The 115,343-nt window shown below is 63.4% G+C and carries 94 protein-coding genes, 7 pseudogenes and 1 riboswitch (2 of these 102 running past the window's edge); of the genes and pseudogenes, 61 read left to right on the forward strand and 40 right to left on the reverse strand.

The features are described 5' to 3' along the window. Positions 1-166, forward strand: partial view of an MFS transporter gene (locus tag N0Q91_RS18065; protein WP_275597108.1) — the end only. It extends 1,724 nt beyond the left edge of the window; the window shows 166 of its 1,890 coding nt (coding positions 1,725-1,890); its start codon lies off the left edge, out of view; the stop codon is at positions 164-166. A 98-nt stretch (positions 167-264) separates the two neighbouring features. Here N0Q91_RS18065 and N0Q91_RS18070 read toward each other — a convergent pair whose 3' ends face one another. Together N0Q91_RS18070 and leuB are read right to left on the reverse strand one after the other, a co-directional pair. Then, positions 265-972, reverse strand: coding sequence for a phosphatase PAP2 family protein (locus N0Q91_RS18070; protein WP_275597109.1), 708 nt, complete (start codon positions 970-972; stop codon positions 265-267). A gap of 129 nt (positions 973-1,101) precedes the next feature. Further along, on the reverse strand, positions 1,102-2,214 hold the full coding sequence (leuB, locus tag N0Q91_RS18075) for a 3-isopropylmalate dehydrogenase (RefSeq protein ID WP_100672655.1): 1,113 nt from the start codon (positions 2,212-2,214) through the stop codon (positions 1,102-1,104). A 333-nt stretch (positions 2,215-2,547) separates the two neighbouring features. Between leuB and N0Q91_RS18080 the strand changes: the two genes are divergently transcribed. Continuing rightward, positions 2,548-4,611, forward strand: a complete 2,064-nt coding sequence (locus N0Q91_RS18080) for a M3 family metallopeptidase (protein WP_275597110.1) — start codon at positions 2,548-2,550, stop codon at positions 4,609-4,611. 210 nt (positions 4,612-4,821) lie between these two features. On the opposite strand, the gene N0Q91_RS18085 is transcribed toward N0Q91_RS18080, so the two are convergent. Then, a complete protein-coding gene (locus N0Q91_RS18085) occupies positions 4,822-5,991 on the reverse strand; it encodes a dihydrodipicolinate synthase family protein (protein WP_275597111.1) in 1,170 nt (389 codons plus the stop codon). A 277-nt stretch (positions 5,992-6,268) separates the two neighbouring features. On the opposite strand from N0Q91_RS18085, the gene N0Q91_RS18090 reads away from it, so the two are divergent. The 13 genes and pseudogenes from N0Q91_RS18090 (at position 6,269) to N0Q91_RS18150 (ending at position 22,258) form a co-directional block, all read left to right on the forward strand. Next, positions 6,269-7,312 (forward strand): LacI family DNA-binding transcriptional regulator, encoded by a 1,044-nt coding sequence (locus N0Q91_RS18090; protein ID WP_100672658.1) that lies wholly within the window; start codon positions 6,269-6,271, stop codon positions 7,310-7,312. Next, entirely contained in the window at positions 7,309-8,310 is a 1,002-nt protein-coding gene (locus tag N0Q91_RS18095; RefSeq protein WP_100672659.1) for a 1,5-anhydro-D-fructose reductase, read from the forward strand. Before N0Q91_RS18090 ends, N0Q91_RS18095 begins: the two co-directional genes overlap by 4 nt. Next, positions 8,310-9,932, forward strand: a complete 1,623-nt coding sequence (locus tag N0Q91_RS18100; RefSeq protein WP_275597112.1) for an acyl CoA:acetate/3-ketoacid CoA transferase — start codon at positions 8,310-8,312, stop codon at positions 9,930-9,932. The genes N0Q91_RS18095 and N0Q91_RS18100 overlap by 1 nt, the downstream gene beginning before the upstream one ends. Beyond that, positions 9,925-10,704 carry an enoyl-CoA hydratase/isomerase family protein gene (locus N0Q91_RS18105; RefSeq protein WP_275597113.1) on the forward strand — a complete coding sequence of 260 codons (780 nt, stop codon included), beginning with the start codon at positions 9,925-9,927 and terminating at the stop codon, positions 10,702-10,704. Before N0Q91_RS18100 ends, N0Q91_RS18105 begins: the two co-directional genes overlap by 8 nt. Next, entirely contained in the window at positions 10,704-12,212 is a 1,509-nt protein-coding gene (locus N0Q91_RS18110) for an aldehyde dehydrogenase family protein (protein ID WP_275597114.1), read from the forward strand. The genes N0Q91_RS18105 and N0Q91_RS18110 overlap by 1 nt, the downstream gene beginning before the upstream one ends. 159 nt (positions 12,213-12,371) lie before the next feature. Beyond that, the gene (locus N0Q91_RS18115) at positions 12,372-13,616 is read left to right on the forward strand and encodes an ABC transporter substrate-binding protein (protein WP_018098729.1); all 1,245 of its coding nucleotides are present in this window, start codon (positions 12,372-12,374) and stop codon (positions 13,614-13,616) included. 211 nt (positions 13,617-13,827) lie between these two features. Continuing rightward, positions 13,828-14,706, forward strand: coding sequence for a carbohydrate ABC transporter permease (locus tag N0Q91_RS18120; RefSeq protein WP_275597115.1), 879 nt, complete (start codon positions 13,828-13,830; stop codon positions 14,704-14,706). Continuing rightward, a complete protein-coding gene (locus N0Q91_RS18125; protein WP_018098731.1) occupies positions 14,706-15,587 on the forward strand; it encodes a carbohydrate ABC transporter permease in 882 nt (293 codons plus the stop codon). The genes N0Q91_RS18120 and N0Q91_RS18125 overlap by 1 nt, the downstream gene beginning before the upstream one ends. Positions 15,588-15,590: 3 nt before the next feature. Further along, positions 15,591-16,703, forward strand: coding sequence for an ABC transporter ATP-binding protein (locus N0Q91_RS18130; RefSeq protein WP_100672663.1), 1,113 nt, complete (start codon positions 15,591-15,593; stop codon positions 16,701-16,703). Further along, positions 16,700-18,220 carry a GMC oxidoreductase gene (locus N0Q91_RS18135; protein ID WP_275597116.1) on the forward strand — a complete coding sequence of 507 codons (1,521 nt, stop codon included), beginning with the start codon at positions 16,700-16,702 and terminating at the stop codon, positions 18,218-18,220. Before N0Q91_RS18130 ends, N0Q91_RS18135 begins: the two co-directional genes overlap by 4 nt. Beyond that, positions 18,217-18,990: a 3-ketoacyl-ACP reductase gene (locus N0Q91_RS18140; RefSeq protein WP_018098734.1), complete on the forward strand. Its 774-nt coding sequence runs from the start codon at positions 18,217-18,219 to the stop codon at positions 18,988-18,990. The genes N0Q91_RS18135 and N0Q91_RS18140 overlap by 4 nt, the downstream gene beginning before the upstream one ends. Before the next feature lie 235 nt (positions 18,991-19,225). Next, a pseudogene (locus N0Q91_RS18145) lies at positions 19,226-20,880 on the forward strand (GMC family oxidoreductase). Positions 20,881-20,986: 106 nt separating this feature from the next. Beyond that, entirely contained in the window at positions 20,987-22,258 is a 1,272-nt protein-coding gene (locus N0Q91_RS18150) for a glycerate kinase type-2 family protein (protein ID WP_275597117.1), read from the forward strand. Between the two features lie 75 nt (positions 22,259-22,333). Here the strand turns inward: N0Q91_RS18150 and aptA are convergent, their stop codons facing one another. Then, positions 22,334-23,671: an omega-aminotransferase AptA gene (aptA, locus tag N0Q91_RS18155; protein ID WP_275597118.1), complete on the reverse strand. Its 1,338-nt coding sequence runs from the start codon at positions 23,669-23,671 to the stop codon at positions 22,334-22,336. A gap of 145 nt (positions 23,672-23,816) precedes the next feature. Between aptA and relB the strand changes: the two genes are divergently transcribed. Then, positions 23,817-24,365 (forward strand): type II toxin-antitoxin system RelB family anti-toxin, encoded by a 549-nt coding sequence (relB, locus tag N0Q91_RS18160; protein ID WP_018098737.1) that lies wholly within the window; start codon positions 23,817-23,819, stop codon positions 24,363-24,365. 72 nt (positions 24,366-24,437) lie between these two features. Here the strand turns inward: relB and N0Q91_RS18165 are convergent, their stop codons facing one another. From N0Q91_RS18165 to hglS, 4 genes are read right to left on the reverse strand one after another with little or no spacing between them, the layout of a single operon-like run. After that, positions 24,438-25,670 (reverse strand): pyridoxal phosphate-dependent aminotransferase, encoded by a 1,233-nt coding sequence (locus N0Q91_RS18165; RefSeq protein WP_275597119.1) that lies wholly within the window; start codon positions 25,668-25,670, stop codon positions 24,438-24,440. Positions 25,671-25,686: 16 nt separating this feature from the next. Further along, positions 25,687-27,219: an L-piperidine-6-carboxylate dehydrogenase gene (amaB, locus tag N0Q91_RS18170; RefSeq protein WP_100672671.1), complete on the reverse strand. Its 1,533-nt coding sequence runs from the start codon at positions 27,217-27,219 to the stop codon at positions 25,687-25,689. Between the two features lie 34 nt (positions 27,220-27,253). After that, the gene (locus N0Q91_RS18175) at positions 27,254-28,675 is read right to left on the reverse strand and encodes an FAD-binding oxidoreductase (RefSeq protein WP_275597120.1); all 1,422 of its coding nucleotides are present in this window, start codon (positions 28,673-28,675) and stop codon (positions 27,254-27,256) included. 10 nt (positions 28,676-28,685) lie between these two features. Beyond that, positions 28,686-30,086, reverse strand: a complete 1,401-nt coding sequence (gene hglS / locus N0Q91_RS18180) for a 2-oxoadipate dioxygenase/decarboxylase HglS (RefSeq protein ID WP_275597121.1) — start codon at positions 30,084-30,086, stop codon at positions 28,686-28,688. A gap of 113 nt (positions 30,087-30,199) precedes the next feature. Between hglS and N0Q91_RS18185 the strand changes: the two genes are divergently transcribed. The 3 genes and pseudogenes from N0Q91_RS18185 to N0Q91_RS18195 all read left to right on the forward strand — a co-directional run bounded on the left by N0Q91_RS18185 (position 30,200) and on the right by N0Q91_RS18195 (position 41,467). After that, complete coding sequence (locus N0Q91_RS18185) at positions 30,200-31,105, forward strand: LysR family transcriptional regulator (RefSeq protein WP_275597122.1); 906 nt, start codon at positions 30,200-30,202, stop codon at positions 31,103-31,105. A gap of 419 nt (positions 31,106-31,524) precedes the next feature. Continuing rightward, positions 31,525-40,022 (forward strand): annotated as a pseudogene (gene ndvB, locus N0Q91_RS18190) (cyclic beta-(1,2)-glucan synthase). Between the two features lie 287 nt (positions 40,023-40,309). Further along, positions 40,310-41,467 (forward strand): OpgC family protein, encoded by a 1,158-nt coding sequence (locus N0Q91_RS18195; RefSeq protein ID WP_018098744.1) that lies wholly within the window; start codon positions 40,310-40,312, stop codon positions 41,465-41,467. A gap of 193 nt (positions 41,468-41,660) precedes the next feature. Here N0Q91_RS18195 and N0Q91_RS18200 read toward each other — a convergent pair whose 3' ends face one another. Continuing rightward, positions 41,661-43,418: a glucan ABC transporter ATP-binding protein/ permease gene (locus N0Q91_RS18200; protein WP_018098745.1), complete on the reverse strand. Its 1,758-nt coding sequence runs from the start codon at positions 43,416-43,418 to the stop codon at positions 41,661-41,663. A 378-nt stretch (positions 43,419-43,796) separates the two neighbouring features. Here N0Q91_RS18200 and N0Q91_RS18205 point away from each other — a divergent pair, with 378 nt between their 5' ends. Next, positions 43,797-44,537 carry a helix-turn-helix transcriptional regulator gene (locus tag N0Q91_RS18205; RefSeq protein ID WP_003535227.1) on the forward strand — a complete coding sequence of 247 codons (741 nt, stop codon included), beginning with the start codon at positions 43,797-43,799 and terminating at the stop codon, positions 44,535-44,537. Positions 44,538-44,668: 131 nt separating this feature from the next. Continuing rightward, complete coding sequence (gene pyc, locus N0Q91_RS18210; protein ID WP_275597123.1) at positions 44,669-48,127, forward strand: pyruvate carboxylase; 3,459 nt, start codon at positions 44,669-44,671, stop codon at positions 48,125-48,127. A 15-nt stretch (positions 48,128-48,142) separates the two neighbouring features. Here pyc and N0Q91_RS18215 read toward each other — a convergent pair whose 3' ends face one another. From N0Q91_RS18215 to N0Q91_RS18225, 3 genes are all read right to left on the reverse strand, one after another. Next, positions 48,143-48,904 carry an amino acid ABC transporter ATP-binding protein gene (locus tag N0Q91_RS18215; protein ID WP_275597124.1) on the reverse strand — a complete coding sequence of 254 codons (762 nt, stop codon included), beginning with the start codon at positions 48,902-48,904 and terminating at the stop codon, positions 48,143-48,145. Next, positions 48,901-49,581: an amino acid ABC transporter permease gene (locus N0Q91_RS18220; protein WP_003535752.1), complete on the reverse strand. Its 681-nt coding sequence runs from the start codon at positions 49,579-49,581 to the stop codon at positions 48,901-48,903. Before N0Q91_RS18220 ends, N0Q91_RS18215 begins: the two co-directional genes overlap by 4 nt. Before the next feature lie 145 nt (positions 49,582-49,726). Then, a complete protein-coding gene (locus N0Q91_RS18225) occupies positions 49,727-50,500 on the reverse strand; it encodes an amino acid ABC transporter substrate-binding protein (protein ID WP_018097439.1) in 774 nt (257 codons plus the stop codon). 253 nt (positions 50,501-50,753) lie between these two features. Between N0Q91_RS18225 and N0Q91_RS18230 the strand changes: the two are divergent. From N0Q91_RS18230 to ispG, 3 genes and pseudogenes are all read left to right on the forward strand, one after another. Continuing rightward, positions 50,754-51,550 (forward strand): annotated as a pseudogene (locus N0Q91_RS18230) (DeoR/GlpR family DNA-binding transcription regulator). Positions 51,551-51,622: 72 nt separating this feature from the next. Beyond that, positions 51,623-52,813: an MFS transporter gene (locus tag N0Q91_RS18235; protein ID WP_275597125.1), complete on the forward strand. Its 1,191-nt coding sequence runs from the start codon at positions 51,623-51,625 to the stop codon at positions 52,811-52,813. A gap of 184 nt (positions 52,814-52,997) precedes the next feature. Further along, positions 52,998-54,251, forward strand: coding sequence for a flavodoxin-dependent (E)-4-hydroxy-3-methylbut-2-enyl-diphosphate synthase (gene ispG / locus N0Q91_RS18240; RefSeq protein WP_018097436.1), 1,254 nt, complete (start codon positions 52,998-53,000; stop codon positions 54,249-54,251). 9 nt (positions 54,252-54,260) lie between these two features. On the opposite strand, the gene N0Q91_RS18245 is transcribed toward ispG, so the two are convergent. The 3 genes from N0Q91_RS18245 to N0Q91_RS18255 form a co-directional block, all read right to left on the reverse strand. Then, the gene (locus N0Q91_RS18245) at positions 54,261-54,902 is read right to left on the reverse strand and encodes a LysE family translocator (RefSeq protein ID WP_275597126.1); all 642 of its coding nucleotides are present in this window, start codon (positions 54,900-54,902) and stop codon (positions 54,261-54,263) included. Positions 54,903-55,016: 114 nt separating this feature from the next. After that, entirely contained in the window at positions 55,017-56,072 is a 1,056-nt protein-coding gene (hisC, locus tag N0Q91_RS18250) for a histidinol-phosphate transaminase (RefSeq protein WP_275597127.1), read from the reverse strand. A 4-nt stretch (positions 56,073-56,076) separates the two neighbouring features. Then, positions 56,077-56,991: a polyprenyl synthetase family protein gene (locus N0Q91_RS18255; protein ID WP_275597128.1), complete on the reverse strand. Its 915-nt coding sequence runs from the start codon at positions 56,989-56,991 to the stop codon at positions 56,077-56,079. A 191-nt stretch (positions 56,992-57,182) separates the two neighbouring features. Here N0Q91_RS18255 and mtgA point away from each other — a divergent pair, with 191 nt between their 5' ends. The 3 genes from mtgA (at position 57,183) to rpmF (ending at position 58,997) form a co-directional block, all read left to right on the forward strand. Then, positions 57,183-57,929, forward strand: coding sequence for a monofunctional biosynthetic peptidoglycan transglycosylase (gene mtgA / locus N0Q91_RS18260; protein WP_375341885.1), 747 nt, complete (start codon positions 57,183-57,185; stop codon positions 57,927-57,929). 72 nt (positions 57,930-58,001) lie between these two features. Beyond that, positions 58,002-58,649, forward strand: coding sequence for a glutathione S-transferase family protein (locus N0Q91_RS18265; protein WP_127711437.1), 648 nt, complete (start codon positions 58,002-58,004; stop codon positions 58,647-58,649). Between the two features lie 162 nt (positions 58,650-58,811). Further along, entirely contained in the window at positions 58,812-58,997 is a 186-nt protein-coding gene (gene rpmF / locus N0Q91_RS18270) for a 50S ribosomal protein L32 (protein WP_003535764.1), read from the forward strand. Positions 58,998-59,174: 177 nt separating this feature from the next. Here the strand turns inward: rpmF and phaR are convergent, their stop codons facing one another. Next, positions 59,175-59,753: a polyhydroxyalkanoate synthesis repressor PhaR gene (gene phaR / locus N0Q91_RS18275; RefSeq protein WP_003535770.1), complete on the reverse strand. Its 579-nt coding sequence runs from the start codon at positions 59,751-59,753 to the stop codon at positions 59,175-59,177. Between the two features lie 222 nt (positions 59,754-59,975). Between phaR and N0Q91_RS18280 the strand changes: the two genes are divergently transcribed. From N0Q91_RS18280 to N0Q91_RS18310, 7 genes and pseudogenes are all read left to right on the forward strand, one after another. Next, entirely contained in the window at positions 59,976-61,157 is a 1,182-nt protein-coding gene (locus N0Q91_RS18280; protein ID WP_018097421.1) for an acetyl-CoA C-acetyltransferase, read from the forward strand. Positions 61,158-61,274: 117 nt separating this feature from the next. Beyond that, positions 61,275-62,000 carry a beta-ketoacyl-ACP reductase gene (locus N0Q91_RS18285; RefSeq protein ID WP_018097420.1) on the forward strand — a complete coding sequence of 242 codons (726 nt, stop codon included), beginning with the start codon at positions 61,275-61,277 and terminating at the stop codon, positions 61,998-62,000. Between the two features lie 742 nt (positions 62,001-62,742). Beyond that, entirely contained in the window at positions 62,743-65,793 is a 3,051-nt protein-coding gene (locus tag N0Q91_RS18290) for a helicase-related protein (protein ID WP_275598153.1), read from the forward strand. A gap of 9 nt (positions 65,794-65,802) precedes the next feature. Next, on the forward strand, positions 65,803-66,216 hold the full coding sequence (hslR, locus tag N0Q91_RS18295; RefSeq protein WP_275597129.1) for an Hsp15 family ribosome-associated heat shock protein: 414 nt from the start codon (positions 65,803-65,805) through the stop codon (positions 66,214-66,216). Between the two features lie 384 nt (positions 66,217-66,600). Then, positions 66,601-66,938 (forward strand): annotated as a pseudogene (gene fdxA, locus N0Q91_RS18300) (ferredoxin FdxA). Positions 66,939-67,347: 409 nt separating this feature from the next. After that, positions 67,348-67,917, forward strand: coding sequence for a CarD family transcriptional regulator (locus N0Q91_RS18305; RefSeq protein ID WP_003535785.1), 570 nt, complete (start codon positions 67,348-67,350; stop codon positions 67,915-67,917). A gap of 424 nt (positions 67,918-68,341) precedes the next feature. Then, positions 68,342-69,208 carry an RNA polymerase factor sigma-32 gene (locus N0Q91_RS18310; RefSeq protein WP_275597130.1) on the forward strand — a complete coding sequence of 289 codons (867 nt, stop codon included), beginning with the start codon at positions 68,342-68,344 and terminating at the stop codon, positions 69,206-69,208. A gap of 188 nt (positions 69,209-69,396) precedes the next feature. Here the strand turns inward: N0Q91_RS18310 and N0Q91_RS18315 are convergent, their stop codons facing one another. The 4 genes from N0Q91_RS18315 to thiB form a co-directional block, all read right to left on the reverse strand. Continuing rightward, on the reverse strand, positions 69,397-70,908 hold the full coding sequence (locus tag N0Q91_RS18315; RefSeq protein ID WP_448131173.1) for a M48 family metalloprotease: 1,512 nt from the start codon (positions 70,906-70,908) through the stop codon (positions 69,397-69,399). Positions 70,909-71,229: 321 nt separating this feature from the next. Next, entirely contained in the window at positions 71,230-71,946 is a 717-nt protein-coding gene (thiQ, locus tag N0Q91_RS18320) for a thiamine ABC transporter ATP-binding protein (RefSeq protein ID WP_100672687.1), read from the reverse strand. Then, a complete protein-coding gene (gene thiP, locus N0Q91_RS18325; protein WP_275597132.1) occupies positions 71,943-73,574 on the reverse strand; it encodes a thiamine/thiamine pyrophosphate ABC transporter permease ThiP in 1,632 nt (543 codons plus the stop codon). The genes thiQ and thiP overlap by 4 nt, the downstream gene beginning before the upstream one ends. Before the next feature lie 7 nt (positions 73,575-73,581). Next, positions 73,582-74,610, reverse strand: coding sequence for a thiamine ABC transporter substrate binding subunit (thiB, locus tag N0Q91_RS18330; protein WP_275597133.1), 1,029 nt, complete (start codon positions 74,608-74,610; stop codon positions 73,582-73,584). Positions 74,611-74,657: 47 nt separating this feature from the next. Then, positions 74,658-74,772: riboswitch (TPP riboswitch) on the reverse strand. A 132-nt stretch (positions 74,773-74,904) separates the two neighbouring features. Between thiB and N0Q91_RS18335 the strand changes: the two genes are divergently transcribed. The 3 genes and pseudogenes from N0Q91_RS18335 to N0Q91_RS18345 all read left to right on the forward strand — a co-directional run bounded on the left by N0Q91_RS18335 (position 74,905) and on the right by N0Q91_RS18345 (position 77,948). Continuing rightward, a complete protein-coding gene (locus tag N0Q91_RS18335; protein WP_275597134.1) occupies positions 74,905-75,390 on the forward strand; it encodes a GNAT family N-acetyltransferase in 486 nt (161 codons plus the stop codon). A 77-nt stretch (positions 75,391-75,467) separates the two neighbouring features. Beyond that, the gene (locus N0Q91_RS18340; RefSeq protein ID WP_275597135.1) at positions 75,468-76,118 is read left to right on the forward strand and encodes a thiamine diphosphokinase; all 651 of its coding nucleotides are present in this window, start codon (positions 75,468-75,470) and stop codon (positions 76,116-76,118) included. Between the two features lie 4 nt (positions 76,119-76,122). Further along, positions 76,123-77,948: pseudogene (locus tag N0Q91_RS18345) on the forward strand (ABC-F family ATP-binding cassette domain-containing protein). A 48-nt stretch (positions 77,949-77,996) separates the two neighbouring features. Here the strand turns inward: N0Q91_RS18345 and N0Q91_RS18350 are convergent. The 7 genes and pseudogenes from N0Q91_RS18350 to N0Q91_RS18380 all read right to left on the reverse strand — a co-directional run bounded on the left by N0Q91_RS18350 (position 77,997) and on the right by N0Q91_RS18380 (position 83,821). Then, positions 77,997-78,818, reverse strand: coding sequence for an amino acid ABC transporter permease (locus N0Q91_RS18350; RefSeq protein ID WP_100672691.1), 822 nt, complete (start codon positions 78,816-78,818; stop codon positions 77,997-77,999). A 67-nt stretch (positions 78,819-78,885) separates the two neighbouring features. Continuing rightward, positions 78,886-79,695: a basic amino acid ABC transporter substrate-binding protein gene (locus N0Q91_RS18355; RefSeq protein ID WP_100672692.1), complete on the reverse strand. Its 810-nt coding sequence runs from the start codon at positions 79,693-79,695 to the stop codon at positions 78,886-78,888. A gap of 126 nt (positions 79,696-79,821) precedes the next feature. Continuing rightward, on the reverse strand, positions 79,822-80,355 hold the full coding sequence (gene rplS, locus N0Q91_RS18360; RefSeq protein WP_003529750.1) for a 50S ribosomal protein L19: 534 nt from the start codon (positions 80,353-80,355) through the stop codon (positions 79,822-79,824). Positions 80,356-80,651: 296 nt separating this feature from the next. Beyond that, positions 80,652-81,334, reverse strand: a pseudogene (locus N0Q91_RS18365) (transporter substrate-binding domain-containing protein). Further along, positions 81,321-82,112, reverse strand: coding sequence for a 4-hydroxy-2-oxoheptanedioate aldolase (hpaI, locus tag N0Q91_RS18370; protein WP_275597136.1), 792 nt, complete (start codon positions 82,110-82,112; stop codon positions 81,321-81,323). Before hpaI ends, N0Q91_RS18365 begins: the two are co-directional and overlap by 14 nt. 8 nt (positions 82,113-82,120) lie before the next feature. Continuing rightward, complete coding sequence (locus N0Q91_RS18375; RefSeq protein ID WP_275597137.1) at positions 82,121-82,903, reverse strand: fumarylacetoacetate hydrolase family protein; 783 nt, start codon at positions 82,901-82,903, stop codon at positions 82,121-82,123. A gap of 24 nt (positions 82,904-82,927) precedes the next feature. Continuing rightward, complete coding sequence (locus tag N0Q91_RS18380) at positions 82,928-83,821, reverse strand: intradiol ring-cleavage dioxygenase (RefSeq protein ID WP_275597138.1); 894 nt, start codon at positions 83,819-83,821, stop codon at positions 82,928-82,930. 255 nt (positions 83,822-84,076) lie between these two features. Here N0Q91_RS18380 and N0Q91_RS18385 point away from each other — a divergent pair, with 255 nt between their 5' ends. From N0Q91_RS18385 to N0Q91_RS18435, 11 genes and pseudogenes are all read left to right on the forward strand, one after another. Further along, on the forward strand, positions 84,077-84,814 hold the full coding sequence (locus N0Q91_RS18385) for a GntR family transcriptional regulator (protein WP_275597139.1): 738 nt from the start codon (positions 84,077-84,079) through the stop codon (positions 84,812-84,814). After that, positions 84,814-85,634: pseudogene (locus N0Q91_RS18390) on the forward strand (sugar phosphate isomerase/epimerase family protein). Before N0Q91_RS18385 ends, N0Q91_RS18390 begins: the two are co-directional and overlap by 1 nt. Positions 85,635-85,680: 46 nt before the next feature. Continuing rightward, positions 85,681-86,349 (forward strand): amino acid ABC transporter permease, encoded by a 669-nt coding sequence (locus tag N0Q91_RS18395; RefSeq protein WP_275597140.1) that lies wholly within the window; start codon positions 85,681-85,683, stop codon positions 86,347-86,349. A gap of 9 nt (positions 86,350-86,358) precedes the next feature. Then, a complete protein-coding gene (locus N0Q91_RS18400) occupies positions 86,359-87,009 on the forward strand; it encodes an amino acid ABC transporter permease (protein ID WP_275597141.1) in 651 nt (216 codons plus the stop codon). A gap of 41 nt (positions 87,010-87,050) precedes the next feature. Next, a complete protein-coding gene (locus N0Q91_RS18405) occupies positions 87,051-87,875 on the forward strand; it encodes a transporter substrate-binding domain-containing protein (protein WP_275597142.1) in 825 nt (274 codons plus the stop codon). Positions 87,876-87,882: 7 nt separating this feature from the next. Then, positions 87,883-88,656 (forward strand): amino acid ABC transporter ATP-binding protein, encoded by a 774-nt coding sequence (locus tag N0Q91_RS18410; protein ID WP_275597143.1) that lies wholly within the window; start codon positions 87,883-87,885, stop codon positions 88,654-88,656. Positions 88,657-88,674: 18 nt separating this feature from the next. Then, a complete protein-coding gene (locus N0Q91_RS18415) occupies positions 88,675-89,523 on the forward strand; it encodes a shikimate dehydrogenase (protein ID WP_275597144.1) in 849 nt (282 codons plus the stop codon). Between the two features lie 13 nt (positions 89,524-89,536). Further along, positions 89,537-89,905 (forward strand): 5-carboxymethyl-2-hydroxymuconate Delta-isomerase, encoded by a 369-nt coding sequence (locus N0Q91_RS18420; RefSeq protein ID WP_275597145.1) that lies wholly within the window; start codon positions 89,537-89,539, stop codon positions 89,903-89,905. 33 nt (positions 89,906-89,938) lie between these two features. Beyond that, positions 89,939-90,388 (forward strand): type II 3-dehydroquinate dehydratase, encoded by a 450-nt coding sequence (aroQ, locus tag N0Q91_RS18425; protein WP_037390108.1) that lies wholly within the window; start codon positions 89,939-89,941, stop codon positions 90,386-90,388. A 7-nt stretch (positions 90,389-90,395) separates the two neighbouring features. Beyond that, positions 90,396-91,433 (forward strand): Gfo/Idh/MocA family protein, encoded by a 1,038-nt coding sequence (locus N0Q91_RS18430; RefSeq protein WP_275597146.1) that lies wholly within the window; start codon positions 90,396-90,398, stop codon positions 91,431-91,433. A gap of 451 nt (positions 91,434-91,884) precedes the next feature. Beyond that, entirely contained in the window at positions 91,885-92,631 is a 747-nt protein-coding gene (locus N0Q91_RS18435; protein ID WP_275597147.1) for a sulfite exporter TauE/SafE family protein, read from the forward strand. Here the strand turns inward: N0Q91_RS18435 and trmD are convergent. The 5 genes from trmD to ffh form a co-directional block, all read right to left on the reverse strand. Continuing rightward, the gene (trmD, locus tag N0Q91_RS18440) at positions 92,613-93,317 is read right to left on the reverse strand and encodes a tRNA (guanosine(37)-N1)-methyltransferase TrmD (RefSeq protein ID WP_100672694.1); all 705 of its coding nucleotides are present in this window, start codon (positions 93,315-93,317) and stop codon (positions 92,613-92,615) included. The two genes, N0Q91_RS18435 and trmD, sit on opposite strands and share 19 nt — an antisense overlap. A gap of 10 nt (positions 93,318-93,327) precedes the next feature. Further along, positions 93,328-93,891 carry a ribosome maturation factor RimM gene (gene rimM / locus N0Q91_RS18445; protein WP_275597148.1) on the reverse strand — a complete coding sequence of 188 codons (564 nt, stop codon included), beginning with the start codon at positions 93,889-93,891 and terminating at the stop codon, positions 93,328-93,330. Between the two features lie 136 nt (positions 93,892-94,027). Further along, positions 94,028-94,402, reverse strand: coding sequence for a 30S ribosomal protein S16 (gene rpsP, locus N0Q91_RS18450; RefSeq protein WP_018097407.1), 375 nt, complete (start codon positions 94,400-94,402; stop codon positions 94,028-94,030). A gap of 38 nt (positions 94,403-94,440) precedes the next feature. Beyond that, entirely contained in the window at positions 94,441-94,776 is a 336-nt protein-coding gene (locus N0Q91_RS18455; RefSeq protein ID WP_003529740.1) for a chorismate mutase, read from the reverse strand. Positions 94,777-94,788: 12 nt separating this feature from the next. After that, positions 94,789-96,330, reverse strand: coding sequence for a signal recognition particle protein (gene ffh / locus N0Q91_RS18460; RefSeq protein WP_275597149.1), 1,542 nt, complete (start codon positions 96,328-96,330; stop codon positions 94,789-94,791). Positions 96,331-96,737: 407 nt separating this feature from the next. On the opposite strand from ffh, the gene N0Q91_RS18465 reads away from it, so the two are divergent. The 7 genes from N0Q91_RS18465 to N0Q91_RS18495 all read left to right on the forward strand — a co-directional run bounded on the left by N0Q91_RS18465 (position 96,738) and on the right by N0Q91_RS18495 (position 102,985). After that, entirely contained in the window at positions 96,738-97,754 is a 1,017-nt protein-coding gene (locus N0Q91_RS18465) for an MBL fold metallo-hydrolase (protein ID WP_275597150.1), read from the forward strand. A 93-nt stretch (positions 97,755-97,847) separates the two neighbouring features. Then, positions 97,848-98,753 carry a diaminopimelate epimerase gene (gene dapF, locus N0Q91_RS18470; RefSeq protein WP_275597151.1) on the forward strand — a complete coding sequence of 302 codons (906 nt, stop codon included), beginning with the start codon at positions 97,848-97,850 and terminating at the stop codon, positions 98,751-98,753. After that, on the forward strand, positions 98,750-100,024 hold the full coding sequence (gene mtaB / locus N0Q91_RS18475; RefSeq protein WP_275597152.1) for a tRNA (N(6)-L-threonylcarbamoyladenosine(37)-C(2))-methylthiotransferase MtaB: 1,275 nt from the start codon (positions 98,750-98,752) through the stop codon (positions 100,022-100,024). The genes dapF and mtaB overlap by 4 nt, the downstream gene beginning before the upstream one ends. Positions 100,025-100,038: 14 nt before the next feature. Then, a complete protein-coding gene (locus tag N0Q91_RS18480) occupies positions 100,039-100,302 on the forward strand; it encodes a hypothetical protein (protein ID WP_275597153.1) in 264 nt (87 codons plus the stop codon). A gap of 79 nt (positions 100,303-100,381) precedes the next feature. Continuing rightward, positions 100,382-101,668: a signal recognition particle-docking protein FtsY gene (gene ftsY / locus N0Q91_RS18485; protein ID WP_375341875.1), complete on the forward strand. Its 1,287-nt coding sequence runs from the start codon at positions 100,382-100,384 to the stop codon at positions 101,666-101,668. 97 nt (positions 101,669-101,765) lie between these two features. Beyond that, positions 101,766-102,398, forward strand: a complete 633-nt coding sequence (locus N0Q91_RS18490; RefSeq protein WP_010970512.1) for a septation protein A — start codon at positions 101,766-101,768, stop codon at positions 102,396-102,398. Then, on the forward strand, positions 102,395-102,985 hold the full coding sequence (locus N0Q91_RS18495) for a DUF2585 domain-containing protein (RefSeq protein WP_275597154.1): 591 nt from the start codon (positions 102,395-102,397) through the stop codon (positions 102,983-102,985). Before N0Q91_RS18490 ends, N0Q91_RS18495 begins: the two co-directional genes overlap by 4 nt. Before the next feature lie 105 nt (positions 102,986-103,090). On the opposite strand, the gene N0Q91_RS18500 is transcribed toward N0Q91_RS18495, so the two are convergent. Genes N0Q91_RS18500 through ccmA form a run of 5 tightly spaced genes read right to left on the reverse strand, consistent with a single transcriptional unit; the run spans position 103,091 to position 105,978 of the window. Continuing rightward, positions 103,091-103,699, reverse strand: coding sequence for a DsbE family thiol:disulfide interchange protein (locus tag N0Q91_RS18500; protein ID WP_275597155.1), 609 nt, complete (start codon positions 103,697-103,699; stop codon positions 103,091-103,093). After that, positions 103,696-103,872, reverse strand: coding sequence for a heme exporter protein CcmD (gene ccmD, locus N0Q91_RS18505; RefSeq protein WP_018097399.1), 177 nt, complete (start codon positions 103,870-103,872; stop codon positions 103,696-103,698). Before ccmD ends, N0Q91_RS18500 begins: the two co-directional genes overlap by 4 nt. Next, positions 103,869-104,639 carry a heme ABC transporter permease gene (locus N0Q91_RS18510; RefSeq protein ID WP_100672704.1) on the reverse strand — a complete coding sequence of 257 codons (771 nt, stop codon included), beginning with the start codon at positions 104,637-104,639 and terminating at the stop codon, positions 103,869-103,871. The genes ccmD and N0Q91_RS18510 overlap by 4 nt, the downstream gene beginning before the upstream one ends. A 59-nt stretch (positions 104,640-104,698) precedes the next feature. Next, entirely contained in the window at positions 104,699-105,358 is a 660-nt protein-coding gene (gene ccmB, locus N0Q91_RS18515) for a heme exporter protein CcmB (RefSeq protein WP_003529714.1), read from the reverse strand. Further along, on the reverse strand, positions 105,355-105,978 hold the full coding sequence (ccmA, locus tag N0Q91_RS18520; RefSeq protein ID WP_275597156.1) for a heme ABC exporter ATP-binding protein CcmA: 624 nt from the start codon (positions 105,976-105,978) through the stop codon (positions 105,355-105,357). The genes ccmB and ccmA overlap by 4 nt, the downstream gene beginning before the upstream one ends. A gap of 270 nt (positions 105,979-106,248) precedes the next feature. Here ccmA and acnA point away from each other — a divergent pair, with 270 nt between their 5' ends. The 6 genes from acnA to N0Q91_RS18550 all read left to right on the forward strand — a co-directional run bounded on the left by acnA (position 106,249) and on the right by N0Q91_RS18550 (position 112,274). Next, the gene (gene acnA / locus N0Q91_RS18525; protein WP_100672705.1) at positions 106,249-108,939 is read left to right on the forward strand and encodes an aconitate hydratase AcnA; all 2,691 of its coding nucleotides are present in this window, start codon (positions 106,249-106,251) and stop codon (positions 108,937-108,939) included. A 239-nt stretch (positions 108,940-109,178) separates the two neighbouring features. After that, positions 109,179-109,997, forward strand: a complete 819-nt coding sequence (locus tag N0Q91_RS18530; protein ID WP_275597157.1) for a DUF1223 domain-containing protein — start codon at positions 109,179-109,181, stop codon at positions 109,995-109,997. Between the two features lie 326 nt (positions 109,998-110,323). Continuing rightward, on the forward strand, positions 110,324-110,734 hold the full coding sequence (locus N0Q91_RS18535) for a DUF2794 domain-containing protein (RefSeq protein WP_018097393.1): 411 nt from the start codon (positions 110,324-110,326) through the stop codon (positions 110,732-110,734). Between the two features lie 207 nt (positions 110,735-110,941). Further along, a complete protein-coding gene (locus tag N0Q91_RS18540) occupies positions 110,942-111,256 on the forward strand; it encodes an ArsR/SmtB family transcription factor (RefSeq protein WP_018097392.1) in 315 nt (104 codons plus the stop codon). Then, positions 111,253-111,612, forward strand: coding sequence for an SRPBCC family protein (locus N0Q91_RS18545; protein WP_275597158.1), 360 nt, complete (start codon positions 111,253-111,255; stop codon positions 111,610-111,612). Before N0Q91_RS18540 ends, N0Q91_RS18545 begins: the two co-directional genes overlap by 4 nt. 44 nt (positions 111,613-111,656) lie before the next feature. Further along, positions 111,657-112,274: an ATP-dependent Clp protease proteolytic subunit gene (locus N0Q91_RS18550; RefSeq protein WP_100672709.1), complete on the forward strand. Its 618-nt coding sequence runs from the start codon at positions 111,657-111,659 to the stop codon at positions 112,272-112,274. A gap of 17 nt (positions 112,275-112,291) precedes the next feature. Here the strand turns inward: N0Q91_RS18550 and N0Q91_RS18555 are convergent, their stop codons facing one another. From N0Q91_RS18555 to N0Q91_RS18565, 3 genes are all read right to left on the reverse strand, one after another. Then, entirely contained in the window at positions 112,292-112,849 is a 558-nt protein-coding gene (locus N0Q91_RS18555; protein ID WP_018097389.1) for a GNAT family N-acetyltransferase, read from the reverse strand. Between the two features lie 125 nt (positions 112,850-112,974). Continuing rightward, entirely contained in the window at positions 112,975-113,712 is a 738-nt protein-coding gene (locus N0Q91_RS18560; RefSeq protein ID WP_018097388.1) for a Bax inhibitor-1/YccA family protein, read from the reverse strand. 246 nt (positions 113,713-113,958) lie between these two features. After that, on the reverse strand, positions 113,959-115,343 hold the 3' portion of the coding sequence (locus N0Q91_RS18565) for an ABC transporter permease (RefSeq protein WP_275597159.1). Its footprint extends 1,207 nt past the window's final position; only the last 1,385 of its 2,592 coding nucleotides appear in the window; the start codon falls outside the window, past its right edge; its stop codon occupies positions 113,959-113,961.

Consider the following 115,343-nt stretch of genomic DNA (forward strand, 5'->3'; position numbering starts at 1 on the left):
TTGGTTCGGCGGGCTGCTCCCGGCAACGGCCTTCGCGATGAGCGCGGCAAAGGGCGATATCTACTACGGCCTCTGGTACCCGATCGTTTTCGCGGGCATCACGCTGGTGATCGGTCTTCTGTTCCTGCCCGAGACGAAGGACCGGGATATCCACACGATGGAATGAGCCGGCGGACGGGAGCGGGATGGGAGCGTGTTTCCCATTCCGCCAACTCAACAGCTCTCCTGACTCCGGCGCGGCTTCCGCGCCGGCTTTTTTTCGATTTACTCGGCTTCCCTTTCCTCGGCCTCGTGCTCCACATGCCTCAGCACAGGCCAGCCGGCCGCACCGCGCTTGAACAGCCAGCCCTGCCGGGCAAAGAGGAAAGCCATCATCAGCGCGACCCAGAGCCCGAGCAGCAGGCCGGCGGCGACATCGCTCGGGTAATGCGCGCCGACCACGACGCGCGAGATGCCGACAAGCAGGGCCAGCAGCAGAAACAGCGGCCGAAGCTGCGGCATCACCATCGCGAAGGCGCCGAAGAAGGCGCCGGCCGCCGTGGAATGTCCCGACGGGAAGCTTTCGAACAGCGTGTCGCCGGTAAAGGGCGTGAGGCTGTAGGGGCCGTAATCTGCAAGGAGCTCGGGACGGGCGCGGCCGATCAGAAATTTCAGGCCGTGCACCAGCGCGCTCGCCGTGCCGATCGTCAGTAGGAAATAGGCGGACAGATTGCGCGCCGCGCGCGCCCTCTGCCGCAAGGTGTCGCGCGCGGAGGATCGGCGGACGACGAAGGCGATCAGCAGCAGCAGGGCCGAGCTGTAGATCATCCAGGCGAAGGTGCCGATATCGGTGATGGCGCGGTTGAAGCCGACGATCTCCTCCGGCAGACCTTGCGCCCATTCGGAAAGATGCGGGTCGAACGGGGTGAAGGCGACGACGAGGACGACCGTCATCAGCCAGATCCAGACGGTCAGTGAAAGCGGTCGGTTCATTTTGCTCCTTCCTTCGCCTTATGGATGTGAAGGCTCGGCCGGCAAAATCAAGACCCCGTAAACGCGAAGCACCCCGGCAAGGCCGGAGGTGCGGTTCGACTATTCGGGCCGCGAGCGAAGGCGCAGTCGTCAGGCCGAGAGGCTCTTGAACTCGGCGAGGATCGCGTCTCCCATCTCGGCCGTACCGACTTTCCGGCAACCTTCCGCCATGATGTCGCCGGTGCGGATGCCCTGATCGAGCACGTTGGCGATCGCCTTCTCCAGGCCGTCGGCTTCCTTCACGAGGTTGAAGGAGTAGCGCAGGCACATGGCGAAGGAAGCGATCATGGCGATCGGATTGGCGACCCCCTTGCCGGCGATGTCCGGCGCCGAGCCGTGCACCGGCTCGTAGAGCGCCTTGCGCTTGCCGGTCTTGGCATCCGGAGCGCCGAGCGAGGCGGAGGGCAGCATGCCGAGCGAGCCTGTCAGCATGGCGGCGACGTCGGACAGCATGTCGCCGAAAAGGTTGTCGGTGACGATCACGTCGAACTGCTTCGGCTGCCGCACGAGCTGCATGCCGCCGGCATCCGCCAGCATGTGCTCGAGCTGGACGTCGGAATACTTCGCCTTGTGCGTCTCGGTCACGACCTGGTTCCAGAGCACGCCCGACTTCATCACGTTGCGCTTTTCCATCGAGCAGACGCGATTGTTGCGGGTGCGGGCGAGTTCGAAGGCGACCCCGGCGATGCGCTCGATCTCGTAGGTGTCGTAGACCTGCGTGTCGATGCCGCGCTTCTGGCCGTTGCCGAGATCGATGATCTCCTTGGGCTCGCCGAAATAGACGCCGCCCGTCAGCTCGCGCACGATGAGGATGTCGAGGCCCTCGACCAGCTCGGGCTTCAGCGACGATGCGTTGGCAAGCGCCGGGTAGCAGATGGCGGGGCGAAGGTTGGCGAAAAGCTCGAGGTCCTTGCGCAGGCGCAGGAGCCCGGCTTCCGGCCGCACCTCATAGGGCACCGCATCCCATTTCGGTCCGCCGACGGCGCCGAAGAGCACCGCATCGGCGGCAAGCGCCTTCGCCATATCCGCTTCGGAGATCGCCGCGCCATGGGTGTCATAGGCCGAGCCACCCACAAGCCCCTCGTCCGTCACGAAGCCGGCGTCTCGCTCGGCATTCATGTAAGCGATGATTTTGCGGACTTCCGCCATGGCTTCCGGGCCGATGCCGTCGCCGGGCAGAAGGAAGAGATTGCGCACAGTCATGGATAGTCCTTCTCGCGTGAAAACTCGGCCGGGTTCTTAGCGCAACTTCGTATCAAGGGAAATTGCGTCTGCGAAAGAATTGTGCGTGCTCCGGTGTCACCGCTACCCTGTTTCCGCTTGACGGAATCGCGCGCCGGCGCTCGAATGGCTGAACTCAACCGGGGATTTCACCATGTCGGAAACGCTTCTTTTCGGTGCCTTTCCGCAGGCGGCCTGGCAAGCAGCGCCCGGCCTTTTCGCCCTGCGCAAACCTTGACGGTCCGGCGCCGATCGACCACTTCAAGCACCTGCTTTGCGGTTTTCGCCGCGCTCCCGCATTCGAAAGGAATCCTGATGACCGACAGCGCTTCGCTCAATCCCGCCCTCGTCAACTGGACCGGACACGAGGGCCTGCCCCGGTTCGAGGCGATCATGGACGAGGATTTCGCGCCTGCCTTCGATGCGGCATTGGCGAGTCACGAGGCGGAGATCGAGGCCATTGCCAACAATGCGGAGGAGCCCACCTTCGACAACACCGTCGCCGCGCTGGAAATCGCCGGCGATGAACTTTCGCGCGTCTCCGCTCTCTTCTGGAGCAAGGCGGGCGCCCATACGAACGAGGTGATTCAGGCGCTGGAGCGCGAGATCGCACCGAAAATGTCGCGCCATTATTCGAAGATCGGCACCAACCCGGCACTCTTCGGCCGCATCGACGCACTCTGGGAGAAACGGGAAGAGCTCGGCCTCGATGTCGAAGCCATGCGCGTTCTGGAACGGCACTGGAAGAGCTTCGTGAAAGCGGGCGCCAAGCTTGACAAGCCCGAGCAGGAGCGTCTCGCGGCGATCAACGAGAAGCTCGCCGGCCTCGGCGCCAGGTTCGGGCAGAACGTTCTCGCAGACGAGAAGGACTGGGCGCTCATCCTGTCGAGCGAAGAGGACCTGGCGGGGATTCCGGATTTCCTGAGAGATGCGATGGCGGCGGCCGCGCGCGAGCGCGGCGAGGAAGATAAATATGCGGTCACGCTGTCGCGCTCGATCATCGAGCCGTTCCTGACCTTCTCCGAAAGACGGGAACTGCGTGAACAGGCTTTCAGGGCCTGGACGGCGCGCGGCGAAAATGGCGGCGAGACCGACAATCGCGGCATCATCGCCGAAACGCTCGCTCTCCGGGCGGAGAAGGCGAAACTGCTCGGCTATGAGAATTATGCGGCGCTGAAGCTCGACAACACCATGGCGAAGACCCCTGAAGCCGTGAACGGCCTGCTGATGCAGGTATGGGAAAAGGCGGTGGCGCGGGCCCGGGAAGAGGAGGCGGAACTCGCCACGCTCATTGCCGAAGAGGGCCGCAACCACGAGGTCATGCCTTGGGACTGGCGACACTATGCGGAAAAATTCAGGGCCCGGAAATTCAGCTTTTCGGAAAGCGAACTGAAGCCCTATCTGCAGCTGGAGAAGATCATCGACGCCTGCTTCGCCGTCGCCGGCCGCCTCTTCGGCATCACCGCAACCGAGAAGAATGGCGTTCCCGCTTATCACCCGGACGTCCGCGTCTTCGAGATACGCGACGCCTCAGGCAGGCTCACGGCCCTTTTCCTCGGTGATTATTTCGCGCGCTCCTCGAAACGCTCCGGCGCATGGATGAGCTCCTTTCAGTCGCAGCACAGGCTGAAGCTCGAGAACGGCGCAATTGACGAAATCCCGATCGTGTACAATGTCTGCAACTTCGCCAAGCCCGCCGAGGGCAAGCCGGCGCTCCTCTCGATCGACGACGCCCGCACGCTCTTCCACGAATTCGGCCATGCGCTGCACGGCATGCTTTCCAATGTCACCTATCCCTCGGTTTCGGGTACCGGCGTCGCGCGCGATTTCGTGGAGCTGCCCTCGCAGCTTTACGAGCATTGGCTGACGGTGCCGGACATTCTCAGGAAATATGCGGTGCACTACAGGACCGGCGAGCCGATGCCGCAGGCGCTGCTCGACAAGGTGCTGGCGGCGCGGACGTTCAATTCCGGTTTCGCGACGGTCGAGTTCACCGCCTCGGCGCTCGTCGACATGGCCTATCACACGGCGGAAGAGGTCGGCGATCCGATGGCGCTCGAAGCGGCGACGCTCGAGAAGATCGGCCTGCCGCAGTCGATCGTCATGCGCCACCGCAGCCCGCATTTTCTTCACGTCTTCTCCGGCGACGGCTATTCGGCCGGCTACTACTCCTACATGTGGTCGGAGGTGCTCGACGCCGATGCATTCGCGGCCTTCGAGGAGACCGGCGATCCCTTCGACCCGGCGATGGCGGCCAGACTGAAGGACAATATCTACTCGGTCGGCGGCTCCGTCGATCCGGAAGACGCCTACAAGGCCTTCCGCGGCAAGCTGCCGAGCCCGGATGCGATGCTGGCGAAGAAGGGGCTGGCGGCTTAGGGTCTTGTCTTTGAAAATATAGGGGTGATCGCCCCCGATCCTTTCCCCGCAAGCGGCGGGAGGGGACGCGCCACACGGGCGATCTCATTGCGGCTACGCCTGTGGTGTGGAGGGGGACCGCGCGCGCCGTCGCCCCTTCGCCCCGCTTGCGGGGAGAAGGTCGCGAAGGCGATGAGGGGGCATAACCTGCCCGATGAAGACAGGTGAGATCTACGCCTGCTCCACCCCCAGCACAGCCAGCAGATTGTGCATCCGCTCAGTAGCCAGCTCCGGCTTGTCGAGCACATTGGCCTGATCCGCCAGGCGGAAGATATCGGCATAGTGGAGCAATCCGCGAGCCGATTGCAGGCCGGCCGGCAGGGTGAAATGCCGTTGGTGGCCGTTCAGCCAGGCCAGGAAGACGACGCCGGCCTTGTAGTATTGCGTCGGCGCCTCGAAGATCTTGCGCGAGAGCGGCACGGTCGGCTCTATGACGCCGCGAAAGGTCGCAAGATCGCCCTCGGCGAGGGCCGCGAGCGCCTTCGAGGCCGACGGCGCGACGGCGTCGAAGATGCCGAGCAGTGCGTGGCTGTACTTCTTGCCGTCGCCCTCGATCAGTTCCGCATAGTTGAAATCGTCGCCGGTGAAGCAGAGCACGCCCTCGGGGAGCCGGCTGCGCAGCGCCAATTCCTTGCCGTTGTCGAGCAGCGAAATCTTGATTCCCTCTACCTTGGCGCTGTTCTCGCCGATGATGGCCAGCACGGTTTCGAGCGCCTGCCCGAAGTTTTCCGAGCCCCAATAGCCTTTGAGCTGCGGGTCGAACATGTCGCCCAGCCAGTGGAGTACGACCTTGTCCCTGGTCTGGGACAGGATGCGGCCGTAGACACGCCGGTAGTCGTCGGGGGAGCGCGCCACGCGCGCGAGCGCCCGGCTCGCCATCATGATCGCCCGGCCGCCCTCGGCTTCGACGAAGCCGACCTGCTCCTCGTAGGCCGCGATGACATCGTCAATCGAGCGCGCCTCGGCCGGCGAAAGGTGGTCGGTGCCGGCGCCGCAGGCGAGATCGGCGCCCGGGACGCTTCGCGCTTCAGCGAGCGAGCGACGGATCAGTTCCTGCGCCGCCGCCCATGTAAGTCCCATGCCGCGTTGCGCCGTATCCATCGCCTCGGCGATCCGGAAGCCGAGCCCCCACAGGTGATGGCGGAAGACCATCGTCGCTTCCCAGTCGATTGCCGGATTGCCCCAAGGGTCGCTGTCGCGAAGCGGATCGGAAACGACATGCGCGGCCGCATAGGCGATGCGGTTGAAGGTCGGGGCCGCTCCGGGTCGGGTGATCGGTTCGCCCCGAAGCCGGTACTCTTCGAGCGAACCGTCCTGGCGCGGCAGAAAAACGCTGGTCATCGGCTTATGTCCTCCTCTACCTCATCGCATCGAATAATTTAGACCGTTCCAAATTTCAAGACGAAAATCAAACTCTCTCCTCGCAGCAGCAGCGCTCCCCTGTGGAGTCCGGAATGAGGTAATCCTCTCGAATTAGCTATAACAGCCGCTTACGGGGAGAAATACAGTGCCATGCGTTGCCAAGGCGCCGGCAAAAATGTGAACAGGAGCCTCTTGACGAAATTGGAACGTTCCAATTATTAAGGACGAGAGAGATGAAATTTCGGGGAGGATGTTCATGGGGAAGGAGCGGGTGACGGTTGTCGACATCGCGCGCGCCGCCGGCGTGTCGAAGTCGACCGTGTCGCTCGTCCTGCAGGCAAGTCCGCTCGTCAACGAATCGACGAGGGCTAAAGTCAATGCAGTGATCCGTGAGCTCGGCTACGTGTATAATCGCAGCGCCGCCAATCTGCGCCAGGCGAGATCGAAGATCATCGGCATCGTCGTCAACGATCTCACGAACAGCTTCTTTGCGGAGCTCGCGGTCGGCGTCGATGAGGTCGTGCAGGCCGCCGGTTTCGTGCAGTTCCTCGCCAATACGAGCGAGAAGCTCGACCGCCAGCGCGAGGTCATCGCCTCGATGCGCGAGCACGGGGTGTCGGGGCTCATCATATCCCCGGCGCGCGGAACGGAAGCCGCGGATCTCGCGCCGCTCGTTGCCGCCGGCATTCCGGTCGTGCTCGTCGTGCGCGACATTCCCGGCGCCGGTGTATCCTCTTTGACTTCGGACAATCATGCCGGCGCCGTTGCCGCCGTGCGCCATCTGGTCGAGCGTGGCCATCGCCGCGTCGCCTTCCTCGGAGGCTTCGCCGATACCGCGGTCTTCGAAGCGCGCATGCGCGGCTATGGCGATGCCCTTCGGGAGGCCGGCCTCCAGGTCTCAGACGACCTGGTCATCGGTTCGGCGCCCTCGCGCGCCGGCGGGGTGACGGCGATCGAGCAGGCGATGATGCTGAAGGAGCGGCCGACCGCGGCCCTCTGCTTCAACGATGCCGTCGCCTTCGGCGTCTGCGACGGGCTGCGTGCGCGCCGGCTGGAGCCCGGCGAGGATTTCGCGGTGATCGGTTTCGATGACGTGATCGAGGCCAAGACCGCGGTGCCGGCGCTGACCACGGTCTCGGTCGATCCGCATGGCATGGGCGAGCGTGCGGCGGAATTGCTCTTGAAACAGATCAATAGCGGCCGTGTCGAGCCGGAAGCGATCGTCAGCCCGGTCCGGCTCGCCATTCGTCAGAGCTGCGGTGCTGCCGTCGGACGCAGAGTGAAGGAGATTTCGTCATGATTCGCTGGGGACTGATCGGCGCGAGCACGATCGCGCGCGAATGGGTGATCGGCGCCATCCGCGCCGCAGGCGGCGACGTCGTCTCGGTGATGAGTTCGAGCGCGGAACGAGGAGAGGCCTATGCCGCCGAGAACGGGATCGTAAAGGCTGTCACGAGCGTCGACGATCTCGTCGGCGATCCCGACGTGGACGCCGTCTACATCTCCACGACGAACGAGCTTCACCACGATCAGGCGCTCGCGGCGATCCGCGCCGGCAAGCACGTTCTCTGCGAGAAGCCGCTGGCGATGAATCTCAATGACGGCTGTGAAATGGTGCTCAAGGCCTGCGAGGCCGGCGTCGTGCTCGGCACCAATCATCACTTGCGCAACGCCGCCACCCATCGGGCCATGCGGGAAGCGATCGCCGCGGGCCGGATCGGCCGGCCGATCGCGGCACGGGTCTTCCATGCCGTCTATCTGCCGCCGCACCTCCAGGGCTGGCGGCTCGACAGGCCGGAGGCGGGCGGCGGCGTCATTCTCGATATCACCGTGCACGACGCCGACACGCTGCGCTTCGTTCTGAACGACGACCCGATCGAGGCCGTCGCGATCAGTCACAGCGCCGGCTTGGGCAAGGAAGGACTCGAGGACGGAGTCATGGGCGTGCTCCGCTTCCGCTCCGGCGTCATCGCCCAGTTTCATGATGCCTTCACCACGAAATTTGCCGAGACGGGTCTCGAAGTGCACGGAACCGCGGGATCGCTGATCGGTCGCAACGTGATGACGCAGCGGCCTGTCGGCACGGTCGTGCTGCGCAATGAAGAGGGCGAGAGCGAATTGCCGCTCGACCACCGCAATCTCTACGAGACGGCGCTCGAGGCATTCCATTCCGCGATCGGGGGCAATGGCCGTCCGTCGGCGAGCGGCGAGGATGGCGTCTGGTCGCTCGCCACCGGGCTTGCGGTGGTAAAGGCGGCGGCTACCGGCGGTGCCGTCGAGATCGAAACGGGACTTTGATGCGCATGACGGGCAAACATATTTCGCTTGCGGAAGCTGCCGGCTTGATTCCGGACGGCGCAATCGTTTCGGTCTCCTCCTCCAGCGGGCTTGGCTGCCCGGACCTGATGCTGAAGGCGATCGGCGAGCGCTTCGAGGCGACCGGACACCCGCGCGATCTGACGACGCTGCATCCGATCGCCGCCGGCGACATGAGCGGCATCAAGGGCGTGGATCATATCGCCAGGAAGGGTCTCCTGAAAAAGATCATCGGCGGCTCCTATCCCTCAGGCCCGTCGAGCGCCGAACCGCCGCTGATCTGGCAGATGATCGGCGCGAACGAGGTGGCCGCCTATAATATTCCCTCGGGCATTCTCTTCGACATGCATCGCGAGGCGGCGGCCAAGCGCCCGGGCGTCATGACCAAGGTGGGGCTCGACACCTTCGTCGACCCGTCGCGCGAAGGCTGCGCCATGAATGCGTCAGCCGCCGCCGAACCGCTGGTGACGAAGATCTCCTTCGAGGGAGAGGACTGGCTTTATTTCAAGGCGATCGCGCCTCAGGTGGCGATCATCCGCGCGACGACCGCCGACGAACGCGGCAATCTCACCTATGAGCACGAGGGCGCCTATCTAGGCGGCCTCGACCAGGCGCTTGCCGCCCGCAACAATGGCGGCATCGTCATCGCCCAGGTGAAACGCATTGCCAAAGAAGGCTCGCTGAAGCCCCATGATGTGCGTGTACCGGGCGTTCTGGTCGACTATGTCGTCGTGGATCCCGAACAGAAGCAGACGACGCAGACGCTCTACGACCCCGCCATCTCCGGCGAGATATTCCGTCCGCTCGACAGCTTCCGACTGCCGGAATTCAACATCCAGAAAGTGATCGCGCGCCGCGTCGCCAAGGAGCTCGAGGCGGGCAGTGCGGTCAATCTCGGTTTCGGCATTTCCGCAAACGTCCCGCGCATCCTCATCGAAGAGGGTCTGCACGGCGCAGTGACCTGGGTCATCGAACAGGGCGCCGTCGGCGGCGTGCCGCTCCTCGATTTCGCCTTCGGCTGCGCCTCGAATGCGGACGCCTTCATGCCGTCGCCATACCAGTTCACCTATTTCCAGGGCGCAGGCTTCGATGCTTCTCTGCTCTCCTTCCTGGAGATCGACCGCACCGGCTCCGTCAACGTCTCGAAGCTCAGCTTCCGCCCGCATGTAACGGCGGGGGCGGGGGGTTTCGTCGACATCACCGCGCGGGCGAAGAAGATCGTCTTCTCCGGCATGTTCAATGCGGGTGCGAAGCTGGCGGTCGCCGACGGGCGGCTCGTGATCGAGAAGGAAGGCAAGCTCAAGAAGCTCGTCAACACGGTCGAGCACGTCACTTTCTCCGGCCGCCGGGCCGTCGAGCAGGGGCAGGACATCACCTATGTCACCGAGCGCTGCGTGATGAAACTGACCCCGGAAGGCGTGGTGCTCACCGAAATCGCCCCGGGCGTCGATCTCGAAACGGATATCCTTGCTCAGTCGGAGTTTCCGCTGATCGTCTCCGACGCGCTGAAGCCGATGGATCCGGCGCTGTTCGGCGAGGGGCCGATCGGCCTGACGCTGCCCGCCAAGGCGTCGCGCCGGCTCATGGGAGGCGTCGATGGCTGACGAACGCATCCGCATCGATTTCGACGGTCCCATAGCGATCATGACGGTCGCGCGGCCGGAAAAGCTCAACGCCTTCGACATCGGAATGCTGAAGGCGCTCGACGCGGCCTGCGATACGGCCGAGGCGAAGCGCGACGTGCGCGTCCTGATCCTTACCGGCGAGGGCAAGGCCTTTTCCGCCGGCGGCGACATCAAGGCCTGGGGCGGCATGGAGCCAGCCGCCTTCGGCCATGACTGGGTGCGGTTCGGCCACCGCGTTTTCGAACGGCTCGCCACGCTGCGCATGCCGGTGATCGCGGCACTCAACGGCCATGCGCTTGGCGGCGGTCTGGAGCTTGCGGCGGCGGCGGATATACGACTGGCCGAAAAACAGGTGAAGATCGGCCTGCCGGAGACGAGCCTCGGCATGGTTCCGGGCTGGTCGGGCACGCAGCGCCTGGTCGCGCGCTTCGGCGCGCAGATCGTTCGCCGCATGGTGCTCGGCGGCGAGATGTTCTCGGCGGCGGAAGCCAAGGCCGAGGGGCTTATCGACGCAGTGGTCGAGACCGGCGCGGTCATGCAGGCGGCGCGCGACTACGCCGCGCGGGTCGCCGGCCGCGGGCCGGCGGCGCTCGAAATATCGAAGCTGATGATCGCCTCGGCCAGCGGCGAAGACAAGGGCGCGGCGGTGGAAGCATTGGGATCGATCCTCGTCGCCAAGACCGGCGATCTCAAGGAAGGCGTAGCCGCCTTCAGTGAAAAGCGTGAAGCTCGCTTCAAGGGAGAATGGTGATGACGGCGGTGGTGAGGCCGAAGGCGCTCGGCGATTACGAGATCCGCGAATTCCGGATGCTGATCGACGGTCAGTGGGTGGATGGCGCCGAGGGCCGCTCGGTCGAGCGCGTGGCGCCGGGTCACGGCGTCGTCGTCAGCCGCTATCAGGCGGCGGCGAAAGCGGATGCCGAACGGGCGATCGCCGCCGCGCGCCGCGCCTTCGACGAAGGTCCGTGGCCGCGCATGACAGCCTCGGAACGGTCGCTGATCCTGCTCAGGGCCGCCGACATGATTGCCGCGCGCGCGGATGAGCTCGCTTTTCTCGATGCGGTCGAATCCGGCAAGCCGATCAGCCAGGCGAAGGGCGAATTGGCGGGTGCCGCCGACATCTGGCGCTATGCGGCAGCACTTGCGCGCGAACTCTCGGGCGAAAGCTACAACACGCTCGGGGAGGGTACGCTCGGCGTCGTGCTACGCGAGCCGATCGGCGTCGTATCGATCATCACGCCGTGGAACTTCCCTTTCCTGATCGTCAGTCAGAAGCTTCCCTTCGCCCTTGCCGCCGGCTGCACGACGGTGGTGAAGCCCTCCGAACTCACCTCGGCCTCGACGCTGGTTCTCGGCGAAATCCTGCAAGCGGCCGGCGTGCCCCAGGGCGTCGTGAACATCATCGTCGGCACGGGGCCGGAGGCCGGCGCGCCGCTCACCACCCACCCGCATGTCGACATGGTCTCCTTTACCGGCTCGACCGGAATCGGCCGACTGACCATGGCCAATGCGGCGCAGACCTTGAAGAAGGTCTCGCTGGAACTCGGGGGCAAGAATCCGCAGATCGTCTTTCCGGACGCAAACCTGGACGAATTCATCGATGCGGCCGTCTTCGGCGCCTATTTCAATGCCGGCGAATGCTGCAATGCCGGTTCGCGGCTGATCCTGCATCGCGATATCGCCGAGGAGGTGACGGCGCGCATCGCCAGCCTCTCGGCCAAGGTCAAGGTCGGAGATCCGCTCGACCCTGAAACGCAGGTTGGCGCAATCATCACGCCGCAGCATCTGCAAAAGATCGCCGGCTATGTTTCTTCAGCGTCGAACGAAGGCGCGAGAATAGCCCATGGCGGCACCACGCTCGATCTCGGGATGGGACAGTTCATGGCCCCGACCATTCTGTCGGCCGTTCGGCCCGAAATGGCCGTGGCCCGGGAGGAAGTCTTCGGGCCGGTTCTCTCCGTTCTGACTTTCGAGAAGACGGAAGAGGCGATCCGGATCGCCAATTCGATCGATTACGGGCTTTCCGCCGGGGTCTGGAGCCGCGACTTCGACACCTGCCTGACGATCGGGCGGCGCGTACGCGCCGGCACGGTCTGGATGAACACCTTCATGGATGGCGCATCCGAGCTGCCTTTCGGCGGCTACCGGCAATCCGGGCTCGGCCGCGAGCTCGGTCGCCATGCGGTCGAGGACTATACGGAGACGAAGACGCTCAACATGCATATCGGCCAGCGCAGCAACTGGTGGATGCCGCGCTGAAGAAGGGAAGGGGCGAGGTTTCGTAATCGCCGAAAGGGTGTAACGTCTTGAATTGGCCGGGTGACGTCAGTCGCAGGCCAGCCGTCCGCGGGAACCGGGCGGCACCGGAAAAGAGCGGAGGAGGTTCCGCTTCGGAAACTTGCAAACGGGAGGATAACGATGCGCAAGTTCATGACGACGACTGCTGTTGCAGCACTGATGTTGGCGGCGACAGCTGCGCGTGCAGCCGAGAATGTGGAAGTACTGCACTGGTGGACGTCCGGCGGCGAAGCCGCGGCCCTCGACGTCCTCAAGAAGGACCTGGAGAGCAAGGGCATCAGCTGGACCGACATGCCGGTCGCCGGCGGCGGCGGCACCGAAGCGATGACGGTGCTTCGTGCCCGCGTCACCGCGGGCAACGCGCCGACGGCCGTGCAGATGCTCGGCTTCGACATTCTCGACTGGGCCAAGGAAGGCGCGCTGGGCAACCTGGACGAGGTCGCCTCCAAGGAGGGCTGGGACAAGGTCATTCCGGCGGCACTGCAGCAGTTCTCGAAATATGACGGACACTGGATCGCCGCGCCGGTCAACGTCCATTCGACCAACTGGGTCTGGATCAACAAGGCCGCCCTCGACAAGGCCGGCGGCAAGGAACCGACCACCTGGGAAGAGCTGATCGCACTGCTCGACAAGTTCAAGGAGCAGGGCATCACGCCGGTCGCCCATGGCGGCCAGCCCTGGCAGGACGCGACGATCTTCGACGCCGTCGTTCTTTCGCTGGGCAACGACTTCTACAAGCAGGCTTTCATCGATCTCGATCCGGCGGCGCTCGGCGGCGACAAGATGAAGGAAGCCTTCGACCGCATGACGAAGCTGCGCTCCTATGTGGACGACAACTTCTCCGGCCGCGACTGGAACCTCGCCTCGGCGATGGTCATCGAGAACAAGGCCGGCCTGCAGTTCATGGGTGACTGGGCGAAGGGCGAGTTCCTGAAGGCGAAGAAGGTGCCCGGCACCGATTTTGTCTGCATGCGCTTCCCCGGAACGCAAGGTTCGGTCACCTTCAATTCCGACCAGTTCGCGATGTTCAAGGTTTCGGAAGACAAGGTTCCGGCACAGCTGCAGATGGCCTCGGCAATCGAGAGCCCGGCCTTTCAGTCGGCCTTCAACGTCGTCAAGGGTTCCGTTCCCGCCCGCACCGACGTTCCGGATACCGATTTCGACGCCTGCGGCAAGAAGGGCATCAAGGACCTCGCGGAAGCAAATACCAACGGCACGCTCTTCGGCTCCATGGCCCACGGCCATGCCAATCCGGCTGCCGTCAAGAACGCGATCTACGACGTGGTCACACGCCAGTTCAACGGCGAACTCGACTCGGAAGAGGCGGTGACGGAACTCGTGGCGGCGGTCGAGGCTGCGAAGTAGAGGCACCGAGGAGGGGAAAAGCCCCTCATCCCGCTGCCGCGACCTTCTCCCCGCGTGCGGGGAGAAGGGACAAGCGGTGAGCTCCGGCGTCCTCTCGCCTTGAGATGAGGGCTTGAGCCGCTACGCCTCAGTCCCCTCTCCCCGCATGCGGGGAGAGGGCTAGGGTGAGGGGCAATCCCCTCCACGAACGAAACATACGGTGGTAGCAAACATGGATAGCCGCAACCGGCTGCAGGAGCTTTTGCCAAAGCTCGTGCTCGCCCCCAGCTTTCTCATAGTTCTGGTGTTCGTCTACGGCTTCATAGCCTATACGGGCTTCCTGTCGATGACGGACAGTAGGATGCTGCCGTCCTACAATTTCGTGGGTTTGAGCAATTACAGCCGGTTATGGGCCCTGCCGCACTGGTGGCGCGCGGTCAGCAATCTGGCGATCTTCGCGACGCTCTATATCGTCGTCTGCTCGGTGCTGGGTCTCGGGCTGGCGATCCTGCTCGACCAGAAGATCCGCGCCGAAGGTTTCCTCCGTCCGATCTATCTCTATCCGATGGCGCTTTCCTTCATCGTCACCGGCACCGCGTGGAAGTGGTTCCTCGATCCCGGTATCGGGCTTGAGAACACCATGCATCTCTGGGGCTGGGAAAGCTTCTCGTTCAACTGGATCAAGGACCGCAACTACGCCATCTACTGCGTCGTCATCGCGGCCGTCTGGCAGTCGACCGGCTTCATCATGGCGATGTTCCTGGCGGGCCTGCGCGGCGTCGACAACGAGATCATCAAGGCCGCCCAGATCGACGGGGCGACCACCCCAACCATCTATCGGCGGATCATCATTCCCCTGATGCGGCCGGTCTTCCTTTCGGCCTTTGTCGTACTCGCCCATCTTGCCATCAAGGCCTACGATCTGATCATCGCATTGACGGGCGGCGGGCCGGGGCAGGCGACCGAGCTGCCGGCGACCTTCATGTATTCTTACACCTTCACCCGAAACCAGATGGCGATCGGCGCCTCGTCGGCGATCGTGATGCTGGTGATGATCTTCTCGATCATCGTTCCCTATCTCTATTCCGAAGTCCGGGGAGGAAAACGCTGATGGGCGCTCCCAATTCCGAAAACGTCATCTCGCACAACCGGCTGACGCGCGCTCTGATCTATTCGGCGCTGATCCTCTTCGCACTCTATTCGCTGCTGCCGCTCTATGTGATGCTGGTGAATTCCCTGAAGCCGCTGGATGAGATCCGGCAGGGCGGCATGTTGAACCTGCCTCGGACCTGGACCGTCGAACCGTGGCTTTCGGCCTGGTCGACCGCCCAGATCGGCGTGCAGCCCACCGGCCTCCGGCCTTTCTTCATCAATTCGATCCTGATGGTCGTCCCGGCCGTGGCGATTTCCACGATCATCGGCGCGCTCAACGGCTACGTGCTGACGAAATGGCGCTTCCCCGGGGCGAACATCTTTTTCGGCATGCTGCTTCTCTCGTGCTTCATTCCCTTCCAGATCGTGCTGATCCCGATGGCGCGCATTCTCGGCATTCTCGGCATCGCCGGTTCGATCTGGGGTCTGATCCTGGTGCATGTGGTCTACGGTATCGGCTTCACGACGCTCTATTTCCGCAACTACTACGAGGCCTTCCCGACCGAGCTGGTGCGTGCGGCACAGATCGACGGCGCCAGCTTCTTCCAGATCTTCCGGCGGATATTGCTGCCATCGTCAGGGCCGATCATCGTCGTCTCGGTCATCTGGCAGTTCACCAATATCTGGAACGACTTCCTGTTCGGGGCCTCGTTCTCCGGGCCGTATTCGACGCCGATGACGGTGGCTCTCAACAATCTCGTGAGCTCGTCCACGGGGGTCAAGGAATACAATGTCCACTTCGCGGGCGCGATCCTCGCCGCCCTGCCAACGCTCATCGTCTACATCGTGTCCGGCCGCTATTTCGTCCGCGGACTGATGTCCGGCGCCGTGAAAGGATAAGCCATGTCGTTTCTGAAGATCACCAATCTGCGCAAATCCTACGGCGCTCTCGAGATCTTGAAGGACATCAACCTGGAGATCGAAGAAGGCGGCTTCCTCGTGCTCGTGGGCCCCTCCGGTTGCGGCAAGTCGACGCTTCTGAACACGATCGCCGGCCTGGAGCCGATCACCTCGGGCGACATCGCCATCAACGGCCGCTCGGTTTCGGGGCTGCACCCGTCGAAGCGCGACATCGCCATGGTATTCCAGTCCTATGCGCTCTATCCGAACATGACGGTGGCCGGGAACATCGCCTTCGGCATGGAGATCCGCGGCGTGCCGAAGGAGGAACGCGAGAAGGCGATCAAGCAGGTGGCCGACATGCTGCAGATCGGCCATCTGCTCGACCGCAAGCCGAGCCAGCTTTCCGGCGGCCAGCGCCAGCGCGTCGCCATGGGCCGGGCGCTGGTGCGCAATCCCCAGGTCTTCCTCTTCGACGAGCCGCTCTCGAACCTCGACGCGAAGCTGCGCGTCGACATGCGCACCGAGATCAAGCGGCTGCATCACCGCATGAAGACGACCATCGTCTATGTGACGCATGACCAGATCGAGGCGATGACGCTCGCGACCAAGATCGCCGTCCTGAAGGACGGCGTCCTGCAGCAATTCGGAACGCCGGCGGAGATCTACAACAACCCCGCCAATATGTTCGTCGCCGATTTCATGGGCTCGCCTGCGATGAACCTGCTCAAAGCGCAGATAGAAACCGCAGGCTCTCAAGTCTCGGTGACGCTGGCGCGGCCGAATGCCGAACCCCTGAGACTAGCCGTGCCGCATAACGGCGCGCTCTCCGCCTATGCCGGCAGGGAGGTGGTCTTCGGCATCCGTCCGGAGGCGCTCACCGACCCCGACGGGGCGGATCGCAATGCGCAATTCGTCGCCGAAGGCGAATGCCTGATCGAGGTGGTCGAGCCGGCCGGCTCCGATACCTTTGCCGTCACGAGGCTCGGCGGCAAGGAAATCGTCGCAAGGCTCAGGGCCGATGCGCGCATTGCGCCCGGACAGACGTCACGGCTGGCCTTCAATCTCGACAAGGCCGTCTTCTTCGACCCGCAAAGCGAAAAGCGGATTGCATGAGGAAGACGATGGAGAGCCAGCCGGATATCGTCATTATCGGATCAGGGGTCGGCGGCGCAACCGTCGCTGCGGGCCTTGCCGCCTCGGGCGCCGAGATCCTGATCCTCGAAGCGGGCTCACATATCGAGGACCTGCCGGTCAATCGCGACCAGCGGGCGATCTTCCAGCGCGGCCATTTCCGCCCGAAGGAGACCTGGTACGAGGCGGGCGGCCCCGGCTTCAATCCCGGCAACTACTACAATGTCGGCGGCAATTCGAAATTCTACGGCGCGGTGCTGACCCGCTACCGCCGTGAGGATTTCGAGGAAATGCAGCACCGGGACGGCGTCTCCCCCGCCTGGCCCTTTTCCTATGAGGAGCTCGAGCCGTGGTATTCCAAGGCAGAGCAGCTTTACCAAGTGCGAGGCAAATTGGGCGAGGACCCGACGGAACCCGCTCATTCGAGCGGCTATCCCCATGGCCCGGTGCCGGACGAGCCTGCGATCGCCATGGTCCGTGAGCGCCTGGCCGAGATCGGCCTCCATCCCTATTCGCTGCCGCTCGGCGTCGATATCGAGCGCTGGCTCGCCAAGGGCAAGACGCCGTGGGACGCGCATCCGAACTCATCCGACGGCAAGATGGATGCCGAAACGGCGGCGCTGGCGGCGGCGCTTAAATTTCCGAATGTGCGGCTGCAGACCGGCTCGCGGGTGACGCGGCTCGCAACCGGGCCGGGCGGAAAGGCGATCGAAGCCGTGCTCTACGCCAAGGACGGGGCGGAGCACCGTCTTTCGCCGAAGCTCGTCATTCTCTGCGCCGGCGCGGTGCAGTCGGCCGTACTGCTCCTGCGCTCTGCCGACGACAGCAACCCGACCGGGCTTGCCAACCGGTCCGATCAGGTCGGCCGCAATTTCATGAACCATAATTCAAGCGCCGTCATCGCGCTCAGCCCCTGGTACCGCAACGATTCGGTCTATCAGAAGACCTTCGGCCTCAACGATTTCTATCTCTCCGACGGTGCGGGTGGGCCACCGCTCGGCAATATCCAGCTTCTCGGCCGCATCTCCGGCGCGATCCTGAAGGCGAACATGCCGGCCATGCCGGAATGGCTGCTGAACCGGATGTCCGCCCGCGGTATCGACTTCTACGCCATGAGCGAGGACCTGCCGTCACCGGAGAGCCGCGTCATGGTCGACGGCGAGCGCGTCGTGCTGAAATGGGTGCGCACCAACTGGCAGGCCCATCTCGATCTCGTCGCCAAGCTGAAGGCGGTGCTGAAGAAAGCCGGCTTCCCGGTCGTGCTCGCGCGGGCCTTCGACAAGCGGACGCCTTCGCATCAGTGCGGCACGGTCCGGATCGGCAATGATCCCGGCCAGGCGCCGCTCGACGTTTATTGCCGCGCCTTCGATCATCCGAATCTCTTCGTCGTCGATGCCGGCTTCCTGCCGACCTCCGCCGCCGTCAATCCGGCGCTGACCGTCGCCGCCCAGGCGCTGCGTGTCGCCGATCATATCGTAAAACAGGATCTGCGGTCATGACCGATAAGGCACGCCCCGTCGCGATCGTCACCGGCGGCCGCCGCGGCATCGGGCTAGGGATCGCCCGGGCGCTCGCGGCGACCGGTTTCGACATCGCCATCACCGGCATTGGCGATGCGGAGGGTGTCGCTCCCGTAATCGCCGAACTCAACGGGCTCGGCGCCCGGGTGATCTTCCTGCGCGCCGATCTGGCCGACCTTTCGAGCCATCAGACGACCGTCGACGCGGCCGTCGCGGAATTCGGCCGGATCGACTGCCTTGTCAACAATGCCGGCATCGCCTCCATCGTGCGCGGCGATTTTCTCGATCTGAAGCCGGAGAATTTCGACACGATCGTCGGCGTCAATCTGCGCGGCACGGTGTTTTTCACGCAGGCCGTGCTGAAGGCGATGCTCGCGAGCGAGATTCAAGCGCGGCGCTCAATCATCAACATCACCTCGGTCTCGGCGGCGATGACGTCGCCCGAGCGGCTCGACTATTGCATGAGCAAGGCAGGCCTTGCGGCCTTCAGCCAGGGCCTGGCGCTGAGGCTCGCCGAGACCGGCATCGCGGTCTTCGAAGTCCGTCCCGGCATCGTCCGCTCGGACATGACGGCTGCGGTTTCCGGCAAATACGACGGGCTGATCGCAAGTGGCCTGGTGCCGATGCGGCGCTGGGGCGAACCCGAGGATATCGGCAATATCGTCGCCGGGCTTGCCGGCGGGCAGTTCGGTTTCGCCACGGGCTCGGTGATCCAGGCGGATGGGGGATTGTCGATCGGGCGCTTGTGAATTGTGTGCGGGCGTTCCCGTCACCCGGTCGTCGAGATTTGCCCCTCACCCTAACCCTCTCCCCGCGTGCGGGGAGAGGGACGTGCCCACCGAAACGCCGGCGGTCATGGTTGCGAATGCGGCCACCGCGAGTCCCTTCTCCCCGCCTGCGGGGAGAAGGTGCCGGCAGGCGGATGAGGGGCATGGCGAGACAGCTGATACCGCGCCCGAAGCGCGTGACATTGAGGACATGTGAATGACCTACGACTACATCATCACCGGGGCCGGTCCGGCCGGCTGCGTGCTTGCCAATCGTCTGAGCGAGAATCCGGACGTCAGGGTGCTGCTGCTCGAAGCCGGCGGCGGCGACTGGAATCCGCTGTTCCACATGCCGGCCGGCTTCGCCAAGATGACGAAGGGGGTCGCCAGTTGGGGCTGGCACACGGTGCCGCAGAAGCACATGAAGGGCAGGGTGCTGCGCTATACCCAGGCCAAGGTGATCGGCGGCGGTTCTTCCATCAATGCGCAGCTCTATACCCGCGGCAATGCGGCCGATTACGACCTCTGGGCGAGTGAGGAGGGCTGCGCCGGCTGGGACTATCGCAGCGTGCTTCCCTATTTCAAGCGCGCCGAGGACAATCAGCGCTTCGCCGACGACTATCATTCCTATGGTGGCCCGCTCGGCGTTTCCATGCCGGTTTCGGCGCTGCCGATCTGCGACGCCTATATCCGCGCCGGGCAGGAACTCGGCATTCCCTACAACCACGACTTCAATGGCAAACAGCAGGCGGGCGTCGGCTTCTATCAGCTGACGCAGCGCAACCGCCGCCGGTCCTCCGCCTCGCTCGCCTATCTCTCGCCGATCAGGGATCGCCCGAATCTGACGGTGCGCACCGGTGCCCGCGTCGCGCGCATCGTGCTCGAGGGCAGGCGCGCCGTCGGGGTGGAAGTCGCCACGAAGAGGGGCGTCGAGATCATCCGCGCCGATCGCGAGGTGCTGGTCTCGTCGGGTGCGGTCGGCTCGCCGAAGCTTCTGTTGCAGTCCGGTATCGGCCCGGCCGATCACCTCCGTTCCGTCGGCGTCGAGGTCAGGCACGATCTCGCCGGTGTGGGCGGCAATCTCCAGGATCATCTGGATCTCTTCGTCATCTCCGAATGCACCGGCGATCACACTTATGACGGCGTCGCCAGGCTGCACCGCACGCTCTGGGCCGGGCTGCAATATGTGCTCTTCCGCTCCGGCCCGGTTGCCTCGTCTCTCTTCGAGACCGGCGGCTTCTGGTACGCCGATCCGAATGCCCGCTCGCCGGACATCCAGTTCCATCTCGGCCTCGGTTCGGGCATCGAGGCCGGCGTCGCGCGGCTCAAGAATGCCGGGGTCACACTCAATTCCGCCTATCTGCACCCGCGCTCGCGCGGCACCGTCCGGCTCTCCTCGGCCGACCCGGCGGCCGCGCCCTGATCGATCCGAACTACTGGGAGGATCCGCACGATCGGCAGATGTCGCTCGAAGGTTTGAAGATCGCGCGGGAAATCATGCAGCAGCCTGCGCTTAAGCCCTTCGTCCTCGACGAACGTTTGCCGGGCAAGGATGTGCGCACCGAGGAGCAGCTCTTCGACTATGGCTGCGCCAACGCCAAGACCGACCACCACCCGGTCGGCACCTGCAGGATGGGGACCGACGCGGCGGCGGTGGTCGACCTGGAGCTCAGGGTTCGCGGGATCGAGGGGCTGCGCGTCTGCGACAGCTCGGTGATGCCGCGGGTCCCGTCCTGCAACACCAACGGCCCGACGATCATGATGGGCGAAAAGGGGGCCGACATCATCCGCGGATTGCCGCCGCTGCCCCCGGCCGTGTTCCAGCACGAACGTAACGACGCGCGCCCGCGGGCGCGCGCGGAGGTCCGCTGAAGGAGCGATCGGGCGTTGCAGTTTTGGGCGGCCGGTCGAAAAACGTTGCGGCGGCCGAAGGCGGCGTTCAAGGTGCCTCCGTATCTAGAAACTTCGGTCTGATTCCATGACGTCAATAGAGCCGCGCCCTTTTCTCATATCGCTTTTCGAGGCCGCCGTTGCCGCGGCCGATCCTGAAGCCGCCATTCGGGCGCACCTTCCGGCGCGGCCGAAGGGCCGCACGATCGTGGTCGGCGCCGGCAAGGCCGCGAGCCAGATGGCGGCCGCTTTCGAGCGGCTCTGGGACGGGCCGCTTGCAGGCGCCGTCGTTGCCCGCCACGGGCCCATAGAGAAATGCGAGCGGATCAGGGTCCTGCAATCGGCTCACCCGGTGCCGGACGAGGCGGGGCTTGCCGCGTCCTCGGCGCTCCTCGAAACCGTCGGGGGACTGACGGCGGATGATCTCGTGGTGGCGCTCATTTCCGGCGGAGGCTCCGCTCTCTTGCCGGCCCCGCCCGGCGGCTTGACCCTGGAGGACGAGATCGCCGTCAACAAGGCGCTGCTTGCCTCCGGAGCACCGATTTCCGCCATGAATGTGGTGCGCAAGCATGCCTCGCGGATCAAGGGCGGGCGGCTTGCACTTGCCGCCGCCCCGGCGCGAGTCGTGAGCCTCGTCGTCTCCGACGTGCCCGGCGACAATCCGGCCTTCGTCGCCTCCGGCCCGACGGTGGCCGATCGGTCCAGTCTCGAAGAAGCGCGCGAGATCGTCGCGCGATACGCTATCGCCCTGCCCGAGCGGGTGACGGCGCATCTCGCTTCCGAAGCGGCGCGGGCACCCCGGCCCGACGATGCTGCATTCGGCGGCAACGAAGTGCACGTCATCGCCTCGGCGGCCGTTTCGCTGGAAGCGGCGGCGGCACGGGCGCGGGAAAGCGGCATCGAGGCGATGATCCTGTCGGATGCGATCGAGGGCGAGGCGCGCGACATCGGCCGTATGCATGCGGCGCTCGCGCGGGAAGTGGCCTCGCGCAACCGTCCCTTTTCGAAGCCGGTCGTGCTGCTTTCCGGCGGCGAGACGACGGTGACGATCTCCGGCGAAAGTTACGGGAAGGGCGGACGCAACAGCGAATTCCTCCTGTCGCTCGCGCTCGACATCGACGGCATCGGCGGTATCGATGCGCTTGCCGCCGACACCGACGGCATCGACGGATCCGAGGACAATGCCGGCGCCTTTGCCGACGGCGCAAGCGTCGGCCGGATGCGGGCGGCAGGCGCCGATCCCCGCGCTCACCTCGCGCGCCATGACGCCTGGACGGCCTTCGCGGCCAGCGGCGACCTGTTCGTACCCGGGCCGACGGGGACGAATGTCAATGATCTGCGGGCCATCCTGATACGCTGAAGCGACCCCTGGATGAATGCGAGAATGCCCCCTCCAAGGCGTCGGGAGGGGGCATTTAAACTATCTCAAGCGCCGTTATTTCACCCGCTTCAACGCATCGGCAAGGATCGAGACGATCTCGCCGAAATGCTGCTTCTCCGCGATCAGAGGCGGCGAGAAGGCGATGATGTCGCCGGTGACGCGGATCAGCAGGCCCCGCTCGAAGCAATCGACGAAAACGTCATAGGCGCGAGCGCCGGGCGCGCCGTCGCGCGACTGGAGCTCGATACCGGCGATGAGGCCGATGGTGCGGATGTCGATGACATGCGGCAGGCCTTTCATGGAATGCATCGCCTCGTGCCAGTCGCCCTCGATTTCGGCGGCGCGCGTCATCAGGCCTTCGTCTCGATAGATGTCGAGCGTGGCGATGCCGGCGGCACAGGCGGCCGGATGTCCGGAATAGGTATAGCCGTGGAAGAGCTCGATCTGGCCTTCCGGGCCGTGCATCAGGGCGTCGTGCATCTTGCGGCTGGCGAAGACAGCGCCCATCGGGATCGCGCCGTTGGTAAGCCCCTTGGCGGTGGTGACGATGTCCGGCGTGACGCCGAAATAGTCGGTCGCGAAGGCCGCACCGAGCCGGCCGAAACCGGTGATCACCTCGTCGAAAATCAGGAGAATGCCGTGCTTGTCGCAGATCGCGCGCAGCCGCTCGAGATAGCCCTTCGGCGGGATCAGCACGCCGGTCGAGCCGGCGACGGGCTCGACGATGCAGGCGGCGATCGTCTCGGCGCCGTGGAGCGCCACGAGCCTTTCGAGGTCGTCGGCAAGCTCGGCCCCATGCTCCGGCTGCCCTTTGACGAAGGCGTTCTTCGCCGGGTCATGGGTGTGGCGCAGATGGTCGGACCCGGGAAGCTGCGGGAAGACGCGGCGGTTGTTGACGATGCCGCCGACGGAGATGCCGCCGAAGCCGACGCCGTGATAACCGCGTTCGCGGCCGATGAGGCGGGTGCGCGTGCCTTGGCCGATCGAACGTTGATAGGCAAGTGCGATCTTCAGCGCTGTGTCCACGGATTCCGAGCCCGAGCCGGTGAAGAACACCCGGTCGAGCTTGGCGCCGGCCGGGCCGGGCGCGATCTCGGCCAGCCGCTCGGCGAAGTCGAAGGCGATCGGATGTCCCATCTGGAAGGACGGCGCGAAGTCCATGGTCGAAAGCTGCCGCTCGACCGCGGCGGCGATCTGCCGGCGGCCGTGCCCGGCATTCACGCACCAGAGGCCGGCGGTGCCGTCGAGAACCGTCCGGCCGTCGACGCTGGTGTAGTGCATGCCCTCAGCGGCGGCAAGCAGCCGGGGGGCCGCCTTGAACTGACGGTTGGCGGTGAAGGGCATCCAGTAGCTGTCGAGAACCGGAGCGTTGGGCTTATTGTGGGCGTTCATGGCATCCTCCTGTCGTTAGCTGATTGACGCCATGATTTGGATTTCCGAACAAGTCCTTTTCTAGGGCCATCTAAGCCATTGTATTTAAATAGGTCAGTTTGCTAGAATTTCGCTATTTCAAACAAGGTCAACACCGGGGTTCGCCATGAGCGTCGATATCGGCAACCGCCTGCGGCATGTTCGGCTGAGGCACAAGCTTTCCCAGCGCGAACTCGCCAAGCGGGCGGGGGTTACCAACTCCACCATCTCGTTGATCGAATCGAATGCATCGAACCCCTCGGTCGGCGCATTGAAGCGTATCCTCGACGGCATTCCGATCGGCCTTGCGGAGTTCTTCTCCTTCGAGCCGGAGAAGCCGCGCAGGGCTTTCTATGCGGCGGAGGAGCTGGTGGAGATCGGCAAGGGCCCGATCTCCTATCGCCAGATCGGCGACAATCTTTTCGGCCGCAGCCTTCAGATCCTGAAGGAGTGCTACCAGCCGGGCGCGGACACCGGCAAGGTGCCGCTGGTGCATGAGGGCGAGGAAGGCGGGATCGTGCTTTCAGGCCGGCTGGAAGTGACCGTGGACGACGAGAGGCGCATCCTCGGGCCGGGCGATGCCTATTATTTCGAAAGCCGGCGGCCGCACCGCTTTCGCTGTATCGGACCGGTGCCCTGCGAAGTGATCAGCGCCTGTACGCCGCCGACGTTTTGACCGGGAGAGAACGCCCTCCCACCTGTGGGGAGGGGTTGGGGAGGGGGCCTTCTGAGGCGACTCCCGCCCTTCTTACGCAAGCCGCTCGCAAGCCGCCGCGATGCGTTCGAGCGCCTCTTTCAGCTCCGCCTCCGAAGTCGCATAGGAAATGCGGAAAAAGGGTGAGAGGCCGAAAGCCGAGCCCGGGACGACGGCGACATGGGCGTCTTCCAGAAGATAGGCGCAGAAATCCGTATCCGTCTCGATCCTCTTGCCCGATGGCGTCACCTTGCCGAGAACGCCGGCGCAGCCGGAGAAAGTGTAGAAGGCGCCCTCGGGAACGCGGCAGTCGAGGCCGTCGATCGCGTTCAGGCCGTCGACCACGAGATCGCGGCGGCTCTGGAAGCTGGCTGTCCGTTCTTTCAGAAAGTCCTGCGGTCCGTTCAGCGCCGCGACCGAAGCCGCCTGGCTTATCGAAGAGGGGCAGGAGGTCGCCTGGCTCTGGACGACGGCCATCGCCTTGATGAGCTCGCGCGGGCCGCCGGCATAGCCGATCCGCCAGCCGGTCATCGCATAAGCCTTCGAAACGCCGTTTACGGTCAGCGTGCGGTTCTTCAGGCCCGGCTCCAGCTGCGCCGGGGTGACGAAGCGGAAACCGTCATAGACGATGTGCTCATACATGTCGTCGACGAGCAGCCAGACATGCGGGTGCCTCAGAAGTACCTCGAGCAGCGGCCGGTAGTCGGCCGCACTGTAGGCGGCGCCCGACGGGTTGGAGGGCGAGTTCAAGAGCACCCATCGGGTCCGCGGCGTGATGGCCGCCTCCAGCTTCTCCGCCGTCAGGCGGAAGCCGGAAGAGGCGTCGCAGGCGATCAGAACGGGCTTGCCCTCGCAGATCTGGACAATGTCCGAATAGGAGGTCCAATAGGGCGTCGGAATGATGACCTCGTCGCCCGCATCGAGCGACGCCATCATGGCGTTGAAGAGGATCTGCTTGGCGCCGGTCGCGACCGTGATCTCGTCCAGCTCGTAGGCCAGCGCGTTCTCGCGCTGGAATTTCTCGCGGATCGCCTTCTTCAGTTCCGGCGTGCCGTCGAGTGCGGTGTATTTCGTTTCGCCGCGGTGGATCGCATCCGAGGCGGCCTGCTTCACGTGTTCCGGCGTGTCGAAATCCGGCTCACCGGCGCCGAGGATGATCACCGGCTTGCCTTCGCGCTTCATGGCGGCGGCGCGGGCGCCGATCTTCAGGATTTCCGAAACGCCGATCGAGGAAATCCGCGAGGCGGGCTGAAAGCCCGCCTCCTTGACCGTTGCATTGATGGTCATGGCCGATCCTGTTCGATTATTCGATGTCGAAAGAGACGCCCTGCGCCAGCGGCAGAGCCTTCGAATAGTTCACCGTGTTGGTGGCGCGCCGCATATAGGCCTTCCAGGCGTCGGAGCCGGATTCGCGGCCGCCGCCGGTCTCCTTTTCGCCGCCGAACGCGCCGCCGATCTCGGCGCCGGAGGTACCGATGTTGACGTTGGCGATGCCGCAATCCGAGCCGTCGGCTGCGAGGAAACGTTCCGATTCCTGCATGTCACGGGTGAAGATCGAGGAGGAAAGCCCGGCCGCAACCGCATTGTGCTCGGCGAGCACCGCGTCGAAGTCGCTGTACTTCATGACGTAGAGGATCGGCGCGAAGGTTTCTTCGAGAACCGGGCCTTCCTGCTTCGGCATTTCGACCAGTGCCGGCTTGACGTAATAGCCGTTCTCGTGGCCGAGCTCGACGCGCTCGCCGCCGGTGACGGCACCGCCATGGCTCTTTGCCTCGGCGATCGCCTTCTGCATCCCGTCGAAGGCCGCCTTGTCGACGAGCGGCCCGACGAGTGCGGCCGATTCCAGCGGGTTGCCGACGGAGACCGACTGATAGGCCTTCTTCAGGCGCGGCACGAGCTGGTCGTAGACGCTTTCATGGACGAAGAGGCGGCGCAGGGTCGTGCAGCGCTGGCCGGCGGTGCCCATAGCCCCGAAAGCAATGGCGCGCAGCGCCATGTCGAGGTCGGCGGACGGGCAGACGATGCCCGCATTGTTGCCGCCGAGTTCCAGGATCGCACGGGCAAAGCGCTTGGCAAGCCGCGGACCGACCTCGCGGCCCATGCGGGTGGAGCCGGTCGCCGAGACCAGCGGCACCTTCGGATGGTCGACGAGAGCCTCGCCGATCGCACGGTCGCCGATCAGGACCTGCGACAGGCCTTCCGGAGCGTCGCCGAAACGGGCGATGGCGCGTTCCAGGATCGCCTGGCAGGCAAGCGCGGTAAGCGGCGTCTTTTCCGACGGCTTCCAGACGACGGCGTCGCCGCAGACGAGCGCGAGCGCCGCATTCCACGACCAGACCGCGACGGGGAAGTTGAAGGCGGAAATGATGCCGACGACACCGAGCGGGTGCCAGGTTTCCATCATCCGGTGACCGGGACGCTCGGTGGCGATCGTCAGGCCGTAGAGCTGGCGGGAAAGGCCGACGGCGAAATCGCAGATATCGATCATCTCCTGCACTTCGCCGAGGCCCTCGGACGGGATCTTGCCGGCTTCGATCGAGACGAGGCGGCCGAGATCGGCCTTGAAGGCGCGCAGTTCCTCGCCGAGCAGCCGGACGAGCTCGCCGCGCTTCGGCGCCGGCACGAGACGCCAGACGCGGAAAGCCTCGTCGGCCTTCTCGATCTTCCTGGCGGCTTCAGCGGCAGACACGGTCTTGAGACTGGCGATCTTCTCGCCGGTGACCGGGCTGAAGGACGGCATGTCGCCGCCGGTGTAGAGGTCCTTGGCGACGCCCATTTTCTCGAGGAGCGCGGCTGCCTCGCTCGCGACGTCGATTTTCTTGGCTGCAATGTTCATGTGGTGACTCCCGTCTTGTAGCTGGCGCGATGACCTAACCGAAGCGCGCGCTGCCGAGCTTGCCCGGCGAGGTGAGCGTCTTGAGGCCGGCCGCCATGTTCTTCAATTTCTCCGGCGTGTAGAGATCGTAAAAAGCCTGATTGCGGCGGCCGAGCGCATGTTCCGCGCTGAAGCTGCCGTGATATTGCTCGACCGCGACCGCAAAGACCCAATCGCGCAGACGCTGCTCAAAGGTCGCATCGGCCAGTAGCGGACTATCCTTTGCGACGACCAGGTTGAAGTGAACGCCGCCGTCGCCGATATGGCCGAAATCGCAGACCGTGACGCCCGAAAATTTTTCCGGCATTTCCGCCTTCATATGGTCGCAGAAGGCCATGATGTCACCCCTGCGGAAGGAGAGATCGAAAGCGATCAGCTTGCCGAGGTGCTTTACGCCCTCCGAAAGCGCATGGCGCAACGCCCAGATCTCGTGCGGCGGGCCGACGAGTGCATCGGCAAGCGGCGCCTCTTCTATTTCCCATATCTCCGCGAGCACGCTTTCGAGAACCGCGTCGAGCGGCTGCTCGCCCTCGCGCGGGCTCGAGGTGCGGGAGATTTCGGCAAGGATGACGTAGTCGGGGACCTTGCCGCCCTGGAAGGGGTTCTTCAGCGCCGGCACATGGGCGAAGGCCGCGGCGATCGCGTTCCCCGACATTCCCTCGAAGGCCGAGAGATAGGCGCCGAGCCGCTCTTCCATGGCCTTCAGGAGTGGCAGGACATGCGCGCCGCTCGCCGGCACCAGGAAGGCGGTCGCCGTCTGCTTCGGCAGGCGCTCGAGATTGAGCACGCATTCGGTGACGATGCCGAAGGCGCCCGAGGTGCCGATGAAGATCTGCTTCCAGTCGATGCCGGTATTGTTCTTGCGCAGGTCCGAGCCGAGGTCGAGCACCGTGCCCGCTTCGTCGGCGAGGACCACTTTCAGACCCAGCATGTTGCGGCGCACGTCGCCATATTTGAGGAAGCGCGAGCCGCCGGTATTGGTGGCGGTCATGCCGCCGATCCGAGGGTCGGCGCCGAGATCGATCGGGAAGAACAGGCCGTGTTCCTCCAGCCGCCGGTTGAGCTCGGACAGGCGAAGGCCGGCGTCGACGCGCACGGAGCGATTGTCGACGTCGAGCGCAAACTGGCGGGTCAGCCGGTCGAGGCTGACGACGACCTCGCTGCCCGACTCGTCCGGCGTCGACCCCGAGACCAGACCCGTATTGCCCGACTGGGGGATGAGGCCGATGCCGCTGCGGACGCAGTAACCGACGGCGGCCGAGACCTCTTCCGTCGTTGCCGGACGCAGAACGGCCGCCGCGCGGCCGCGGTCGTAGCGTGCGCCGGTCTCGTAAGCCTCCATGTCCTCCCGACGCGTGACGACGCCCTTGTCGCCAAGGAGCTTCGTCAATGCGTCGATATGGTGCTCGTCAATCATCGCCGGCGTATCACTCCGCTGCCATGGCGGCGGTAAGCGCCTTGAGGCAGCCTTCGATCGATGCCTGCTCGATGCCGGCATAGTGGTCGAATTCGTTGAGTACGGCGACGCCGAGATCGGTCTCGAAGCGCTTCTGGTTCGGGCTCGCCTCGAATTCCTGCTGCGCACCGTCGCCGAGGTTCGACTGGAAGATACCGGCGGCGCTGACGGGAAGGAAGTCCTCATAGACGATCGGATCGAACCGAATGAGGCCGTCGGCGATCAGGGAATTGAGATCGCGCCGGCCCGGCAGCTTCGTCCGCCGACCCTTCTCCGTCAGGGAGTAGCTGAAATAGCCGAGGCCCGCCTGGCGGATTTCCGCCCAGCTGTCGGGGAAGGCCTCGAAGACCTGGGTCAAGGCCGCTTCGTATTCTCTGGCGTTTGAACCATCGGCGGCCGGACGTACGATCTTGCGCGATTCGTCGAGCAGCCGGTCGTAGAGACCGCGGCCCTTCGGCGTCAAGGCGATGCCGCGCTGCTCGATCTCGCCGAAGCGGGCGGTATGCGAGCCGGTCCTCCAGCCGCCATCGGTGCTACGGAAGGAAACCGGCTCTTCGAGCGCCTTGAAGGAGGTCTGGCGAAGCAGGACCGGGCACTTGCGTGTCGGCGGCCCTTCGACCACGGCCTTCGGGGCAATGCCATATTCCGGCATCAGCGCCTGGACGCGGTCGATGTCGAGCGTACGTGGCGTCAGATGGTTGATATGCGGCCCCTTGAAGGAGACCACGTCGGCGATCAGCCGGTGCGCATCGTGCAGGCGCTCGTACATGTCGGCGCCGACATTCGCCTCGTCGTGCCAGCGGAAGGTCTCGAGCACTTCGGCGACGAAACGCTCGGCATCGGCCTTGTCGAGGCCGCCATCGCGCTCGGCCTTTTCGGTAAGATCGACCGCACCGGATGTGAAGATCCGGCGCTCTTTCAGGATCGCCTCCGCCTCGGCGCGAAGGGCCTCGTCGGCAATGAGGTCGAGCCTCAGAAGCGAGGTGAAGACGCGGAAGGGGTTGCGCTTCAGGGCCGCGTCTCCAACCGGCCGGAAGGCCGTGGAGTGGACCGGCACCCCGGCGGTCGACAGATCGTAGTAGCCGACCGGATACATGCCCATCACGGCAAATACACGGCGCATCATCGAAAGCTCCGCCGGCGTGCCGAGACGGATCGCGCCGTGACGCTCCTCGGAAATGCGTTCGAGCGAATCCGTCGCCTGCAGCCTCTCCTTGAGGGTGGCGTCGGCCGAGAGCGTTTCGCCGTTGACCCTTGCGACGAGCTCCATCAGCGTGCCGTAGGCGGGTACTTCTTCGCGGTACATCAACGACATCGCAGCGGAAAAGGCCGAGCGGATATCGTCGGCGGATACGAAACTATTCTCTTTCACTGGGGCTCGCCTCGCGCTATGGATGAAGGACAAGGTCATTCTTAATTCTGATCATATCGGAAGGCTGTGAGCTTGGATCGCGCTGCTTCTGACTATGTTGATGCGAGGCTGGAATGAAGTTGAGCCGCCGACTGGTTCCCGACGTGACGACGCTGCAGGCCTTCGAATGCGCGGCGCGCCATGGCAGTTTCACCCAGGCCGCCGCGGAGCTCAATCTCACGCAGAGCGCCGTCAGCCGTCAGATCAAGGATCTCGAAAACCAGCTGGGCGTGCTGCTCTTCGAGCGGGTGCGCCAGCGGGTCATTCTTTCCGATGCGGGGCAGAAATTCCTGCCCGAGGTGCGCCGGCTTCTGAACCAGACCGAAGAGCTGATGGTTCGCGCCATGGCGTCGGCGCGGGCCGACTCGAGCCTCTCCATCGCATCGCTTCCGACTTTCGGCAGCCGCTGGCTGGTGCCGCGCCTGCCCGATTTCCTGAGGCGCCATCCGGGCACCGTCGTCAATATCGCCTCCCGTTCGGAGCCGTTCGACTTCGAAGAGCAGAACTTCGACCTCGCGATCCATTACGGCCAGCCCGTCTGGGCGCGCGCCATTTGCAACTATCTCTGCAGCGAAGTCATCGTGCCGGCCGCCAGCCCGACCCTCCTTGCGATGCATCCGGTGGAGGCGCCTGCGGACATCGGCGGCGGCCCGCTGCTGCATCTGGCGACGCGGCCCAAGCTCTGGGCGCAATGGTTCGAGGTAAACGGCGTCGAGCAGGACGGCGCCTATCGCGGCAACCGCTTCGATCAATTCTCGATGGTAATCGAGGCGGCGACTGCAGGTCTCGGTTTTGCCCTTTTGCCTCGCTATCTGATCGAGCAGGAACTTACCGCAGGCACCCTGCGGATCGTTCTCGATCGACCGATGCAGACGGAGAACAGCTATTATCTCGCCATTCCGGAAGGCAAGCTCGAAAATCCGATCAGTCGCGCTTTCCGGGAGTGGATCACCGAACAGGTCGGTGATCGGTCGCAGTAGCAAGTCCGGTTGAGGGCCTACGATCTCAGCCTGCGGATAGGCTTACACCAGGAAGGGGCGGACTTTGACAGAGATATCCATCGAATCGAGGGAGCTCGCCGGCAAGCCCGGCCCCTCGCGCTACGGGTCTCCGGAGCCGGCTGCGGGCGATGCTCGCATTCCTTGCAAGCTGCTGACATCACGGCTAAAAAATGCCATCTTCATGCACCACGCGGCCGTGAAATCCAGCGCGCCGCCGGCTTTGCGTTCGGCGCCTGCCTTCACCGATACTCTCTTCCCGGGACAATGACGGCGAAGGAGGGCACATGACCGTGTCTAGAAACGCGCCGGCGCCGTCTGCATCCTCGGGGTCGCAGCCACACCGGCAGAACAACGACAACCGGGCCGATCAGTCCCGAGTGGAACCAGAATCCGTACCCATGCTCCAGAACACAACGCAGTCCAACTTACCGCGCGAACCGGAAGCGAAGCAGATCGACTACAACGATTCGATCCGCTCGACCTATTTCTCGATCGACGACCTGCGAGCATGCGGCGCGAGCCTCGCCGAACACGGCACTTCCGCTCTGCCGGGCTTCTTTCCGTTCGAATTTCGCGTCCGCCATCGGGAGAACGAGAAGGAAATCCTGCGCGTCTACCGGGCGACCGCGGCCGACGTGAAAGCCGGCGCCTCGATCACGCCTGCAGCCGAATGGCTACTCGACAACCACCACGTCGTCGAAGAGGCGATCCAGGAGGTACGGCGCGACTTTCCACGCCGTTTCTACCGGCAACTGCCGACGCTATCGGTCTCCGGAACCGTCATCCCGCGCACGATGGCCCTTGCCTGGCTTTACGTTGCCCATACCCACAGTACCGTCACGCGGGAAAGCATCACCGCGATGGTGGAGGGCTTCCAGGAGCACGAGACCCTCAAGATCGGCGAATTGTGGGCGCTGCCGTCGATCCTGCGTTTCGTCCTCATCGAAAATCTGAGGCGCATCGCCATCCGCGTCGAGCGCTCGCGCGGCATGCGGCGGAAAGCGAACGAGGTCGCTGACCAGCTCATCCGGCTGAACGATCCGGAAGGCTGCCGGACGCTTCTGGTGGAGTCCGAGGCGCTTGCCGCCGATAACACCTTCATCGCACAGCTCCTTTACCGCATGCGTGACGGTTCCCAGAGTTCGGGTGCCGTCATCGCCTGGATCGAGGAGAGGCTGGAGAGGCGTGGCACCGACGTCGAGGAGGCGCTGGTAGCGGAGCAGAACCGCCTTTCGTCCGGCAACGCGACGATGAGCAATATCATCCGCAGCCTGCGCGAGATCGACGACACCGACTGGGCCGTCTGGTTCGAAAGCGTCAGCAAGATCGATGCGACGCTGCGCGAAGGGTCCGACTATGCGGCGCTCGATTTCGGATCGCGCAACACGTATCGCGACACGATCGAGAAGCTTGCCCGCCGGTCCGGTCACAGCGAGCATGAAGTCACGAAGATCGCGATCGAGATGGTCGAGGAGGCAAAAGCCGCCGCGGCCGTCGAAGCGCCTCTGCAGGAGCCGAATGTCGGCTCCTTCCTCGTCGGCAAGCAGCGCCTGGCCCTCGAGAAGAGGATCGGCTATTCGCCCTCGATCTTCCAGCACATCATCCGGTCGGTCCGCAAGCTCGACTGGTTCGCCATAGCCGGGCCGAACATTCTCTTGACGATCCTGGCGATGATCGTCGTCTATGCCTTCGTCAGCCCGATGGATATTCCGAGCGGCGCGAAGCTGATCATGCTCCTGCTCTTCGCGCTGCCTGCCTCCGAAGGCGCGATGGGCCTGTTCAACACGGTCTTCACGCTGTTTGCCAAACCCTCGCGGCTGGTCGGTTACGAGTTTCTCGACGGAATACCCGAGGATGGACGCACGCTGGTCGTGGTGCCTTGCCTGATTGCCAAGCGCGATCATGTAGACGAGCTCGTGCGCAACCTCGAGGTTCACTATCTCGCCAATCCGCGCGGCGAGATCTATTTCGCGCTCCTGAGCGATTGGGCCGACAGCAAGTCGGAGGAGGCGCCTGCCGACACGGATGTTCTCGAATATGCCAAGCGCGAGATCGCGTCTCTCTCTGCCCGCTATGCCTATGACGGCAAGACGCGCTTCTTCCTGCTGCACCGCCGCCGCCTCTACAACGAGGCCGAGGGCGTGTGGATGGGATGGGAGCGCAAGCGCGGCAAGCTGCACGAGTTGAATCTGCTGCTTCGCGGCGACCGCGATACCTCCTTCCTTCAGGGCGCCAACACGGTGCCGGAGGGCGTGCAATATGTGATGACGCTCGACTCCGACACGCGTCTCATGCGCGACGCGGTGACCAAGCTCGTCGGCAAGCTCTATCACCCGATCAACCGGCCGGTCGTCAATCCGAGGACACAGGAGGTCGTGACCGGCTACAGCCTCCTGCAGCCGCGCGTGACGCCGTCGCTCACCACCGGCAGCGAGGCCTCGGCCTTCCAGCGCATCTTCACCATCAATCGCGGCATCGACCCTTACGTCTTCACCGTGTCGGACGTCTATCAGGACATTGCCGGCGAAGGCAGCTTCACCGGCAAGGGCCTCTATCACGTCGACGCCTTCGAGGCTGCTCTCAAGAGCAGGATCGAAGAAAATGCGGTGCTCAGCCACGACCTTCTCGAAGGTTCCTATGCGCGTTGCGCGCTGGTGACCGACATCGAGCTTGTCGAGGATTTTCCGACCCGCTACGAGGTCGAGATGTCGCGTCAGCATCGTTGGGCGCGAGGCGACTGGCAGCTCCTGCCGTATATCTTCAATCCGAAGAACGGCCTTTCGATGCTCGGGCGCTGGAAGATGTACGACAACCTGCGCCGCTCGCTCATTCCCGTCGCCTGGCTCGCCGCTTCGGTCATGGGCTGGTACTACATGGAGCCGACCCCGGCGCTGATCTGGCAGCTCGTGCTGATTTTCAGCCTGTTCGTCGCGCCGACGCTGTCGCTGATCTCCGGGATCATGCCGCGGCGCAACGACATCGTCGCGCGTGCGCATCTCCACACCGTGCTGTCGGACATCCGCGCCGCCAACGCGCAGGTCGCGTTGCGCATCGTCTTCATCGCGCACAACGCGGCGATGATGGCGGATGCGATCGTGCGCTCGCTCTATCGCACCTTCGTCAGCCGCAAGCTGATGCTCGAATGGCGCACCGCCGCGCAGGTGCAGAGCGCCGGCCACGGTTCGATCGGCGACTACTTCCGCGCGATGTGGACGGCACCGGCGCTTGCACTGGTGTCGCTGGCGCTTGCCGCCATCTCCGATACGGGGCTGCCCTTCATCGGGCTGCCCTTTGCCCTTATCTGGGCCGCCTCGCCCGCGGTCGCCTGGTTCGTGAGCCAGTCCGCCGAGACCGAAGACCAGCTCGCCGTTTCCGAGGAGGCGATCGAGGAGATGCGCAAGATCGCCCGGCGGACATGGCGCTACTTCGAGGCGTTCGTCACCGCCGAGCAGAACTTCCTGCCGCCGGACAACTTCCAGGAAACGCCGCAGCCGGTACTCGCGGAGCGTACCTCGCCGACGAATATCGGCGTCTATCTCCTGTCGGTCATGTCGGCGCGCTCCTTCGGCTGGATCGGTTTCGAGGAGACGATCACGCGCCTCGAGCAGACGATCGCCACGATCGACCGCATGCCGAAATATCGCGGCCATCTCTTCAACTGGTATCGCACGCGCGGGCTCGAACCGATGGAGCCGCGTTATGTCTCCTCGGTCGACAGCGGCAACCTCGCCGGACACCTGATCGCGGTCTCCTCCATGTGCCGCGAATGGGCCGAAGCGCCATCCGCCCACGTCCAGGGCAATCTCGACGGCATCGGCGACGTCGCGGCGATCCTCAAGGAGGTGTTGAGCGAGCTTCCCGACGATCGCAAGACCGTACGGCCGCTGAGGCGCCTGATCGAGGAGCGCATCGCCGGCTTCCAGAATGCGCTTGCGGCGGTCAAGCGCGAGCGCGAGTTCGCCTCCATCCGGGTGATCAACCTCGCGGTGCTCGCACGCGACATGCACAAGCTGACGGTCAATCTCGACCATGAGGTGCGCACCGTCCCCAGCGGCGAAGTGGCGACATGGGCGGGCTCGCTGGTGGCCGCCTGCGAGGCACATATCGCCGACGGCGTCTTCGACCTCGGTGCCATCGAGGCTCTGCGCCAGCGTCTGCTGGTGCTCAAGGAGCGCGCACGCGACATCGCCTTCTCCATGGACTTCAGCTTCCTGTTCCGGCCGGAGCGGCGGCTGCTGTCGATCGGCTACCGGGTCAACGCCAACGAGCTCGACGAGGCCTGCTACGATCTGCTCGCCTCCGAGGCGCGGCTGACGAGCCTTTTCGCGATTGCCAAGGGGGATCTGCCGACCGAGCACTGGTACAAGCTCGGCCGTCCGATCGTGCCGATCGGCGCGCGCGGTGCGCTCGTCTCCTGGTCGGGTTCGATGTTCGAATATCTGATGCCGCCGCTGGTCATGCAGGAGCGGCAGGGCGGCATCCTCAACCAGACCAACAATCTGGTGGTCCAGGAGCAGATCAATCACGGCCGTCGGCTCGGGACGCCATGGGGCATTTCCGAGGCGGCGTTCAATGCGCGCGACCACGAGCTGACCTACCAGTATACGAACTTCGGCGTGCCGACGCTGGGTCTGAAGCGCGGCCTCGGGCAGAATGCCGTCATCGCACCTTACGCGTCCATTCTCGCCTGCATGTACGATCCGAAATCGGCGCTCGCCAACCTGGCGCGGCTCCGGGAGGTCGGCGCCCTTGGGGCCTACGGCTATCACGACGCCGTCGACTTCACGCCGACGCGCGTGCCGGAAGGCCAGAAATGCGCCGTCGTGCGCAACTATTATGCCCATCATCACGGCATGTCGGTCGCCGCGGTCGCAAATGTCGTCTTCAACGGGCAGCTGCGCGAGTGGTTCCATGCCGACCCCGTCATCGAGGCTGCCGAACTCCTCCTGCAGGAGAAGGCGCCGCGCGACATTCCGGTCATGGCCGCCAAGCGCGAGCCGGAAGCGCTGGGCAAGGGCCAGGCCGATCTCCTGCGCCCCGAAGTCCGCGTCGTCGAAGACCCGATCAACCAGGATCGCGAGACGGTTCTGCTGTCGAACGGTCACTACTCCGTCATGCTGACGGCGACAGGGGCGGGCTATGCCCGCTGGAACGGCCAGGCGGTCACGAGATGGACTCCGGACCCGGTCGAGGACAGGACGGGGACCTTCATCTTCCTTCGCGACACGGTGACGGGCGACTGGTGGTCGGCGACGGCCGAACCCCGGCGTGCGCCGGGCGAAAAGACCGTTACCCGCTTCGGCGACGACAAGGCCGAATACGTCAAGACCGTCGGCGATCTGACAAGCGAGGTGGAATGCATCGTCGCCACCGAGCACGATGCCGAAGGCCGTCGGGTTATCCTGCTCAACACGGGTACGGAAGACCGGTTCATCGAGGTGACGTCTTATGCCGAGCCCGTGCTTGCCATGGACGATGCCGACAGCTCGCACCCGACCTTCTCGAAGATGTTCATCCGCACCGAGATCAGCCGTCACGGAGACGTGATATGGGTCTCGCGCAACAAGCGCAGCCCCGGCGATCCGGACATCGAGGTCGCCCATCTCGTCACCGACAATGCCGGCAGCGAGCGCCACACGCAGGCGGAGACCGATCGCCGGCGCTTCCTCGGCCAGGGCCGCACGATTGCCGAGGCGGCCGCATTCGACCCGGGCGCCACGCTTTCCGGTACCGACGGCTTCACGCTCGATCCGATCGTGTCGCTCCGTCGCGTCGTACGCGTGCCGGCGGGCAAGAAGGTGAGCGTCATCTTCTGGACGATCGCCGCCCCGGACAGGGAAGGCGTCGATCGGGCGATCGACCGTTACCGGCATCCGGAAACCTTCAATCACGAGCTCATCCATGCCTGGACCCGCAGCCAAGTGCAGATGCGCCATGTCGGGATCACCTCGAAGGAGGCCGCGAGCTTCCAGATGCTCGGCCGCTATCTCGTCTATCCGGATATGCACCTTCGCGCCGACGCGGAGACCGTCAAGACCGGGCTTGCCTCGCAATCGGCGCTGTGGCCGCTGGCGATCTCCGGCGATTTCCCGATCTTCTGCCTCAGGATCAACGACGACGGCGATCTGGGCATCGCCCGCGAGGCCTTGCGGGCGCAGGAATATCTGAGAGCTCGCGGCATCACCGCCGATCTGGTGGTGGTCAACGAGCGCGCCTCCTCCTATGCGCAGGATCTGCAGCACACGCTCGACTCCATGTGCGAGAATTTGAGGCTTCGCGGCCTTTCGGACGGCCCGCGCCAGCACATCTTTGCGGTGCGCCGGGACCTGATGGAACCGGAAACCTGGTCGACGCTGATTTCGGCATCGCGGGCCGTCTTCCATGCCCGCAACGGCACGATCTCGGATCAGATAGCCCGCGCCACATCGCTCTACTCCAAACCTTCCGAAAAGAAGGAGGAGGGCGCCGAGATGCTGCTGCCGGTGATACGGGAGACCGACGAGCCGGTGGCGGTCGAACTCGACGGCGGCGACCTGGATTACTGGAACGGTTTCGGCGGCTTTGCCGAGGACGGCCGCGAATATGCCGTGCGGCTGCGCGGAGGCGAGGCGACGCCGCAACCCTGGATCAACGTCATCTCCAACGAGCAATTCGGCTTCCATATCTCCGCCGAAGGTGCGGCCTTCTCCTGGAGCCGCAATTCGCGCGACTATCAGTTGACGCCCTGGACCAACGACGCGGTCGTCAATCGTCCGGGCGAGGCGATCTTCGTGCGCGACATGGCAAGCGGCGCGGTGCTGACGCCCTATGCCGCACTGTCGCGACGCAAGTCCGCCCAGTTCGAGACCCGTCACGGCCTCGGCTATTCGCGCTTTCTCAGCACGCAGGACGAGCTCGAGATCGAGGCCATGCATACGGTCCACAGGAGCCTTCCGGCCAAGCTCGTCCGGCTGACGATCCGCAACCGCAGTTCGGCCGCGCGCAAGTTGCGCATCTACGGCTACGCGGAATGGGTGCTCGGCAACAATCGCAGCCGTACCGCGCCCTTCGTCCTCAGTGAGTGGGACGAAAGCGCGAAGACGCTCGTTGCCACCAATCCTTACAGCATCGACTATCCGGGCCGGTGCGCGTTCTTCGCCAGCGACGGCGATATCGCCGGCTATACGGCGAGCCGGCGGGAATTCCTTGGCCGGGCCGGAGGAATCCTCGCGCCGCAGTCAGTGATCGGCGGCGCCGAGCTCACCGGATCGACGGATGTGGACGGGGATGCCTGCGCGGCGCTCGCGACGGATCTGACGATCGAGGCGGGCGTGGAGCGACAGGTCACCTTCTTCCTCGGTGATGCCGACAATTCCGATCAGGTGCGGGCGGTGCTGGAGGAACTCAGGGCGGACAGTTTCGACGTTGCGCTCGAGGCGGCGAAGGCGTTCTGGGGTGATTTCACCGGAGTCGTGAAGGTGGAGACGCCCGATCGCGCCTTCAACCACATGATCAACCACTGGCTTCCCTACCAGGCGCTCGGCTGCCGGATCATGGCACGCTCGGCCTTCTACCAGGCAAGCGGTGCCTTCGGTTTCCGCGATCAGCTGCAGGATACGCTTGCCTTCCTCATCCATCGGCCGGCGCTTGCCCGTGCGCAGATCCTCAATGCCGCGGCGCGGCAGTTCGTCGAAGGCGACGTGCAGCATTGGTGGCTGCCCGGCACGGACGCGGGCGTCCGCACGATGATCTCGGACGACGTGGTCTGGCTCGCTCATGCGGTTGCGCATTATTGCGCCGTCACCGGCGAGGAAGACATCCTCAAGGAGAAAGTTCCTTTCATCACCGGGCCGGCTCTGGAAGAAGGCCAGCACGACAGCTTCTACAAGCCGGATGTGGCCGACGAGGTGGGCGACGTCTACGAGCATTGCGCCCGTGCGGTCGATCTCGCCATTCGCCGGACCGGCGCCAACGGTCTGCCGCTCATTCTCGGCGGCGACTGGAACGACGGCATGAACCGTGTCGGGGAGGCCGGAAAGGGCACGAGCGTCTGGCTCGGCTGGTTCCTGGCAGGCACCCTGCGCGCGTTCCTGCCCTATGCCCGTGCCCGCAAGGACAAGCCGCGCCTGGCCCTATGGGAGCGGCATCTGGAAGCACTGAAGGATGCGCTCGAACAGGCAGGCTGGGACGGCGATTACTATCGCCGCGGCTATTACGACGACGGCACGCCGCTCGGATCGGCGGAGAACGGCGAGTGCCGCATCGATTCGATCGCGCAATCCTGGAGCACGCTTTCGGGAGAGGGCGACAAGGAGCGCTCGCTGCGCGCGATGGACGCGGTGATGGCGGAGCTCGTAGATCCCGAAAAGCGCATCGTCCGGCTGTTCACGCCGCCGCTCGAGACGACGAAGCAGGACCCGGGCTACATCAAGGCCTATCCCCCGGGCGTGCGGGAGAATGGCGGGCAATATACCCACGCGGCCACCTGGGTGGTGCTGGCATTCGCCGCCCAGGAGCGGGCGGAAGAGGCCTGGCGCACCTTCAGCATGCTCAACCCCGTGTCGCATGCTCTCAGCCAGGAGGACGCCGAGCATTATCGTGTCGAGCCCTATGTGGTTGCTGCCGATATCTATGGAGAAGGCGCGCTTGCCGGCCGCGGCGGCTGGACCTGGTACACGGGCTCCGCGGGCTGGCTCTACCGCGCCGGTGTCGAGGGATTCTCGGCATCCGCAAGCGGGGCGACAAGCTCTTGATCCGGCCCGTCCTACCCTCCGAATGGCCGGGCTATTCGGCCGAAGTGCGCGTGAACGGCACCACGCACCGGATTTCCGTCAGCCGCGATCCAAAAAGTGGCGAACCGGTCGTAAGCGTAAATAATAGTGTCACAGAAAACGCGCATGAAGGGGTTTTGCTGTAGCTGCCGGCTTGAAGCACGAGCTGAACCGGCTTTGTTTTCCTGGATCACGATGACTTGGATCGAACGACCCAAAGCAATCGTGATCCGATCCAACAAGTCGAGCGGAATGCAGGGCGCAAAACGGTACACACATTTCCTCGTCCCGCTCGGAGGCAAGGCCGGCTTTTCTTTGCCGTGTCAGGTTCGCCATTCATTCATGGCGTCGGCGCCGCCCGCATCGGGGCGGCACGGCGGCGCCGGTTTCAACAGGGGTGGGGCGGGGCGCCAAATCCCGGATATCAACGCGCATGCTGCAGAAGACCTTTGAGGGCGGCAACGATCAGAGAGGGGTCGCCCCTCCGATGCCGACCGGGCGCGACACACGCCTCGACGTTTTTCGGGCACTTTGCCTGCTGACCATCTTCGTCAACCATGTACCGGGCCAGTATCTCGAATATCTGACCCACAAGAACTTCGGCTTTTCCGATTCGGCGGAGGCCTTCGTGCTGATTTCCGGCCTGTCGGTGGGGGCGGCCTATTCCGGCAAGTTCCTGGCCGGCGGCCGGCTCGCCCTCACGCTGAAGATATGGCGGCGCGCCCTGGCGCTCTATGTCGCGCACATCATGACGAGCGTGGTGACGCTTGCGATCTTCGCCGGCGGCGCCCTCTATTTCGGCCGTCAGGAGCTGATCGGCGAGATCAACATCCGGCCGATCGTCGAGCAGACGGAGCAAGGGATCGTCGCCATGGTGCTGCTCGGGCACCAGCTCGGCTACAACAACATTCTGTCGATGTATGCGGTGCTGTTCCTGCTGCTGCCCGGGTTTCTGTGGCTGAATGCCGTGCGCCCCCGATTGCTGTTCGCGTTTTCCGCGACGCTCTGGCTCGCTGCCGGCTGCTTCAAAATGGTGCCCTATAACTTTCTCGACGACGGCTACTGGTTCCTCAATCCCTGGTCCTGGCAGTTCCTGTTCGTGATCGGCATTCTGTGCATGAGCCATGTGCGGCGGGGCGGGAGTCTCCCGCGGAGCCCCTGGCTTCTCGGCCTTTCCGTCGCCTATCTCGCGATTTCCGCCTTCTGGGTGCTGTTTTCCTGGTGGAACATCGATCTCTCCTTCGGCCTGCCTGCGGTGCTGACCGGCTTCGACAAGACCTTCCTGTCGCTGACGCGGCTGCTGCATGTGCTGGCGCTTGCCTATATTCTCGCAACCGTCCCCGTCTTCAGCCGGCTGACGCGGGTCGGAAGCAACCACCCCCTGGTGATGATCGGGCGCCATTCGCTTGCCGTCTTCATTTTCGGGACGATCCTCGCAATGGCGGGCCAGGTGCTGCTTCTCGTCACCGACCGGGACCGGATCATCGGCACGATCTTCGTCATCGGCGGCATCGGCCTGCACTTCGCCTATGCCTATTACCTCGAATGGCTGAAGGAGGTCTCCGTGGCGCCGCCGCTGAAGGCGGCGTGAGGGACTTATCCGCACGCCGGGAGGAGAGTCGCCCCCTCCCGGCGCGGCGGCGGTCATCACAGACCGCACAATCGTTGGATGATTTGCCCTTGCGCTCATGACGCTCGCGGATGTCGCGACCTTCCCGGTCACATAGAAATGCCCCGGAATCCGGGGCATTTCGTTGTAGATCATCCGGTGACCGGTGAGGCGATCACGCTGCCGTAAGGCTCTTGCGGACATCCTCGTCCGTGAGGATACCGCTGGCGCGAAGCAGTGCCGCGAAGCGGCCGTTGCTCTGGCTGAGTTCATGGAAGCCGCCCATTTCCACGATCCGGCCCTGATCCATGAAGATGACCAGATCGGCTTCCCGCACCGTCGACAGGCGGTGGGCGATGATGAAGGTCGTCCGGTCCTTGCGCAAGGCGTCGATGGCATCCTTGACGCGGGCCTCGGTCTCGACGTCGAGCGCGCTGGTCGCCTCGTCGAGCACAAGGATCGGCGCGTTCTTCAGGATCGCGCGGGCAATCGCGACGCGCTGGCGTTCGCCGCCCGACAGCCGGTTGCCGCGTTCGCCGACGACCGTGTCGTAGCCGTTGAGGCGGTCCTCGATGAAGTCGCTCGCGGCGGCGGCCTCGGCGGCTGCCATCACCTCGTCCAAAGAGGCGTCGTCACGGCCGAGGCGGATATTTTCGCCGATCGAGCGGTTCATGAGGCCGGCATCCTGGAAGACCGTGGCGATCGACCGGCGCAGCGATTTGCGGGTGACGGTCGCGATGTCCACGCCGTCGATGAGGATCTGGCCGTGCTTCGGCTCATGGACCCGCTGCAGGAGGTTGACGAGCGTGGTCTTCCCGGCACCGGTCGGGCCGACGATGGCGATTGTCTGGCCGGCCTTGGCCTTGAACGAGACGTTGCGCACGCCTTGGGCGGAGTTTGCGAAGTCGAAGGAAATGTCCTTGAATTCGACCTCGCCGACGACGCCCTTCAGTTCCCCGGCATCGGACGGCTCCTCGCGGTCCTGCACGGAATCCTCGAGCTGGAAGAAATCTTCGAGTTTGGCGCGCGCTTCGAAGATCTGGGTGGCGAAGGCCTTCATCTGGTCGAGGCGGCCGATCAGCAGATTGGCGAAGCCGATGAAAGCGATCACCTCGCCGACGCCGAGCTCGCCGCGCTGCACCAGAACGGTGCCGATGACGAGGATCGCCATCATCGAGATGGTCGAGGCAATACGGTTGAGGCCGCTCGCCAGAGCCCACCAGTCGAGCACCGGATACTGGGCCGACAGCAGGCGCTGCGTGAACTTCTTCAGCTCCCGCGTTTCAGCTTCGATGCGGTTGTAGCTGTGAACCACCGAAACGTTGCTGATCGAGTCGGACACGTGCGAGAAGACCGTGTGGTAATGGCCCTCGACGGCAGCCTGACCCTCCTTCGTGCGGCTCATCACGACCTTGCTGATCATCACATAGGCAGCACCGAGCACGACGAGGATGAGCGACAGACGGACGTCCATGGCAAAGGCGGTCGGAATGAGAAGCACGAGCGCCACTGCCGTCGCCAGATGCTGCCGCATGAATTCGAGCCAGAGGCCGAAGAGCGTCTCGCAGGCTCGCAGCAGCGTGTGCAGCGCATTCGAAGTGCCGCGCTGGCTGTGCCAGGAGAGAGGCATCGAGACGATCCGGCCGAAGGCTTCGGTCAGGAGCGAAGCGCGGCGACCGTGGGCGAGACGGTCCGCCTCGCGGGAAACGAGCACGAAGGCGATCGTATTGAAGACGCCGAAGCCCGCCCACAGGAGCAGCATCGGCGCGACGTCCTTCTGTGAGGAGATCGCGTCGATGATTCGGCCGAACAGAATCGGCTCCGCAATGGTGATGGCAGCCAGGACGATATTGGCTATGACGATCGCCCCGACGCGAAACTTGTGGACAGCAAGATACTGAAGCGCTCTTGCATACACCTGAAACAAGGACACTGTCTCACCCCTTTCGGGTATCGGAATTGGCGCCGCAACGGCACGATGCGGCGATGCGTTGCGTCTTGAACCGACGGCAAGATGATTTTCATCCACCTTGCGTGCCGGCAAAGCCGCGGGTGACGGCCTTTGCGTTCTTCCCAAAAAACGCGGTAGACGGGGCGGATCAGCGAGAAGGATCATCCGATACCATGGGAGGGTTGGCGGGATGATCCATCGTTAGCTATCTTGATGCCTCGACTCCGAGTTTTTGCAGGTTTCCTGCAAGACCGGGCGTGATATGAAGAATTATCGCGGTTGCAACATGAATGGCTTCTGAACGGCGTATTCATATGGCCTGGCGGGTTGCGCGGCGCGTTTTTGATTCGAGGATGCTCTATGAATATTACGTTGCTCGTACAGTTTCTGGCGCTACTGGAAGAGATGAAGACGCGCGAGGAGATCCTGCCTGAGTTCGAGCGGCTACTCGACCGGTGCGGTTTCGACTTCTACGGCATCGTGCGTCAGCCGAAACCGCACGAGAATCCGCTGAGACTTCTTCTGGCCGGACGCTGGCCGGAGGGCTGGCCGCAGATCTACATCCGCAAGAAATACGTCGTCATTGATCCGACTATCCGCTTCCTCGGGCATGCCCAGCGCGGCTTCCGCTGGCGCGACACGCTCGTGGCCTTCCGCTCGGACCCGCACCGCAAGCGCATGGAAAGCATGATGGTCGAGGCCCGCAATCACGGCCTCTTCGACGGCTATATCTTTCCGGTGCACGGCCGGCGCGGCCTCATGGGCAACCTGACCGTGGGCGGCCGGGTGGTCGACCTGAGCCCGGTGGAGTTGAGCCTTTTCGACGCCATCGCCAAGCGGCTGTTCTGGAAGCTGCTCGAACTCACCGATCCGGAGATCATGGCGGAACTCGTCTCGCGCGTCGAAGTCCAGATGACGCGGCGCGAAATGGAGGCGCTCCACTATCTCGCCGACGGCATGACATCGAACGACATCGGCAAGGTCCTCGACATTTCCAGCCACACGGTCGACTGGTACATGAACGGCATCCAGGAAAAGTTGAAGGCGAAGAACCGGCATCACGTCGTGGCGATCGCCTTTCGCCTGGGACTGATCTCCTGACGACCCGCGCTCCTGACCGAATGGGTCAGCATTCGTGTCGCATCTGAAATTGCGCTTCATTCCTTGACTCGCTAATAGTTCTTTTCGCGGGTGCAGCATTCCCGCGTGTCCAAGTCTATGAGGAGTCCGACTTGTCCATTTCCAAGATCCTTGTTGCCAACCGTTCCGAAATCGCCATCCGCGTCTTCCGCGCGGCCAATGAGCTGGGGCTTAAAACGGTCGCGATATGGGCTGAGGAGGATAAGCTGGCGCTGCACCGCTTCAAGGCGGACGAGAGTTATCAGGTCGGGCGCGGACCGCACCTTCCCCGCGACCTCGGCCCGATCGAGAGCTACCTGTCGATCGACGAGGTGATCCGCGTCGCCAAGCTGTCCGGCGCCGACGCCATACACCCGGGCTATGGCCTGCTCTCCGAAAGCCCGGAATTCGCCGAAGCCTGCGCTCAGAACGGCATCACCTTCATCGGCCCCAAGCCGGAGACGATGCGCCAGCTCGGCAACAAGGTCGCGGCCCGCAACCTGGCGATCTCGATCGGCGTTCCGGTCGTACCGGCGACCGAGCCTCTGCCGGACGATCCGGAAGAGATCAAGCGACTGGCCGAGGAGATCGGCTATCCGGTCATGCTCAAGGCGTCCTGGGGCGGCGGCGGCCGCGGCATGCGGGCGATCCGCGACCCCAAGGACCTGATCCGCGAGGTGACCGAGGCCAAGCGCGAGGCCAAGGCCGCCTTCGGCAAGGACGAGGTCTATCTCGAAAAGCTGGTCGAGCGTGCCCGTCACGTCGAAAGCCAGGTCCTCGGCGACACGCATGGCAACGTCGTCCATCTTTTCGAGCGCGACTGCTCGATCCAGCGTCGCAACCAGAAGGTCGTGGAGCGGGCGCCGGCGCCCTATCTCGATGATGCGCAGCGCCAGGAACTCGCGGATTATTCGCTGAAGATCGCCCGGGCGACCAACTATATCGGCGCCGGCACCGTCGAGTATCTGATGGATTCCGACACCGGCAAGTTCTACTTCATCGAGGTCAATCCGCGCATCCAGGTCGAGCATACGGTCACCGAGGTCGTAACCGGCATCGACATCGTCAAGGCGCAGATCCACATCCTCGACGGCTTCGCCATCGGTGCGCCGGAATCGGGCGTGCCGCGCCAGGAGGACATCCGCCTCAACGGCCATGCGCTGCAGTGCCGCATCACGACGGAAGACCCGGAGCAGAACTTCATTCCGGATTATGGCCGCATCACCGCCTATCGCGGCGCCACCGGCTTCGGCATCCGCCTCGACGGCGGCACGGCCTATTCCGGGGCGGTGATCACCCGTTACTACGATCCGCTGCTCGAGAAGGTCACCGCCTGGGCGCCGAACCCGGGCGAAGCGATCCAGCGGATGATCCGTGCGCTGAGAGAATTCCGCATCCGCGGCGTGGCGACCAACCTCACCTTCCTCGAGGCTATCATCAGCCACCCGAAGTTCCAGGACAACAGCTATACGACGCGCTTCATCGACACGACGCCGGAATTGTTCCAGCAGGTCAAGCGGCAGGACCGCGCCACCAAGCTTCTCACCTACCTCGCCGACGTCACCGTCAACGGCCATCCGGAAGTCAAGGGCCGGCCGAAGCCCTCCGACGATATCGCCGCGCCGGTCGTGCCGTTCATCGGCGGCGAGGTGAAGCCCGGTACGAAGCAGCGCCTCGATCAGCTCGGTCCGAAGAAATTCGCCGAATGGGTGAAGGCGCGGCCGGAGGTGCTGATCACCGACACGACGATGCGTGACGGCCACCAGTCGCTGCTCGCCACCCGCATGCGCACCTACGATATCGCCCGCATCGCCGGCACCTATGCGCGGGCGCTGCCGAGCCTCTTCTCGCTCGAATGCTGGGGCGGCGCGACCTTCGACGTCTCGATGCGCTTCCTGACAGAGGACCCGTGGGAGCGGCTGGCGATGGTGCGCGAAGGTGCGCCGAACCTGCTCCTGCAGATGCTTCTGCGCGGCGCCAACGGCGTCGGCTACAAGAACTATCCGGACAATGTCGTCAAATATTTCGTCCGCCAGGCCGCGAAAGGCGGCATCGACGTCTTCCGCGTCTTCGACTGCCTGAACTGGGTCGAGAACATGCGCGTCGCGATGGATGCGGTGGCCGAGGAGGACAGGATCTGCGAGGCGGCGATCTGCTATACCGGCGACATCCTCAATTCCGCCCGGCCGAAATACGACCTGAAATACTACACGGCGCTCGCCGCCGAACTGGAAAAGGCCGGCGCCCATATCATCGCCGTCAAGGACATGGCCGGGCTATTGAAGCCGGCCGCCGCCCGGGTGCTGTTCAAGGCGCTGAAGGAAGCGACCGATCTGCCGATCCATTTCCACACCCACGACACTTCGGGCATTGCGGCGGCCACCGTGCTCGCGGCGGTCGAATCCGGCGTCGACATCGTCGATGCGGCGATGGACGCGCTCTCCGGCAACACCTCTCAGCCCTGCCTCGGCTCGATCGTCGAGGCGCTGTCCGGCTCGGAGCGCGACCCGGGCCTCGATCCGGAATGGATCCGCCGCATCTCCTTCTACTGGGAGGCGGTACGCCATCAATATGCGGCCTTCGAAAGCGACCTCAAGGGACCGGCTTCGGAAGTCTATCTGCACGAGATGCCGGGCGGCCAGTTCACCAATCTGAAGGAACAGGCCCGCTCGCTCGGCCTCGAGACCCGCTGGCACGAGGTGGCGCAGGCCTATGCCGACGCCAACCGGATGTTCGGCGATATCGTCAAGGTGACGCCGTCTTCCAAGGTCGTCGGCGACATGGCGCTGATGATGGTCTCCCAGGATCTGACGGTCGCCGATGTCGAGAATCCGGGCAAGGACATCGCCTTCCCGGAATCGGTCGTCTCCATGCTCAAGGGCGATCTCGGCCAACCGCCGGGCGGCTGGCCGGAGGCGCTGCAGAAGAAGGCGCTCAAGGGCGAAGAGCCCTATGACGCGCGTCCGGGCTCGCTGCTCGAAGACGCGGATCTCGACGCCGAGCGCAAGGGCATCGAGGAGAAGCTCGGCCGTGAGGTGACCGATTTCGAGTTCGCCTCCTACCTCATGTATCCGAAGGTCTTCACCGATTATGCGGTAGCCTGCGAAACCTACGGCCCGGTCAGCGTGCTGCCGACGCCCGCCTATTTCTACGGCATGGCGCCGGGTGAGGAACTCTTCGCCGACATCGAAAAGGGCAAGACGCTCGTCATCCTCAATCAGGCGCAGGGCGAGATCGACGAGAAGGGCATGGTCAAGATGTTCTTCGAAATGAACGGTCAGCCGCGGTCCATCAAGGTACCCGACCGCAATCGCGGCGCCTCGGCCGCCGTCCGCCGCAAGGCGGAAGCCGGCAACGCCGCCCATCTCGGCGCGCCGATGCCGGGCGTGATCTCGACCGTCGCGGTGGTCTCCGGCCAATCGGTCAAGGCCGGCGACGTGCTGCTCTCGATCGAGGCGATGAAGATGGAGACGGCGCTTCATGCCGAGAAGGACGGGGTGATTTCCGAGGTGCTCGTAAGGGCCGGCGATCAGATCGATGCGAAAGATCTGCTGGTCGTGTTCGGGGGTTAAGCACCGCCCGATGCCTCAAATGTCATAGCTCATCGGCGCGCTCAGGGAGGCGATGAATCGCTTCGTCCGCTCGCGCTCCGGCGTCGAGAAGATCTTGCGCGGGGGACCGCTTTCGACGACGACGCCGCCATCCAGGAAGACGACGTGATCGGCGACGCGGGAGGCGAGGCGAAGGTCGTGGGTGGCCATGACCATCGTGGTGCCTTCCCGCGCAAGGCGGCTCAGGACCTCGACCACTTCTTCCGCCAGTTCCGGATCCAGCGCCGAGGTCGGCTCGTCGCAAAGGAGCACGCGCGGCGAGGGAGCAAGTGCCCGGGCGATCGCGACACGTTGCTGCTGGCCGCCGGATAGGGTGGCCGGCCAGGCATCCGCCTTATGCGCCATGCCGACCTTCTCCAGCAGCTCGAGCGCCCGGGTGCGGGCCCGGTCGGCCGGCCACTTGAGGACGGTGACGAGGCCTTCCATCACATTGCCGATCGCCGTCTGGTGCGGGAAAAGCTGGAAGTTCTGGAACACCATTCCCGTCTGACGGCGCAGTCTCTGGATCGCCTGCCAGCCGACCTTCCGGCCTTCCGCGAATTCGAGCCGGTCGTCGCCGAGGCGGATTGCCCCCGCCGTCGGGATCTCCAACAGGTTGACGCAGCGCAGCAGCGTGCTCTTGCCGCCGCCGGACGGTCCAACGAGCGCAGTCACGCTGCCTTCCGCGAGCGAGACGCTGATGTCGTTCAGCACGGTGTTGGTGCCGAAGCGCTTGACGATGTGGGAGAGCTCGATCATGCGCGCGCCTCCAGGAAGCCGCCATAGCGGGCGAAGCGCTGCTCCAGTTTCCCCTGCAGCGCCGAAAGGACGGAACTCATGACAAGATAGATCAGGGCGGCTTCGATGTAGAGGATCAAGGGTTCATAACTGGTGGCGACGATGCGCTGCGCCGTCTGGAATAGCTCCGGCACCGTGATCGCGGCGGCGAGCGAGGTGTCCTTGACGAGCGAGATGAAGGTGTTCGACAGCGGCGGAACAGCGACGCGGCCCGCCTGCGGAAGGATCGTCCGGCGCATCGCCTGGCTCCAGCTCATGCCGATCGAGTAGGCCGCTTCCCACTGCCCCCTCGGAACCGACGAGATCACCGCGCGGATGATTTCGGAACTGTAGGCGCCGATATTGAGCGTGAAGCCGATCAGCGCTGCGGGAAAGGCGTCGAGCAGTATGCCCATGCTCGGCAGGCCGTAGAAGATGACGAAGAGCTGCACGAGCAGCGGCGTGCCGCGGATCACCCACACATAAAACCGGGCCACGGCCGCGAAAGGAGCGGGAGCAAACAGCCGGACGACGGCGGTGACGAGGCCTAGAGCCAGGCCGAGGGTGAAGGAGAGGAGCGTTAGAGGGATCGTGAAGATCAGCCCCGCCCAGAGCAGGGCCGGCAACGAATCCGCCATCAGTTGAAGCCAGTGGGGCAAGGGAGAACCTTTCAAAACGCGCGATCCGTCCCGGATGCCGGGACGGATCGCGATTCATGAGCAGGATGGGGAAAGGTGTGAAGCCCACATGCCGTGCAACTTGAAGAGCGGGGCGGTTGTTCGACCGGTCGCGCTTCCGCAGGCCCTATTTCGAAACGTCGGCGCCGAAATATTTCTGCGAGATCTTCTCATAGGTGCCGTCGGCCTTGATCTCGGCCAGCGCCTTGTTGATCGCTTCGAGCAGCTCCGGCTCGCCCTTGCGGATGATGATGCCCGAATAATCGGCATCGGGCTTTTCGGCGGCGATCTTCACATTCGCATCCGGCTTCTGCTTCTTGAAGTCGAGGAAGGAAAGGCTGTCATTGATGGTCGCGTCGGCCCGGCCCGTCAGCACGAGCTGGATCGACTGGTCGAAACCGTCGGTTCCGACGAGCTCTGCGCCCGAGGCTTGCGCGAGCTTGCCGAAGTTGCTGGTCAGCGACTGTGCCGACTTCTTGCCCTTCAGGTCGGCGAAGTCCTTGATCTCCTCGTCGTCGCCGCGGACGATCAGCACCGCCTTGGAGGCGATATAGGGTTCGGAGAAGTCGTATTTCTTCTTGCGTTCCTCGGTGATGCCGACCTGGTTGATGACCGCGTCGTAACGGTTTGCGTCGAGGCCGGCGATCAGGCCATCCCACTTGCCTTCCAGGAATTCCGGCTTGACGCCGAGGCGTTTGGCGACTTCCTGACCGATCTCGACGTCGAAGCCGACGAGAGCGCCGCTCGCGTCATGATAGGTGAAGGGGGCGTAAGTGCCCTCGGTGCCGATCTTCAGCACGCCTGCGGACTTGACCTCGTCCAGGTTCTGCCCCGCCTCAGCGGGAACGAAGGCGGCGAGTTGCAGGAGGGCGGCAGCAAAAAGCGTCGGAAGGAGTTTCATGGTTGTTTTCCAGTTCTGGTTCTCCGGCCCGTCATCCGGATTGCAGCGAATTTCGCATAAACCCGCCAGTTTCCAAGCGTATAAAAGACCAATTCCGAACGGTTTCGATGAAGATTTTTCCTCAGATGGCCGATTCCCACCGAAAACGCTGCGGCGTGAAATGTTCCGTTGCATGTCTGCCGTTTTGCGGCAGGCGGGATTGAAAGCCGTGGTCGGGAGTGATAATCACGTTTCCATCGATTCATGCACGATTATGCACGGTTTCAGGATGTCCATCGATCTGCTGCTGCGAGAGAGAAGAGTCTGATCCAGGAAAGGCTCAGAACCGAGGGCCGGGTGCTTGCGGCCGATCTCGCGCGCGAATTCGGCGTGTCGGAAGACACGATCCGCCGCGACCTGCGCGAAATGGCCGCCGCCGGCCTTTGCGAGCGCGTCTATGGCGGAGCGTTGCCGGTTGCGCCCGACGCGGGCTCGCTCGTGGCCCGGATATCGCGCGCGCCCGAACGGAAGGCGGCGCTGGCGCGGGCCGCGGTCGCCTTTCTAAGGCCGCGCATGACCGTGTTCCTCGACGCCGGCTCCGCCAATCTGGCGATTGCGCAGGCGATCGGACCGGACCTCCCCGCGACGATCATCACCAATACGCCGCCGGTCGCGGCGGCCTTGATGGAGAAGCCGGGCATCGAAGTCATTCTGATGGGCGGGCCGTTGAACCGCGCTGTCGGCGCGGCGGTCGGTGCGCGGGCGCAGCGCGATGCCGAGCTCTTGCGGCCCGATCTCGCGATACTCGGAACCTGCGGTGCGGATGCCGAAGCAGGGCTGACCGCGTTCCACTTCGAGGATGCGGAATTCAAGCGGCTGATCGCTTCCAGGAGCCGCGCCCTGCTTGCGGCCGTCACGACCGACAAGCTCGGTACCGCTGCGCCGCATCCGGTGGTCGCCATAGACGGTGCCTCCACGCTCGTTCTCGAGGCGGATGCGCCGGAAGCCCATGTCGCGGCCTTCACGGCGCGGGGGGCGAACGTCGTTCTCGCGAAGGAGCCTATCCGGTGATCCGCGATCCCGACGGCAATCTCATCGAAATCACCAATTGAGCCGGACGATCCGGCAGCGGAAGGTTAACCCATGGATCAGCGTACAGATTCCGCCCAGAAAGCCGTTGGCCGGCAGGGCTATATGTCGAAAAACCGGCTAGCCGTGTCTCTCCTGTTTCTGATGAACGGCTTCGTCACCGGAAGCTGGGCGCCGAAAATCCCGGAGTTCAAGGAACGCCTCGGCATCGGCGAGAGCGTTCTCGGCCTTCTCATCCTCGGTTTCGGCATCGGCTCGCTGGTGCTGATGCCTATTGCCGGCGGCTTCATCGCCCGTCTCGGCTCGCAGAAGGTGGTCAAGGTCACGGCGATCATCCTTTCACCGCTGCTTCTCCTCCTGACGCTTCTGCCGAATCTGTGGACGGCAGCACTCGGCATGTTCCTGCTCGGCGGCTTCGTCGGCGCGATGGATGTGGCCATGAACGCCAATGCCGTCGAGGTCGAGAAGTCGATGCGCCGTGCAATCATGTCCTCGTGCCATGCCTATTGGAGCCTCGGCGGGCTGATCGGCGCCGGGATCGGCGGCTTTCTGATGGCCCGCTTCGGCGTGCTGCCGCATGCGATCGTCGTCACCTGTCTGTGCCTTGCGATACTCGCGGTTGCCTGGCCGATGATCCTTGCCGACCGGCCGCATCCTGCGGCAACCAAAGAGAAGCTCAGGCTGCCGATGACACCGCTGCCCTGGCTGATCGGCATCATGGCGCTTTTCTCGATGGTGCCCGAGGGTGCCGTTCTCGACTGGGGTGCACTTTATCTGAAGGATGAACTCGGCGCCTCCGTCGAGCTTTCAGGCTTCGGTTTTGCGGCCTTCTCGGCGACCATGGCGGCGATGCGCTTTGCCGGCGATCACGTGCGCGACCGGCTCGGCGCCACTCTGACCCTGCGCATCTGCACCGTGACCGCTCTCTTCGGCATGGTGCTGGCCGGTCTCGCTCCCAATGCCGTTCTCGCGATCCTCGGTTTTGCGCTTGCAGGCATCGGCATTTCCAACATGGTGCCGATCGCCTTTTCGGCCGCCGGCAATATGCCGGGTCTGCAGCCGGGCATCGGGCTGTCGGTCGCGACCACCATGGGCTATTCCGGCATGCTGTTTGCGCCCTCATTGATCGGCTTCATCGCGGAACACAGCGGCTTCGCGATCATCTTCGCCTGTGTCCCCGTGCTGTTCTTCGTGGTGCTGCTGCTTTCGCATCACGCCGTTCATGCGGATCATGGCAAGGGGTGATCGTCCTTCGGGCGGGGCGCAGACTGGCGCAAGCGACTGCTCGCGTAGCCGCTGCCATCAATTCGCCGTCAGCGCGTGATGTTGCCGTTGACAAGCGGGCGTTCCTTCGCCACCTGAAAAGTGAAAGTATCGGGCGGTCCGTGCGCGTTCCGCTCTGCAGCAACGGACCCAAGAAGAGGCCTTCATGTCTTCTGCCTTCGATTTCGAGCCACAGCCGCGCCGCGCCTCGGTCGCCGTCGATGTCGGCGGCGTGATCGTCGGTGGCGGTGCTCCGGTCGTCGTCCAGTCGATGACGAACACCGATACGGCCGATATCGATGCGACGGTGGCGCAGGTGGCCGCACTCCACAAGGCAGGTTCGGAGCTGGTGCGCATCACGGTCGATCGCGACGAGAGCGCCGCGGCCGTGCCGAAGATCCGCGAGCGGCTCCTGCGCCTCGGCATGGACGTGCCGCTCGTCGGCGATTTTCATTATATCGGGCACAAGCTGCTCGCCGATCATCCGGCCTGTGCCGAGGCGCTTGCCAAATACCGCATCAATCCCGGCAATGTCGGTTTCAAGGACAAGAAGGACAAGCAGTTCGCCGAAATCATCGAGATGGCGATCCGCTACGACAAACCGGTGCGCATCGGGGTGAACTGGGGCTCGCTCGATCAGGAACTGCTGACGCGCCTGATGGACGCGAACCAGGCGAATGGCTCCCCTCTGACGGCACAGCAGGTGATGCGCGAGACGATCGTGCAATCGGCGCTTCTCTCGGCGGAACTTGCAGAGGAGCTGGGCCTGCCGCGCAACCGCATCATCCTGTCCGCCAAGGTCTCGGGCGTGCAGGACCTGATCGCCGTCTATGCGATGCTCGCCGCCCGTTCCGACCATGCGCTTCATCTCGGCCTCACCGAGGCGGGCATGGGCACCAAGGGCATCGTCGCCTCTTCCGCCTCGCTCGGCATTCTGATGCAGCAGGGCATCGGCGACACCATCCGCATTTCCCTGACGCCCGAACCCGGCGGCGACCGCACGCGCGAGGTGCAGGTGGCGCAGGAGCTTCTGCAGGTGATGGGCTTCCGTCAGTTCATTCCGGTGGTCGCGGCCTGTCCGGGCTGCGGCCGCACCACCTCGACCGTGTTCCAGGAACTGGCCCAGAAGATCCAGGAGGATATCCGTGCGAGCATGCCGGTCTGGCGTGAGAAATATCCGGGCGTCGAGGCGCTGAAGGTCGCCGTGATGGGCTGCATCGTCAACGGCCCCGGCGAGAGCAAGCATGCCGATATCGGTATCTCGCTTCCTGGAACCGGCGAAATGCCGGCCGCACCCGTCTTTATCGACGGGCAGAAGGCGCTGACGCTGCGCGGACCGAAGATCGCCGAGGACTTTCAGCTTCTCGTCGCCGATTATATCGAGAAACGCTTCGGCCACGGCCAGGCGGCCGCGGAGTAGTATCGAGGATCAAAGCCGCGCCGTCAAAAGCTTGAAGCCGGCAAAGGCGAAGAAGCCGGCCATCAGGCTCTCGATGATCCGCCGCGATTTCAGATAGGCCCGATGGACCGGCGCGAGCGAGAAGACGATCGCGAAGCCGCAGAAGGTCACGAGACCGATCAGCATGCAGCCGACGATGAAGGCGGCGGTGACGCCGACCGGCGCTCCCTCCGGCATTCCGAGCGAAACCAGCATCATCCAGGCGAAGATCGCCTTCGGATTCGTCAGGTGGATCCCGAGGCCTTTGAGGTAAAGCTTCTTTAGCGAGGAGGTCGGAGGCACACGAAGGGCGGACGGTCGGGCGTCGCCCCGCATCGCCGCTCTCAACGCATTATAGGCAAGCCAGAACAGGTAGCAGGCGCCGGCGATCTTCAGGACGATGATCGCCTGGCCATAGGTCCGGATCAGGGCCGATAGGCCGGAAGCCGTCAGCATCGCCCAGGTGTAGCTGCCGCTCAGCACGCCGAAGGCGAGCGCGAGGCCTGCGCGTCTCCCCCGGCTGATCGAGGTTGCGATGATCGCCAGAACCGCGGGCCCCGGCGAGGCAACGGCGATGACATAGGCCGTCCAGGCGACGAGGAGCTGCGGCAGATAGGGCGTAAGGTCCAGCATGACGGCGTCCGATTGTCCTTGCGGGGACAGTAGCCGAGGCCTCCGTTGATGCCAATGGGAGGCTGGCCGTAACCACCTGCAGCATTTTGCTGCAGCACCCGATTCTGTGCCGCCTCACAGAACCTCGTCGAGTGCCGCGACCAGCTTGGCGCATTCCGCGTCGGTGCCGATGGTGATGCGCAGGAAATCCGCAATTCGGGGCTTGGCGAAATGGCGGACGATCACAGCCCTTTCGCGCAGTTTCGCCGCCAGCGTCTGGCCCGCATGTCGGGGGTGGCGGGCGAAGACGAAGTTTGCCTGCGACGGCAGGACCTCGAAGCCGCGCTTTTCGAGTTGGCGCGTCAGCTTCGCCCGCGAGGCGATGATCTTGCCGCGGGTAGCCTCGAACCATGCCTCGTCCTTCATCGCGGCCGTTGCACCCGCCTGGGCGGTGCGTCCGAGCGGATAGGAGTTGAAGCTGTCCTTGACGCGCTCCAGCGCCTCGACCAGCGGGCGCTGGCCGATCGCGAAGCCGACGCGCAGGCCGGCCAGGGCGCGTGACTTGGAGAAGGTCTGAACCACGAGCAGATTGTCGTATTTCGGAACGAGCGCGATTGCGGATGCGCCGCCGAAATCGATATAGGCCTCGTCGATCACCACCGGCTGATCGGGATGCTCGGCCACCAGCCTTTCGATATCGGCAAGCGGCAGGCCGATGCCCGTCGGGGCGTTCGGGTTCGGCAGGATGACCGCGCCCGAGGGACGGCGATAATCGGCGATGTCGATGCGGAATGCGGCGTCGAGCGGCACCTCCACCGCCTCGATGCCGAAAAGGCCCGCATAGGTCGTGTAGAAGCTGTAGGAGATGTCCGGAAAAAGCAGCGGCCTGTCGTGCTTCAGCAGCGCGGCGAAAGCGTGTGCCAAGACCTCGTCGGAACCGTTGCCGACGAAGACCTCCCCCACCGATACCTTGTGGCGCGCGGCGATCGTCTCCCGCAGCCCGAGAGCGACGGGATCCGGATAGAGGCGGAGATCCGTGTCCGCCGCCGCCCGGATCGCCTCCAGCGCCTTTTCCGAGGGCCCATAGGGGCTCTCATTGGTGTTGAGCTTGACGAGATCGGCCATGCGCGGCTGTTCACCGGGAACGTAGGGTTTCAGCGCGGCCACGATCGGCGACCAGAATTTGCTCATGAGCTCAGTTCCTGCGATTGGCGATGAAGCGGGCGGTTTCGGCAAGGATCGCCGAGCTTGGCCCGTAGGGTTCGAGCAGGCCTTCCGCCTCGGCCACCAGGCTTTCGAGCCGGCGCTCGGCCCAGGGCTGGCCGTGCAGGGAGACAAGCGTACCCTTCCCCCGTGCCGCATCCTTGCCGGTCGCCTTGCCGACGATTGCTGCATCGGCGGTGAGGTCGAGAAGGTCGTCGGCGAGCTGAAAGGCGAGGCCGATCTTCTCTCCGAAGGCGCGCAGGCGTCGGCGGTCCTCTGCCGGCGCATCGGCGATGATTGCGCCCGCCTCGCAGGCGAAGCGGATGAGGGCCCCTGTCTTCATCGACTGCAAGAGGACGATGCCGGCTTCGTCGGGAGCACTCTTTTCGGCGGCAAGGTCGAGCGCCTGACCGCCGGCCATGCCGCCATGCCCGGCCGCGCGCGCGAGCGCCAGAACGAGCGTCGTCTTCTGGCGGTCGGAAAGCGCCGTTTCCGGCGCCGCGATGATGTCGAAGGCGAAGGTCAGCAGGCTGTCGCCCGCGAGGATCGCCGTCGCCTCGTCGAAGGCGACGTGCACCGTCGGCTTTCCGCGGCGCATGTCGTCGTCGTCCATGGCCGGGAGGTCGTCATGGACGAGCGAGTAGCAGTGGATGCATTCGAGCGCGGCGCCTGTTCTGAGCGCCGCTTCCGCATCGCCGCCAAGGAGTGCCGCGCTTTCGGCGACGAGAAAAGGCCGCAGCCGCTTGCCGCCGTTGAGCACGCCATGGCGCATGGCGCCGAGCAGGTTTTCCGGGCGGGCGATTTCGCCCGCGCCCGGGGCCGGGCCGAGCAACGTCTCGAGCAGCGCTTCGACTGCGGACGCGTTGGTCCTGAGGCGCGCCGGAAAGGATGATCTTTCGTCTGTCATAGAGGCTCTTTGACATGCGGCGGAGCGGCTTTCAACGGGGTTTTGCGTCGCGCGCACAGGGCCGGTCCGGGGACGACGGCGCTGCAGAGCCTTGCCTTTTGCGAGAAAGGCCGTTCAACTTTCGCTCGCCATCGCATATGAGAGGGTGAATGGGACAAGAGGCGGGCGGAAAAGAGGTGGACGGACGGGGCGTGGAGATCGTTTCGGAAGAACGCGAGGAGGCGGAGTTGCCCGCCGGTCGCCGGGCAGCCACGCGCAGGACGTGGCGCTCGCGGTGGCGTCGGCTCGTTCTCGTCGTCCTCTCCGTTCTCATCCTGCCTTATGCCTTGATCGTCCTCTATCTCCTGGAGTTCATTCACCCGGTCTCGACACTGATGCTGCGCGACCTCGTGCTGCTGCGGGGCTACGACCGGCAGTGGGTGGAATTCGACGATATCGCGCCGGTGCTCGTTCAGTCGGTGATGATGTCGGAGGACGGGCAGTTCTGCGCTCATGCCGGCATCGATTGGGCGCAGATGCGTGGCGTCGTCGAGGACGCGCTCGACGGCGAACAGACGCGTGGCGCCAGCACGATCCCGATGCAGACGGTCAAGAACCTGTTCCTCTGGAACGGCCGCTCCTTCGTGCGCAAGGCGATGGAACTGCCGCTGGCGATCGCAGCCGATTTCGCCTGGAGCAAGCGGCGCCTGATGGAGATCTACCTGAACGTCGCCGAATGGGGCGAGGGCATCTACGGGATCGAGGCCGCCGCCCGTCATCATTTCGGCGTTTCGGCGGCGAAGCTTTCGCGCCGGCAGGCCGCTCTCCTCGCCGTTTCGCTGCCCAACCCGATCGACCGCAATGCGGGAAAGCCCGGGCGCGGTCTCAGGCGCCTCGCCGGCGTGATCGAGCGCCGTGCCAGCCGCTCCGGCGGTTACATCACCTGCCTTTATGATTAAGATGAAACCAATTCATTGGTTTGTCCGGTGCCGATGTGGCAAGTCTGCCCTCGGTTTCAGCGGAGACAGATCATGACCAAGCTCGTCCTCTATGTCGGCAACAAGAACTATTCGTCCTGGTCGATGCGCCCCTGGCTCGCGCTCACGGCTTGCGGCATTCCGTTCGAGGATGTCGTTATTCCTTTCGATTTCGCGGCCGGCAATCCGCGGTTCCGCGAAATCTCGCCGACAGGGCGCGTTCCGGTGCTCCACCATGGCGAAAACCGCGTTTGGGAGTCGCTCGCGATCATCGAATACGCGGCGGAGCTTTTCCCGGATGCAGGTCTCTGGCCGGAGGAGCGCGCGGATCGTGCCCGTGCGCGCAGCTACTCGATGGAGATGCTCTCCGGCTTCCGGGCGCTGCGCGGCGCCTGCCCGATGAATATCCGCCGGCCGAGAAAGTCGATCGCTCTGCCGGATGGCGTCAGCGAGGATGTGGCGCGGATCGAGACGATCTGGCGGGAGTCGGTCGAGCGATCAGGGGGTCCGTTCCTTTTCGGCCGGTTCACCGCGGCCGACGCGATGTTCGCTCCGGTCGTCAACCGTTTCGAGACCTATGAGCTCGTGACGGACCCGGCGACGCTCGCCTATATGGATGCCGTCAAGGCGCATCCGGCCTTCCGCAGGTGGGAGGAGGCCGCAAGAGCCGAACCCTGGATCGTGCCGGAGGACGAGGCCTGAAGCGGATCGAGGCTTCCCGAGGGGAGTCGAAAATTTGCGCGCGGGGACTGGTCAAAGTGCGGTTCGACATGTATAAGCGCGCGAAATTCCGAGATCGACATCTGTTTGACCCGGCCATTTTCGGCTGCTGAACAGTGTTTTGCCCGATAAGTGGAGAATGAAATGGCTGTACCGAAAAGAAAAACGAGCCCGTCCAAGCGTGGCATGCGCCGTTCCGCTGACGCCCTCAAGGCTCCGACCTACATCGAAGACAAGAACTCCGGCGAACTGCGCCGCCCGCATCATATCGACCTGAAGACCGGCATGTATCGCGGCCGCCAGGTTCTGACGCCGAAGGAAAACGCATAAGCGTTTCCGCCTGCGGATGAAGTTCGAAGGGTCGGCATTGCCGGCCCTTTTTCTTTTGGTGCGAATGTCTGATGGCTTGGACGAGCGCGCCTCTCATCCGGCCTGCCGCCCACCTTCTCCCTGCAAGCGGGGTGAGGGGCTGGAGCCCCTGCCATCACGGAGAAGCATCGCGGAAGTTCAGCCCAGATTGTCCAGTTTCGTCTGAAGGGCGCGAAGCTGTTCCTTCAGTTCGTCGATGTCCTTCGCCTCGGCCTTCCTGGTTTCCTTGGCCGGCGGGGCGGCCATGAAGGGCGAAAACATCTGCATGGCCTGATGGAACATTTCGGTGTTGCGCCGGACCTGTTCCTCGACGAGCTGCAGCGGCACCTTCAGGTTCTTGCCGATCGGCGTGTCGCCGAAGGCCTTGGTGATCTGCTCGCGCATCTGCGCCTGCTGTTCGGTGAAGGCCTGCATCGAGTGCTCGAGATAGCTCGGTACGACCATCTGCATCTGGTCGCCATAAAAGGAGATCAACTGGCGGAGAAAGGAAATCGGCAGAAGCGTGTTGCCGGTCTTCGACTCCTGCTCGAAGATGATCTGCGTCAGCACGGAATGGGTTATGTCTTCGCCGGACTTGGCATCCTGCACGATGAAGTCCTCGCCCCTCTTCACCATGACAGCCAGGTCGTCGAGGGTCACGTAAGTGCTCGTACCGGTATTGTAGAGGCGCCGGTTCGCATATTTCTTGATGACGATCTGGCCTTCGTTTTTCCCCATCAGGGTCTCCTCTTACCCATGGTCCCGTCTTTATTGTATTTTTCAGAGTATCCGCAAAAGAGCGCCACTGACAATCTCTTTGTGCAATGCGGCGACGCAGCTGCGAACAAGCGCCGACAAGCCACCGTGAAGCTTTTGCGGCAGTGCAACTAGCCGTTTGACTCGCGCTCCTCCCTTTGCCAGTCTGCCTCCATCAGGCAAAGCAAATATGAGGAACGTCCCATGAGCAATCCCTCGATCGTCATCGCCAGCGCGGCCCGCACGGCCGTCGGCTCCTTCAATGGCGCCTTCGGCAACACTCCCGCGCACGAACTGGGCGCGGCCGCCATCAAGGCGGTGCTCGAGCGGGCGGGCGTCGAAGCGGGCGAGGTGGACGAGGTGATCCTCGGCCAGGTGCTGCCGGCGGGCGAGGGGCAGAATCCTGCACGGCAAGCGGCGATGAAGGCGGGCCTCCCGCAGGAAAAGACCGCCTGGGGCATGAACCAGCTTTGCGGCTCGGGCCTGCGCGCCGTGGCGCTCGGCATGCAGCAGATCGCAACCGGTGACGCGAAGGTCATCGTTGCCGGCGGCATGGAGTCGATGTCCATGGCGCCGCATTGCGCGCACCTGCGCGGCGGCGTGAAGATGGGCGACTACAAGATGATCGACACGATGATCAAGGACGGCCTGACGGATGCCTTCTACGGCTACCACATGGGCATCACCGCCGAGAACGTTGCGCGGAAATGGCAGCTGACGCGCGAGGAACAGGACGAATTCGCGCTTGCCTCCCAGAACAAGGCGGAAGCGGCCCAGAAGGCCGGGCGTTTTGCCGACGAGATCGTGCCTTTCGTCGTGAAGACGCGCAAGGGCGACGTAACCGTGGATCAGGACGAGTACATCCGCCACGGTGCCACGCTCGATTCGATCGCAAAGCTCCGCCCGGCCTTCGACAAGGAAGGTACCGTGACCGCGGGCAATGCTTCGGGTCTCAACGACGGCGCCGCCGCGGCGCTCTTGATGACCGAGGCCGAGGCGGCCCGGCGCGGCATCCAGCCGCTTGCCCGCATCGTCTCCTGGGCCACGGCAGGCGTCGACCCGCAGATCATGGGCACCGGCCCCATCCCCGCATCGCGCAAGGCCCTCGAAAAAGCCGGCTGGTCGGTCGCCGACATCGAGCTCGTGGAAGCGAACGAGGCTTTCGCGGCTCAGGCCTGCGCCGTCAACAAGGACCTCGGCTGGGATCCTTCGATCGTCAACGTCAATGGCGGAGCGATCGCCATCGGCCATCCGATCGGTGCCTCCGGTGCCCGCGTGCTGAACACGCTTCTTTTCGAAATGAAGCGGCGCGGCGTCTCCAAGGGGCTTGCCACCCTGTGCATCGGCGGCGGCATGGGCGTCGCCATGTGCGTGGAACGCCTGTAACCGGCCGCCTGCAATGCGGGCAAGTTTCGGATCAGACGATGGAGATCAGCGGCCCGGGCTCGCCGGGCTGCAGGGGTGTGCTTTTGCGAATTTGAATCAACCGAGCGGGAGGCGAGTATGAGCAGGGTAGCACTGGTAACGGGCGGATCCCGCGGCATTGGCGCCGCAATTTGCGTGGCGTTGAAGGCTGCGGGCTACAAGGTGGCCGCAAACTATGCCGGAAATGACGAGAGGGCCAAGGCCTTCGAGCAGGAAAGCGGCATTCCCGTCTATAAATGGGACGTATCGAGTTATCAGGCCTGCGTCGACGGCATCGCCAGGGTCGAGGCGGACCTCGGACCGGTCGACATCCTCGTCAACAATGCCGGCATCACCCGTGACGCCATGTTCCACAAGATGACGCCGGAACAGTGGGGCGAAGTGATCGGCACCAATCTCACCGGCGTGTTCAACATGACGCATCCGGTCTGGTCGGGCATGCGCGACCGCGGTTTCGGGCGCATCGTCAACATCTCGTCGATCAACGGCCAGAAGGGGCAGATGGGCCAGGTGAACTATTCCGCCGCCAAGGCCGGCGATCTCGGCCTGACCAAGGCCCTGGCCCAGGAAGGGGCGGCGAAGGGGATCACCGTCAACGCGATTTGCCCCGGCTATATCGGCACCGAGATGGTGCGCGCCGTTCCGGAAAAGGTGCTCAACGAGCGGATCATTCCACAGATACCGGTGGGACGCCTGGGCGAGCCGGAGGAAGTGGCACGCTGCGTCGTGTTTCTCGCTTCAGACGACGCGGGCTTCATCACCGGCTCGACGATTTCGGCCAATGGGGGCCAGTACTTCGCCTGAGGCGTAATGCCGGCGGCTTTTTTTCGGCGCCCTTCGGGGCGCCGGATTCGTTTTGGTCTTCGATCTCGCATCCGTGTCCATCCTGAAGCCTGCCCCCCGATGTCTATAGGTGCCACTAGATATTGTGGCGAACGAAAGGGGAAAACGTTCCTCCGGGCGAGTCGGTGCCGCTCTGCCCATGCGGGAGCGGGTGCCTGTGAAGCGATTCCTATTTCCGGACTCGGCCGATCGGCGGCGAATCCCGTTAAAATTTTTCAATCTTTCCAGACTCTTGGATTCGGAATCCTTTGCGTAGTCAACGGCTGCGATGACGACAATGGAAGCCGATCGGCAGCTTCCGAGGGGTGATCCTCCCTTGGATTCAGCATCTGGTGCGTAACTAGATGTTGAAATCTATATATAGCCGTGAACATAAAGTGAATCAGCGGGAGTCAGCGATTCGTCTCTGATTCGTTCCGTCGCTGTTCCAGAATCCAGAACTGCAGTTGAAAGGGGAGCCGCAAGATATGGTTGGCCGCTTGGTGCATTTATTCCCCGTGAACCCTTGCGTTTGGCATGTCGCATAGGCATCTGTTTCCCGCCGGAGCGTGAACGCGCGCCGGCTCACCATACGTGTTCCTTAAATCGGAGCCGTTTTAAGGATAATACATACGCCAAATCAGCACTGCAGCGAGCTTTGCGCGACCAAGGAAGCGCGGTGCTGTAGAGACTGTCCGGGATCGAGACCTTGTCTTTTCAATCCATGATCCTGAGCGGCCGCGGCGTGACCGCGGTGCTCGGACCCACCAATACCGGCAAGACCCATTATGCGATCGAGCGCATGATCGCGCATGACAGCGGCGTCATAGGGCTGCCGCTGAGATTGCTCGCACGCGAGGTCTATACGCGTCTCGTGGAGAAGGTCGGCCACCACAATGTCGCGCTGATCACGGGCGAGGAAAAGATCGCCCCGCATCGCGCCCGCTTTTCGGTCTGCACGGTGGAAGCGATGCCGCGCGAGACCACGGCCTCCTTCGTGGCGATCGACGAGGTTCAGCTGGCGGGCGATCTCGAACGCGGCCATATCTTCACGGACCGGATACTGCACCTGCGCGGCCGCGGCGAGACGCTGCTGCTCGGCGCCGCGACGATGCGGCCGATCCTCGAATATCTGCTGCCCGGCATCACCGTCGTCGAGCGGCCGCGCATGTCGCAGCTTCTCTATGCCGGCTCCAAGAAAATCACCCGCCTGCCGAACCGCTCGGCAATCGTCGCCTTTTCGGCCGACGAGGTCTATGCGATCGCGGAGCTCATCCGGCGCCAGCGCGGCGGCGCGGCCGTCGTACTGGGCGCGCTTTCGCCGCGAACGCGCAATGCCCAGGTGGCGCTCTATCAGGAGGGGGACGTCGACTACCTCGTGGCGACCGACGCGATCGGCATGGGGCTGAACCTCGACGTCGACCATGTCGCCTTCGCTCAGGACCGCAAGTTCGACGGCTACCAGTACCGTAACCTCAATCCGGCGGAGCTCGCCCAGGTCGCGGGGCGCGCGGGCAGGCACGTCCGGGACGGGACCTTCGGCGTGACCGGACGCGTCGATCCGTTCGACGAGGAGCTGGTGCACCGCATCGAATCGCATGAGTTCGACCCGGTCCGCGTGCTGCAATGGCGCTCCAAGGCGCTCGACTTTTCTTCGCTGAAGGCACTGAAAAAGAGCCTCGAGGCCGCACCGGCGGTATCCGGCCTGGCGCGGGCGCTCCCGGCCGTCGATCAGCAGGCTCTCGAGCATCTGACCCGCTACCCGGAGATCGTCGACGTCGCCACGGCGTCCGAGCGCGTCGAGAAGCTCTGGGAAGCCTGCGCGCTCCCGGATTATCGCCGCATCACGCCGGCTCAGCACGCGGACCTGATCTCGACCATCTATGCGGACCTCGTTCGCCATGGCACGGTCAACGAAGATTTCATGGCCGAACAGGTCCGGCGCGCCGATCATACGGACGGCGAAATCGACACACTTTCGGCGCGAATTGCGCAGATCAGGACCTGGACCTATGTATCCAACCGGCCCGGGTGGCTTGCCGATCCGACACACTGGCAAGAAAAGACGCGGGAAATCGAAGATCGATTGTCCGACGCGCTACATGAAAGGTTGACGAAACGCTTTGTTGATCGCAGGACATCTGTGCTCATGAAGCGCCTGAGAGAGAATGCGATGCTGGAAGCAGAAATCAGTGTGAATGGTGATGTCTTCGTCGAGGGACACCATGTGGGTCAGCTAGCCGGTTTCCGGTTCACGCTCGCCGCGGGCAGCGAGGGAACGGACGCGAAGGCCGTTCAGGGTGCCGCCCATAAGGCGCTCGCGCTGGAATTCGAAGCGCGCGCCGCTCGTCTCCATGCGGCCGGCAATGGCGACCTTGCTCTGTCGTCGGACGGTCTTGTCCGTTGGCTCGGCGATCCGGTCGCGCGGCTCACGGCGAGCGACCACGTCATGCGTCCCCGCGTCATCCTGCTTGCCGACGACCAGCTTCAGGCTAATGCCCGCGAACATGTCCTGGCGCGGATCGAGCGTTTCGTGAACCATCACATCAGCACGGTGCTGAAGCCTCTGGACGACATTTCGCGCGCCGAGGATCTGGAGGGTCTCGCCAAGGGTCTCGCCTTCCAGATCGTCGAGAATCTCGGCGTGCTCTTCCGTCGCGACGTCGCCGAAGACGTAAAGTCGCTCGATCAGGAGAGCCGCGCATCGATTCGCAGATACGGTGTACGCTTCGGCGCCTATCACATCTTCCTCCCCGCGCTTCTGAAGCCGGCTCCGGCGGAGCTGATCACGCTTCTCTGGGCACTGAAGAACGACGGGCTGGACAAGCCCGGTTACGGCGAGCTCATCCCGATGCTTGCCGCCGGCCGTACCTCGGTCGTCACCGATCCGTCTTTCGAGCGGACCTTCTACAAGCTCGCGGGCTTCCGGTTCCTCGGCAAGCGCGCGGTGCGGATCGATATCCTCGAGCGGCTTGCCGATCTCATCCGTCCGCTCCTGCAGTGGAAGCCGGGGACGTCGCCGCGTCCGGAAGGCGCCTATGACGGCCGCCGTTTCGTCGCGACGACGTCGATGTTGTCCATTCTCGGGGCGACGCCGGATGACATGGAGGAAATCCTCAAGGGTCTCGGCTATCGCGCCGACGCCGTGCCGGCCGAAGAGGCGGCAGCTTTCCTGGCAAGCCAGAATGGGGACACGGCGCCTGCCGAAGAGGCCGGTGCGAGCGTAGCGGATGCGGGCGTCGAGGCGGAGGCCGCGGATGCGCCTGCCGCAGAGACGGAAACCGCCGGAACCGCGGCTGCCGAGACGCCTGCCGCAGAGACGGAAGCCGCCGCCGATACCGCAGCTGCAACGACGCCGGCGGCGCCGGCAAGCGACGATGCAGCGGCACCGGCTGAGCCGGAGGCCCCGGTTGAAGCCAAGCCGGTGCTCCTGTGGCGTCCGGGCACCCGTCAGGACAATCAGCGACAGGGCGGTCGCCAGGGCGAACAGCGCCGAGGGGGCCAGCGCCATGGCCAGACCGAAGGCCGCGAGGGCGGCCGCAGGCAGGCTCCTCATGGCAAGTCGCAGGGCAAGCCCTGGGAAGGCAAGCCGCAGGAAGGCAAGGGGTCCGAAGGAAGGCCGGGCGGTCAGCGAAAGGACCGCGGCGACCGGCACGATCGAAACAAGTCGTCTCCCTCCAAGTTCGAAGGGCGCCCGCCCCGCAAGGAAAAGCCGATCGATCCGGATTCGCCTTTCGCCAAACTCGCTGCTCTGAAGGAGCAGATGAAGAAGTAGGTCAGGCCCATGGAAAAACAGCCGCCGTCCGCCCCTGCAATGCGCCAGCGGCTCGACAAGTGGCTGTTCTTCGCCCGGCTGATCAAATCGCGTTCGCTCGCCCAGAAGGCGATCGAGGCGGGCCATGTGGCCGTCAACGGCAGGCGTGAGACGCAATCGTCCGCCCAGATCAGGGCCGGCGACATGCTCGAGGTGTCGCTGGAGCGGCGCGATCTCGTCGTGCGCGTGCTGCTGCCCGGGTCCCGCCGCGGTCCCTATGAGGAAGCGCGCCTCCTCTACGAGGATCTGACCCCCGCCGTACCCGCCGTCAGACCCACGCTTTTCGAGCAGGCGACGCGCGACCGCGGCGCGGGGCGGCCGACAAAGCGGGAGCGCCGCGAGACGGACCGCTTGCGGCCGGGGCCGGACCCCGATGACGACTGATTTTCAGACTTTGAACCCGGCGCCGTACACTGTCGCAGGCGGCCTGCAACCGATTTCGGCACGCCCGTCCCGAGGCTGGAAAACTGTGCCCCCACAGGGGCAAATCGCGCATGGATAATTCTTGCAAAGGCCAGTCAAAGCCTTTACGTGACAAGCAACGCTACAGTGCCGAACGTCCAGTTCGAGGGGCGAAGGTTGGTGTAGCAGCTTGAACCGATGTGTGGTTTCACCGGATCGATTCCGATTCACGAAGCCATGCTGAGGATGGCATTCGGGTCTGCATCGGCAGCTATGCGTGCCGGACATGCCTAGCATGCGCGGGCGATCGAGTATCACCGTTGATTGCCGTCTGCCATCAAATGTGAGCATTGGCTGGAGTACCTCATGACGTATGTCGTGACCGATAACTGCATTCGCTGCAAGTACACGGACTGCGTTGAAGTCTGCCCGGTGGATTGTTTCTATGAGGGGAGAACTTCCTCGTCATCCATCCGGATGAATGCATCGACTGCGGCGTATGCGAGCCGGAATGTCCCGCGGGTGCAATCAAGCCGGATACCGAGCCGGGGCTCGATATGTGGTTGAAACTGAACGCGGAATTTTCCACGCAGTGGCCGAACATCACCGTTAAGCGCGACCCGCTGCCGGAGGCCAAGGAGATGGATGGGGTAGAAGAAAAATACGAGAAGTATTTTTCTTCCGAACCGGGACAGGGCGACTGAGACGGGCTTCGGCCGCTCGGTTCGTCGATGCTGACGGACGACAGATGGCGAGGCCGGAAAGCTGGGGAAATCCCGCCGGCACTTCGCGCTTGCGAGCGCGGCGACTTGATCGTTGCCGTGCAGCAAATTATTGATTTCCGCTCTTTTTTGTGATAGTTTTCACGCACTGATCCACAGAGGGTGCTTTTGCGCGCCCGAAAACCAGCACGAAAGCAAACGATCTCCACCGCGCGGCACTTTTGAGATATGCAACGGCCCGTTGCTTGTGACTGCGCCCTAAGAGCTTGTTTGCGTTTCGTTGGAGGACCAGGTGGACCCACCCGGCGGTACCCCCGTCTATCCCGGGCCTGACTGACCCGGCCCCGGCCCCTGTGAAGGCCGGGTGCGCACTAGGGAGTGTTTGAAACGAATGACCACCCAGCAGAAGAAATCTTCAACGCGCCAAGGCTTCAAGACCGGTGAATCGATCGTTTACCCGGCCCATGGCGTTGGCCAGATCGTCGCGATTGAGGAGCAGGAAGTCGCGGGCATGAAGCTCGAACTCTTTGTCATCGACTTCGAGAAGGACAAGATGCGTCTCAAGGTGCCGGTGGCGAAGGCCGTGGGCATCGGCATGCGTAAGCTGTCCGAAACCGATTTCGTCGACCGCGCGTTGAAGGTCGTGCAGGGCAAGGCGCGCGTGAAGCGGACCATGTGGTCGCGTCGCGCTCAGGAATACGATGCCAAGATCAATTCCGGCGATCTCATTTCCATCGCGGAAGTCGTACGCGACCTCTATCGCGCCGAGAACCAGCCGGAACAGTCCTATTCCGAGCGCCAGCTCTATGAAGCCGCGCTTGACCGGATGGCGCGCGAAATCGCTGCCGTGAACAGGATGTCGGAAACGGAGGCCGTTCGCCTCGTCGAGGCCAATCTCAACAAGGGTCCGAAGCGCGGCAAGGCTATCGAAGAAGACGACGCACAGGACGAAGCCGCTTAAGCGCTCCTTGCGTCCATCAACCAGATCAGCCCGGCCATCAAAAAGGCCGGGCTTTTTTGTTGCCGTATATTCCCGGAAGCTGAGCGCCCGATGGCGCAAGAAGGCGGGAGCCGGGCGCGGCGAAGCCGCGTTACAATCGTTGGGGCGTATCGCGGCGGCCTCACAATCAAGAATCGCTGTCGCCCGCGGAACTTTTCGCGCCCGCGCACGTTTAACACTCCCGGCAGGGAGGTCTTCGCCTGTGCTGCCGAGCGATCTTGGCCCCGTGATTTCCTCACGCCTCAGGTTCGTATTCTTCCATCTAGGGCGCCCTGTCATTTCGTCAACCAGCGCCATCCGTCCCGTTGCCGAACGCAGCAAGAGAGCGCTCGGCGTTTGGAGTTCAATCGTGAAATGGCGCTCGCCGCCAGCTACGGAGCAATCGATGAAGACCCTCACAGCAGACAGGCGTATGATCAAGATTGCCATGGAAGCGCCCTATCTCGAGCGGGACGAGGAACATGCGCTCGCACAGGCCTGGCGAAACGATAACGACCAGGAGGCGCGCAACAAGATCGCAATGTCGCACATGCGCCTGGTGATTTCGATGGCGGCGAAGTTCCGCAGTTTCGGGCTGCCCATGGGAGATCTCGTGCAGGAGGGTCACATAGGGCTCCTGGAAGCCGCAGCGCGTTTCGAGCCGAGCCGGGAGGTGCGTTTCTCGACCTATGCGACCTGGTGGATCCGCGCATCGATGCAGGATTACGTGCTGCGCAACTGGTCGATCGTACGCGGCGGCACCAGTTCGGCGCAGAAGGCGCTGTTTTTCAACCTGCGCCGGTTGCGCGCGAGGCTCGCCCAGGGGGACAGACAATTGACCTCTCAGGCGATGCACGAAGAGATAGCCGCGGCGCTCGGTGTCAGCCTTGCCGACGTGCAGACAATGGATGCGCGCCTTTCCGGAAACGACGCGTCGCTGCAGGCGCCGATCGGCGGCGGCGACCCGGATGCCGGCGCCCGGCTGGATTTCCTGGCGAGCGAGGCACCTCTGCCCGACGAGCAGGTGAGCGATCTGATCGACGGCGAGCGCGCCCGCCGATGGCTGCAGATCGCGCTCGGAGAACTCAGCGAACGTGAAATGAAGATCATTCGCGCCCGCCGCCTGACGGAGGATGGCGCCACGCTGGAGGAACTCGGCGTCGCGCTTGGAATATCGAAGGAACGGGTGCGGCAGATCGAAACGCGCGCGCTCGAAAAGCTTCGTGCGGCGCTCACCGCCAAGGTACCCGCCCTGACGGCGGCGATGCATTGAAGCGCGATGCTTCGCAAGGCCATTTGCCCTCATCCGCCTGCCGGAGCCTTCCCCCGCGGGCGGGCCCGAACGACGAGCCTCGGCCTCGCCAATGCTCAATTGAGCGACTGAGAGGCGAAACGGCGGCATGAGTCCTCTTCTCCCCGCGAGCGGGGAGAAGGTCGCGGCTGCGGCGCCGTTACGCCGCCTCACTCCGAAATGATCTTCACCTTGTCGCCGGGTCTGACCGTCGATGTGATCTGCATCGCATTGATAAGCCGGAAAAGGTCGAGCTTGCGGTCCGTACCCATCATGCGGGCCGCAAGGGTCGCGATCGTATCGCCGGACCTGACCGTGACCACCCGGACGCGCAGCGGCTTCAACGACTGGACCTCGCCGGACGTCATGCGGCGGAAGGAGGTTCGCAACTGGTTTGCCGTCGGCTCGAGTGCGCTCGAGCCTTTCGGAACGGCCGTCAGGAAGCGGTAGATGCGCTCGCCGAACCTGATCACCGTGACGTCGAAATCCCAGCGGTCGGCCGATGCGCGCGCCGTTGCGGCCTCGAGGCCGTTGACGGTGATCGGGCGGATCGTATCGGGTTTCAGGCCCGTGACCCAGCCGCTGGCGATGTAGTCGGTGAGGCTGCGCCGGCTCGTATCGGCGATGCCGTCGAAACGAATGGCGACCTCGCCCGGGCCGGTGGCAAGCACCGCCTCGGCCTTGTTGTCGATCTGGAAGCCGGTGGGCACGTCGAAGCGTATGCCGAGCTGGCCGTGCAGGAAGGTCTGTCCGCGGACATAGCCCTCCTGCGGGCTGTCGCCATAGAGGATACCGTCGATGCCGGCGAGATAATAGTCGCGCCCGCGATCGCCGCTCGTCCCCTCGGGGCCGAAGGCACGGGCATGCCGGCGCGCGAGATCGACGCGTTGCGGCGCGTTGGGGTGGCTCGACAGGAAGTCGAGGCTCTGGTCCGCCTCCGGATCGACCGCGCTGAAGCGGCTATAGGCGGCCATGGAATCGAGGAAGCGCGCCGCCGAATAGGGGTCGTATCCCGCCTCGCCCAGCATGCGGACGCCGATCACGTCGGCCTGCAGTTCCTGATTGCGCGAGAAGGCGGCAAGGCGCAGCTTGCCGCGGGCAAGCGCCTGCTTGCCGGCAAGATCGGAGGAGAGCACCTCGGAGACGACGCGGCTGGCGATCACCTCCGCCTCCTCGCGCTGCTGCCGCTGGATGCCGTGATTGGCCGTCACATGCGCCATCTCGTGCGAGAGCACGGCGGCCACTTCCGCGGCGTCGTTGGCGAGCGCCAGCAGACCGCGCGTCACGTAGAGATAGCCGCCCGGAAGCGCGAAAGCGTTGATTGCCGGCGAGTTGAGAATGGTGATGCGGTAGGATTGCTGCGGGTTTTCCGAAACCGCCGTCAGGGCGCCGGTGATCCGGGCGACCAGCCGCTCGGTCTTGGCGTCGCGGTATTCTCCGCCGTAGCTCGCCACGATGCGCGGATGCTCGCGCGCACCGAGCTGGGCCCGCGGGTCGTTCTTCTGCACTTCCTCGACGATCTGCGGATTCGAAGATGGCGAAACGGTGGGCTCGTAGGTCTGCTCGATGACGGATTGGCAGCCAGCCATCAGCGTCGTGGCACCCAATGCGACCAGCGCTCGTGCGCGCACGGCTCCATGCCGCCGCGGAAACCAGCCATTCATGACTGCCTGCCTTATCATGCCTCAGCCCGTCCCCATCCGCCGGCGCGACCCGCGGCTCGAAGCCATTCATCGCAATCGGCGAAAAGTCCTACTTTTTCAGCCGGATGCGGCGCACCGGCGCGGGTGTTTCAGCCAGGATTCTGCTGTATCCGATTTCAGCGCCGCCTGCCTAGCCGACCCCAGTAGAAATAGTTGCCCCGTGGTATCGCAGCAACGGATGCGCGAATTTTGCGAGATACCCGCTGGTGTCTCCCGCGCCTCGCACGGCGCGGCGGTCAAATTGTGGCGTCCGGCGAATTTAGTTCGTCCGGCGTCGGATCGGTCGCCGCGAACAGGTCGTCATCCCTCCTTGCCGAGGAACCGGTTGATGGCCGTGATGTCGCGGCGCCCGAGAAACCGATCGACCTCATCATGGGCGACAATCCGGCCCCGGTCGAGGAAAAGAACGCTGTCGGCGAGCGCCCTCACGTCATCGGGATGATGCGTGATCATCAGTATCGTGTTGCCTTCCTCCTCGTGCAGATCGCTGATGAGTGTCCGCATCTCGGCGCGCATGCCGGGGTCGAGCGCAGCGAAAGGCTCGTCGAGCAGGAGGATCGGGCGGTGCCGCACGAAGGCGCGCGCGAGCGCGACCCTCTGGCGTTCGCCGCCTGAAAGCGTCGGCGGCAGCCGCTTGCCAAAACCGGCGAGCCCGACACGGGCCAGTGCGTCCTCCACTTTCATGCGGTCGGCCGCGTCCAGTCGCAGCGCCGGGCTGATGCCGAAGCCGACATTGGTTGCGGCGTCGAGATGTGCGAAGAGGTTATGTTCCTGAAATATGATCGATACCGGCCGTTCCGCCGGCGGGCGACCGGTCATTTCCTCGCCGAAGATGCGGACTTCCCCGCGCTCCGGTTGCTCGAAGCCGGCGATGACGTTGAAGAGCGTCGACTTGCCCGAGCCGGAGGCGCCGGCCACGGCGACGATCCGCTCCGCGGGAACCGTGCAGTCGAAGGCGAGCGTCGTTGTTTCGAAGCTTATCTCGATGCCCTTTACGGCGAGAGCGGTGGAACTCATGTGTATTTACCCTCCGGCCGCCTCTCCTCTCCCGCCGTGCCGAGCACCGTCAGGACAAGGCAGAGAAGGCCGAGAACCAGCGCCAGTCCGGCCGCATCCGCGGTGCGATAGCTGCCCATCCGGCTATAGAGCAGATAAGGGAGGGTTACCATGTCCTCGGAGCCGAAAAGAGCGACGGCTCCCAGATCGCCGAGCGAGAGGGCCATGGCAAAGGAAAAGGCGACGAAGAGAGGTTTGCGCAGACCCGGCCAGTCGATCCACAGCAGGCGGTGGAAGCCCCCGATGCCGAGGCTCGCGGCAAGGCGCGCGGTGCGAGCGGCATGCGTCGCCATGGCCGGCGCCAGCACCCGGTGAACGAAGGGAAGCGCCATCAGCGCATTGATGGCGACGACGACGGCCGGCGCGAAACGGGCGACGTCCCCGAACGGCCTCAGGAGCAGGAACCATCCGGCGCCGAGCACGACGGGAGGCACGAGCAGTATGAAGGAGGTGCTTGCGCCGATCCCTCCTGCAAAGAGGCGAGCCGCCGGCCCCGGGCGCCGGCGCGCCAGCGCGAGGCGTTCGGTACGGATCATCAGCGCCGCGATGATTACCGAAATCGCGGCGGAGACAAGGGCGATCGTCGCGCTCATGGCGAGCGCCCGATGGAATGCCGGCTCGCTCACGAGACGGACGAGGTCGGCCTTCGATCCGCTATAGGCGATGGCCGCAAAGGGCAGGCCGATGAGGATGACGGCGAGTACCAGCCAGATACGGTCGGCAAGCCGCGACAGACCGCTCGCGCCGTCGAAACGCCGGATGGCCCTGCCGCTCGTCTCTCCCTCCAGCGGCGCCGGCGCGATCAATTTCAAGACGAGAAGCAGCGCTCCGGTAAGGGCGACCTGAAGTGCCGAAAGGGCGATCGCCCGCGGCGGATCGAAGTCGAAGCGCAGCGCCTGGTAGATCGCCACTTCGAGCGTGCTCGCGGCCGGCCCCCCGCCAAGCGTCAGCACGAGCGTGAAGCTGGTGGCGCAGAGCATGAAGATGAGCCCGGCGATGCCGGGAAGCAATCCACGGATCACCGGCAACTCGATGAAGCGAAAGGTGGCGAAGGAACCCATGCCGAGATTGGCGCAGCTGCGCCAGTATTCGGCCGGAATGCGCTCGATGCCGGCAAGCATCAAGCGTGCGGCGAGCGGCATGTTGAAGAAGACATGGGCAATGAGAATGCCGGAGAGGCCATAGATGCTGACCGGCTGCTCCAACCCGCCTGCCGAAAGCACCCTGTTCAAGAGCCCCTGCCGGCCCCAGATTTCGATCAGCCCGAGTGCGGCGACGATCGCCGGCAGGCCGAGTGGCAGCGCCAGAAGCCGCAGCACCCAGATGCGGCCGGGGAACGAAGCCTGGCGGGCAAGCGCCCGGGCCACGGGTATGGCGAAAAGGATGGCAAGAAGCGTCGAGAGGCTGGCCTGCAGCAGCGTGAAGCGTGTGATGCGCCAGATATAGGCATCGAAAAGCGGACCGGCGCCGGCGCTGCCGGCCGACTGGGCAAGCAGTGCCGCGCCGGCGAGGCCGACGAAAAGCAGGATGCCGCCGAGGGCGAAGGCCCCGGCGGCGATTGTCATCTTGCTTTCCTTCGTGCCGGACAATCCGGCCTCAGTTCCGGCTCATGGCGGCCAGCCATTCGTCGACCCAGGCCTTGCGGTTGGCGGCGACCTCCTCGGAGGGAATGAGGAGCGTCTTTTGCGGGTCGACGAGCTTGCTGAAGGCTTCCGGCAGTGGCTCCTTGGTTGCGGTCACCGGCATCATCCAGTTGGTCGTCGGGATGATCGACTGGAATTCCGGACCGATCATGAAGGTCAGGAAGTTTCGGGCGAGTTCCGGGTCCTTCGCGTTCTTCGTCAATGCGGCGACTTCGATCTGGATATAGTGGCCTTCGGCGAAGGGGGCCGCCTGGTAGCGCTCGGTGTTTTCCGCCACCATGTGATAGGCGGGCGAGGTGGTGTAGGAGAGAACCATCGGGGCCTCGCCCTTCGTGAAGAGACCATAGGCTTCCGACCAGCCCGGCGTGACCGTCAGCACGCGGTCCTTGAGCTTCGCCCAAGCCTGGCCGGCCTGGTCGCCATAGACCGACTTCACCCACAGCAGGAGGCCGAGGCCGGGGGTTGAGGTCCGGGGGTCCTCGATGACGATCTTCTGCGACGGATCGCCCTCGACCAGTTCCTTGAGGCTCTTCGGTGGATCCTTCAGCGTCTCGGTGTCGTAGACGACGGCGAAATGGCCGTAGTCATACGGTATGAAGGTGTCGTCGGAGAAGCCGCCCGGGACCTTGACGGAAGCGGTATCGGCGCCGTGTTGAGCGAAGAAGCCGGTCGCCTTCGCCTCCGCCACCAGATTGGTGTCGAGACCGAGTACGATGTCGGCCTTGGATGCCTGACCTTCGAGCTTCAGCCGCGTCAGGAGTTCGACCCCGTCGGCAACCCCTACATAGTCGACCTTGCAGTCGCAGGTCTTCTCGAACGCTTCCGCCACCTTGGCGCCCGGCCCCCATTCGGTGATGAAGCTCTCATAGGTATAGACCGTCAGGGTTTTTTCCGCGGCCGCCGCGCTCACGGAAAATGCCGCGATCGAAGCTGCGGCGATCGCAAGCCGGCCAAGGATCTTTCGATGGAGTGAACTGGACATTCTGGCACCTCTCCCTTTGTTGTTGCTGCATGGGAAAAGCGCGTATCGGTCCGATCGCTTCTAATCCCTCCGCCGGTATGAGCCGGATCAGGTTCCGCGGGTTGGCTCGAAGCCTCTCAGCCACGGTCGCAAAAGCCGACCAGGGCACCCCGTTAGAGCAGCAAGAGATTTAGCTTCCGGCGACGGCTTAGGCAAGCTGAGTTTCAGCAGGGCGTTTGCCGTCCGCGTCAGCCGCGCTATTAAAAGTCAAACAATTGCCGGCGCCGTTTGTTCGCCGAAAGCGGAGACAATTTCATGCCAGACATGCTCGTCCGCCTCTATGCCTTGCCCGAGGGCCGCCCATCGCGTCTCGACCCCGACATCCGCATCCGCCGGGCGCTTGCGGCCGAGCGGCGGGCCGTCATTCCCTGGATCGAGGAGCGCTTCGGGGCCGGGTGGGCCGGCGAGGCCGAAACCGCCTTCTCCTCGACGCCGGCGCGCATCCATATCGCTCACCATCGGGACCGGATCGTGGGCTTTGCCTGCCATGACGTAACCGCGCTCGGCTTCTTCGGTCCGACCGGAGTTGACGCGACCATGCGCGGCAAGGGCATCGGCGAGGCCCTGCTTGTCGAAAGCCTGCTGTCCATGCGCGCCGCCGGCTATGCCTATGCGATCATCGGCGGCGTCGGCCCTGCCGAATTCTATGCCCGTGCGGTGGGTGCGGTGGAGATCGCCGGGTCGACGCCCGGTATCTACGACGGCATGCTTTTTCCCGGGGATCCGGCGTCCGGAACCTGATCCGCGCAGCATGCGTTCGCAAAACAGCAGCCGGAGCCCTTTTCCTTCGCCGCTGCTTTGCGCTATGGGCTTCTGCCATGACCCGATCACCCTTCACCATCCTGCTCGGCGGCGCGCTGACGCCGACAGACCGGCTCGCTCGACAGCTCGAAGGCAGCCGCTTCGTCGCCGCCGACGGCGGCATGCGTCATGCAAGGACGCTGGGGATCGTTCCCGATCTCTGGGTCGGCGATTTCGATTCCACCGATGAGGCGCTTCTGGCGGAGTTTGCCGGCGTCCCGCGTGAACGCCATCCAGCTGCCAAGAACGCGACCGACGGGGAGATCGCCGTCGAGGCAGCCCTCGAGCGTGGCGCGACCTCGCTCGTCTTCGCGGGCGGACTCGGCGGCGCGCGCAGCGATCACGCTTTCCTGCATCTCCTCGGTACCGTCGCGCTTGCCCAGAGCGGCGTTGCGGTGATGATGACCTCCGGCGAGGAGGAGGCCTATCCGCTGCTGCCCGGCTCGCAGGAGATCGAGCTGCCGAAAGGCAGCCTCTTCTCGATCCTCGGCTTTGCGGACCTTGACGGTCTTTCGATCGAGAACGTGCGCTATCCGCTGAAGGATTTTCATTTGCCCTTCGGCTCGTCCCGCACCATTTCGAACATCGCGGATGGCACGGTCCGCTTGACCCTGAAATCCGGCCGGGCCGTCATTCTCGCCCGCCCCTATGATCTTTCCGGAGCCTGATGCCTTGGCGCCTCCCATCCTGAAGCTTGACGACATTCTACTGACCTTCGGCGGCACGCCGCTGCTTGCGGGTGCGGGCCTGCAGGTCGAGCCCGGCGATCGCATCTGCCTCGTTGGCCGCAATGGTTCGGGCAAATCGACGCTGATGAAGATCGCCGCCGGGCTTGCAGAACCCCAGTCGGGCGAGATCTTCCGGCATCCATCGGTGACGATCCGCTATCTGCACCAGGCGCCCGATTTCGACGGCTTCGATACGGTTCAGGCCTATGCCGAAGCCGGCCTCGGGCCAGGCGACGATCCCTACCGGGTCGCCTACCTGCTGCAGCATCTGGGGCTGACCGGGGAGGAAAAGCCGACGCGCCTTTCCGGCGGCGAGGCGCGTCGTGCCGCCCTTGCCCGTGTGCTTGCGCCGGAGCCCGATATTCTGCTTCTCGACGAGCCGACGAACCATCTCGATCTGCCGACGATCGAATGGCTGGAAGACGAGCTCGTCCGCAGCCGTTCGGCGCTGGTGCTGATCTCGCACGACCGGCGCTTTCTCGAAAAGGTATCGACTGCGACCGTCTGGCTGGACCGCGGCCAATCGCGCCGCCTCGATCGCGGCTTCGCGCATTTCGAGGCTTGGCGCGACGAGGTGCTGGAGGCGGAAGAGCTCGAGCAGCACAAGCTCGGTAAGGCGATCGAGCGCGAAGAGCACTGGCTGCGCTACGGCGTGACCGCCAGGCGCAAGCGCAACATGCGTCGGCTCGGGGAGCTGCAGGACATGCGGGCCCGCCATCGCGGGCACAAGGGGCCGCAGGGTACGGTCCAGGCCACCGTTGCCGACGCCAGGGAATCGGGCAAGCTCGTCATCGAGGCGGAAAAGATCACCAAGGCCTATGGCGATCGCACGATCGTCGCGCCGTTCTCGATCCGTGTCCACCGCGGCGACCGCATCGGCCTCGTCGGGCCGAACGGTGCCGGCAAGACGACGCTGCTGAAGCTCCTGACCGGTCAGCTCGCGCCGGACACGGGCAGCGTCAAGCTAGGCACCAATTTGGAGATCGCCACGCTCGACCAGAAACGCGAGGAACTGAACCTCGACGAGACGCTGGCGCATTATCTGACCGACGGGCGCGGCGAGACCCTCCTCGTCAATGGCGAGCAGCGCCATGTCACCGGCTACATGAAGGAATTCCTCTTCCAGCCGGAGCAGGCGCGAACGCCCATCCGCGATCTGTCCGGCGGCGAACGCGCGCGTCTCATGCTCGCCCGCATCCTGGCACGCCCGACCAACCTCCTGATCCTCGACGAACCGACCAACGATCTCGATATCGAGACGCTGGATCTGCTGCAGGAGATCGTTGCCGGATTTTCCGGAACGGTGATCCTGGTCAGCCACGACCGCGATTTCCTCGACCGGACCGTGACCTCGACCATCGCGCCGGCCAACCCGGAGGCGCCCGATGGTCGCTGGATCGAATATGCCGGCGGCTATTCCGACATGATGGCGCAGCGCCGCGGCGCACTCGAGGAAAGGCGCCGGAGCGAAAAAGCCGAAAAGACCAGATCGAGCGGCGCCTCCCCTTACCGAGCGAACCTCAGAAGGCGAAAGGCAAGCTCTCCTTCAAGCAGAAATTCGCACTCGAGAACCTGCCGAAGGAGATTGCCAGATCGGAGGCGGAGATCGCGAAGCGAGAAGAGAAGATGGCGGATCCCGACCTATTCTCGCGCGACCCGAACGGCTTTGCCAAGCTCGCCGCCGAGCTCGAGAAGCTCAGGACGGACCTCACGCGCATGGAAGAGGAATGGCTCGAACTGGAAATGCTGCGCGAGGAAATCGAGGGCTGAGCGGGCGGAACTGTGACGGCAGCGTTGGGGGTGCAGTACCCCTTCTGCCTACCGGACTTGCGACCGCCTCAACCGCCGCTCGACCGCCCGAAGGGCGAGCGACAGTCCTATCGTCAGCACGAGATAGACATAGGCGACGATGGAATAGGTCTCGAAGAAGCGGAAGGAGCCTGAGGCATAGACCTTGCCCATCTGGGTGATGTCGGCGACGCCGAGCACCGAGACGAGGGAGGAATCCTTGACCATCGCCACGAAGTCGTTGCCGAGCGGCGGCAGGATGACGCGGATCGCCTGCGGAAAGACGACGAGGCGAAAGCGCTGGTAGCGGGAGAGCCCGAGCGCCTTTGCCGCCTCCACCTGGCCCTTGTCGACCGACTGGATGCCGGCGCGGAAGACTTCGGCGATGAAGGCCGAATAGCCGATCATCAGCGCCATGATCGCCCGCCACATCAGCGACACGTCGCGAACGGCGAACGGCTCGATCCAGCCCGCCGAAATCAACGGCGCCGACAGGAAATTCGCGATCGTCACTAGCGCAGGCGCGCCGACGAAGGCGATATAGAACAGCAACACGAGGATCGGTACGCCGCGGATGACTTCCGTGTAGAAGCGCGCGATCTGACGCAGGACCACGTGCTCGGAAAGCGCCATCAGGGCCACGCCGAGGCCGAGCACCGTTGCGAGCACGAATCCGACGAGAGTGACGAAAACGGTGACGCCCAAACCCTTCAGGACGACGGTGAACACCTGCGTGAAGATATCATTGGCGGCGATGACCACGGCCAGTGCCGCAGCGATCACGAGAAGGGCGATAAGCCACCAAGGATAATCGCCCTTCCCGGAAGTGTCGGATGATTGGATCGGCGTCATTGCAATTCCAATAAGGGGAAGCGGGACATGGGCGGAAAGCCGCCCATGTGTTTATCCCGTTCCGCGGTCAGCCGCCCATCTTGTAGTCGAGGAACCACTTCTTGTTGAGCGCGTCGAAGGTGCCGTCCTCCTTGAGCGCCTTTATGGCGGCATTGACCGGCGCCACGAGTTCCGATCCCTTCGGGAAGATGAAGCCGAAATCCTCGGTGCCGAGCGGCTCGCCGACCACCTTGAGCTGGCCCTCGGAGGATTCGACATAACCTCTGGCCGCGACACTGTCGGTCAAAACCAGATCGACGTCGCCGGCCTTCAGCGCCTGCACCGTCGCACCGAAGGTTTCGAACAGCTTGATGCGCGGGTTCTGCTCGTTGCCGTCGAGAACCTCGTAGACGGCCGTGTAGAAAGGCGAAGTGCCGGGCTGGGCGCCGACCAGACCGCTTTCGAGCGCTGCGAAGCTCTTGGCGTCGTCGAACCGGGTCTCGTCGCCGCGCACCAGCATGAACTGCTGCGAGCGCATATAGGGATCCGAAAAATCGACCTTCTCCTTGCGGTCGTCCTTGATGGTGATTCCGGTCATGCCGATCTGGTATTGGCTGTCGGAAACCGCCTGGATCATCGCGTCCCAGCTCGTGTTCTGATACTCGACCTTGAAATTCAAGCGCTTGGCGATTTCGTTCATCGCGTCATATTCCCAACCGATGGCCTGGCCGGATTTCGGATCGACGAACTGCAGCGGCGGATAGGCGTTCTCCGTCACCACGACGACCGTCTTGCCACCGAGGTCGGGCAGGTCGCTGGCGAAAACGGGCGCCGGGACTGCGAAGGGAACGGCAAGAACTGCGGCAATGCCCGCAAGCACGCGGCGAAGAATTGTCATTGAGGAACTCCCAGATTGTGGCGACAGAAAATGTCATAAAATCTATGGGGAACACAAGCGGCCGATAACCAAAAAGAAAGGCGGCCCGAGGGCCGCCTTTCCGCACAACTCTGAAGAGTTGAAAACTTATTCTGCTGCAGCTTCCGCAGCCTTTGCTTCTTCCGCCGCCTTTGCCTCAGCGGCTTCGGCTGCTGCCTTCTCGGCGGCCAGAGCCTGGGCGGCTGCGACCTTTTCAGCCTCGATGCGTGCCTTCTCCTCGACAACGGCCTGACGCTCGGCGTCGTTCAGCTTGCGGGCGCGGGTGCCGGTGTTCTCGACGATACGAGCCGACTTGCCGCGGCGGTCGCGCAGATAGTAGAGCTTGGCGCGGCGGACCTTACCGCGGCGAACCACGTCGACGCTCTCGACGAGCGGGGAGTAGACGGGGAATACGCGTTCGACGCCTTCACCGTAGGAAATCTTGCGAACGGTGAAGCTCTCGTTGATGCCGCCGCCGGAGCGGGCGATGCAGACGCCTTCGTAAGCCTGTACGCGGGTGCGGTTGCCTTCGACAACGCGTACATTGACGCGGACGGTGTCGCCCGGGGAGAATTCGGGAAGGGTGCGCTTTGCGGCGATCTTGGCGGCCTGTTCGGCTTCCAGCTGCTGGATGATGTTCATCGGTCTAACCTTTGCGTTTTTCTGAAACAGCCAGAGCGCTCTCTATCGGCCTGTCGGACTTTCCTTCAGGCCTTGCCGCATTTGCGGCAGGAGCGTATTCGCCATTCTTTGTTGACGGTCGACGGGCAAGGAACCCGAACCGGGCCGGCACATACACCATATGGCCGGCCTTGTCATCCCCGAAAGCGGATTTTGTCGCGCTCCCGCCTCAAGGGAAGAGGATTCCAATTGACTATTCGGGGGTTAACGTGTCGCGTCCCCTCGACTTGGCTCCCTCGCATGTCCCGCCAACTGCTTCAATTGCTCGGCTTACCCGCACTGCAATGCTGCTGGATGAAGTCCGACAGGAAGGTTGATGCGTGAACGCACCTCCGATGCACAGCGATCGCTTGAGGCACTTTCGAGAATGTCCCCTCAACAACACGGAAACCTGGATTTTCTTCGCAGAAACGTGACAGGGACTCGGTCAAGCCCGCAGCCGTATCGCACTGGGAGGACACGAGCATTTCCAGCGCGGAGGCGGGATTTTCGGTATGGAGGAGGATTGCATTTCTAACCTGTCGCTCAAGCTGCTTTGTATACGCAGCGGTTCTGGCTGCGGCAATGCGCACCCCTGGACGTCGACATGCCCCACGCTCCCCAGCGGGCTACTGTCTGACACCAGAAAGCTGGCGGTCACCGTGGTATAGGGTGGCGAGAAGGAGAACCTGTCGGCACGTGACGGATCGGAAGCAATGAATGCAACGTCCCACTCGTTGCCCTCGGCAGCCGCAAGAATGTCAGCGGCCGATCCGTATCGAACCAGCGACAAATTGCAGTCGAGTTCTGCCGCAAGTGCGATCGCGATCTGCGCGCTCGGCCCTGTTAGAACGCCTGTCACTGGCTCGAGTTGGACAAGTGCTGCATTCGACATGTTGACCGCCGCTCTGATGACTCCCGTCGGTGCGATTTCAGTGAGGAGTTCATCACGTTCCCGCATCGCGGTACGCTCCTTGCGATGCAAATCGTGCCGCGAGTGCTTCCGATCCCCTTGCCAGAACAGCGACATCGACACCAACGGCAGTAAATAGTGCTCCCAGTGAGATGCACCGTGCCGCGAACTTCTCATCCGGGGTAAGAATGCCCGCAGGCTTGCTCAACGCTTTCAGGCGTTCGATAGCGTCGACAATTGCATCGACCACTTCCGGGTGGCTCGGTTGGCCCCTGTGTCCGAAACTCGCCGCGAGATCTGCCGGTCCTACGAATACCCCGTCCACTCCCTCTACCGAGGCAATCGACTCGAGGTTGCCAAGCGCTTCCCGCGTCTCAACTTGCAGCAACAGGCAAATTTCCCGTTCCGCATTTTGCGCATAGTTCGCAACTCGGCCGAAACGAGTGGCGCGCGTCAGGGCAGAAACACCACGAATTCCATCCGGAGGATATCGCACCGCCGCGACTGCGGCTTTCGCCTCTTCCGCGTTCTGAACGTAGGGAATGAGCAGTGTCTGAACGCCAATATCCAGGAAACGTTTGATGAGTACAGGGTCGTTGATGGCCGGGCGGACGACTGGCGAAACGTCGTACGGCGCGACCGCTTGCAATTGTGGCAGGACGGTCAGAACGTCACCCGGAGAATGCTCCGTGTCAAACAGGAGCCAATCGAAACCTGAAGGCGCGACGATTTCCGCGACGTAGCTTCCCGGCAGGCCACACCACAGGCCGATCTGACTTTGACCAGCAAGGAGCTTCCGCTTGAACCGATTGACAGGATGTTCCATTTAGCACCTCACACGAACGACACGCCGATGGAGCCAACAAGGCCATAGTCGGCCTGAATGACATCACCTTTCGCGATATCGACGGGACGCGTGAAGGAGCCGGCCAGGACTATTTGTCCCTTCTTCAGGCCACCGCCCACAGCATGCAGTTTGTTGACCAGCCACGCGATGCCGGCTGCCGGATGTCCCATGATCGCCGCCGACACGCCCGACTCCTCGATGATGCCGTTCTTGGAAAGAGTCGCTCCGACCCAGCGGATATCAATATCCATCGGGCGAATTATACGGCCGCCAACGACGAGGGCGCCGAAAGCCGCGTTGTCCGCAATGGTATCGGTGATCGCTCGAGGGACTTCGGTCCGGTAGTCGATAATCTCGAGCGCTGGGACAACAAACTCGGTCGCACGCATGACGTCATAGATCCTGGTGCCGGGCCCGACGAGATCCTCACCCATAACAAAGGCCAGCTCGACCTCGAGGCGCGGCTTGATAAACAAGTCAGCCCTGATCTGCGCTCCGTCGTTGTAAAGCGCATCGTCAAGAATGCAGCCGTAGTCTGGCTCCGTCATCTTCGAAGCGATCTGCATTGCGCGTGACGTCAGGCCAATCTTATGCCCGACGATTCGTGCGCCCTTGGCTACCCTCGCTTCCGCCCACAAAGCCTGAATTCGGTAGGCGTCCTCGAGTTCGAGGTTCGGGTAGGTCTCGCTAGGCTGTATGATCGGCTTGCGCTCGATTTCAGCTTTGAGCAGCGCGTCTGCCGCGGCCCGGCGTTCTTCTTCGGTGATCATATCGTTTGCTCTGCTGATCGTGATTTATTTGATCGGGGGACGCGGCAAAACGGCTTCACCGGGTTCCATGACATAGGTGTAGTCGAGCGAGAACCACGGACCAGGAATATCCGCTTCGGTCGGATGAGGCTCCTCATGACGAATGAAGTCGCCGGTCAGCGCTGCCGTGACACCGAACTGAACATCGGAGTCGATGTTCGGGTCGCTGGGATCGAAGACCTGGGAAATCAGCGTCTTGTATCCATGCTTGAAGATCAGTGCGTGCAGGTGCGCCGGTCGGTACGGATGGCGTCCCTGAGCTTTGAGCAGGCGTCCTACCACGCCATCGACCGGAATCGGATACCCGACCATCTTGACGGTCCTGAACCAGAACCGACCTTGCTCGTCGGTCATGAATTTGCCGCGCAAGTTCATCTCGGCCTGGTCCGGGTCCTGGTTTTCATAAAGACCGACGGGAGATGCATGCCACACATCCACTTCGGCGCCGGCAATTGGCTTACCGTCGCGGTCAACGACCTTGGCATGCACGAACAAGGGAGTGCCCGGCGTCTCGGATCGGATAATCGTTCCGGCATTTTCGACTCGCGGAGAGTTGAGGCGCCAGAATGGACCCAACAGCGACTGGGAGGTCTCAGTCTGTCCTCTGTCGCCATTGTTCAGCAGACAGACAAGCGAGGACACGCCAAGAGAACCGGCCATCAGCACAAACTCGTTGTGGTGATCAGTATGCAGCTTCCCGATCTCATTCAACATGGCTGTCGCCTCCCGAAACTCGACCTCCGTCAGTCGAACCTCGCGCACAAAGGCATGAAGATGCTTGACCATTGCCACCAGGATTTCTCGCAGGCGGGGGTCTTCAGTGCGATTCATCACAGCGAGGACGGCTGGCGTCAGATCGCTTTCCGTTTTGATCACCATGTAAGCTACCTCCTGATTTCCGACTATCAGAATAATCGATTATCTGTCAAGGCAGCCATACATCCTCGCGGCGCCAATTAGCCAAAAGAAATAGGACTTTCGTATTCAACCAATTGATTTCATTATATGTGGCCTGCCAAGAAGAGAGCCAAGGCTCGACTTTCTTGCCGATCTCTGTGCTCTCGAGTTGACACTAATAATCGTTTATTGTATCGATCATCGACAATTAGTTCGATGGGAGCCTTGGGAGGAACAATGGTACCGGACGACGACGGCGCATTAGCTCCGACGACAGAGGATGCTCCATCATCTTCTGGCTTTCTTGACGACGGCAAAAACACAATAGGGAGCCAGCTTGCATCTCGTCTTCGTGAGGCGATCATCTCCGGCGAGCTTCAGGCTGGCAGCAAGATCAATCTCGACAAGGCGCGCAAGACGTTCAACGTAAGCCTCAGTCCGCTGCGTGAAGGGTTGGCGCGGCTGATATCGGACGGTCTAGTGGAGTTCGAGGACAATCGCGGCTACCGCGTTTCATCGATTTCCTTGGCTAATCTGGAAGAGATCACCACCCTGCGCGAAGAGTTTGAAGTCTTTGCGCTTCGCGAGTCCATGCGGCTCGGCGATGTGGAGTGGGAGGGCAACGTCATGCGCGCGCTGCATCGCCTTAACCGCACCGAGCGCGACGCGGCTCGGCCAGAGACACTGGAGCGCTGGGAAGAGCTCCACCGCGAATTTCATCTGACACTTATATCTGGCTGCGGGAAGCCTATCCTGCTCCATTTCTGCAGATTGCTTCTTAATCTCAACGACCGTTATCGCAGGGTGTTTCTGACCCGCACGTCGGGTGACCGCAACGTCAGCCAGGAGCACAGTGAGATTGCTCAGGGAGCCGTCGCGCGGGATCTGGACTATTCGTGCGATATGTTGCGTCAGCATATCCACCGCACGGGAACCAATCTGCGCAATCACCTCGCGACAAAGGGAATCTCGTGATGACCGTCGCGACGCCAAGGCCGAGCCTTGAACTGGGCGTGGCGCATTTTTCATCCATCGCGCTCACGCCCAAGGAATTCGCCGTGAAGGCTGCTGGGGCGGGTTTTGCATCGATAGGTCTGCGTCTGCACCCTGCCTTTCCCGGAGCGCCCTTCTACGAGTTGCCGGTGGGCAGCCAGAGTGCCCAGGAGTTCAAGACAGTTGCCGATAGCGAAGGCATCAAGGTGTTCGATATCGAGTTCTTCGTGATCGACGAGAACTTCGTTGCGGCCTCCCATGAGGCGACCGTGGCAGCCGCTGCGAACATAGGGGCGCGCCGGCTGAGTGTTTGCGGCGATGATCGAGACGGCGGCCGTCTTGCCAGAAACCTTTCTGAGTTTTGCGCCCTCGCGGCGCGATATGGCATGTCAGTCGACATCGAAAACATGGGCTGGCGGACGGTAAGAACCTTTGGCGACAGTGTTGCGGTCGTGAATTCCTGTGGAGCAGAGAACGCCGGGGCCCTTGTTGATGGGATTCACTTCTTCCGAAACGGCGCTTCGATCGACGAGCTTCGCGCAAATGCAGGGAAGGTAAAACACGTCCAACTTTGCGACGTCCGCGGGCCTGCTCCCAAGACTTCGGACGCAATGATCGCGGAGGCGAGAAGCGGCAGGCTCGCTCCTGGAGAAGGCGAATTGCCATTGAAGGACCTCTGGGCGGCAACCGAATACGGTGCTGCTATCTCTGTTGAAGTGCCACTCGTCGGGCCGGGGACCCGGAGGCACATCTAAAACATCTGCATGACAGCGCACTGGGGGTTTTGAAACCGGATCACTGATCCGGCGCCGACGCGGCGTGCGCCGGTCGGAGGGAGGAAGTCTTACATGTCCTATTCGTTTGATTTCGGTGCGGTCCTCGACCGCGCCCCGGAATTGCTATGGGGTTCGCTCGGAACGCTTGGCCTTGCGTCGGCTGGGATGCTCCTCGCACTCGCCATCGGAATCCTGGGCGTTGTTGCAAGGACTTCCAAGAGCGAGATCACGCGCACTCCCGTGATCGTCTTCGTCGAGGTCGTGCGTAATACGCCATTCCTCGTGCAGATCTTCTTCATATATTTTGCCCTTCCTCTCATGGGCGTCCGCCTCAATCCGACCGCTACGGCGATCATTGCCCTTGGCATCAATGGTGGGGCGTACGCAATCGAGATCATCCGAGGCGGGGTCGAGAGCGTGTCGCGCGGCCAGATCGAGGCAGGTTTCGCACTTGGACTGCACAAGGCCGACGTCTTCCGGCTCATCGTGCTCAAGCCGGCGCTGCGGGCGATTTATCCCTCGCTCACAAGCCAGTTCATCTTGCTGACACTGACAACGTCTGTCTGCACGTCAATCGCCGCCTACGAACTGACCTCGGCCGCTCAGCGTATTGAGTCTGACACCTTCCGCAGCTTCGAAGTCTATTTCACGGTGACCGCTATCTACCTGGTTATCTCGACCCTGATGATGGGCCTCTTTGCCCTCATTTCTCGCCACTACTTCAACTACCCGACGCGATAGGAGGCAGCCATGGGTCCCATCGGCGAAAATGAATTCTTCTTTTTGATGCAGGGTTTGAAGTGGACCGTGCTGCTCGCGATCGTGGGTTTTATCGGTGGAGGGATATTCGGCATCCTGATCGCGCTGCTGCGCACCTCGAAGAAGAAGGTCGCCCGGACGATCACCGCGGGGTATATCGGCGTCTTCCAGGGCACGCCCCTTCTGATGCAGCTCTTCGTTGTTTATTACGGCGTTGCGCTGTTGGGCGTCGACGTCAACGCGTGGATCGCGGTCGCAATCGCCTTCACGCTCCATGCCAGTGCTTTCCTGGGCGAGATCTGGCGCGGCTCCATCGAGGCTGTGCCGAAAGGCCAGACGGAGGCCGCCAACGCCCTCGGTCTGCATTATGTCTCGCGGATGAAAGACGTCGTCTTGCCGCAAGCCCTGAAAATCTCGATGCCGGCCACGATCGGCTTCCTTGTCCAGCTCATCAAGGGCACGTCGCTAGCAGCAATCGTCGGCTTCATCGAACTGACTCGCGCAGGCCAGATCATTTCAAACCAGACCTATCGTCCGCTGCTCGTCTTCGGGATCGTCGGCGCAATCTACTTCATCATTTGCTGGCCGCTTTCCCATGCCGGAAGTGGCCTCGAAAAACGGATGGCGAAAGCTGCCCGCTAACCGCTTCGCTCGAAGCAAAATTCTTGAGGAGGAGAATAAACATGCAAAACAGTCGTCGGAATTTTCTCGGGCTTGCGCTGGCAACCCTTGCCTTCGCAGCCGTTGGCGCTGCCGCCGCCTCTGCGGCAACTGTTGAGGAAATCAAGGCAAAGGGCACGCTTGTAGTCGGCATCCAGGGCGACAATGCGCCATGGGGGTTCGTCAACACAAGCGGCATGCAGGACGGCTTCGACGCTGACGTCGCCAACCTTTTTGCCAAGGAGTTGGGCGTAAACGTTGAATTCCAGCCGCTCGCCGTTGCCAACCGAATTCCGGCGCTTACGACCGGCAAAGTCGACATCCTGTTCGCAACGATGGCGATGACGGAAGAACGCGCGAAATCAATTCAATACAGCAAGCCCTACGCGGCTAACACGATTTCGCTTTATGCCGCGAAGTCCGACACGGTTACGAAGCCTGAAGACGTTGAGGGATGGGAGATCGGCGTTCCGAAGTCCAGTTCGCAGGATAAGGCAGTAACGGACGCCGTCGGATCCTCCGCAACGGTCCGCCGCTTTGATGACGACGCCGCAACCATCCAGGCGCTCATCTCCGGACAGGTAAAGGCGGTTGGCGGCAACCAGTTCTATGGTCAGCGTCTGGATGCGGCGAGTGCCGGCACCTATGAGCGCAAGATTAACTTTCTGACGACCTACAACGGCGTCGGGACCCGTCTTGGCGAGAAGGACTGGAACGAAGCCGTCAACGCGTTCATCGAGAAGATCAAGGCCAATGGTGAGCTGGCCGCCATCACGAAGAAGTGGATGGCGATCGATCTGCCGCAGTTCCCGGAATCCATTCCGAACATCCCCTTCACCGTCAATTAAAGCCCAAATGGAGAGTTCCGTGCTCAGTTCCGCAAACGATCAACCGACGCTGATTTCCCTTGAGGACGTGCAGAAGTGGTACGGCGCTTTCCATGCCTTGAAATCCATCAGTCTGTCGGTCCGCAAAGGCGAAAAAATCGTCCTCTGCGGGCCCTCGGGCTCGGGGAAATCAACGTTAATCCGCTGCATCAATGCCCTTGAAACGATCGAGGACGGCAAGATCGTCGTCGAGGGTCAGGTACTGGACGGAAGCACCAAATCCGTCGATGCGATACGTCGAGAAGTGGGAATGGTCTTCCAGAGCTTCAATCTGTTCCCGCACATGACCGTACTTCAGAACTGTACACTTGCCCCGATGCGTGTTCGAGGCACTAGCCGCACTGACGCACAGCGACTGGCGCGAAAATATCTCGAGCGCGTTCGGATCCTTGACCAGGCGGAAAAGTATCCTGCACAGCTCTCCGGCGGGCAACAACAACGCGTTGCCATCGCTCGCGCGCTCTGCATGGAGCCGAAGGTCATGCTCTTCGACGAACCAACCTCTGCCCTCGATCCTGAAATGGTGAAGGAAGTGCTCGACACGATGATCGGGCTCGCCCGTGACGGCATGACGATGATCTGTGTCACGCACGAAATGGGGTTTGCCCGTCAGGTCGCTGATCGCGTCATCTTTATGGCCTCCGGAGAAATCGTCGAAGAGGCCGAACCGGAGCTTTTCTTCAAGTCTCCCAAGCACCAACGCACGAAAACCTTCCTCGGCGAAATCCTGGCCCACCACTGACGTTGGAAAGCGATGCCAATGCACGACAAGGAATTCCTCGTGGGACTGATCGGTGCCGACATCCAAATGTCAAAGTCCCCGGCCCTCCACGAAACGGAGGCTCGACACCAGGGCCTCGATTACCGTTACGAGCTTCTCGACTTCGCCGAGCGAGGCCTTCCCGCCTCCGCGTTGCCGGACCTCCTAGACGAGGAAGAGCAGCGTGATTTTGCCGGGAGCAACATCACACATCCGTGCAAGCAGACGGTGATCGCCCACCTCAATCGCCTTTCCGAGGATGCAGAGATGCTCGGTGCGGTCAACACCGTGGTCTTTCGCAACGGCGAGAGGATCGGCCACAACACTGATTGGTACGGTTTCTACGAGAATTTCCGGCGCGGTCTCCCGGCCGTGGCAAAGTCGCATGCCGTCCTGCTTGGCGCGGGCGGTGCCGGTGTCGCCGTGGCGCATGCCGCAATCAAGCTCGGTATTGAGAGATTATCGATCCTTGACCAGGATTCGAAACGGGCGGAAACCTTGGCTGGGCGGTTCTCAAGGGATTGTGCTCGTGCCACGACGGATGTCGGCAGCGACCTGCGCTCCGCGGACGGCCTCATCCACGCGACGCCGACGGGTATGAAGAGCCATCCTGGTTTGCCGATCGAAGCGGAATGGCTTCTGCCACGGCATTGGGTCGCCGACATCGTCTATATGCCGCTCGTCACAGAGCTCCTTGCTCTCGCCGAAAGAAAAGGCTGCCGGACCCTCCGTGGCGGCGGCATGACCGTCTACCAGGCAGCAGCGGCTTTCGAATTGTTCACCGGGATAGCACCCGACGCAGAGCGCATGTCCCGTCACTTTATGGACTTGTGCCGGCAGTCGGCTTGATGGGGAGATCCCAATGCCGCATATCATCATCGATTATAGCGGGGGCGCAGGCGAGCATGTAGCCATGGACCTGCTGACGCTGACCGTGCATCGCTGCGTTCGCGATGGCGGCCTTGTGAAACCTTCCGCCGTGCGCACGCTTGCGCGGGAGGCGACATACTCCTGCGTGGGCGATGAGCACGTCGATAATCATTTCATCCAAATCATCGTGCGGATGGCACCGGGGCGTACTGCAGAGACTAAGCAGAAGCTTCTCACTGCCGTTCTCGACGCCGCGCGGGCGATCGCCGCTCCTGCTCTCGAAGCGGGAAGGCTCGGCTTGCGCGCAGATCTCTACGAGTCGGACCCTGATTTTGCTGTTCAAGCAGTGGCGTTCGTCTGACCAGGACGACGTGCTCAAGAAGGACACTATGCTATGAGCCTGATCTACGTTCTCAATGGACCAAACCTCAACCTGCTTGGCAAACGCCAGCCGCACATCTACGGGCATGAAACGCTCGCAGACGTAGAGGCGGACTGCCGCAAACTGGCAGCCGAACTCGGCCATGAAATCCGCTTTCATCAGAGCAACCGGGAATACGAGATCATCGATTGGATTCATGAGGCGCGCGAGGACGGTGCGGGCATCGTCATCAATCCGGCGGCCTTCACCCATACCTCACTCGCCATCCTTGACGCTCTGAACACATTTGAAGGGCCTGTGATCGAGATCCACATCTCCAATGTGCACAAGCGCGAAAGCTTCCGACACCATTCGTTCGTTTCGCACCGCGCGGACGGCGTGATTTGCGGCCTTGGAACAGAAGGATACCAGCTTGGCATCCGGCGCGCGGCGACAATGATCAAGGCGGCGGGCAAGGGCTGAGGTGACCATGACCCAACGGGTTAAGCTGGCCGTAGTTGGCGCAGGCCTCATCGGTAAGCGCCATATTCAGCACGTCCTGGCCGAGCCTTCGGCGCAACTCAGTGCCGTGGTCGATCCCACGCCGGTTGGCGAGACCATTGCCAAGGAAGCCAGCGTGAAGTGGTTTCCAAGCTTCGCGGACATGATTGCCGCAGACCGACCTGATGGGATCATCGTGGCTACGCCCAACCCGGCTCACGTCCAGAACGGGTTGGAAGCCGTTGAAGCGGGCATTCCCGCACTCATCGAGAAGCCTATCGCCGACGACATTATATCCGGGGAAAAGCTGATCGCAGCGGCTGAGGCAAAAGGTGTGCCTCTTTTGACCGGCCATCACCGCCGACACAATCCGGTAATGCAGAAGGCAAAGGAAATCATCGAAAGCGGGAAGCTCGGCCGCGTTCTTGTTGTCAATGCAATGTTCTGGCTGTTCAAACCCGACGATTACTTCGACATCTCGTGGCGTCGTGAGCGCGGTGCGGGGCCGGTTTTCCTCAATCTCATCCACGATGTCGATAATCTGCGCTACCTTTTCGGCGATGTGGCTGCGGTTCAGGCACGCGAGTCCAACGCGGTGCGCGGCAACGCAGTTGAGGAAACGGCTGTGATCCTGATCGAGTTCAAGAATGGAGTTTTGGGAACTGCGACAGTCTCGGACGCGGTGGTCGCACCGTGGAGCTGGGAGATGACAAGCGGAGAGAATCCGGCTTACCCCAAAACCGAGCAATCCTGTTACATGATCGGAGGAACGCACGGGTCGCTGGCTGTTCCGTCGCTCGAGGTCTGGCGCAACCCTGGTAAACGGAGTTGGTGGGAACCATTTTCCCAAACGCGTATCGAGGTCGACGACGAGGACCCGCTCGTTCTGCAGATCAGGCAATTGTGCAAGGTGATCCGCGGAGACGAACCGCCGCTTGTCAGCGGGCGTGAGGGGCTCAAAACCTTGAGGGTAGTCGATGCGGTAAAACGCTCGGCGGCAACGGGAGAACGTATCGAGTTGAACTGATGCCTGAGTAATGTGACCGCCTGCGCGCCCTTCGCGTCTCCTGCATCCGACGCGAATCCGAATGTCCCGAAAGTCCGTATGGCAACCGTGTGTGACGGTCGTGGCGGACGACCGCTCACCACCCCTATTGAGAAGTTCAGCGCCCACGCCGCGGCCGCGAATTGTGGGAGGCGTTTTCCAACCAAGCGGCCGCAACGACCTAAGGGAGCGAAGCAGCCGAAGGCAACCCGCGCCCGCCAGATAAGCGCCGTAGGGTTTGCCGAAGGCTTGTGGGAAACGCAGCCACCAGAGGTTAACGGCATCAAGAGGTCCCCCTCAGATGCCAATCTAACCTGTCGACGATCATCCCGGTCTAATCTGTCGACAATCTACCCGGTCTGAACCAGATACCACGGACTTGCGGTCGACCGCGCCACCGGCTATCCCGATTCACGCGTTTCGGGGGATAGTCATGACGTTGCTCCAGGTCTTCTTGCTCTTCGTCGCCGGTTTCCTGTCCGGCGTCGTCAATGCCATTGCCGGTGGCGGCACCTTCCTGACTTTCGGAGCGATGACGCTTGGCGGGCTCCCGCCGATCGTCGCCAACGCGACCTCGTCCATCATCCAGTTCCCCGGCTATATCACGTCGACGCTTGCCTATGCCAAGGAGATTCGCGCCGACCGGAAGAACGCCATCGTCCTTGGCATCATTTCGGCGATCGGCGGGCTTGCCGGCGCCCTCCTGCTTCTGTCGCTCTCCAATCCGGCCTTCCGTGCGATGGTGCCCTGGTTGCTGATCGCGGCAACGGCGATCTTCGCCGCCGGGCCCCTCCTGAAGCCGAAGGCGCGCAGTGACGAGCAGCGCATCGGACCGCTGGGCGTTGCGAGCCAGCTGGCGACCTCCGTCTATGGCGGCTTTTTCGGCGCCGGCATGGGCATCATGATGCTCGCCGTGCTCGGACTTGCCACCGGCGGCGGCTATCATCGGCTGAATGCACTCAAGAACTTCATCTCCATCGTCATCGCCGCAATCGCCATCGTGGTTTTCGCTGTGGGCGGCGTCGTCTCCTGGCTGCACGCGGCAATCATGGTGCCGGGCGCAGCGCTTGGCGGCTACATGGGCGTCTGGGCGGCACGACGCGTTCCGCAGGCGGTCATCCGAGCCGTGGTGGTGGCGGTGGGTCTGTTGCTCGCGGCCTATTATTTCTTCACGGGCTGAGCCGGATCACGCTCCAGAAGATCCGGCCGGCGTTCCGCCGTCAGCCGGCGCGCCGCCGCTTCCCGCCATTGCGCAATGGCCGCGTGGTTGCCGGAGGTGAGGACGGCCGGGATTTCGTGACCTTCGAAGATCTGGGGACGCGTGTAGTGGGGGTGTTCGAGGAGCCCTCCCTCGAAGCTCTCGTGGACGCCTGACAGCTGATTGCCCATCACGCCCGGCAGGATACGCACCACGGCGTCGAGCAGAACGAGCGCTGCCGGCTCGCCGCCGGAAAGAATGTAGTCGCCGATCGAGACTTCCTCGAGTCCACGCGTGTCGATGACCCGCTGGTCGACGCCCTCGAAACGTCCGCAAACGATGACAGCGCCGGGACAGGCGGCCAGCGCCCGCACCCGTTCCTGTGTCAGCGGCCGTCCGCGCGGACTCATCAGAAGCCGCGGCCGCCCGTCGTCTGCAGCGACATGATCGATGGCGCGGGCAAGAACGTCGGGCTTCAATACCATTCCGGCACCGCCGCCCGCCGGCGTATCGTCGACGGTGCGGTGCTTGTCACCGGCAAAGTCGCGAATCTGCACGGCCTCCATCGACCAGTCTCCGCGCTCCAGCGCCTTTCCGGCGAGCGAAACGCCAAGGTGCCCCGGAAACATCTCCGGGTAGAGCGTCAGGACGGTCGCGCGAAAGGGCATTGCCGTGAGCTCACTTGCGCTTGGTCGGAAAGGGCCTGCCGGGCCCGCTCTTCTCGTCGTCGACGAGCCCGGCGGCGGTCGGGTCGATGACGAGCTTGCCCGCTTCGAGATCGATTTCGAGTACCGACCATTCCGTGAAGGGAATAAGCACCGGCCTGAGGCCCGGGCCTTTCAGTTCGAGGAGATCGCCAGCGCCGAAATCGAAGACGCCGGTCACCGAACCATAGCTCTTTCCGGTGCGATCGATCGCTTCCAGGCCCTCGAGGTCTGCGTAGAAGAATTCGTCCTCGTCGAGATCGTCGTCGGGGAGATTGTCGCGCTCGATGAAGAGTTCGAGACCGTTGAGCGCTTCGGCAGCAGTCCGATCGTTGATGCCCCGAAACCGCACGACGACGACGTTCTTGGCCTCGCGGATTTCAAGCACCTCGAAGACGCGGCCATCCTCGCTGTGGAGCTTGCCATAGTCGCCGAGTGCAGCCGGATCGTCGGTGAAGGACTTTACCCGCACCTCGCCGCGCAGCCCTTGCGCCGCGCCGATCGTCGCCATCAGGACAGGGTTCTTCAGCTGTGTCATCGTCGGGCATCCAGGGTGAACTTGCTGCATGTTTCCCGAACCACATCGGGATCAAAACATGCGATTTTCCGGTGCACATAAAGCAAAACGGGCGGCATGGAAATGCCGCCCGTTCTCAATGCCATTCCGCCGGAAATTATTCCGCGGCAGCTTCCGCAGCCGCGGCGGCTGCTTCTTCCGCCTTCTGCTTGGCTTCAGCGGCACGTTCCTGTGCCTTCTTGCCGGGCAGCGCCTTGGTCGGGTTGTTGCGGGCCGGACGCTTGGCAAGGCCGGCCTGGTCGAGGAAGCGCATGACGCGGTCGGTCGGCTGGGCGCCCTGGGCGATCCAGTGCTGAACGCGCTCGGCGTTCAGTTCGATGCGCTTTTCGTCGTCCTTGGCAAGCATCGGGTTCCAGGAGCCGAGCTTTTCGAGGAAGCGGCCGTCACGCGGGCTGCGCGCGTCGGCAACGACGATCTGGTAGTAGGGACGCTTCTTGGAACCGCCGCGGGCGAGACGAATTTTCAGTGCCATTTCAATTTACTCCTTGCAGGCTTTCTTGACCGCTTGACTCAAGCGGAATGGGTGGTGCCGGCGCTGCCCGCGTTCTGCGAGCAATCGGCGGCGATGGCTTCATGATGCCGGATGACTTCCTTGATGATGAAGTTCAGGAACTTCTCGGCGAAATCCGGATCCAGATTGGCGTCTTTCGCCAGGTGGCGGAGGCGTTCGATCTGGTATTCTTCGCGCGCCGGATCGGCCGGCGGCAGCTGGTGCTTGGCCTTGAGCACGCCAACCGCCTTGGTGCAGCGGAAGCGTTCGGCCAGCATGTGGACGAGCGCGGCATCGATATTGTCGATCGACTGCCGGTAGCTCGCCAATTCCTCTTTGATCTCGGGATCAAGCATTCGTCGCGATCCTCACTTCTTCTTCGGTAGGCCGGGGAGGCCGGGGAAACCGCCGCCCAGACCGGGCAAACCACCGCCAAGGCCAGGCAGGCCGCCGCCGGGCTTGTCGAGACCCGCGGCTTGGGCCTGCTTCTGCAGGGCCTCGAGCTGCTTCGGATCCATTTTCGAAAGATCGGGCATTCCGCCGCCCAGGCCGCCGAGGCCCATCTTGCCGGCGAGGCCGCCCATCATCTGCTTCATCATGCCGCCTTTGCCCTTGCCGCCCATCATCTTCATCATGTCCGCCATCTGGCGGTGCATTTTCAGAAGCTTGTTGATGTCGGAGGCATCGGTGCCGGAGCCGCTGGCGATGCGCTTCTTGCGCGAATGCTTGAGAATATCGGGATTGGCGCGCTCCGCCCTGGTCATCGAGGAGATGATCGCGAGCTGGCGCTTGAAGAGCGAGTCATCCAGGCCGGCGGCGGACATCTTGTCCTTCATGCCGGCCATGCCGGGCATCAGACCCATGATGCCGCCCATGCCGCCCATCTTCTGCATCTGCTGCAGCTGATCGGCGAGGTCGTTGAGGTCGAACTTGCCCTTGGCCATCTTGGCGGCCATGGCGGCCGCCTTTTCGGCGTCGATGTTCTCCGCCGCCTTTTCGACGAGCGAGACGATGTCGCCCATGCCGAGGATGCGGTCGGCGACGCGGCGCGGATGGAACTCCTCGAGTTCGTCCATCTTCTCGCCGACGCCGATGAGCTTGATCGGCTTGCCCGTGACGGCGCGCATGGAGAGCGCCGCACCGCCGCGGCCGTCGCCGTCCATGCGAGTGAGCACCAGGCCGGTGATGCCGACGCGTTCGTCGAAGTTGCGGGCGAGGTTGACGGCGTCCTGTCCGGTCAGCGCATCGGCGACCAGCAGGATCTCATGCGGGTTGGATTTCCGCTTGATCTCCGCCATCTCGATCATCAGCGGCTCGTCGATATGGGTGCGGCCTGCGGTGTCGAGGATGACGATGTCGTGGCCGCCGAGCTTGGCCGCCTGCACGGCGCGCGCAGCGATATCGGTCGGCGACTGGCCGGCGATGATCGGAAGCGTATCGACGCCGGTCTGTACGCCGAGCTGGCGCAACTGTTCCTGCGCGGCCGGGCGGCGGGTATCGAGCGAGGCCATCAGGACCTTCTTCTTGTCCCGCGCGGTCAGCCGCTTGGCGATCTTGCCGGTCGTCGTCGTCTTGCCCGAGCCCTGCAGGCCGACCATCATGATGACGACCGGAGCCGCCGCATTGAGATCGATCGTGACGCCCTCGGAGCCGAGCATCGCTATGAGCTCGTCATGAACGATCTTGACGACCATTTGGCCGGGCTTGATCGACTTTACGATTTCGGCGCCGACCGCCTTTTCGCGAACCTTCTCCGTGAAGGACCGCACCACATCGAGCGCCACGTCCGCTTCGAGCAGCGCACGGCGAACCTCCCGAAGCGCTGCGGAAACATCGGCTTCCGACAGGGCGCCGCGGCCGGTCAGTCCATTCAATATGGAACCAAGACGGTCCTGGAGGCTCTCGAACATATTCTCTTCCTTCTTGTCTCCGGATTGCGATAGATCGGCTCGTCCGGAAACGTGGGTCCCTTCGCGCGGAAAACAAGGCGCAAAGCCAAAAACCACCCGAGGGCGCAGCGCGCTGTCGGGTGTTGACCTCCGGGCTCTCTTTATACCTTTGCGGGGCCCGGTCGGTGGCTTCGGAAGTCATCACTTGCGAAGGAATTCGCCGCGATAAACAGGAAACCGGGAGAAAAGTCAAGGATCGACCGCGGAGACGCTGCGCTCGGGCTCCACCTATGATCCCACACGCGAGCAGGACCACCACCTCCGTCTGGTCGCATCATCAGGAAATTGTCGGCCGCTCCTGCCCGAGCCCTGTGATCCGGCGGCAAATGCGCCTATTTCTCTGCAGGTGTCCCTCAACCGAGGCAGCGATGAAGAAAAGCGGCAATCCCTACTATAGCGGGCGCGTTTCGGACCACTTCGACGGCATTCGCTTCTACAATCCGGGCGGCACACCGCCGCGCGGCTTCGCCGACCTCCTGCGCTGGCAGTCCGGCGGTGGACGCGAGCAATGGCCGCGCCACTATGACAGCCCCTTTCCGCAGGCGAGGCCGGATACCAGTGTCGACGGCGAGCGGCTCCGCGTCACCATGGTCGGTCACGCAACGCTGCTGATCCAGGTCGCGGGCCTCAACATCCTGACCGACCCGGTCTGGTCGCATCGCGCCAGCCCCTTTACGTTTGCCGGACCCCGCCGCCGCAACCCGCCAGGCATTCTCATGGACGACCTGCCGCGGATCGATATCGTGCTCGTCACCCATAACCACTACGACCACCTCGATCTCGCCACGCTCGGCTCGCTCCACACCGAGCACGCGCCGCATCTCGTAACGCCGCTCGGCAACGACACGATCATTCGCCGCGCCGTCGCGGGTGCCGAGATTTCCGTCGTCGACTGGGGCGACCGGCTCGACCTCGGTGATGGCGTCGTCATCCATGCGGAGCCATGCCACCATTGGTCGGCTCGCCGCTCGAACGACCGGCGCATGGCGCTCTGGGCCGCCTTCGTCATCGAGACGCCGGCCGGCAAGATCTATCATGTCGGCGACACGGGTTTTCACGACGGCATCAATTATCGTGCGGCGCGGGAAAAACACGGATGCTTCCGCCTCGCCAACGTGCCCTTTGGCAGCTACGAGCCACGCTGGTTCATGGCCTCTCAGCACCAGAATCCGGAAGAGGCGGTCCTGGGCATGGTCGCCTGCGGCGCCGAATACGTGGCGGGTCACCATTGGGGCACCTTCCGGTTGACCAACGAGGGGGTCGAGGAGCCGCTCCGGGCGCTGGAGACTGCGCTCGCCAAGCACGGTATCGGTCAAAACCGTTTCCGGGCGCTGCGACCGGGAGAAGTCTTCGACGTCCCTCTCCCGCCGATGGCAGGGGAATGACGCCGGCACTGGTAATTTCCGGGCTTTTCCGCCATATACAGCCCGAATGAAGGGCGCCTCCGAAGCGGGGGCCAGGGTTTGGACAGTCGCGACATGGCCGATCAGGTGCAATTTGCCAGGATGAACGGGCTTGGAAACAAGATCCTGGTGGTCGACATGCGCGGGCGCAAGGACCGCGTGACGCCGCAGGCGGCGATCGCGCTCAATGCCGACCCGGCGACCGAGTTCGACCAGATCATGGCAATTCACGACCCGAAGTCTGCCGGGACCGATGCCTGGATCGACATCGTCAATTCCGACGGGTCGATGGCCCAGGCCTGCGGCAACGGCACCCGCTGCGTCGTCCAGGCGCTTGCGGCCGAGACCGGCAGGAAAGCCTTCCTCTTCCATACGGTCGCGGGCCTTCTCGAAGCCAAGGAACACGACGACGGCACGATCTCGGTCGATATGGGCAAGCCCCGTTTCGGCTGGGACCAGATCCCGCTCGCGGAGGAATTCCACGACACGCGGCGCATCGAGCTGCAGATCGGGCCGATCGATGCGCCCGTGCTGCACTCTCCCTCGGTCGCATCCATGGGCAATCCGCATGCGATCTTCTGGGTCGAGAACGATGTGTGGAGCTACGAGCTCGACCGGTTCGGACCACTCCTCGAGAACCATCCGATCTTCCCCGAGCGCGCCAATATCTCCATCGCGCGCATCCGCTCCCGCCAGGAGATGGACCTGCGGACCTGGGAGCGCGGGGCCGGCCTGACGCTTGCCTGCGGCTCGGCCGCCTGTGCCGCCGCCGTCAGCGGTGGGAGAACCGGCCGGACGGAGCGGATGGTTACCGTGAACGTGCCCGGCGGTCCGCTCAAGATCGAATGGCGCGAGCGCGACGACCACGTCATCATGACGGGGCCGGCCGAATGGGAATGGTCCGGCACCGTCGATCCCGTCACCGGCATCTTTGCACGCAATGAGCCGGAGAGCGGCGACAACGGAGCGAGAGCCCTTTGAGCGGGGTCGAGGTCATAACCTTCGGCTGCCGGCTAAACACCTATGAGTCGGAAGTGATGCGGGCGGAGGCCGAAAAGGCGGGGCTGAACAACGCCATCCTCGTCAATACCTGCGCCGTCACCGCCGAGGCCGTGCGCCAGGCCCGACAGGCGATCCGCCGCGCGCGCCGCGAAAATCCGCACGCCCGGATCATCGTCACCGGCTGCGCCGCCCAGACCGAGAAGGAAGCCTTCGCCGAAATGGCAGAGGTGGACGCGGTGCTCGGCAACGAGGAGAAGCTCGCCAGCGCCTCCTATCGCTCGCTGCCGGATTTCGGCGTCTCGGCCGAAGAGAAACTCCGTGTCAACGACATCATGAGCGTGCGCGCCACCGCGCCGCAGATGGTGAAGCACATAGACGGGCACGTGCGCGCCTTCATCCAGGTGCAGAACGGCTGCGACCACCGCTGCACCTTCTGCATCATTCCCTATGGCCGCGGCAATTCGCGCTCCGTGCCGATGGGCGCCGTCGTCGACCAGGCGAGACGCCTTGCCGAAAGCGGCTATCGCGAGATCGTTCTGACCGGGGTCGACGCCACGAGCTACGGCGCCGATCTGCCCGGAACGCCGACCCTCGGGCTTCTCGGGAAGACCCTGCTGAAACAGGTGCCGGAAATCCTCCGCCTGCGGCTTTCCTCCATCGACAGCATCGAGGCGGACGGCCACCTCCTCGACCTCATCGCCGAGGAGCCGCGCTTCATGCCGCATCTGCATCTTTCGCTGCAGCACGGCGACGACCTGATCCTGAAGCGCATGAAGCGGCGGCATTCGAGCGCCGATGCGCGCGCCTTCTGCGACGAGGTCCGGCGCCTGCGCCCCGCGATCAGCTTAGGTGCGGACATGATCGCCGGATTTCCGACCGAGACCGAGCCGATGTTCGAGAACGCCATGCGGCTCGCCGAGGATTGCGGCATCGCGCATCTTCACGTCTTCCCCTATAGCCCGCGCCCCGGCACCCCGGCCGCCCGCATGCCGCAACTCGACCGCGCGCTTGTCAAGGAGCGTGCCGCGCGCCTGCGTGCGAAGGGGGCGGAGCTTCATGCGGGCCACCTCGAGGGCATGATCGGCAGCAGCCAGACGATCCTTGTGGAAATGAACGGTCTGGCCCATACGGAAAACTTCACGCTCGTAGATGCGGCCGGCCTTGAGCCGCGGTCGCTTGTGACGGTCGGAATCACCGGCCACAATGGCAAGCATCTGACGATCGAGCGCAAACAGATGGCTGCGGCCTGACAGCGGACATTCACATGGCGATTGGTTTCATCAAGAAGATCTTCTCCTTCGGCAAGGATGTCGTCGAAGAGAAACCGGCGCCGCCGCAGGAGACGGCCGCTGCCGATGAGGTCGCGGTAACCCCCCTGTCCCTTCGGGAGAACAGGGCGGTACCCAGGCACCGGTCGAGGAAGATCGTAGTGCAGCCGCGGCAACGGAAGCTAGCACGGACGATCGCGATGTTTCCTTCGCGCCAGACACGCCAACGACCGAAACCACGCGTGAGGAAGAGCCAGTAAGCACTGCTGCCACCGCAGATGAAAACACTGTGGAGCAAGGCGAGAGCGTCCCTCATCCGATCTCCCCCTTGCGGGGGAGGTGCCCGGCAGGGCAGAGGAGGGTGAGTCGCCTTCCGAACACCCAACGACTGTCGACGAGCTCTCGGCACCCGCCTCTGTCCCTTCGGGAGAGCAGGAGGAGCGCGAAGCCGCCATCGCAGCCGACGTCGAAGAGGTGGAGATTGACGCAGACGACGGTGCGGAAGGCACAGGCTCTTCGGCAGATGAAACGGCAGCGTCGGAGGACGAGAGCGTGCCTCTCCCAATCCTCCCCCTCGAGGGGGAGATGCCGGGGAGGGCAGAGGGGGGTGAGCCTCCATCCGAGCCCCTGGCACCCAGCCTTCCCAAAGGCTTCGCCGCCGCCGAGAGGCGCCCCAGGGAAGAAGCACCCGCCCCGCAAGCCAAGCTCAACTGGTACCAGCGCCTTCGCCTGGGCCTTGCGCGCACCTCGTCGCAACTCACCGGCCAGATCGCCAGCCTCTTCACCAAGCGCAAGCTCGACGAGGCGACGCTGCAGGACCTCGAGGACCTGCTGATCCAGGCGGACCTCGGCGTCGAAACGGCGATGCGCATCACCGACACGCTGGCCTCGGAGCGCTATGGCAAGGATGTGTCCGGCGAGGACGTTTCGCGCATCATGGCCGGCGAGATCACCAAGGTGCTGGCGCCCGTCGCCAAGCCGCTGGAACTCGATCTCAGCCACAAGCCGCACGTGATCCTCGTCGTCGGCGTCAACGGAACCGGCAAGACGACGACGATCGGCAAGCTTGCGGCAAAGCTTTCCGGCGCGGGACTTAAGGTCATGCTGGCCGCCGGCGATACTTTCCGGGCGGCGGCGATCGAGCAGCTGAAGATCTGGGCCGAACGGACGAAATCCGAAATCGTCTCCTCGAAGCTCGGCGCCGATGCGGCCGGGCTTGCCTACGAGGCGTTCCAGCGTGCCCGCGAGCAGAAGGCGGACGTGCTGATCATCGACACCGCCGGACGGCTGCAGAACAAGGCCGAACTGATGGCGGAGCTCGAAAAGATCGTGCGCGTTCTCGGAAAACTCGATCCGGACGCGCCGCATACGGTGCTGCAGACACTCGACGCGACGACAGGGCAGAACGCCCTGCAGCAGGTCGAAATATTCCGCAACGTCGCCGGCGTCAGCGGCTTGATCATGACCAAGCTCGACGGCACCGCACGCGGCGGCATTCTGGTGGCGATCTCCGCCAAGCACAAGCTGCCGGTTTACTTCATCGGCGTCGGCGAAGGGATCGACGACCTCGAACCGTTCGAAGCCAAGGACTTCGCCGAGGCGATCGCCGGCGTTGCTGCTCCTTGACCAAGCGGAGGAGGTTTGCGCCAAAACCGCGGTTGATATGGTTTTGCCGCAATCCTGATGCTATGAGCCGCAGAAGATGACAGAACAGGATCCGCACATGTCGACGATCGAGGCCGCCAAGCCGAAGACAGAGGTAAGCCCGCTGCTCAAGCTCGTGCTGGAACTCGGCCCCCTGATGGTCTTCTTCTTCGCCAATTCGCGGGGCGAGTGGCTGGCTGGCCGTTTTCCCGCGCTGGCCGAGCTCGGCGGGCCGATCTTCATCGCGACCGGCCTGTTCATGGCGGCAACGGCGGCGGCGCTGATTGCTTCCTGGATCATGACCCGCACGCTGCCGATGATGCCGCTCGTCTCCGGCATCGTCGTCTTCGTCTTCGGCGCGCTGACGCTCTGGCTGCAGAACGACACCTTCATCAAGATGAAGCCGACCATCGTCAACACGCTCTTCGGCGCGATCCTGCTCGGCGGCCTCCTCTTCGGCAAATCGCTGCTCGGCTACGTCTTCCACGCCGCCTTCAAGCTGGACGAGGAGGGATGGCGGAAGCTGACGATCCGCTGGGGCGTGTTCTTCCTGTTTCTCGCCGTGCTCAACGAGGTGATCTGGCGCTCCTTCTCGACGGACTTCTGGGTGGCTTTCAAGGTCTGGGGCACCATGCCGATCACCATCCTCTTCACGCTCGCCCAGATGCCGCTGATCATGAAGCATTCGCTCGAACAGGATAGCGCGGAGTGACGATCGCGGCCGCCTCGCAGGACCAGCAGCGACGAGCGGCGCTCTGGTTGCTTGCCTGCCTCGGCGTGCTGGCAATCCAGGTCCTCGTGCAGCACCTGATGGGGCGGTTATGGATCTGCGAATGCGGCTACATCAAGCTCTGGGAAGGCGTGGTCAAATCCAGCGGCAACTCCCAGCACCTTTCCGACTGGTACACGCCGTCCCATGTCATCCACGGCTTCCTCTTCTACGGCCTCGGTCACCTTCTCATGCGCGGCAAACCCTGGAGCGCCCGCCTGCTTCTCGCGACCGTGATCGAGTCCGCCTGGGAGATCGTCGAGAACACGCCGGTGGTGATCAACCGTTACCGGGCCGCGACGATCTCGCTCGATTATTTCGGCGACAGCATCCTGAATTCGGCCATGGATACGCTCGCCATGGCTGTCGGCTTTCTCATCGCCTTGCGGCTGCCGGTCGCAGCCACGGTCGCGATCGCCATCGTTTTCGAACTCTTCACCGGCTATATGGTGCGCGACAACCTGACGCTCAACGTGCTGATGCTGGTCTGGCCGCTCGATGCGGTGAAGGCTTGGCAGGCGGGGGTTTAGCCGCTCCTTCGAAGGGAAGTGATGGTTCAGGAGGCGCCGCGAGTCGCCTTCGCCCCGCTTGCGGGGAGAAGGTGGCCGGCAGGCCGGATGAGGGGCAGTCGCGGCCTACGAGCCCACAAGCGCCCTCTCGATCGCCGGCAGCAGCCCTTCCCTGAGGCTCTTTTCGTCGAAGGGGCCGGCACGCTTGTAGAGGATCGTGCCGTCGGCGGCGACGAGGAAGGATTCCGGGATGCCGTAGACGCCCCAGTCTATCGCCGCCTTTCCGTTCGGATCGACGCCGATTGCAGAGAAAGGGTTGCCGAGTTCGCCGAGGAAGCGCAGCGCGTTTTCGTTCCGGTCCTTGTAGTTGATGCCGACGACGGTGAGGCGCGGGTCTTTCGACAGCTCAAGAATGATCGGATGCTCCTGCCGACAGGGCACGCACCAGGAAGCCCAGACATTGACGAGCGTGAGCTTGCCCTTGACCGCCGTGTCGTCGAGAGCCGGCATGGGTTCGCCCGATGGCGTTGCAGCCCCTTCGAGCGGCGGCATGGCGAGCATCGGCGCCTTGGTGCCGATCAGCGCCGAGGGGATTTCGCTGACGTCCCTGCCGGAGTTCAACTGGCTCCAGAAGATGAGTGCGAGCACCGCGAAGATGAGGAGCGGAAGCGCCGCCATGAGATAGCGGAAGGCTCCGGGCCTGCGCTCGTCCTGCGGCGTCTCAGCGTTCGTCATTTGCCCCCTCCGGCCGGCAGTTCCGCGGACCGGCGGCGGATCCCGGCGGCCTCGAGCTGCTGCAATTCGCGCCTGCGGGCGCGGCCGTCGGTGAGGACCCAGAGGATGAGTCCGGCTACCGTGGCGGCGGCAACCGCGTAGCTGGCAATGACATAGGCGGCATGGCTCATCATGGCGTAAGCTGCTCCCGGCCGGCATTGCGCGCCGCCTGGCGTCTGAGCGAGGCCACGCGACGGCGCCAGATCTCGTTGCGCATGGCGGCGATATGCAGGGTGAAGAACAGGAGCGTGAAGGCGATCGCCATGACGATGAGCGGCCGCAGGAATTCCGGATCGATCGTCGGCCCGTCGAGGCGCATGACGCTTGCAGGCTGATGCAGCGTGTTCCACCATTCGACCGAGAACTTGATGATCGGGATGTTGACGAAACCGACGAGGATAAGCACGGCCGAGACGCGCGCCGATCGGCTCGGCTCATCCATGGCGCGGTTCAGCGCGATCAGCCCTAGATACATGAGGAAAAGCACGAAGACCGAGGTCAGCCGCGCATCCCAGACCCACCAGGTGCCCCACATCGGCTTGCCCCAGAGCGAGCCGGTGACGAGGGCCAGAAAGGTGAAGCAGGCGCCGATCGGCGCTGCGGCTCTTGCCGAGACGTCGGCGAGCGGATGACGCCAGACGAGCGTGCCGAGTGCGGAGATCGCCATGACCGTGTAGCACATCATGGAAAGCCAGGCCGAAGGCACATGCACATACATGATGCGCACCGTCTCGCCCTGCTGGTAGTCGCCCTCGGTGGTGAAGGAGAGCCAGAGCCCGGCCGCAAAGACGAGCAGCGTGAGAGCAGCAAGCCAGGGCAGCACGCGATCCGTCAGCGCCAGGAACCGGGTAGGGTTGGCGAGATCGCTGAATTTCCGAATGGCCAGGCTGCTTTCACTCATGACGGTTCTTTAACGTGGAAGGCCGGCTTCCGCAATTCATCCTAAGGTGCCGGGTCTCGTCAGTCGGCCGAGTGCCTGAGTGCCGCCGCGGCCGCCACTGGTCCGATCACCGCGAAGAACAGGGTTATCGCCATCAATATCATGAAAGGCGGCAGAAACGGGGCCGGATCCTCGATCGCCGCATAGACCGCGCTGACGCCGAAGATGAGCACCGGTATGGCAAGCGGCAGGACGAGGATCGAGACGAGCAGCCCGCCGCGCGGCAGCGCCACCGCGACAGCAGCACCGACCGCGCCGATGAAGGTTATCGCCGGCGTCCCCGCGAGCAGGGTGACCATGGTGGCTCCGATGGCGCCTTCGTCCATGTTCATGAACAGTCCAAGAAAGGGCGATGCGATCACCAGCGGCAGGCCCGTGGCGGTCCAATGAGCGGCGCACTTGACGAGAACGGCCAGGAGCAAGGGCGTCTCCTGCATCATGATGAGGTCGAGCGAACCGTCCTCGCGCTCCGCCTGAAAGAGCCTGTCGAGGCCGAGCAGCGACGCGAGCAGCGCGCCGATCCAGAGGATCGCCGGGCCGATGCGGGCGAGCAGGTTCAGATCGGGGCCGACGCCGAAGGGGATGACCGCGACGACCGTCATGAAGAAAAGCACGCCGATCATCGCGCCGCCGCCGGCGCGCACCGAAAGCTTGAGATCCCGGAAGAAGAGCGCGATCAATGGACGAATCCCGTCATTTCAAGGCTTTTCGCCCCCGCGAATCCAAGCGGCTGGTGGGTGGCCGCGACGACGACGCCGCCGCGGTCGAGATGGGCGGCGACCAGTCCGGCAAAAAGCCTGTCGGCGCTGACGTCGAGCGCCACCGTCGGCTCGTCGAGAAGCCAGATGGGCCGGAAGGCGACAATGAGCTTCGCCATGGCCATGCGCCGCTGCTGGCCGGCGGAAAGATAGCCGAAGGGCAGATGAATGATGTCGGCGAGCCCCACTGCCTCCGCCGCTTCGACGAGGCCGATGCCGGAGCCGCCCGGCGAATCGCCAAGGAAGCGTTGCCAGAAGGTGAGGTTTTCCTCCACCGTCAGCTCGCGCTTCATCGCGTTGCGGTGGCCGAGATAGTGGCTGAGTTCGCGCGGATGTTCGTATCCCGATGGGCCGTCCTCCAGCCGGACGCGGCCCGATTCCGGCTCGAGGAGCCCCGCCAGGACGCGCAGGAGGGTCGACTTGCCGGCACCGTTCGGACCCGTTACCACAAGCGCCTCGCCGGCAGCCAGCGCGAAGGAAATATCGTTGAAAATCAGGTCCTCGCCGCGCCTCGCACTCAAACCTTCAGCCATGAGGCGCATGAATTTCCAGCTTCCCTTGACGTGTCTTTTCGCGGAGCAAAAAAAGTTCCGATTGAACCTTGGTTGGTCTGGCACGATTTGGAGAAATTATCTATAAGGCGGCCAACACGCCAGCGGTCGGCGTGAATTTCATCCTAGCGCCGAACATGGAACGAGCTTCCACGTACGGACAGCGGAAATGACCGTACCCGCATCCCACTTCGCGCCTCACAGGTGCTCGGGCGTTCGTACGTCAGTTTTTGGCGATCAGACGGAACGGGGTATCATCCAGTGTCCAAATCCCTAGACAGCTTCAATTGTCGCTCCACGCTCACGGTCAACGGCGTGGACTATGTCTACTACAGCCTGCCGAAGGCGGAGGCGAACGGCCTCGCCGGCATCTCGAAGCTTCCCTATTCGATGAAGGTTCTGCTGGAAAACCTGTTGCGCAATGAGGATGGACGCTCGGTCACCAAGAAGGACATCGAAAACATCGCCGCATGGCTCGGCGACAAGGGCACGGCCGAGAACGAGATCGCCTATCGCCCGGCGCGCGTGCTGATGCAGGACTTCACCGGCGTTCCGGCCGTCGTCGACCTAGCGGCAATGCGCGACGCGATGGTTTCGCTCGGCGGCGACCCGGAAAAGATCAATCCGCTCGTTCCCGTCGATCTCGTCATCGACCACTCGGTGATCGTCGACGAATTCGGCACGCCGACCGCCTTTGCCCGCAATGTCGAGCTTGAATACCAGCGCAACGGCGAGCGCTACCGCTTCCTCAAATGGGGCCAGCAGGCCTTCAAGAACTTCCGCGTCGTGCCGCCCGGCACCGGCATCTGTCACCAGGTCAATCTCGAATATCTGGGCCAGGCCGTCTGGACCAGGGAAGAGGACGGCGAAGTCACCGCCTATCCGGATACCTGCGTCGGCACGGACAGCCACACGACGATGATCAATGGGCTGGGCGTGCTCGGTTGGGGCGTCGGCGGCATCGAAGCCGAAGCGGCGATGCTCGGCCAGCCGGTTTCCATGCTCCTGCCGGAAGTCATCGGCTTCAAGCTCACCGGCAGGCTCAAGGAAGGCGTGACCGCGACCGACCTCGTGCTTACCGTCGTGCAGATGCTGCGCAAGAAGGGCGTCGTCTCCAAGTTCGTCGAATTCTTCGGCTCCGGCCTCGACAACATGACGCTCGCGGATCGCGCGACGATCGGCAATATGGGCCCGGAATACGGCGCCACCTGCGGCTTCTTCCCGGTCGATGCCGAAACGATCAACTATCTCACCATCTCGGGTCGTGAAGAGAGCCGCATCGCGCTGGTCGAAGCCTATTCCAAGGCCCAAGGCATGTGGCGGGAAGGGGATGGTTCCGAGCTCGTCTTCACCGACACGCTGGAACTCGACCTCGGCGACGTCGTGCCGTCGATGGCCGGCCCCAAGCGCCCCGAGGGCCGCATCGCGCTCGAGAACATCGCCTCCGGCTTCGCGGCGGCGCTCGACAACGACTACAAGAAGCCCGGCCAGCTCGCCAACCGCTACGCGGTCGAGGGGACCGACTACGATCTTGGTCATGGCGACGTCGCGATCGCCGCGATCACCTCCTGCACCAACACCTCGAACCCCTCGGTGCTGATCGCCGCCGGCCTGCTTGCCCGCAAGGCGGTCGCCAAGGGCCTGAAGACGAAACCCTGGGTCAAGACGTCGCTGGCGCCCGGATCGCAGGTCGTCGCCGAGTACCTGTCGAAATCCGGCCTCCAGACAGATCTCGACAAGCTCGGCTTCAATCTGGTCGGCTTCGGCTGCACAACCTGCATCGGCAATTCCGGCCCGCTGCCGACGGAGATCTCCAAGACGATCAACGACAAGGGTCTGATCGCCGCCGGCGTGCTTTCCGGCAACCGCAACTTCGAAGGCCGCATCTCGCCGGACGTGCAGGCGAACTATCTCGCCTCGCCGCCGCTCGTCGTCGCCTACGCGCTGGCGGGTTCCGTCCAGAAGGACCTGACGAAGGAGCCGATCGGCGAAGACCAGAACGGGCAGCCCATCTACCTCAGGGACATCTGGCCGACTTCGCAGGAGATCCAGGACTTCATCTTCAAATACGTCACCCGCGAGCTCTACGCGACCAAATATGCGGACGTGTTCAAGGGCGACGCCAACTGGCAGGCCGTCCAGGTTCCGGCCGGCCAGACCTATGCCTGGGACGAGGGGTCCACCTACGTCCAGAACCCGCCCTATTTCGTCGGCATGGGCAAGAAGGGTGCCGGCATTTCCGACATCAAGAACGCCCGTGTCCTCGGTCTCTTCGGCGACAAGATCACCACCGACCACATTTCCCCGGCCGGTTCGATCAAGGCGGCCTCGCCTGCCGGCGCCTATCTGCTCGAGCACGGCGTCGGGATTGCCGACTTCAACCAGTACGGCACGCGCCGCGGCAATCATGAGGTGATGATGCGCGGCACCTTCGCCAATATCCGCATCCGCAACCACATGCTCGGCCCGAACGGCAAGGAAGGCGGTTATACGATCCACTATCCCTCCAAGGAGGAGATGTCGATCTATGACGCGGCCATGCAGTACAAGGAGGAGGGCGTTCCGCTCGTCATCTTCGCCGGCGTCGAATACGGCAACGGCTCTTCGCGTGACTGGGCGGCCAAGGGCACCAACCTCCTCGGCGTCAAGGCCGTGATTGCCCAGTCCTTCGAACGCATCCATCGTTCGAACCTGGTCGGCATGGGCGTCGTACCCTTCGTCTTCGAGGAAGGCACGACCTGGGAATCGCTGGCTCTCAAGGGCGACGAAGTCGTGACGATCGAGAATCTCGCCAATGTCCAGCCGCGCGAGAAGCGCGTGGCGAAGATCACCTATGGCGACGGCTCCGTGAAGGAGGTCCCGCTCATTTGCCGCATCGATACGCTCGACGAGGTCACCTACGTCAACAATGGCGGCATCCTGCAGACGGTTCTGCGCGATCTCGCCGCCTGATCGGCGACGTATGAACAGAAAAGCCGGGGCGTCCACATCGACGCCCCGGCTTTTTATTGTCCGGTCCACAGGGTTTTGCACGGCTTTGCGGCAGTCACTCCAACGTGACTTTTCGTTGAAGAATACCCGTCGTATGTAGGGGTCTCCCCGCGCGGCAAACGCGTTGAAGCGACGCACTTCCGGATGGAAACGTTCCACATTTTCCCGGAAGTGCTCTAACGAGCACGAACAAAGACGCCATGATATCCGCCTGCACACCAACAATCCGACGTCTCGCCCTGGCGATCGGGCTGTTTGGTGCGTTCTGCGGAGCTTCCGCAGCGGATGACGGCAGGGCGGCCGAGAGCGGGCCGGTCAAGGATGGAGCGGTCAAGGACGGGGCGCTCAAGGGCGTCGTCGAACTCTTCACCAGCCAGGGCTGCTCCTCCTGTCCCCCGGCGGACGCGGCGCTCAAGAAGCTCGTCGATGAAGGCGAGGTCGTCGCGCTCGCCTATCATGTCGACTATTGGAACTATCTCGGATGGGCGGACACGCTCGCTTCCAAGGAAAACACCGAGCGGCAATATGCTTATGCGCGCATGCTCGGCCGCTACGGCGTCTATACGCCGCAGGCGATCCTGAACGGGCGCGACCACGCCAACGGCGCGGACCTGCCGGCCATCAGGAACCGGCTTGCTTTGATGGACGAGAAGGGCAAGGGCCTGTCGGTGCCGATCGCCGCCTCGATCGGCGGCGATGAAATCTCGATCAAGGTCGGTGCCGGCAAAGGCAGGGCGAACGTCGTCGTCGTCTATTTCGACCGGGCAAGGGTGGTCAAGGTCGAGAAGGGCGAGAACAGCGGCAAGGAGATCGCGTATTGGCATGCCGTGCGCGACATCCAGACCATCGGCATGTGGGAGGGCAAGCCAGCGGAATTCACGCTGCCCGCCTCGGTCCTGATCGAAGGCCAGGGCAATAGCGGTTGCGCGGTGCTGCTGCAATCGATGAAGGACAAGGAAACGCCGGGAGCCATCATCGGCGCCGCAACGGTTCTCGCAGGGCCGCAGGGAAAGCTCTGATGACAGGAAACGTTCCGCATCGCTTGCGGCGGAACAGGGGATGGTTCGGCCCGGCAGCATCGAGGGGCTGGGGCTGAGGGTTCGAAGTTACCGGACCGAACCAGCCATGTCTGCGTTCGAGAACCTCCCGCAGCATGACGGCTGGCCGGACATACGGTGGCAACGACTCTGTCCGGCAGCGGTCGGAGTGTTGCGGCGAATTGGGGCGGCGTTTTGACTGAATTGCGGCAGCCCCAAGAATTGCTGACATTGATCAACAGCTTCCGGCTTGCTTTTCCGATCGTGTGAGGCACACTGTCGTGGTCCTGTCACATTAGAAGGCCGAAATGCCGATGACTGATGAAACGGATTTGCCGCGAGGCGAAGCACGTCACTACGGCCAGACCACCTCCGATGTGGTCGTCGATCTTCACGAATACAAGCAAGCCAAGAACCCCCCGCCCGTCACCTTCCATCGCCGCGAACTCGACCTGATTCTCAAGGTCTACGGCCGTATGGTGGGCGAAGGGGAGTGGCGCGACTATGCGATCGACCACCTGAGGGACCGGGCCGTTTTTTCGGTGTTCAAGCGCGCCGGAGAAGTGCCTCTCTACCGCATCGAGAAAAACCCGAAGCTCGCCGCGAAACAGGGCGCCTTCAGCGTGCTCAACGCTCACGGGACGATATTGAAGCGAGGCCACGAGCTCGCCCAGGTGCTCAAGGCCTTCGACAAGGTGCTGAAGCTCGTCAAAACCTGACCGACATATCACTCGGAGCCGCCCCTCATCCGCCTGCCGGCACCTTCTCCCCGCAGGCGGGGCGAAGGGACAAGCGGCAGCGCTTCGCCTCGGCCCCCTCTTCCCGCGTGCGGATTTATCCCTGAATCGGTTGGCGGCGCCAAACCGCTTGCATCGAAGCGTGCCATCCGTGTTGCGAATCAGATAAGTGTATGCTTATCTGACGTCATGACTGAGAACGACATATTCAAAGCGCTCGCTGACCCGACACGCCGTGCAATCTTCGAGAAGCTGGCGAGCGGAAGCATGAACGCCAGTGCCTTGCGCAACGGAATGGACATCAGCCAGCCGGCCATGTCCCAACATCTCCACGTGTTGCGTAATGCAAAGCTGGTGCGGGAGGAACGGCAGGGGCGCTTCGTGAACTACGAGGTCGACCCGGAGGGGCTGGCGCTCGTTGCCGGATGGCTGGCGAAATATCGCGCCTACTGGCCGGCGCGGATCGATGCGTTGAAGGTCTTGCTGAGGGATATGGATCAATGAACGATGTGGAACTGAACGAGCCGGCAAGGAATCTGGTGCTCGAATACGAACTCGATGAATCGCCCGAAAAGGTGTGGCGGGCAATCAGCATGCCTGAGTTCCGTGAGCGATGGCTGCCCAGGCGGGAACTGGCTGGGGCTGAGCCTGTCTCCACCGCACCGGGCAGGGAAATTCGCTACAGAATGCGCGACGACGAACCTCCCTTTCTCGAAAGCCTCGTGGCGTTCCAGGTCAGGCCCAGCAATGACGGCGGCACGATTCTGAGAATTATCCATGGGCTGGAGGATGAGCGGCTGGCTCCGCGAACTCCGCCGGCGGCGAACAGCAACCGGCTTTGGCTGATGCGCGCCGCCTGACGCCTCATTCTACCAAAACAAGTTCATCAGACAGGAGTTCGCCTATGCGCGAAGCGATGCAACTCGTCCCTATGGTCGTCGAGCAATCCAGCCGTGGCGAGCGCTCATTCGACATCTATTCCCGCCTGCTGCGTGAGCGAATAATCTTTCTGAACGGCGAGGTGAACGATGCAGTGTCTGCTCTCGTTTGCGCACAGTTGTTGTTCCTGGAAGCCGAAAGCCCCAGAAAACCGATCCAACTCTATATAAACTCGCCCGGCGGTGTCGTTACCAGCGGCTTCGCGATGTACGACACGATGCGTTACATCCGGGCGCCCGTGCATACGCTTTGCATGGGGACGGCCCGTTCGATGGGTTCGTTCCTGCTGATGGCAGGCGAAGCGGGCGAGCGCACCGCCCTGCCCAATGCAAGCATCCTCGTCCATCAACCTTCGGGCGGCTTTCAGGGACAGGCCTCCGATATGCTCATCCATGCCGAGGAAATCAGGCGAACCAAACACCGCATGACGCGGCTTTATGCCGAGCATTGCGGGCGAACATATGAAGAATTCGAGCGCGCGATGGATCGCGACCGTTTCATGACGGCGGAAGAAGCTCTGGAGTGGGGTCTGATCGACCGCATCCTCACCGAACGGGAGTTGGGCGCTGAATTTGACGCTTGAAGCTCACCTGCGCAGGCTCAGCTCCTATAAAGCGTATCCGGATAGACGCCCTCGGCGGGCTTCGTTGCGGTTCCTTCCCCGAGCGGCCGCTGCATGAAGGCCGTATCCAGCCATCGGCCATGCTTGAAGCCGGTTGCCTTCATCAGCCCCTGCAGTTCGAAGCCGAGCGCCCGGTGCAGGGCGATCGATGAGGGGTGCGCCCCGCCGATTACCGCTATCATCTGGCGGAAGCCGAGAGCCGTACAGCGCCCGATCAGTTCGGAAAGCAGCGCCTTGCCGATGCCCTTGCCCCGTGCTTCCGGCGAAAGATAGATCGAATCCTCCACCAGGAACCGATAGGCGGTGCGGTTGCGGAAGGCGGAGGCATAGGCATAGCCGATAACCGCGCCACGCTCGTCCAGCGCGACCACATAGGGGTAGCCGTTGCCGGTGATCGTGGAGAAGCGGAGCGCCATCTCGGCTTCGGATGGCGGCGTCTCCTCATAGGTCGCGACCCCGTTCAAGACGGACTCGCGATAGATCTCGGTGATCGAGCGGAGGTCGGCGGCAACGGCGTCGCGGAGCGTGGCGGTCATGGAATTCTTCGCGCATTATGGCTGGAGATGTACTGTCTCGCATGGATGCGCCGGATCGATCAAGGCCGGCTCCGGCAAACAAAAAAGGCGGCCGAAGCCGCCTTTTCCGTCACACCGGTTCGATACTACTCGTTCCTGTTGCCAAGGAACTGCAGCATGAACATGAACAGGTTGATGAAGTCGAGATAGAGCGTCAGCGCACCCATGATGGCCTTGCGGCCGGCGACCAAGGCGTCATCGCCTTCGAAGTACATTTCCTTGAGCTTCTGCGTGTCGTAGGCGGTCAGGCCGGCGAAGATGAGCACGCCGATCACCGAGATCGCGAAGCCGAGTGCCGAAGAGGCAAGGAAGATGTTGACGACGGATGCGATGATCACGCCGAAGAGGCCCATGATCAGGAACGATCCGAGGCCCGAAAGGTCCTTCTTCGTCGTATAGCCGTAAAGCGACAGGGCACCGAACGAAGCAGCCGTCACGAAGAACGTCTGCACGATGCTCTGGCCGGTGAAGACCAGGAAGATCGACGACAGAGACAGGCCCATCAACGCCGCATAGACCCAGAAAGTCGTCTGCGCCGCGGAAACGCTCATGGAATTGATGCGGAAGCTCAGGAAGAACACCAGCGCAAGAGGCGCCAGCATCACGACCCACTTCAGGGGAGAACCGTAGATAAGCTGGGCGAATGCCGGATTAGAGGCGGCAAGCGCATAGGTTCCGTAAGCTGCCACGCCGGTGATCGCCAGGCCGAGGGCCATCAGGTTGTAGACCTTCAGCATATAAGCGCGAAGGCCTTCGTCGATCACGGCACCCGCCTGAGCGCCGGCGGGCGACATTCGGGTTTGGTAGTTTCTCAGATCAGCCATTGTTTCCTCATTTAAGCCCCGGTTGAAGTTACGGTGTCGGGCGGCGAACCTTGTCGTTCCTTTGCGCGCCCAGGCGCCGCTGCGGGGCTCCAGCATGCCTGTGGACAAATATGATGGTGAACGCCGTCATGCACAAGGGCGAAGCGCTTGGAATCGAACAAAGTCGGCCCGCCGGACCATCAAACTGGAGTGATTTACGGTTAACTCGGCCGTCATGGCCGAAATCGCGCGACAGGCATGGCAGGATCAGAGTTCCCGCAGCACCGGAGCGGCCTTTTGCCCGAGGACGCGCCAGGTTCCGGCGAGGCCGATCCCGACCGTCACGACCAGCGCAAGAACGATGGTCGCGACCGCAACGTCCGGCAGGAAGCTCGACGGCAGGGTCATGATGCGGCTGACGACGAACCAGGCCGAAACGCTGCCGGCGAAAAGCGCGAAGACGGCAGTCGCCAGGCCGAGAATGACGTATTCGTAGCTGAAGGCGCGGATCAGGGTCGCCCGCGTCGCGCCGAGCGTCTTCAGGACCACCGCATCGTGGATGCGGGCACGGTTGCCGGCGGCGAGTGCGCCGGCAAGCACGAGGATAGAAGCGACAAGCGCGACCGCCGCGGCCGCGCGCACCGCAGTTGCAAGCTGCCCGAGCAGCGTATTGACGATGTCGAGCGCGTCCTTCACGCGCACGCTGGTGATCGTCGGGTAGGCATTCGTCACCCTCTTCAACACCGCCGCCTCCTCCTCGGCCGAGGCGTCGGGATCGATGATGGTCGCGAGCCAGGCATGCGGGGCGCCGGCGAAGGTGTTCGGCGAGAAGACCATGACGAAATTGATCGACAGCGACTCCCACTCGACCTCGCGGAAATTGGCGATCCGGGCCGTGATGTTGCGGCCGAGCACGTTGACGGTCACCGTATCGCCGAGCTTCAGCCCGAGCTCGCGGGCCTCCTCCGCCGAGAAGGAGACGAGCGGCTCGCCGCCATAGTCCTCGGGCCACCAGCTGCCTTCGGTGAGTTTGGAATTTTCCGGCCTGTTCTTGGCGTAGGTGATGCCGCGATCTCCGCGCAGCACCCATTGGCCGCCGGGGGGAACGTTGCGGCTGTTCACATCCTCGCCGTTGAGCGCGACGATGCGCCCGCGCAGCATCGGCACTTCGATGATCTTGCCCTCCGGCATCGCTCCCGCGAGCACTGAGCGGAAGCCTTCGATCTCGCTGCCCTGGATGTCGACGAAGAAGAAGTTGGGCGCGCGCTCGGCCATGTCGCCGGTGAGCTCGCGCCGCAGATTGCCGTCGATGAGCGCCAGCGTCACCAGAAGAGTGAGGCCGAGGCCGAGCGACAGCACCACCGACGGCGTCAAGGCACCCGGCCGGTGAATGTTGCCGATGGCAAGTCTCAGCGCCGGCGAATTGACGCGCGGGCTGCGCCGCGCCAGCCAGGATATGAGGAGCGAAACCCCGCGCAGCACGATGAAGGCAAAGGCGATCGCGCCAAGGAAGATCAGCGAAATGGAACGGTCATAGGCAGCCCAGACCGCGAGCCCGGCAAGTCCTGCCAGGCAGATGAAGGCGCCGGCGAGATAGGGCAGGGCAGGCAAGCCCGCCGGCTCGAAACCCTGCTGCCGGAAAAGCGCAGTCG

Source organism: Sinorhizobium prairiense (genome assembly GCF_029201645.2).
Taxonomy (GTDB): Bacteria; Pseudomonadota; Alphaproteobacteria; order Rhizobiales; family Rhizobiaceae; genus Sinorhizobium; species Sinorhizobium meliloti_A.

What these genes read in the sequence shown, in the direction of transcription:
- N0Q91_RS18070 (WP_275597109.1), bottom strand. Translation starts at nt 972, where the DNA reads ATGAACCGACCGCTTTCACTGACCGTCTGGATCTGGCTGATGACGGTC.
- leuB (WP_100672655.1), bottom strand. Translation starts at nt 2,214, where the DNA reads ATGACTGTGCGCAATCTCTTCCTTCTGCCCGGCGACGGCATCGGCCCG.
- N0Q91_RS18080 (WP_275597110.1), top strand. Translation starts at nt 2,548, where the DNA reads ATGACCGACAGCGCTTCGCTCAATCCCGCCCTCGTCAACTGGACCGGA.
- N0Q91_RS18085 (WP_275597111.1), bottom strand. Translation starts at nt 5,991, where the DNA reads ATGACCAGCGTTTTTCTGCCGCGCCAGGACGGTTCGCTCGAAGAGTAC.
- N0Q91_RS18090 (WP_100672658.1), top strand. Translation starts at nt 6,269, where the DNA reads ATGGGGAAGGAGCGGGTGACGGTTGTCGACATCGCGCGCGCCGCCGGC.
- N0Q91_RS18095 (WP_100672659.1), top strand. Translation starts at nt 7,309, where the DNA reads ATGATTCGCTGGGGACTGATCGGCGCGAGCACGATCGCGCGCGAATGG.
- N0Q91_RS18100 (WP_275597112.1), top strand. Translation starts at nt 8,310, where the DNA reads ATGCGCATGACGGGCAAACATATTTCGCTTGCGGAAGCTGCCGGCTTG.
- N0Q91_RS18105 (WP_275597113.1), top strand. Translation starts at nt 9,925, where the DNA reads ATGGCTGACGAACGCATCCGCATCGATTTCGACGGTCCCATAGCGATC.
- N0Q91_RS18110 (WP_275597114.1), top strand. Translation starts at nt 10,704, where the DNA reads ATGACGGCGGTGGTGAGGCCGAAGGCGCTCGGCGATTACGAGATCCGC.
- N0Q91_RS18115 (WP_018098729.1), top strand. Translation starts at nt 12,372, where the DNA reads ATGCGCAAGTTCATGACGACGACTGCTGTTGCAGCACTGATGTTGGCG.
- N0Q91_RS18120 (WP_275597115.1), top strand. Translation starts at nt 13,828, where the DNA reads ATGGATAGCCGCAACCGGCTGCAGGAGCTTTTGCCAAAGCTCGTGCTC.
- N0Q91_RS18125 (WP_018098731.1), top strand. Translation starts at nt 14,706, where the DNA reads ATGGGCGCTCCCAATTCCGAAAACGTCATCTCGCACAACCGGCTGACG.
- N0Q91_RS18130 (WP_100672663.1), top strand. Translation starts at nt 15,591, where the DNA reads ATGTCGTTTCTGAAGATCACCAATCTGCGCAAATCCTACGGCGCTCTC.
- N0Q91_RS18135 (WP_275597116.1), top strand. Translation starts at nt 16,700, where the DNA reads ATGAGGAAGACGATGGAGAGCCAGCCGGATATCGTCATTATCGGATCA.
- N0Q91_RS18140 (WP_018098734.1), top strand. Translation starts at nt 18,217, where the DNA reads ATGACCGATAAGGCACGCCCCGTCGCGATCGTCACCGGCGGCCGCCGC.
- N0Q91_RS18150 (WP_275597117.1), top strand. Translation starts at nt 20,987, where the DNA reads ATGACGTCAATAGAGCCGCGCCCTTTTCTCATATCGCTTTTCGAGGCC.
- aptA (WP_275597118.1), bottom strand. Translation starts at nt 23,671, where the DNA reads ATGAACGCCCACAATAAGCCCAACGCTCCGGTTCTCGACAGCTACTGG.
- relB (WP_018098737.1), top strand. Translation starts at nt 23,817, where the DNA reads ATGAGCGTCGATATCGGCAACCGCCTGCGGCATGTTCGGCTGAGGCAC.
- N0Q91_RS18165 (WP_275597119.1), bottom strand. Translation starts at nt 25,670, where the DNA reads ATGACCATCAATGCAACGGTCAAGGAGGCGGGCTTTCAGCCCGCCTCG.
- amaB (WP_100672671.1), bottom strand. Translation starts at nt 27,219, where the DNA reads ATGAACATTGCAGCCAAGAAAATCGACGTCGCGAGCGAGGCAGCCGCG.
- N0Q91_RS18175 (WP_275597120.1), bottom strand. Translation starts at nt 28,675, where the DNA reads ATGATTGACGAGCACCATATCGACGCATTGACGAAGCTCCTTGGCGAC.
- N0Q91_RS18185 (WP_275597122.1), top strand. Translation starts at nt 30,200, where the DNA reads ATGAAGTTGAGCCGCCGACTGGTTCCCGACGTGACGACGCTGCAGGCC.
- N0Q91_RS18195 (WP_018098744.1), top strand. Translation starts at nt 40,310, where the DNA reads ATGCTGCAGAAGACCTTTGAGGGCGGCAACGATCAGAGAGGGGTCGCC.
- N0Q91_RS18205 (WP_003535227.1), top strand. Translation starts at nt 43,797, where the DNA reads ATGAATATTACGTTGCTCGTACAGTTTCTGGCGCTACTGGAAGAGATG.
- N0Q91_RS18215 (WP_275597124.1), bottom strand. Translation starts at nt 48,904, where the DNA reads ATGATCGAGCTCTCCCACATCGTCAAGCGCTTCGGCACCAACACCGTG.
- N0Q91_RS18225 (WP_018097439.1), bottom strand. Translation starts at nt 50,500, where the DNA reads ATGAAACTCCTTCCGACGCTTTTTGCTGCCGCCCTCCTGCAACTCGCC.
- N0Q91_RS18235 (WP_275597125.1), top strand. Translation starts at nt 51,623, where the DNA reads ATGGATCAGCGTACAGATTCCGCCCAGAAAGCCGTTGGCCGGCAGGGC.
- ispG (WP_018097436.1), top strand. Translation starts at nt 52,998, where the DNA reads ATGTCTTCTGCCTTCGATTTCGAGCCACAGCCGCGCCGCGCCTCGGTC.
- N0Q91_RS18245 (WP_275597126.1), bottom strand. Translation starts at nt 54,902, where the DNA reads ATGCTGGACCTTACGCCCTATCTGCCGCAGCTCCTCGTCGCCTGGACG.
- hisC (WP_275597127.1), bottom strand. Translation starts at nt 56,072, where the DNA reads ATGAGCAAATTCTGGTCGCCGATCGTGGCCGCGCTGAAACCCTACGTT.
- N0Q91_RS18255 (WP_275597128.1), bottom strand. Translation starts at nt 56,991, where the DNA reads ATGACAGACGAAAGATCATCCTTTCCGGCGCGCCTCAGGACCAACGCG.
- N0Q91_RS18265 (WP_127711437.1), top strand. Translation starts at nt 58,002, where the DNA reads ATGACCAAGCTCGTCCTCTATGTCGGCAACAAGAACTATTCGTCCTGG.
- rpmF (WP_003535764.1), top strand. Translation starts at nt 58,812, where the DNA reads ATGGCTGTACCGAAAAGAAAAACGAGCCCGTCCAAGCGTGGCATGCGC.
- phaR (WP_003535770.1), bottom strand. Translation starts at nt 59,753, where the DNA reads ATGGGGAAAAACGAAGGCCAGATCGTCATCAAGAAATATGCGAACCGG.
- N0Q91_RS18280 (WP_018097421.1), top strand. Translation starts at nt 59,976, where the DNA reads ATGAGCAATCCCTCGATCGTCATCGCCAGCGCGGCCCGCACGGCCGTC.
- N0Q91_RS18285 (WP_018097420.1), top strand. Translation starts at nt 61,275, where the DNA reads ATGAGCAGGGTAGCACTGGTAACGGGCGGATCCCGCGGCATTGGCGCC.
- N0Q91_RS18290 (WP_275598153.1), top strand. Translation starts at nt 62,743, where the DNA reads ATGATCCTGAGCGGCCGCGGCGTGACCGCGGTGCTCGGACCCACCAAT.
- hslR (WP_275597129.1), top strand. Translation starts at nt 65,803, where the DNA reads ATGGAAAAACAGCCGCCGTCCGCCCCTGCAATGCGCCAGCGGCTCGAC.
- N0Q91_RS18305 (WP_003535785.1), top strand. Translation starts at nt 67,348, where the DNA reads ATGACCACCCAGCAGAAGAAATCTTCAACGCGCCAAGGCTTCAAGACC.
- N0Q91_RS18310 (WP_275597130.1), top strand. Translation starts at nt 68,342, where the DNA reads ATGAAGACCCTCACAGCAGACAGGCGTATGATCAAGATTGCCATGGAA.
- N0Q91_RS18315 (WP_448131173.1), bottom strand. Translation starts at nt 70,908, where the DNA reads ATGATAAGGCAGGCAGTCATGAATGGCTGGTTTCCGCGGCGGCATGGA.
- thiQ (WP_100672687.1), bottom strand. Translation starts at nt 71,946, where the DNA reads ATGAGTTCCACCGCTCTCGCCGTAAAGGGCATCGAGATAAGCTTCGAA.
- thiB (WP_275597133.1), bottom strand. Translation starts at nt 74,610, where the DNA reads ATGTCCAGTTCACTCCATCGAAAGATCCTTGGCCGGCTTGCGATCGCC.
- N0Q91_RS18335 (WP_275597134.1), top strand. Translation starts at nt 74,905, where the DNA reads ATGCCAGACATGCTCGTCCGCCTCTATGCCTTGCCCGAGGGCCGCCCA.
- N0Q91_RS18340 (WP_275597135.1), top strand. Translation starts at nt 75,468, where the DNA reads ATGACCCGATCACCCTTCACCATCCTGCTCGGCGGCGCGCTGACGCCG.
- N0Q91_RS18350 (WP_100672691.1), bottom strand. Translation starts at nt 78,818, where the DNA reads ATGACGCCGATCCAATCATCCGACACTTCCGGGAAGGGCGATTATCCT.
- N0Q91_RS18355 (WP_100672692.1), bottom strand. Translation starts at nt 79,695, where the DNA reads ATGACAATTCTTCGCCGCGTGCTTGCGGGCATTGCCGCAGTTCTTGCC.
- rplS (WP_003529750.1), bottom strand. Translation starts at nt 80,355, where the DNA reads ATGAACATCATCCAGCAGCTGGAAGCCGAACAGGCCGCCAAGATCGCC.
- hpaI (WP_275597136.1), bottom strand. Translation starts at nt 82,112, where the DNA reads ATGGAACATCCTGTCAATCGGTTCAAGCGGAAGCTCCTTGCTGGTCAA.
- N0Q91_RS18375 (WP_275597137.1), bottom strand. Translation starts at nt 82,903, where the DNA reads ATGATCACCGAAGAAGAACGCCGGGCCGCGGCAGACGCGCTGCTCAAA.
- N0Q91_RS18380 (WP_275597138.1), bottom strand. Translation starts at nt 83,821, where the DNA reads ATGGTGATCAAAACGGAAAGCGATCTGACGCCAGCCGTCCTCGCTGTG.
- N0Q91_RS18385 (WP_275597139.1), top strand. Translation starts at nt 84,077, where the DNA reads ATGGTACCGGACGACGACGGCGCATTAGCTCCGACGACAGAGGATGCT.
- N0Q91_RS18395 (WP_275597140.1), top strand. Translation starts at nt 85,681, where the DNA reads ATGTCCTATTCGTTTGATTTCGGTGCGGTCCTCGACCGCGCCCCGGAA.
- N0Q91_RS18400 (WP_275597141.1), top strand. Translation starts at nt 86,359, where the DNA reads ATGGGTCCCATCGGCGAAAATGAATTCTTCTTTTTGATGCAGGGTTTG.
- N0Q91_RS18405 (WP_275597142.1), top strand. Translation starts at nt 87,051, where the DNA reads ATGCAAAACAGTCGTCGGAATTTTCTCGGGCTTGCGCTGGCAACCCTT.
- N0Q91_RS18410 (WP_275597143.1), top strand. Translation starts at nt 87,883, where the DNA reads ATGGAGAGTTCCGTGCTCAGTTCCGCAAACGATCAACCGACGCTGATT.
- N0Q91_RS18415 (WP_275597144.1), top strand. Translation starts at nt 88,675, where the DNA reads ATGCACGACAAGGAATTCCTCGTGGGACTGATCGGTGCCGACATCCAA.
- N0Q91_RS18420 (WP_275597145.1), top strand. Translation starts at nt 89,537, where the DNA reads ATGCCGCATATCATCATCGATTATAGCGGGGGCGCAGGCGAGCATGTA.
- aroQ (WP_037390108.1), top strand. Translation starts at nt 89,939, where the DNA reads ATGAGCCTGATCTACGTTCTCAATGGACCAAACCTCAACCTGCTTGGC.
- N0Q91_RS18430 (WP_275597146.1), top strand. Translation starts at nt 90,396, where the DNA reads ATGACCCAACGGGTTAAGCTGGCCGTAGTTGGCGCAGGCCTCATCGGT.
- N0Q91_RS18435 (WP_275597147.1), top strand. Translation starts at nt 91,885, where the DNA reads ATGACGTTGCTCCAGGTCTTCTTGCTCTTCGTCGCCGGTTTCCTGTCC.
- trmD (WP_100672694.1), bottom strand. Translation starts at nt 93,317, where the DNA reads ATGCCCTTTCGCGCGACCGTCCTGACGCTCTACCCGGAGATGTTTCCG.
- rimM (WP_275597148.1), bottom strand. Translation starts at nt 93,891, where the DNA reads ATGACACAGCTGAAGAACCCTGTCCTGATGGCGACGATCGGCGCGGCG.
- rpsP (WP_018097407.1), bottom strand. Translation starts at nt 94,402, where the DNA reads ATGGCACTGAAAATTCGTCTCGCCCGCGGCGGTTCCAAGAAGCGTCCC.
- N0Q91_RS18455 (WP_003529740.1), bottom strand. Translation starts at nt 94,776, where the DNA reads ATGCTTGATCCCGAGATCAAAGAGGAATTGGCGAGCTACCGGCAGTCG.
- ffh (WP_275597149.1), bottom strand. Translation starts at nt 96,330, where the DNA reads ATGTTCGAGAGCCTCCAGGACCGTCTTGGTTCCATATTGAATGGACTG.
- N0Q91_RS18465 (WP_275597150.1), top strand. Translation starts at nt 96,738, where the DNA reads ATGAAGAAAAGCGGCAATCCCTACTATAGCGGGCGCGTTTCGGACCAC.
- dapF (WP_275597151.1), top strand. Translation starts at nt 97,848, where the DNA reads ATGGCCGATCAGGTGCAATTTGCCAGGATGAACGGGCTTGGAAACAAG.
- N0Q91_RS18480 (WP_275597153.1), top strand. Translation starts at nt 100,039, where the DNA reads ATGGCGATTGGTTTCATCAAGAAGATCTTCTCCTTCGGCAAGGATGTC.
- N0Q91_RS18490 (WP_010970512.1), top strand. Translation starts at nt 101,766, where the DNA reads ATGTCGACGATCGAGGCCGCCAAGCCGAAGACAGAGGTAAGCCCGCTG.
- N0Q91_RS18500 (WP_275597155.1), bottom strand. Translation starts at nt 103,699, where the DNA reads ATGACGAACGCTGAGACGCCGCAGGACGAGCGCAGGCCCGGAGCCTTC.
- ccmD (WP_018097399.1), bottom strand. Translation starts at nt 103,872, where the DNA reads ATGATGAGCCATGCCGCCTATGTCATTGCCAGCTACGCGGTTGCCGCC.
- N0Q91_RS18510 (WP_100672704.1), bottom strand. Translation starts at nt 104,639, where the DNA reads ATGAGTGAAAGCAGCCTGGCCATTCGGAAATTCAGCGATCTCGCCAAC.
- ccmA (WP_275597156.1), bottom strand. Translation starts at nt 105,978, where the DNA reads ATGCGCCTCATGGCTGAAGGTTTGAGTGCGAGGCGCGGCGAGGACCTG.
- N0Q91_RS18530 (WP_275597157.1), top strand. Translation starts at nt 109,179, where the DNA reads ATGATATCCGCCTGCACACCAACAATCCGACGTCTCGCCCTGGCGATC.
- N0Q91_RS18535 (WP_018097393.1), top strand. Translation starts at nt 110,324, where the DNA reads ATGCCGATGACTGATGAAACGGATTTGCCGCGAGGCGAAGCACGTCAC.
- N0Q91_RS18540 (WP_018097392.1), top strand. Translation starts at nt 110,942, where the DNA reads ATGACTGAGAACGACATATTCAAAGCGCTCGCTGACCCGACACGCCGT.
- N0Q91_RS18545 (WP_275597158.1), top strand. Translation starts at nt 111,253, where the DNA reads ATGAACGATGTGGAACTGAACGAGCCGGCAAGGAATCTGGTGCTCGAA.
- N0Q91_RS18550 (WP_100672709.1), top strand. Translation starts at nt 111,657, where the DNA reads ATGCGCGAAGCGATGCAACTCGTCCCTATGGTCGTCGAGCAATCCAGC.
- N0Q91_RS18555 (WP_018097389.1), bottom strand. Translation starts at nt 112,849, where the DNA reads ATGACCGCCACGCTCCGCGACGCCGTTGCCGCCGACCTCCGCTCGATC.
- N0Q91_RS18560 (WP_018097388.1), bottom strand. Translation starts at nt 113,712, where the DNA reads ATGGCTGATCTGAGAAACTACCAAACCCGAATGTCGCCCGCCGGCGCT.